This is a genomic window from Pleomorphomonas sp. NRK KF1 (genome assembly GCF_023721755.1).
Taxonomy (GTDB): Bacteria; Pseudomonadota; Alphaproteobacteria; order Rhizobiales; family Pleomorphomonadaceae; genus Pleomorphomonas.
This window is the reverse complement of the sequence record NZ_JAMDLH010000012.1, coordinates 1-103,540: the sequence shown is the minus strand read 5'-3', so window position 1 is coordinate 103,540 and position 103,540 is coordinate 1. Positions and strand designations below refer to the sequence as shown.

The 103,540-nt window shown below is 66.4% G+C and carries 90 protein-coding genes, 1 tRNA gene and 1 pseudogene; 48 read left to right on the top strand and 44 right to left on the bottom strand.

Annotation, left to right across the window (positions count from 1 at the left end; genetic code table 11):
- Positions 1–670 precede the first annotated feature (670 nt).
- Complete coding sequence (gene rmuC / locus M4J39_RS22305) at positions 671–2,347, top strand: DNA recombination protein RmuC (protein WP_251730700.1); 1,677 nt, start codon at positions 671–673, stop codon at positions 2,345–2,347.
- Here rmuC and M4J39_RS22300 read toward each other — a convergent pair.
- Genes M4J39_RS22300 through M4J39_RS22290 form a run of 3 tightly spaced genes read right to left on the bottom strand, consistent with a single transcriptional unit; the run spans position 2,335 to position 4,359 of the window.
- Positions 2,335–2,739 (bottom strand): GFA family protein, encoded by a 405-nt coding sequence (locus M4J39_RS22300; protein WP_251730699.1) that lies wholly within the window; start codon positions 2,737–2,739, stop codon positions 2,335–2,337. The two genes, rmuC and M4J39_RS22300, sit on opposite strands and share 13 nt — an antisense overlap.
- A 2-nt stretch (positions 2,740–2,741) precedes the next feature.
- On the bottom strand, positions 2,742–3,167 hold the full coding sequence (arfB, locus tag M4J39_RS22295) for an alternative ribosome rescue aminoacyl-tRNA hydrolase ArfB (protein ID WP_251730698.1): 426 nt from the start codon (positions 3,165–3,167) through the stop codon (positions 2,742–2,744).
- Positions 3,168–3,210: 43 nt separating this feature from the next.
- Positions 3,211–4,359 (bottom strand): MFS transporter, encoded by a 1,149-nt coding sequence (locus M4J39_RS22290; RefSeq protein ID WP_251730697.1) that lies wholly within the window; start codon positions 4,357–4,359, stop codon positions 3,211–3,213.
- A gap of 373 nt (positions 4,360–4,732) precedes the next feature.
- On the opposite strand from M4J39_RS22290, the gene M4J39_RS22285 reads away from it, so the two are divergent.
- The 7 genes from M4J39_RS22285 (at position 4,733) to cyoE (ending at position 13,415) form a co-directional block, all read left to right on the top strand.
- Positions 4,733–7,138 (top strand): membrane-bound PQQ-dependent dehydrogenase, glucose/quinate/shikimate family, encoded by a 2,406-nt coding sequence (locus M4J39_RS22285; protein ID WP_251730696.1) that lies wholly within the window; start codon positions 4,733–4,735, stop codon positions 7,136–7,138.
- A 112-nt stretch (positions 7,139–7,250) separates the two neighbouring features.
- Positions 7,251–8,477 (top strand): cation:proton antiporter, encoded by a 1,227-nt coding sequence (locus M4J39_RS22280; protein ID WP_251730695.1) that lies wholly within the window; start codon positions 7,251–7,253, stop codon positions 8,475–8,477.
- Between the two features lie 140 nt (positions 8,478–8,617).
- Positions 8,618–9,523, top strand: a complete 906-nt coding sequence (cyoA, locus tag M4J39_RS22275; RefSeq protein WP_251730694.1) for a ubiquinol oxidase subunit II — start codon at positions 8,618–8,620, stop codon at positions 9,521–9,523.
- A 51-nt stretch (positions 9,524–9,574) separates the two neighbouring features.
- Positions 9,575–11,551: a cytochrome o ubiquinol oxidase subunit I gene (gene cyoB / locus M4J39_RS22270; protein ID WP_251730707.1), complete on the top strand. Its 1,977-nt coding sequence runs from the start codon at positions 9,575–9,577 to the stop codon at positions 11,549–11,551.
- Entirely contained in the window at positions 11,548–12,183 is a 636-nt protein-coding gene (gene cyoC / locus M4J39_RS22265) for a cytochrome o ubiquinol oxidase subunit III (RefSeq protein WP_371875502.1), read from the top strand. The genes cyoB and cyoC overlap by 4 nt, the downstream gene beginning before the upstream one ends.
- Before the next feature lies 1 nt (position 12,184).
- Complete coding sequence (cyoD, locus tag M4J39_RS22260; protein WP_251730693.1) at positions 12,185–12,550, top strand: cytochrome o ubiquinol oxidase subunit IV; 366 nt, start codon at positions 12,185–12,187, stop codon at positions 12,548–12,550.
- Position 12,551: 1 nt separating this feature from the next.
- Positions 12,552–13,415 carry a heme o synthase gene (gene cyoE, locus M4J39_RS22255; protein WP_251730692.1) on the top strand — a complete coding sequence of 288 codons (864 nt, stop codon included), beginning with the start codon at positions 12,552–12,554 and terminating at the stop codon, positions 13,413–13,415.
- A 3-nt stretch (positions 13,416–13,418) separates the two neighbouring features.
- Here cyoE and M4J39_RS22250 read toward each other — a convergent pair whose 3' ends face one another.
- Entirely contained in the window at positions 13,419–14,045 is a 627-nt protein-coding gene (locus M4J39_RS22250) for a LysE family translocator (protein WP_251730691.1), read from the bottom strand.
- A 303-nt stretch (positions 14,046–14,348) separates the two neighbouring features.
- Positions 14,349–16,037, bottom strand: coding sequence for an NAD-dependent malic enzyme (locus tag M4J39_RS22245; protein ID WP_251730690.1), 1,689 nt, complete (start codon positions 16,035–16,037; stop codon positions 14,349–14,351).
- Between the two features lie 361 nt (positions 16,038–16,398).
- Between M4J39_RS22245 and cowN the strand changes: the two genes are divergently transcribed.
- Positions 16,399–16,701 carry a N(2)-fixation sustaining protein CowN gene (gene cowN, locus M4J39_RS22240; RefSeq protein ID WP_251730689.1) on the top strand — a complete coding sequence of 101 codons (303 nt, stop codon included), beginning with the start codon at positions 16,399–16,401 and terminating at the stop codon, positions 16,699–16,701.
- Positions 16,702–16,875: 174 nt separating this feature from the next.
- The gene (locus M4J39_RS22960; RefSeq protein ID WP_256469865.1) at positions 16,876–19,224 is read left to right on the top strand and encodes a methyl-accepting chemotaxis protein; all 2,349 of its coding nucleotides are present in this window, start codon (positions 16,876–16,878) and stop codon (positions 19,222–19,224) included.
- A gap of 225 nt (positions 19,225–19,449) precedes the next feature.
- Here M4J39_RS22960 and M4J39_RS22230 read toward each other — a convergent pair whose 3' ends face one another.
- Both M4J39_RS22230 and M4J39_RS22225 read right to left on the bottom strand, forming a co-directional pair.
- A complete protein-coding gene (locus M4J39_RS22230) occupies positions 19,450–21,507 on the bottom strand; it encodes a YgiQ family radical SAM protein (RefSeq protein WP_251730706.1) in 2,058 nt (685 codons plus the stop codon).
- Positions 21,508–21,928: 421 nt separating this feature from the next.
- Positions 21,929–22,768, bottom strand: coding sequence for a hypothetical protein (locus tag M4J39_RS22225; RefSeq protein WP_251730688.1), 840 nt, complete (start codon positions 22,766–22,768; stop codon positions 21,929–21,931).
- A gap of 265 nt (positions 22,769–23,033) precedes the next feature.
- Between M4J39_RS22225 and M4J39_RS22220 the strand changes: the two genes are divergently transcribed.
- Positions 23,034–24,239 carry a TIGR03862 family flavoprotein gene (locus tag M4J39_RS22220; protein WP_251730687.1) on the top strand — a complete coding sequence of 402 codons (1,206 nt, stop codon included), beginning with the start codon at positions 23,034–23,036 and terminating at the stop codon, positions 24,237–24,239.
- Here M4J39_RS22220 and folD read toward each other — a convergent pair.
- The 5 genes from folD to M4J39_RS22195 all read right to left on the bottom strand — a co-directional run bounded on the left by folD (position 24,236) and on the right by M4J39_RS22195 (position 29,983).
- On the bottom strand, positions 24,236–25,102 hold the full coding sequence (gene folD, locus M4J39_RS22215) for a bifunctional methylenetetrahydrofolate dehydrogenase/methenyltetrahydrofolate cyclohydrolase FolD (RefSeq protein WP_251730686.1): 867 nt from the start codon (positions 25,100–25,102) through the stop codon (positions 24,236–24,238). The genes M4J39_RS22220 and folD overlap by 4 nt on opposite strands.
- A gap of 305 nt (positions 25,103–25,407) precedes the next feature.
- Positions 25,408–26,448, bottom strand: a complete 1,041-nt coding sequence (locus M4J39_RS22210; protein ID WP_251730685.1) for a succinylglutamate desuccinylase/aspartoacylase family protein — start codon at positions 26,446–26,448, stop codon at positions 25,408–25,410.
- Between the two features lie 72 nt (positions 26,449–26,520).
- Entirely contained in the window at positions 26,521–27,981 is a 1,461-nt protein-coding gene (gene cysG, locus M4J39_RS22205; protein ID WP_251730684.1) for a siroheme synthase CysG, read from the bottom strand.
- Between the two features lie 414 nt (positions 27,982–28,395).
- Entirely contained in the window at positions 28,396–29,331 is a 936-nt protein-coding gene (locus M4J39_RS22200; RefSeq protein ID WP_251730683.1) for a sugar kinase, read from the bottom strand.
- A gap of 229 nt (positions 29,332–29,560) precedes the next feature.
- A complete protein-coding gene (locus tag M4J39_RS22195; RefSeq protein WP_251730682.1) occupies positions 29,561–29,983 on the bottom strand; it encodes an organic hydroperoxide resistance protein in 423 nt (140 codons plus the stop codon).
- A 180-nt stretch (positions 29,984–30,163) separates the two neighbouring features.
- On the opposite strand from M4J39_RS22195, the gene M4J39_RS22190 reads away from it, so the two are divergent.
- Positions 30,164–30,622, top strand: a complete 459-nt coding sequence (locus tag M4J39_RS22190; RefSeq protein WP_251730681.1) for a MarR family winged helix-turn-helix transcriptional regulator — start codon at positions 30,164–30,166, stop codon at positions 30,620–30,622.
- Positions 30,623–30,631: 9 nt separating this feature from the next.
- Here M4J39_RS22190 and M4J39_RS22185 read toward each other — a convergent pair whose 3' ends face one another.
- Together M4J39_RS22185 and M4J39_RS22180 are read right to left on the bottom strand one after the other, a co-directional pair.
- On the bottom strand, positions 30,632–31,201 hold the full coding sequence (locus tag M4J39_RS22185) for a DNA-binding protein (protein WP_251730680.1): 570 nt from the start codon (positions 31,199–31,201) through the stop codon (positions 30,632–30,634).
- A gap of 1 nt (position 31,202) precedes the next feature.
- Positions 31,203–31,634 (bottom strand): hypothetical protein, encoded by a 432-nt coding sequence (locus M4J39_RS22180; protein ID WP_251730679.1) that lies wholly within the window; start codon positions 31,632–31,634, stop codon positions 31,203–31,205.
- Between the two features lie 242 nt (positions 31,635–31,876).
- On the opposite strand from M4J39_RS22180, the gene M4J39_RS22175 reads away from it, so the two are divergent.
- From M4J39_RS22175 to M4J39_RS22165, 3 genes are all read left to right on the top strand, one after another.
- On the top strand, positions 31,877–33,364 hold the full coding sequence (locus M4J39_RS22175; protein ID WP_251730678.1) for a DEAD/DEAH box helicase: 1,488 nt from the start codon (positions 31,877–31,879) through the stop codon (positions 33,362–33,364).
- A gap of 64 nt (positions 33,365–33,428) precedes the next feature.
- A complete protein-coding gene (gene mgrA, locus M4J39_RS22170) occupies positions 33,429–34,475 on the top strand; it encodes an L-glyceraldehyde 3-phosphate reductase (RefSeq protein ID WP_251730677.1) in 1,047 nt (348 codons plus the stop codon).
- A 238-nt stretch (positions 34,476–34,713) separates the two neighbouring features.
- A complete protein-coding gene (locus M4J39_RS22165; RefSeq protein WP_251730676.1) occupies positions 34,714–36,756 on the top strand; it encodes a methyl-accepting chemotaxis protein in 2,043 nt (680 codons plus the stop codon).
- Positions 36,757–36,829: 73 nt separating this feature from the next.
- Here M4J39_RS22165 and mnmA read toward each other — a convergent pair.
- Positions 36,830–37,942, bottom strand: a pseudogene (mnmA, locus tag M4J39_RS22160) (tRNA 2-thiouridine(34) synthase MnmA); the annotation flags it as partial.
- Between the two features lie 303 nt (positions 37,943–38,245).
- On the opposite strand from mnmA, the gene M4J39_RS22155 reads away from it, so the two are divergent.
- The 12 genes from M4J39_RS22155 (at position 38,246) to M4J39_RS22100 (ending at position 52,755) form a co-directional block, all read left to right on the top strand.
- Positions 38,246–40,498, top strand: a complete 2,253-nt coding sequence (locus M4J39_RS22155; protein ID WP_251730674.1) for a flagellar hook-length control protein FliK — start codon at positions 38,246–38,248, stop codon at positions 40,496–40,498.
- 23 nt (positions 40,499–40,521) lie between these two features.
- A complete protein-coding gene (locus M4J39_RS22150) occupies positions 40,522–41,184 on the top strand; it encodes a flagellar hook assembly protein FlgD (protein WP_251730673.1) in 663 nt (220 codons plus the stop codon).
- A 772-nt stretch (positions 41,185–41,956) separates the two neighbouring features.
- Complete coding sequence (locus tag M4J39_RS22145) at positions 41,957–42,232, top strand: DUF1153 domain-containing protein (protein WP_026784035.1); 276 nt, start codon at positions 41,957–41,959, stop codon at positions 42,230–42,232.
- A 291-nt stretch (positions 42,233–42,523) separates the two neighbouring features.
- Complete coding sequence (gene fliF / locus M4J39_RS22140; RefSeq protein ID WP_251730672.1) at positions 42,524–44,215, top strand: flagellar basal-body MS-ring/collar protein FliF; 1,692 nt, start codon at positions 42,524–42,526, stop codon at positions 44,213–44,215.
- A 75-nt stretch (positions 44,216–44,290) separates the two neighbouring features.
- The gene (gene fliG / locus M4J39_RS22135) at positions 44,291–45,280 is read left to right on the top strand and encodes a flagellar motor switch protein FliG (protein ID WP_251730705.1); all 990 of its coding nucleotides are present in this window, start codon (positions 44,291–44,293) and stop codon (positions 45,278–45,280) included.
- A 28-nt stretch (positions 45,281–45,308) separates the two neighbouring features.
- Positions 45,309–45,995: a FliH/SctL family protein gene (locus M4J39_RS22130; RefSeq protein ID WP_251730671.1), complete on the top strand. Its 687-nt coding sequence runs from the start codon at positions 45,309–45,311 to the stop codon at positions 45,993–45,995.
- Entirely contained in the window at positions 45,992–46,333 is a 342-nt protein-coding gene (gene fliN / locus M4J39_RS22125; RefSeq protein WP_251730670.1) for a flagellar motor switch protein FliN, read from the top strand. The genes M4J39_RS22130 and fliN overlap by 4 nt, the downstream gene beginning before the upstream one ends.
- A gap of 14 nt (positions 46,334–46,347) precedes the next feature.
- On the top strand, positions 46,348–47,727 hold the full coding sequence (locus tag M4J39_RS22120) for a sigma-54-dependent Fis family transcriptional regulator (RefSeq protein ID WP_251730669.1): 1,380 nt from the start codon (positions 46,348–46,350) through the stop codon (positions 47,725–47,727).
- Positions 47,728–47,900: 173 nt separating this feature from the next.
- The gene (locus M4J39_RS22115; RefSeq protein WP_251730668.1) at positions 47,901–48,902 is read left to right on the top strand and encodes a substrate-binding domain-containing protein; all 1,002 of its coding nucleotides are present in this window, start codon (positions 47,901–47,903) and stop codon (positions 48,900–48,902) included.
- Positions 48,903–49,106: 204 nt separating this feature from the next.
- Complete coding sequence (locus tag M4J39_RS22110; protein ID WP_251730667.1) at positions 49,107–50,087, top strand: sugar ABC transporter substrate-binding protein; 981 nt, start codon at positions 49,107–49,109, stop codon at positions 50,085–50,087.
- Between the two features lie 87 nt (positions 50,088–50,174).
- Positions 50,175–51,749 carry a sugar ABC transporter ATP-binding protein gene (locus M4J39_RS22105; RefSeq protein ID WP_251730666.1) on the top strand — a complete coding sequence of 525 codons (1,575 nt, stop codon included), beginning with the start codon at positions 50,175–50,177 and terminating at the stop codon, positions 51,747–51,749.
- Complete coding sequence (locus M4J39_RS22100) at positions 51,727–52,755, top strand: ABC transporter permease (RefSeq protein ID WP_371875501.1); 1,029 nt, start codon at positions 51,727–51,729, stop codon at positions 52,753–52,755. Before M4J39_RS22105 ends, M4J39_RS22100 begins: the two co-directional genes overlap by 23 nt.
- Before the next feature lie 10 nt (positions 52,756–52,765).
- Here M4J39_RS22100 and M4J39_RS22095 read toward each other — a convergent pair whose 3' ends face one another.
- Positions 52,766–53,128 (bottom strand): glutathione S-transferase N-terminal domain-containing protein, encoded by a 363-nt coding sequence (locus tag M4J39_RS22095; protein WP_251730665.1) that lies wholly within the window; start codon positions 53,126–53,128, stop codon positions 52,766–52,768.
- A gap of 98 nt (positions 53,129–53,226) precedes the next feature.
- Between M4J39_RS22095 and M4J39_RS22090 the strand changes: the two genes are divergently transcribed.
- The 5 genes from M4J39_RS22090 to M4J39_RS22070 all read left to right on the top strand — a co-directional run bounded on the left by M4J39_RS22090 (position 53,227) and on the right by M4J39_RS22070 (position 58,156).
- Entirely contained in the window at positions 53,227–53,631 is a 405-nt protein-coding gene (locus M4J39_RS22090) for a GNAT family N-acetyltransferase (protein ID WP_251730703.1), read from the top strand.
- Positions 53,628–54,449 (top strand): aminoglycoside adenylyltransferase domain-containing protein, encoded by an 822-nt coding sequence (locus M4J39_RS22085; protein WP_251730664.1) that lies wholly within the window; start codon positions 53,628–53,630, stop codon positions 54,447–54,449. The genes M4J39_RS22090 and M4J39_RS22085 overlap by 4 nt, the downstream gene beginning before the upstream one ends.
- A gap of 179 nt (positions 54,450–54,628) precedes the next feature.
- Positions 54,629–56,614: a BCCT family transporter gene (locus M4J39_RS22080; protein ID WP_251730663.1), complete on the top strand. Its 1,986-nt coding sequence runs from the start codon at positions 54,629–54,631 to the stop codon at positions 56,612–56,614.
- 90 nt (positions 56,615–56,704) lie between these two features.
- Positions 56,705–57,196, top strand: coding sequence for a GNAT family N-acetyltransferase (locus tag M4J39_RS22075; protein ID WP_251730662.1), 492 nt, complete (start codon positions 56,705–56,707; stop codon positions 57,194–57,196).
- Between the two features lie 213 nt (positions 57,197–57,409).
- Entirely contained in the window at positions 57,410–58,156 is a 747-nt protein-coding gene (locus M4J39_RS22070; protein ID WP_251730661.1) for a hypothetical protein, read from the top strand.
- Between the two features lie 142 nt (positions 58,157–58,298).
- On the opposite strand, the gene rsgA is transcribed toward M4J39_RS22070, so the two are convergent.
- The 4 genes from rsgA to M4J39_RS22050 all read right to left on the bottom strand — a co-directional run bounded on the left by rsgA (position 58,299) and on the right by M4J39_RS22050 (position 62,903).
- Positions 58,299–59,366 (bottom strand): ribosome small subunit-dependent GTPase A, encoded by a 1,068-nt coding sequence (gene rsgA / locus M4J39_RS22065; RefSeq protein ID WP_251730660.1) that lies wholly within the window; start codon positions 59,364–59,366, stop codon positions 58,299–58,301.
- A gap of 353 nt (positions 59,367–59,719) precedes the next feature.
- Positions 59,720–60,811 (bottom strand): glycine betaine/L-proline ABC transporter ATP-binding protein, encoded by a 1,092-nt coding sequence (locus M4J39_RS22060; RefSeq protein ID WP_251730659.1) that lies wholly within the window; start codon positions 60,809–60,811, stop codon positions 59,720–59,722.
- The gene (locus M4J39_RS22055; protein ID WP_251730658.1) at positions 60,804–61,691 is read right to left on the bottom strand and encodes a proline/glycine betaine ABC transporter permease; all 888 of its coding nucleotides are present in this window, start codon (positions 61,689–61,691) and stop codon (positions 60,804–60,806) included. The genes M4J39_RS22060 and M4J39_RS22055 overlap by 8 nt, the downstream gene beginning before the upstream one ends.
- A 207-nt stretch (positions 61,692–61,898) precedes the next feature.
- Entirely contained in the window at positions 61,899–62,903 is a 1,005-nt protein-coding gene (locus M4J39_RS22050) for an ABC transporter substrate-binding protein (protein ID WP_251730657.1), read from the bottom strand.
- A gap of 776 nt (positions 62,904–63,679) precedes the next feature.
- On the opposite strand from M4J39_RS22050, the gene flhA reads away from it, so the two are divergent.
- The 3 genes from flhA (at position 63,680) to M4J39_RS22035 (ending at position 67,871) form a co-directional block, all read left to right on the top strand.
- Complete coding sequence (gene flhA / locus M4J39_RS22045; protein WP_251730702.1) at positions 63,680–65,695, top strand: flagellar biosynthesis protein FlhA; 2,016 nt, start codon at positions 63,680–63,682, stop codon at positions 65,693–65,695.
- Positions 65,696–65,907: 212 nt separating this feature from the next.
- On the top strand, positions 65,908–67,113 hold the full coding sequence (locus M4J39_RS22040; protein ID WP_251730656.1) for a GTP-binding protein: 1,206 nt from the start codon (positions 65,908–65,910) through the stop codon (positions 67,111–67,113).
- A gap of 308 nt (positions 67,114–67,421) precedes the next feature.
- Positions 67,422–67,871: a hypothetical protein gene (locus M4J39_RS22035; RefSeq protein ID WP_251730655.1), complete on the top strand. Its 450-nt coding sequence runs from the start codon at positions 67,422–67,424 to the stop codon at positions 67,869–67,871.
- A gap of 4 nt (positions 67,872–67,875) precedes the next feature.
- On the opposite strand, the gene fosX is transcribed toward M4J39_RS22035, so the two are convergent.
- A complete protein-coding gene (gene fosX, locus M4J39_RS22030; RefSeq protein ID WP_251730654.1) occupies positions 67,876–68,295 on the bottom strand; it encodes a FosX/FosE/FosI family fosfomycin resistance hydrolase in 420 nt (139 codons plus the stop codon).
- Positions 68,296–68,395: 100 nt separating this feature from the next.
- Here fosX and M4J39_RS22025 point away from each other — a divergent pair, with 100 nt between their 5' ends.
- The 4 genes from M4J39_RS22025 to M4J39_RS22010 all read left to right on the top strand — a co-directional run bounded on the left by M4J39_RS22025 (position 68,396) and on the right by M4J39_RS22010 (position 71,633).
- Positions 68,396–69,508 (top strand): extensin family protein, encoded by a 1,113-nt coding sequence (locus tag M4J39_RS22025; protein WP_251730653.1) that lies wholly within the window; start codon positions 68,396–68,398, stop codon positions 69,506–69,508.
- Between the two features lie 82 nt (positions 69,509–69,590).
- Entirely contained in the window at positions 69,591–69,821 is a 231-nt protein-coding gene (locus tag M4J39_RS22020) for a hypothetical protein (RefSeq protein ID WP_251730652.1), read from the top strand.
- A complete protein-coding gene (locus tag M4J39_RS22015; protein WP_251730651.1) occupies positions 69,818–70,195 on the top strand; it encodes a type II toxin-antitoxin system death-on-curing family toxin in 378 nt (125 codons plus the stop codon). Before M4J39_RS22020 ends, M4J39_RS22015 begins: the two co-directional genes overlap by 4 nt.
- 175 nt (positions 70,196–70,370) lie before the next feature.
- Positions 70,371–71,633, top strand: coding sequence for a multidrug effflux MFS transporter (locus M4J39_RS22010; protein ID WP_251730650.1), 1,263 nt, complete (start codon positions 70,371–70,373; stop codon positions 71,631–71,633).
- A 144-nt stretch (positions 71,634–71,777) separates the two neighbouring features.
- Here the strand turns inward: M4J39_RS22010 and proX are convergent, their stop codons facing one another.
- The 3 genes from proX to M4J39_RS21995 form a co-directional block, all read right to left on the bottom strand.
- Positions 71,778–72,791, bottom strand: coding sequence for a glycine betaine/L-proline ABC transporter substrate-binding protein ProX (gene proX / locus M4J39_RS22005; RefSeq protein WP_251730649.1), 1,014 nt, complete (start codon positions 72,789–72,791; stop codon positions 71,778–71,780).
- 197 nt (positions 72,792–72,988) lie between these two features.
- Entirely contained in the window at positions 72,989–73,915 is a 927-nt protein-coding gene (locus M4J39_RS22000; RefSeq protein WP_251730648.1) for an ABC transporter permease subunit, read from the bottom strand.
- Positions 73,912–75,135, bottom strand: a complete 1,224-nt coding sequence (locus M4J39_RS21995; RefSeq protein ID WP_251730647.1) for a glycine betaine/L-proline ABC transporter ATP-binding protein — start codon at positions 75,133–75,135, stop codon at positions 73,912–73,914. The genes M4J39_RS22000 and M4J39_RS21995 overlap by 4 nt, the downstream gene beginning before the upstream one ends.
- Positions 75,136–75,611: 476 nt before the next feature.
- On the opposite strand from M4J39_RS21995, the gene M4J39_RS21990 reads away from it, so the two are divergent.
- Complete coding sequence (locus M4J39_RS21990) at positions 75,612–76,118, top strand: Hsp20/alpha crystallin family protein (protein WP_251730646.1); 507 nt, start codon at positions 75,612–75,614, stop codon at positions 76,116–76,118.
- Between the two features lie 66 nt (positions 76,119–76,184).
- On the opposite strand, the gene M4J39_RS21985 is transcribed toward M4J39_RS21990, so the two are convergent.
- Positions 76,185–77,390, bottom strand: coding sequence for a lytic murein transglycosylase (locus M4J39_RS21985; RefSeq protein ID WP_251730645.1), 1,206 nt, complete (start codon positions 77,388–77,390; stop codon positions 76,185–76,187).
- 183 nt (positions 77,391–77,573) lie between these two features.
- On the opposite strand from M4J39_RS21985, the gene M4J39_RS21980 reads away from it, so the two are divergent.
- Positions 77,574–77,650: transfer RNA gene (locus tag M4J39_RS21980), tRNA-Met, on the top strand.
- A 123-nt stretch (positions 77,651–77,773) separates the two neighbouring features.
- Here M4J39_RS21980 and M4J39_RS21975 read toward each other — a convergent pair.
- The 9 genes from M4J39_RS21975 to M4J39_RS21935 are packed head-to-tail and all read right to left on the bottom strand — an operon-like array spanning position 77,774 to position 87,912.
- Positions 77,774–79,435, bottom strand: a complete 1,662-nt coding sequence (locus M4J39_RS21975; protein WP_251730644.1) for a hydantoinase B/oxoprolinase family protein — start codon at positions 79,433–79,435, stop codon at positions 77,774–77,776.
- 17 nt (positions 79,436–79,452) lie between these two features.
- On the bottom strand, positions 79,453–81,522 hold the full coding sequence (locus tag M4J39_RS21970) for a hydantoinase/oxoprolinase family protein (RefSeq protein ID WP_251730643.1): 2,070 nt from the start codon (positions 81,520–81,522) through the stop codon (positions 79,453–79,455).
- A complete protein-coding gene (locus M4J39_RS21965; protein ID WP_251730642.1) occupies positions 81,515–82,027 on the bottom strand; it encodes a GAF domain-containing protein in 513 nt (170 codons plus the stop codon). The genes M4J39_RS21970 and M4J39_RS21965 overlap by 8 nt, the downstream gene beginning before the upstream one ends.
- Positions 82,014–82,826 (bottom strand): ABC transporter ATP-binding protein, encoded by an 813-nt coding sequence (locus M4J39_RS21960; RefSeq protein ID WP_251730641.1) that lies wholly within the window; start codon positions 82,824–82,826, stop codon positions 82,014–82,016. The genes M4J39_RS21965 and M4J39_RS21960 overlap by 14 nt, the downstream gene beginning before the upstream one ends.
- Positions 82,823–83,713, bottom strand: coding sequence for an ABC transporter ATP-binding protein (locus tag M4J39_RS21955; RefSeq protein WP_251730640.1), 891 nt, complete (start codon positions 83,711–83,713; stop codon positions 82,823–82,825). The genes M4J39_RS21960 and M4J39_RS21955 overlap by 4 nt, the downstream gene beginning before the upstream one ends.
- On the bottom strand, positions 83,710–84,543 hold the full coding sequence (locus tag M4J39_RS21950; protein WP_251730639.1) for an ABC transporter permease: 834 nt from the start codon (positions 84,541–84,543) through the stop codon (positions 83,710–83,712). Before M4J39_RS21950 ends, M4J39_RS21955 begins: the two co-directional genes overlap by 4 nt.
- On the bottom strand, positions 84,540–85,565 hold the full coding sequence (locus tag M4J39_RS21945; RefSeq protein ID WP_251730638.1) for an ABC transporter permease: 1,026 nt from the start codon (positions 85,563–85,565) through the stop codon (positions 84,540–84,542). The genes M4J39_RS21950 and M4J39_RS21945 overlap by 4 nt, the downstream gene beginning before the upstream one ends.
- Before the next feature lie 56 nt (positions 85,566–85,621).
- Positions 85,622–87,208, bottom strand: a complete 1,587-nt coding sequence (locus M4J39_RS21940; protein ID WP_251730637.1) for an ABC transporter substrate-binding protein — start codon at positions 87,206–87,208, stop codon at positions 85,622–85,624.
- Positions 87,205–87,912: a helix-turn-helix domain-containing protein gene (locus tag M4J39_RS21935; RefSeq protein WP_251730636.1), complete on the bottom strand. Its 708-nt coding sequence runs from the start codon at positions 87,910–87,912 to the stop codon at positions 87,205–87,207. Before M4J39_RS21935 ends, M4J39_RS21940 begins: the two co-directional genes overlap by 4 nt.
- A 285-nt stretch (positions 87,913–88,197) precedes the next feature.
- Between M4J39_RS21935 and M4J39_RS21930 the strand changes: the two genes are divergently transcribed.
- A complete protein-coding gene (locus M4J39_RS21930; protein WP_251730635.1) occupies positions 88,198–88,980 on the top strand; it encodes a class I SAM-dependent methyltransferase in 783 nt (260 codons plus the stop codon).
- A gap of 27 nt (positions 88,981–89,007) precedes the next feature.
- Here the strand turns inward: M4J39_RS21930 and M4J39_RS21925 are convergent, their stop codons facing one another.
- From M4J39_RS21925 to M4J39_RS21915, 3 genes are read right to left on the bottom strand one after another with little or no spacing between them, the layout of a single operon-like run.
- Positions 89,008–90,243, bottom strand: coding sequence for a cyclopropane-fatty-acyl-phospholipid synthase family protein (locus tag M4J39_RS21925; protein WP_251730634.1), 1,236 nt, complete (start codon positions 90,241–90,243; stop codon positions 89,008–89,010).
- Entirely contained in the window at positions 90,240–91,016 is a 777-nt protein-coding gene (locus M4J39_RS21920) for a DUF1365 domain-containing protein (protein ID WP_251730633.1), read from the bottom strand. The genes M4J39_RS21925 and M4J39_RS21920 overlap by 4 nt, the downstream gene beginning before the upstream one ends.
- Entirely contained in the window at positions 91,013–92,356 is a 1,344-nt protein-coding gene (locus M4J39_RS21915; protein WP_251730632.1) for an NAD(P)/FAD-dependent oxidoreductase, read from the bottom strand. Before M4J39_RS21915 ends, M4J39_RS21920 begins: the two co-directional genes overlap by 4 nt.
- A 203-nt stretch (positions 92,357–92,559) precedes the next feature.
- On the opposite strand from M4J39_RS21915, the gene M4J39_RS21910 reads away from it, so the two are divergent.
- Genes M4J39_RS21910 through M4J39_RS21900 form a run of 3 tightly spaced genes read left to right on the top strand, consistent with a single transcriptional unit; the run spans position 92,560 to position 94,594 of the window.
- The gene (locus tag M4J39_RS21910; RefSeq protein WP_251730631.1) at positions 92,560–93,135 is read left to right on the top strand and encodes a sigma-70 family RNA polymerase sigma factor; all 576 of its coding nucleotides are present in this window, start codon (positions 92,560–92,562) and stop codon (positions 93,133–93,135) included.
- Positions 93,132–93,782 carry a ChrR family anti-sigma-E factor gene (locus M4J39_RS21905; RefSeq protein WP_251730630.1) on the top strand — a complete coding sequence of 217 codons (651 nt, stop codon included), beginning with the start codon at positions 93,132–93,134 and terminating at the stop codon, positions 93,780–93,782. Before M4J39_RS21910 ends, M4J39_RS21905 begins: the two co-directional genes overlap by 4 nt.
- A 2-nt stretch (positions 93,783–93,784) precedes the next feature.
- Positions 93,785–94,594: a DUF1295 domain-containing protein gene (locus tag M4J39_RS21900; RefSeq protein WP_251730629.1), complete on the top strand. Its 810-nt coding sequence runs from the start codon at positions 93,785–93,787 to the stop codon at positions 94,592–94,594.
- On the opposite strand, the gene M4J39_RS21895 is transcribed toward M4J39_RS21900, so the two are convergent.
- The gene (locus M4J39_RS21895) at positions 94,561–94,965 is read right to left on the bottom strand and encodes a DUF2177 family protein (RefSeq protein WP_251730628.1); all 405 of its coding nucleotides are present in this window, start codon (positions 94,963–94,965) and stop codon (positions 94,561–94,563) included. The two genes, M4J39_RS21900 and M4J39_RS21895, sit on opposite strands and share 34 nt — an antisense overlap.
- Positions 94,966–95,172: 207 nt before the next feature.
- Between M4J39_RS21895 and M4J39_RS21890 the strand changes: the two genes are divergently transcribed.
- Entirely contained in the window at positions 95,173–95,355 is a 183-nt protein-coding gene (locus M4J39_RS21890) for a hypothetical protein (RefSeq protein WP_251730627.1), read from the top strand.
- 63 nt (positions 95,356–95,418) lie between these two features.
- Here M4J39_RS21890 and M4J39_RS21885 read toward each other — a convergent pair whose 3' ends face one another.
- Genes M4J39_RS21885 through M4J39_RS21870 form a run of 4 tightly spaced genes read right to left on the bottom strand, consistent with a single transcriptional unit; the run spans position 95,419 to position 99,869 of the window.
- Positions 95,419–95,733, bottom strand: a complete 315-nt coding sequence (locus M4J39_RS21885; RefSeq protein ID WP_251730626.1) for a hypothetical protein — start codon at positions 95,731–95,733, stop codon at positions 95,419–95,421.
- Positions 95,733–97,268, bottom strand: coding sequence for a DHA2 family efflux MFS transporter permease subunit (locus M4J39_RS21880; protein WP_251730625.1), 1,536 nt, complete (start codon positions 97,266–97,268; stop codon positions 95,733–95,735). Before M4J39_RS21880 ends, M4J39_RS21885 begins: the two co-directional genes overlap by 1 nt.
- 4 nt (positions 97,269–97,272) lie before the next feature.
- Positions 97,273–98,415 (bottom strand): HlyD family efflux transporter periplasmic adaptor subunit, encoded by a 1,143-nt coding sequence (locus M4J39_RS21875; RefSeq protein WP_251730701.1) that lies wholly within the window; start codon positions 98,413–98,415, stop codon positions 97,273–97,275.
- A 5-nt stretch (positions 98,416–98,420) separates the two neighbouring features.
- Entirely contained in the window at positions 98,421–99,869 is a 1,449-nt protein-coding gene (locus M4J39_RS21870) for an efflux transporter outer membrane subunit (RefSeq protein WP_256469864.1), read from the bottom strand.
- A 99-nt stretch (positions 99,870–99,968) separates the two neighbouring features.
- Here M4J39_RS21870 and M4J39_RS21865 point away from each other — a divergent pair, with 99 nt between their 5' ends.
- Positions 99,969–100,562: a TetR/AcrR family transcriptional regulator gene (locus M4J39_RS21865; RefSeq protein WP_251730623.1), complete on the top strand. Its 594-nt coding sequence runs from the start codon at positions 99,969–99,971 to the stop codon at positions 100,560–100,562.
- 87 nt (positions 100,563–100,649) lie between these two features.
- On the top strand, positions 100,650–101,132 hold the full coding sequence (locus M4J39_RS21860; protein ID WP_251730622.1) for a group III truncated hemoglobin: 483 nt from the start codon (positions 100,650–100,652) through the stop codon (positions 101,130–101,132).
- 8 nt (positions 101,133–101,140) lie between these two features.
- Here M4J39_RS21860 and queF read toward each other — a convergent pair whose 3' ends face one another.
- Together queF and M4J39_RS21850 are read right to left on the bottom strand one after the other, a co-directional pair.
- Positions 101,141–101,602, bottom strand: coding sequence for a preQ(1) synthase (queF, locus tag M4J39_RS21855; RefSeq protein ID WP_251730621.1), 462 nt, complete (start codon positions 101,600–101,602; stop codon positions 101,141–101,143).
- Between the two features lie 90 nt (positions 101,603–101,692).
- Positions 101,693–103,282, bottom strand: a complete 1,590-nt coding sequence (locus M4J39_RS21850; protein WP_251730620.1) for a diguanylate cyclase domain-containing protein — start codon at positions 103,280–103,282, stop codon at positions 101,693–101,695.
- Positions 103,283–103,540 lie beyond the last annotated feature (258 nt).

Sequence of the window (103,540 nt, the reverse complement as noted above, 5' to 3'; positions counted from 1 at the left end):
CCATTCCAATCAAACCCCCGAAAGGGCCCAACCGAAACGGTCCTTAGTATCAAGAAACGTGAATTCCGGACTTAGCTCTTCTTGACACACAACAAACCCTTTCAGGCTCGTCACGTGCCGAATGCCCTAAGCGCCGGCCACGTTTCTCTTTCTTCCTATTCACTTGTCAAAGAACCGAGGGGATTACCCTCAAAGCGAAACCTCAAGAGCGCACTGAACCCTGATCTGCCAAACCCGTCAACGTGACGACCTCGACCGACCAAAACGCCCGGACATGCTCTTAACGTCCGTTCAGGAAGATCACTGATGACCCGACCGTTTCCGGCGTTTCATCTCCCTTCCGAGGCCGTCGCTCTTGGCGACAACCGCTCCGCCGGCACCACGTCGCCGCAGCGCCGCCGTCGATGGAGCGGGTTATAGGAGGGCCTTCCCGACCTGTCAACGGCTTTTCTTCAAAAAACCGTCACAGAAGCCGATGGACCGCCAACGCCCGGTTTTCCGGGCTTTTCGTTAGCCGTCTCTATCCACAGACCCGGAGGCCCTGATGGCCGACCCCGGCTTTTCCGGCCTTTTCCATCCAGCTCCGGGAAAGCCTCCGCCAATAGCGTGCGGTTTCCACGGCGACACGATGCAGATATGGTAAACAAAACGGAAACGACAAGGAGTCGCCGTGCCGGACTTTTTCACGACCACCACCCTCGCCGAGGCGATGCCGGTCATCGTCATTGCCTCGATCCTGGTGGCGGGCCTCTTGATCCTTGCCTTGACGAATGCCGCCGCCCGTCGCCGTCTCGCCGAAAGCGAAGCGGCCGGCCGGCTGGAGCTGGCGCGCCTCGAGGAGCGCGCCTTGCGCCTTGCCGACGCCGACAGCCAGCTCGCCCGGCTCAAGGAGCAGCATGCCGCTCTCAACACCGATCTCGCCCGCACCCGCGCCACGCTGGAAGAGCGCGACAACGAGACGCGGCGCCTCGACCGCGAACTGGAAGCGGCGCGCGCCGCGCTCGCCGACACCAAGAGCCGAAACGAGGAAGACGAAGCCGACCTGCGCGAGGCGCTCGGCACGGTCCAGTCCAAGCTCAGCGCCGCCAACGCCGACCTCCGAGCCAAGACTGAAGAAGCGGAAGGCTTGAAGGCCGATCTTCTCAAGGCCCGAGAACAGCGCGAGGAGGCGCAACGGCTGCTCGGCGAAGCCCGCGTTGCCCTCACCGACATGCGCTCGCGCGCCGAGGAGGAGCGCAAGGCATCGGCGGAAAAGCTCGCCTTGCTGCAGGAGGCGCGGACGCAGCTCTCCGACCAGTTCAAGGCGCTGGCCGCCGACATACTGGAGGAAAAGTCCAAGTCCTTCTCTGAAGCCAACCGCGTTTCGCTCGGCACGCTGATCGACCCGCTCAAGGTGCAGCTCGCCGACTTCAAGGGCAAGGTCGAGGAAGTCTACATCAACGAGGCCAAGGAGCGCTCGGCGCTCGGCGAGCAGGTGCGGCAGCTGTTCAGCCTCAACCAGCAGCTCTCGCGCGACGCCAACAACCTCACCTCGGCCCTGCGCGGCCAGAACAAGAGCCAGGGCAACTGGGGCGAGCTGATCCTCGAGCGGGTGCTGGAAGCGGCCGGCCTCGTCAAGGGCGTGCACTTCGTGCCGCAGGAGAGCCATTCGCGCGAGGACGGCAGCCGCATCCAGCCCGACGTGGTGCTGAACCTGCCAGGGCAGCGCTTCATGGTGATCGACAGCAAGGTGTCGCTCAACGCCTACGAGCTGTTCTCCTCCGCCGAAGAGGACGCCGCCCGCGAGGCGGCGCTGCGCCGTCATCTCGACAGCATTCGCGGCCACATCAAGGACCTGTCGGCCAAGAACTACCAGGAGATCCACGGCCTCGCCGCGCTCGACTTCGTCATCCTGTTCGTGCCGATCGAGCCGGCCTTCCTGGTCGCCATCACCCGCGACGCCGAACTGTGGCATCAGGCCTGGGAGAAGAACATCCTGCTGGTCAGCCCGTCGTCGCTGTTGTTCGTCGTGCGTATCGTCGCCCAGCTGTGGCAGAAGGAACAGCAGACCAAGAACGCTCAGGACATCGCCAAGCGAGGCGCCGAGCTCTACGACAAGTTCGTCGGCTTCGTCGAAGATCTCGACAAGGTGGGCAAGGGCCTGAAGGACGCCCAGACCGCCTACGATCGCGCCTATGGCAAGTTCGCCACCGGTCGCGGCAACGTCATCCGCCAGGCCGAGATGCTGCGCGCCCTCGGTCTCAAGACCAGCAAGAAGCTCGACGCCAACCTGCTGGAAACCGCTGACGCCGAAGACGAGGACGAGGACACCGGCGCCCTGCCCGCCCCGGAAGATCAGCTGTCGTAATCGGGATTGCCGGCAAAGCGCGGCAGCTCGTCGGCAAGGCAGAGCCAGCTGGGGCGGTCGCCGTCCCAGCCATGAGCGACCGGCGCCACCGCCTCCTTGTCGTCGAGCGTGCCGAGCGTGACGCCGACCGAGCGTCCCGCGTCGTCGGTCATGTAGAGCTGGCTGCCGCAAACAGGGCAGAAATGCCGGGTGGCGCCCGGCGACGAGCGGTAGGCGGCCGCCTTGCCGGTCGTGACGCGAAAGCGATCCGGCGACACCTGCATCCACGCCACCGTGGCGCCGCCGGTCGAGCGACGGCAGCTGTCGCAATGGCAGTAGTCGACGATGGCGCCGTCGCTTTCGGCCTCATAGCGCACCCGGCCGCAGAGGCAGCCGCCCGTCAGAAGCGCCATGATCACTCCTCGCCGATCGGCGCCCGCCGGTCGCGCTTGATGGCCCCGCGCTTGGTCTTGGCGTCGACGCGGCGCACCTGGCTCGCCCGCGTCGGCTTGGTGGCGACGCGCGGCTTGGGTGGAATGGCCGCCTCGGCGAGGATGGCCTTGAGGCGATCGAGGGCATCCTCGCGGTTGCGCTCCTGAGAGCGGAAACGCTGGGCCTGGATGACGATCTCGCCGGCCTGGGTGATCCGCGAGGGGCCGGCGATGCGCGAGGCGCGCACCTTGGTTTCCCAAGGGATGCCGGACGCGTTGTAGAGGTCGTAGCGCAGCGCCACCGCCGTCGCCACCTTGTTGACGTTCTGCCCGCCCGGCCCGGACGCCTGAACGTAGGAGAAGGAAAGGTCTTTCTCGTCGATATAGAGGCGGTCGGCGACGTAGATCATGGTGCAAGAATAGTGGGCGGCGTTCGCCTCCGCAAACCCCTCGTTATACCTTCAGGAAACGTCCGCTCGCCGCCACGCCGATCAGGAACACCGAGATGATCATGAAGGCGGTCGGCAGCGAGGCGACGTGGGCGACGAAGCCGATGGCCGCCGGCCCCATCAGGATACCGGCATAGCCCAGCGTCGTCACCGCCGGCACGGCCACGCTTTCCGGCATCAGCGTCTGCTTGCCGATGGCGCTGTAGAGCACCGGCACGATGTTGGAGCAGCCGGCGCCGATCATTGCAAACCCGACCATCGCTGCCAGGACTGACGGCACCAGCGTCGCCACCAGGAGACCCGACGCGGCGAGAAGCCCGCCGACCAGGATGATGGTCGTCCGGCTGACCCGCCGCACGATGGCGTCGCCCGAGAGGCGGCCGATGGTCATGGTCGTGGCGAAGGCCGCGTAGCCAAAGCCGGCGTGCGCCGGATCGGCGCCGCGCGTGAAGGTGAGGAACACCGCGCTCCAGTCGAGGATGGCGCCCTCGGTCAGGAAGACGATGAAGCACAGGACGCCTATGAACAGCACCACCCCGCGCGGCAGCGCGAAAGCCGGACCGGAAGTATCGCCGCCGAAGCCGAGGAAATGCGGCGCCGCCCAGATCAGCATGGCCGCCGTGAAGACCGCCGCGACCAGTGAAACCGTGACCGGAGAGGCGCCGAGGCTGAGCAGACCGGCGCAGCCGGCGGCGCCGACGATGCCGCCGACGCTGAACAGGCCATGGAAACCGCTCATCAGCGCCTTGCCGGCCGCCCGTTCGACGATCACCGCCTGGATGTTGATCACGCAATCGACCGAGCCGACGCCGGCGCCAAGAATGAACAAGGCGGCGGCGAGCAGAGGCGCGCTCGACACTGTGGCGAGCGCCGGCAAGGCCACGCAGACCATCAGCGACGAGGCGATCAGCACGCGCCGGCAGCCGTATTTGCCGGCCAAGGCGCCCGCGAGCGGCATGGCGATGATCGAGCCGATGCCGAAGGCCAGCAGCAGCAGGCCGAGCCCGCCGGCTTCGAGGCCGGCCCGCGTCTTGGCGAAGGGCACCAGCGCCGCCCAGACGGCACCGCCGAAGCCGGCGATGAAGAAGGCGACGCGGGTCGAAAACTGCTCGGCGCGCCCGATGCTGGCGGACGTCAGGATGGCGGTGGACATGGCGAACGACGGCCCCTCAAGAAAACTGCCGTCCTCCCTCGAGACGGTCCGATGCGAACCATGACGACACGGCCATTGATTCGATTCAAGCAGGGTTCGTCAAGAGGTGGCCGCGGCCTCGCACGTTTTGCGACGGCGCTGTGGCTTTGCTGCGGCCGGACGCCTCGCTCCGGACGACCATGGGAAGCAATCGACCCGCAACGTTCACAATAACGGAACCATGCGCCGGCCCGAACGTTGCCGCCACAGTCGACGGGATCCCTCGGGCAGTTTCCAGGCCTATTTCGCAGTGGAAATGCGGTCGCCATTCCGTCCTCGCCGTCCCGCTTCACGCGAGGCAAGACCGAAACGCCACCCATATCGGAGGCGACACATGACCCTTCTTCCAACAACGCGCCGGTCACCATGGCCGGTTCTTCTTCTCGCGCTGATAATCGGCCTTATCGGGCTCATCCTGTTCTTTGGCGGCGCTTATCTCATCTATGTCGGCGGCTCGCCCTATTATGCGCTGGCCGGCCTCGGCCTTCTGGCGACGGCCGGTCTTCTCTGGCGCGGCAGCGTCCTGGCCTTGTGGGTCTATGTGATCGTCTATGCCGCCACCCTGATCTGGGCGGTCTGGGAGACGGGCTTCGACGGTTGGGCGCTGGTGCCGCGCGTCGTCGCGCCGACCGTCCTGCTGCTGTTCGTCGTCGCCACCATTCCCGTATTGACGCCGCGGCTCGGCAACTGGCGCTCGGCGCTCGTCGCCGACGCGGTGATCGTCGTTCTCGTGGCGGCCATCGCGCTGATCCTGCCCAATCCGCACACCACCACCTACGCAGGCGCTCTGCCGCCGGCCGGCCCGGCCAACGCCATGTCCGACCCTTCGCTGTGGCATGCCGGCGCCGACTGGCCCACCTATGGCGGCAGCAACAGCGCCCGGCGCTACTCGCCGCTCGACCAGATCACCCCGGATAACGCCGGCGAGCTCCAGCGCGTCTGGAGCATCCACACCGGCGATCTGCCCCAGTCGTCGTTCGCGGAAGGCAAGTATGGCGCCGAGACGACGCCGCTGAAGGTGGGCAACGCGCTCTACCTCTGCACGCCGAAGAACATCCTGATCTCGCTCGACGCGGCGACCGGCAAGGAGCGCTGGCGCTATGATCCCAGGGTCAGCGACGACTGGATTCCCTACACGGCCGCCTGTCGCGGCGTGACATACTACAACCTGCCCGGCGTCGCTCCGACGGAGCTGTGCGCCAGCCGCATCATCGAAGGCACGCTCGACGCCCGCCTGATCGCCGTCGACGCCAACACCGGCGCCCCTTGCGAGACCTTCGGCGACAACGGCTCGGTCGACACCAAGGTCGGCATGGGTGAGGTGGAGCCGGGCATGCTGTCGATCACCGCAGCACCGACCATCGTTCGCGGCATCATCGTCGTCGGCCATCAGGTGCTCGACGGCCAGAAGCGCACCGCCCCGTCCGGCGCCATCCAGGGGTTCGACGCCGTCACCGGCGCCCTGCGCTGGGTCTGGGACATGAAGCAGCCCGACCTCAACGGCCCGCCGCCGGACGGCGAAAGCTACGCGCGCGGTACGCCCAACATGTGGACGGCGGCAAGCGGCGACGAGGAACTCGGCCTCGTCTACCTCCCGCTCGGCAACTCGGCGGTCGATTACTGGAGCAGCGAACGCAGTGACGTGGAAAACGAGTACGCCACGTCGCTCGTGGCGCTCGACGTCGGCACCGGCCGCCCCGTCTGGCACTTCCAGACCGTGCACAAGGACGTCTGGGACTACGACCTCGGCTCGCAGGCCAGCCTCATAGACTTCCCGGCCGAAGGTGGCAGCGTGCCCGCCTTGCTGCTGCCCTCCAAGCAGGGCGACATCTACGTCCTCGACCGCCGCACCGGCGAGCCGCTGACCAAGGTGGAGGAACGGCCGGCGCCCATCGGCGGGGTCGAGCCCGAGGAACGTTCGCCCACCCAGCCGCACTCGCTCTACCACACGCTGCGCAAGCCCGATCTGACGGAAAAGGACATGTGGGGCATGTCGCCGATCGACCAGATGGTCTGTCGCATCCAGTTCCGCACCGCCAGCTACCAGGGCTTCTACACGCCGCCGACCACGTCGCGATCCAGCATCGAGTATCCCGGCTACAACGGCGGCTCGGACTGGGGCGGCATCGCCGTCGACCCCGGACGCGGCATCATCGTTGCCAACTACAACGACATGCCCAACTACCTGCGCCTCATCCCGCGTGACAAGGCGGACGAGCTGGGCTGGGCGCCGCGCGGTCAGGCCCGTGGCGAGATCGGCGGAGCCGAGGGCGCCGGCGACCCGCAGGCGGGAACGCCCTTCGCCATCAACGTCAACGCCGGCTGGCGTCTGCCGTTCACCGGGCTCCTCTGCAAGGAACCGCCCTATGGCGGCATCCGGGCGATCGATCTCAAGACCGGCAAGACGCTGTGGGACCGGCCCTTCGGCCAGGCCCGCACCAACGGCCCGTTCGGCATCCCCTCCATGCTGCCCATCGACATCGGCACGCCCAACAACGGCGGCGCCGTGGTGACCGCCGGCGGCGTGGTGTTCATTGCCGCCGCCACCGACAACCTCATCCGGGCGATCGACCTCCGCACCGGCGAGATGCTGTGGAGCGACACGCTGCCCGGCGGTGGCCAGGCGACGCCGATGACCTACGAGGTGGATGGCAAGCAGTATCTCGTGATCATGGCCGGCGGCCATCACTTCATGGAAACGCCGATCAGCGACGAGCTGATCGCCTATGCCCTGCCGTGATCCGGCATGAGCCCCGGTCGGCCTGCGTGGTCGGCCAGGGCTTTCCCTTCCCGACCATGAGCGCGCGGAGGCCAAGCTGACCCTTTTCCAAGTCTTTGCCCTGCTGGTCTTCGTGACCGCCGGCTTCAGTTGGCTCAACCGCCGCTTCATCCGCCTGCCGGAACACATCGCGCTGCTGCTGATGGGGCTCGGCGCGGCGGTTCTCCTGTTGGCGGTCCAGTATCTGGTGCCGTCGCTATGGCCGGTCAGCACGGTGGAAACGATGCTGCGGCGCATCGACCTCGAGTCGACGCTGATGGACGGCATCCTCGCCTTCCTGCTGTTCGCCGCCGCGGTCACCGTCGAGTGGGAGGAACTCAAGCGGCGCAGCCTGGCCATTACGCTGCTCGCCACCATCGGGGTGGTGCTGTCGGCCCTGCTGGTAGCGGCCATGCTGTTCGTGGCGGCTGAGGTCCTGGGCCTGTCGCTCTCCTTCGCCTGGTGCTTCGTGTTCGGCGCCCTCATAGCGCCCACCGATCCGATCGCCGTTTCGGCGGTGCTTCAGCACGTCACGCTGCCCGACCAGTTGCGGGTGGACGTCAAGGGCGAGTCGCTTTTCAACGACGGCGTCGGCGTGGTGCTGTTCTCGCTAGCGCTGTCGATGGCCACCGGCAGCGGCGACACCGGCATCGGCCTCGCCACGCTGGAGATGCTGGCCGAGATCGCCGGCGCCCTGCTGCTCGGCTCCGCCATCGGCTTCGCCGCCCTTCATGCCTTCCGCCAGATCGACGACTACTCGGTCGAGGTTCTCATTTCGCTCGCCGTGGCCATGGGGGGCTACGCGCTAGCCGAGGCCATCGCCGTCAGCGGGCCGATCACCGTCGTCGCCTCCGGCGTGCTGATCGGCAACGTCGGCACGTCGCGCGGCATGAGCGAGCGCACGCGCGCCTATTTCTACGGTTTCTGGCGCCTCGTCGACGACTTGCTCAATGCCGCCCTGTTCGTGCTGCTCGGGCTCGAGGTGCTGGTCCTCCACCTTCAGGCGACACCCTTCCTGTTCGGTCTGGTCGCCGTGCCGGTGGTGCTCGTCGCCCGCACCGTCACCGTCACCGCCGCGCTCGCCGTGCTGGGGCGCTGGCTGCATTTCGAGCGGGGGGCCGGCACCATCCTGATCTGGGCGGCGGTTCGCGGCGCCATCTCCGCCGCCCTCGCCTTGTCCTTGCCCGATGGAACGGAGCGGGAGCTGATCCTGGCGGCCACCTACGCGGTGATCCTGTTCTCGGCCATCGTCCAGGGCCTGACGCTGGAACGGGTCATCCGTCGTGTGACCGACGTGCCAGCGAAGGACGAGAACAAGTGAGGCCTGAAATGAAGGACGGATCGCGGGGAACCCGAGCGCCCTTTCCGCGTTGGGCCGAGGGGGCCTTTCTCCGGCAGGGGCCCTGCGCACCATGGGGAACGGCCATGGCCGTTCCAAGGGATCGCTTCGGAGATGTTGCCGTGTCCATCATCGATAGCCTGAGGCGCGCCCGCAGCCTCGCGACCCGCCTGCGCTCGGCGTCGTTGGTCCTTTGCCTCGCCCTCCTCGCGGCCGGGTGCCGGTTTCCCATCCTGGACCCGAGCGGCCCGATCGCCGCGCGGGAAAAGCAGCTCATCCTCATCTCCACCGCGCTGATGCTGCTCGTGGTGGTGCCAGTCATCGTGATGGCGCTGCTCTTCGCCTACCTTTATCGCGCGTCGAACAAGCGCCCGCACTCGATGCCCGATTGGGCCCGTTCCAATGCCATCGAGGCCGTCGTCTGGATCGTGCCGCTGCTCATCGTCGTCGCCCTGGGGTCCCTCGCCTGGACGACCACCCACGCCCTCGACCCCTATCGCGCCCTGGAACACGATGGCGAGACGCTGGAGATCGACGTCGTCGCGCTCGACTGGAAGTGGCTGTTCGTCTACCCCGACCAGAACATCGCCAGCGTCAACGAGGTGGCCTTTCCCGTCGACACGCCGGTGCATTTCAACATCACCTCCGACACGGTGATGAACTCCTTCTTCATCCCCGGTCTCGCCGGCCAGATCTACGCCATGGCCGGCATGCGCACCGAGCTCAGCCTGATCGCCAGCGAGCCCGGAACCTTCGGAGGCATGTCGGCCAACTACAGCGGCGCCGGCTTCTCCGGCATGCGCTTCAGGGCGCTCGCCACCTCGCCTGACGAGTTCGAGGCCTGGACGCGCAAGGTCGCCGCAAGCGGCCGTCCGCTCGACGAAGCCGCCTACGAAAGGCTCGCCCAGGAAAAGGCCAACGCGCCGGTCATCCACTACGCGCCCGGCAATCCGGACCTGCTGCAGAGCCTCATCGACAAGTACCGCCATACGCCGCCGCCGAAAACGACGGGGTCACCGAAGCATTGAACCCGCCATCGTCATCGTGACGGCAGCCCAGGAGAGCGCGACGTGAACGCCATTTTCGGAAAGCTCACCCTAGAGGCCCTTCCCCTCGACCAGGTCGTCACCATGACGGCGGTCGGCCTGGCGCTGCTGGCGGCGCTCGGTGTCGCGGCGGCGATCACCTACCACGGCCGCTGGTACTGGCTGTGGGCGGAATACATCACGTCCGTCGATCACAAGAAGATCGGAATCATGTACATCCTGCTCGGCCTCGTCATGCTGCTGCGCGGCTTCACCGACGCCGCCATGATGCGCATCCAGCAGTCGATGGCCCTCGCCCCCAATCCCGGCTACCTGCCACCGCATCATTACGACCAGATCTTCTCGGCCCACGGCGTCATCATGATCTTCTTCGTGACCATGCCGCTGGTCGTGGGCCTGATGAACATCGTCGTGCCCCTGCAGATCGGCGCGCGCGACGTCGCCTTTCCCTTCCTGAACTCGCTCAGCTTCTGGCTCACCTTCTCCGGCGCCATGCTGGTCAACGCCTCGCTGGTGTTCGGCGAGTTCGCCAAGACGGGCTGGGCAGCCTACCCGCCGCTGTCGGAACTGGCCTTCAGCCCGGACGTCGGCGTCGACTACTATATCTGGAGCCTGCAGATCGCCGGCGTCGGCACGCTGCTCACCGGCGTCAACTTCCTGACGACCATCCTGCGCATGCGGGCGCCCGGCATGAAGATGATGCGCATGCCCATCTTCACCTGGACGACTTTCTGCACCAACGTGCTGATCGTCGCCGCTTTCCCGATCCTCACCGTCACGCTGGCCCTGCTCGGCCTCGACCGTTACGTCGGCACGCATTTCTTCACCAACGACGGTGGTGGCGAGCAGATGATGTACGTCAATCTGTTCTGGGCCTGGGGTCACCCGGAAGTCTACATTCTGGTTCTGCCCGCCTTCGGCGTTTTCTCCGAAGTCGTCGCCACCTTCTCCGGCAAGCCGCTGTTCGGCTACAAGTCGCTGGTCTGGGCGACCATTGCCATCACCTTCTTCTCCTTCGTCGTCTGGCTTCATCATTTCTTCACCATGGGCGCCGGCGCCAGCGTCAATGCCTTCTTCGGCATCGCCACCATGATCATCGCCGTGCCCACGGGCGTGAAGATGTTCAACTGGCTGTTCACGATGCTCGGGGGGCGCGTACGCTTCGCCGTGCCGATGCTGTGGACCATCGGCTTCATCGTCACCTTCACCATCGGCGGCATGACCGGCGTGCTGCTGGCCATGCCGGGCGCCGACTTCGTGCTGCACAACAGCCTGTTCCTGGTCGCCCATTTCCACAACACCATCATCGGCGGCGTGGTGTTCGGCATGTTCGCCGGCCTCAACTACTGGTTCCCCAAGGCCATGGGCTTCCGCCTGTCGGAACCGCTCGGCAAGGCCTCCTTCTGGTGCTGGCTGATCGGCTTCTACCTCGCCTTCATGCCGCTCTACGTGCTGGGCTTCATGGGCATGACGCGCCGGCTCAACAGCTACGACAACCCGGACTGGCACCCCTGGCTGGTGCTGGCCGCCTTCGGCGCGGCGATCATCGCGGTGGGCATCGCCTGTTCGATCCTGCAGATCGTCTACAGCATCTGGAAACGCGACGAGTTGCGCGATCACACGGGCGACCCGTGGGACGGCCGCACCCTCGAATGGGCCACCTCGTCGCCGCCGCCGATCTACAACTTCGCCGAAGTGCCGCGCGTCACCGAGATCGACGCCTGGGCCAACATGAAGGCCGACGGCGGCGGCATGTTCGTGCGCTCGACGCCCTATTACGACATCCACATGCCCCGGAACACGGCGATCGGCTTCCTGATCGGCATCTTCAGCATCGGTCTCGGCTTCGGCCTCGTCTGGTACATCTGGTGGATGGTCGCCGTGAGCGCCGTCGCCATGCTCGCCGTCCTCCTCTACCGCCTGTTCTGGGAAGACATCGCCTACATCATCCCGGCCGCAACGGTGAAGGACATCGAAATGCAGCGTCTTGAGGAGATCGGCCAGTCATGACCATCCCGCTCGATCTTCCCGAAGCCCACTCGGTCCACGCGCCGCAACACCCGGCAGCCGCGGTGGACGACGCCGAACTCACCGAGAAGACCGTCTTCGGCTTCTGGCTCTACCTGATGAGCGACGTGGTGCTGTTTGCCACGCTGTTCGCCGTCTACGCCGTCGTCTGCCGCAGCTATGCCGGCGGCCCCACCGGCCGCGAGCTGTTCGATCTCGGCTTCGTTCTGGCCGAAACCGGCGTCCTGCTCCTGAGTTCCGTCACCTTCGGCTTCGTGACGCTCGCCGCCCAGGAGAACCGCAAGCAGGCGGTCTTCCTCTGGATGGCCGTGACCTTCGTTGTCGGCGCGGTGTTCATCGCCATGGAGCTCTACGAGTTCAACCACCTGATCGAGGAAGGCGCCGGACCCAGCCGCAGCGCCTTCCTGTCCGCCTACTTCGCGCTGGTGGGCACCCACGGGCTGCACGTCTTCACCGGCCTGCTCTGGATGATCGCGATGATCGTCCAGCTGGCCCGCGACGGCCTCACCGCCGCGGTCCATCGCCGCCTCGGGCTTCTCGGCCTGTTCTGGCATTTCCTCGACGTGATCTGGATCGTCGTCTTCACCGAAGTCTATCTGATCGGAGTGCTCTGACATGGCCGACCGCAAAACCGAGCATCTCCCTGGCGCCGGCGCCTCGCTCCATCACTATGCCCGCGGCATGCTGCTGTCGGTGATCCTGACCCTCGCCGCCTTCGCTCTGGTGATGACCGGGGCGCTGCCGCGCAACGCCACCATCTTCGTCATCCTGGTTCTCGCGGCCATCCAGATCTTTGTCCATCTGGTCGACTTCCTGCACATCGACGGTTCGCTGGAGCAGCGCTGGAATGTCTACGCCGCCCTGTTCGCCCTGCTGGTGGTCGGCATCCTCGTCGGCGGCAGCATCTGGATCATGTTCAGCGCCCACGAGCGGATGAAGCCGGACATGCCGGGCATGACCATGCCGCCAGAGACCTTCTGAGATGACGACGCTCAGCCGCAACCCCTATGTGCGCCTCGTGAAGCCAGGCATCGTCGGCGGCAACCTGATCGCCACCGCCGGCGGCTTCCTGCTGGCGGCGCGCGGCGCGGTGGACTTCCGCCTGTTCGTCGCCACGCTTGTCGGCGTCGCCCTGGTGGTGGCCGGCGGCTGCGTCATCAACAACGTCATCGACCGCGACATCGACGCCCGGATGGCTCGCACGGCCAGCCGCCCCATGGTCACCGGCGCGGTCGGCGTTCCCACCGCCTCCGCCTACGGCGGCCTGTTGGCCGGCGGAGGGCTACTGTTGTTGGCGCTCATTTCCGGCCCGCTCGCGGCGACCGTCGCCGCCTTCGGCCTGGTCATCTACGTCGGCCCCTACAGCCTGTGGTTCAAACGGCGCTCGCCGGTCAGCGTCCTGGTGGGCAGCCTTGCCGGCGCGACGCCGCCGGTGATCGGCTATTGCGCCGTGACCGGCCGCTTCGACGCCGCCGCCGTCATCCTGTTCGCGATGTTCGCGCTCTGGCAGATCCCGCATTCCGATGCCATCGCGGTGCTGCGCCGCCACGACTACGCCGCCGCCGGCGTGCCGACCTATCCGTTCCGGCACGGCATCGCCGCCACACGGCAGCGCATCCTCGTCTCGATCGGCGCCTTCGCCGCCACATCGGTGGCGCTGCCCTTCGCCGGCTTCACCGGCATCGCCTATCTCTGCACGGCAGTGGCCTGCGGCGGCTACTGGCTGCATCTCGCCGCCAGCGGCCCGACGCCCACGACCGAACGCAGCTGGGCGAAGCGCATCTTCCTGGCCTCCCTTGGCTGCCTGCTGGCGCTCTGCGTGCTGATGGCGATCGATTTCCGCTGATGCCTACTGCTGTTCGGTGAGCGCCAGTCGCACCCCCAGCAGCACGAAGGCGCCGGCGAACAGGCGGCGCATCATGGCGAGCACCACCGGCCGCGACAGCACCTGGTCGCGCACCGTGGCGGCGGCGACGCCATAGACGACGAACACCGCGAAGGTCATCGCCATGAACACGCCGCCGAGCTCCACGAAGCGCAGCGTCGGTTGCGCCTCGCCATGGCCGATGAACTGCGGCAGGAAGGCGAGGAAGAACACCGTGAGCTTGGGGTTCAGAAGGTTGAGCAAAATCGCCCGTACGGTGATGTCGAGCGCCGACGCATCCCGCCCGTCCGCCGCCACGGCCAGCGCGCCGGTTTCCTTCAGCGTCATCCAGGCCATGTAGAGGAGATAGGCGACACCGGCCACGCGCAGGATCTCGAAGGCGAGAACGCTCGTCTGCATCATGGCCGAGAGGCCGAGCACGGCGGCGGCGAGATGCGGCAGGATGCCCAGCGTGCAGCCGAAGGCGGCGATCGTCGCGGCCCGGGCGCCCCGGCCGAGACCGGCGCCAAGGGTGTAGATGACGCCGGTACCCGGCGAGGCGACGACGATCAGCGAGGTGAGCAGGAATTCGGGAGATGTAAGGGCGGACATTGGCGGGCTCCGGTGACGTTTGCCCGATCCTGCTGCCACCCAACGACCGACGCCACCCGATTTCGGAAACGAGCCCTATATCGGCCGCTCGCCCCTTTCGGCCTGAGGTCCCCGCCTTCGCGGGGATGACAGAATTATACAATAAAAACAGATATATAGATTGTCATCCTTGCGCAGGCGAGGACCTCAGGCCGAAAGGGCTGCAACGCCGATATAGAGCTCATCTCTTCCAACTCCCTCCACAAAACGAAACCGGGCGACCTTTCGGCCGCCCGGTTCCTTCATTCAGCTATGGTCGTTGGTTCACACCAGCGACTTGTAGACCGGTTCCCAGGTTTTGGCCTTGATGGCGGCCTTGATGGCGGCGTCGTCCATCTTCGGGGCCAGGCCCTCGGCCATGGCCTGCTTGGCGACGGCGACGGCGATGTGCGAGGAAACCTCACGCATGCGGTCCAGCGTCGGCAGCAGACGGTCGCCGGGGTTGGTCTTGGCGGGCGACAGCTCGGCAAGGGCGCGGGCGGCGGCCAGGAACATGGCGTCCGTCACGCGCTTGGCGCCGACGGCCAGCGTGCCCAGGCCGACGCCCGGGAAGATGTAGGAGTTGTTGGTCTGGGCGAAGTGGTAGGTCTTGCCCTCGAAGTCGAAGGGCAGGAACGGCGAGCCCGTGCCGATGATGGCGCGTCCCTCGGTCCACTTGATGATGTCCGACGGCTGGGCCTCGACGCAGGACGTCGGGTTCGACAGCGGAAAGACGATCGGACGCTCGGTGTGCTTGCCCATCTCACGGATGATTTCTTCCGTGAACATGCCCGGCTGGCCGGCGACGCCGACGAGCACGGTCGGCTGGGCGTTCTTGATCACTTCGTAGAGCGAAGCCTTGCCGGCCTCGGCGACGTCCCAGCCGTCGATGATCTTGCTGTCCTGACGGAAGCCGAGCTGGAAGGTGTCGAGGTTCGGGGTCTTCTCGGTGACCAGGCCGTAGCGGCCGACGATGAAGAAGCGCTTGCGGGCTTCCTCGTCGCTGAGGCCTTCGGCGACCATCGCCATGCGGATCAGGTCGGCGATGCCGACGCCGGCCGAACCGCCGCCGAGGATGGCGACGCGCTGATCCTTCAGCGACTTGCCGGTGATCTGGATGGCCGACAAGAGCGTGCCGGTGGCGACCGAAGCGGTGCCCTGGATGTCATCGTTGAACGTGCAGAGCGCGTCACGATACTTGTCGAGCAGACGGTTGGCGTTGTTCTTGTGGAAGTCTTCCCACTGCAGCAGAACGTTCGGCCAGCGCTTCTTCACGGCTTCGACGAACTGGTCGATGAAGCTGTCGTACTCTTCGCCACGGACGCGCTCGTGCTTCCAGCCGAAGTAGAGCGGGTCGGCGATGCGCTCGGCGTTGTTGGTGCCGGTGTCGAGCGTGATCGGCAGCACGGTGTCGGGGGCGATGCCGCCGCAGCCGGTGTAGATGGCGAGCTTGCCGATCGGGATGCCCATGCCGCCGACGCCCTGGTCGCCCAGGCCGAGGATGCGCTCTCCGTCGGTGACGACGATGCACTCGACGTTGTCATAGCGCGGGTTGGCGAGGATCTCGTCCATCTTGGCGCGGTTCGGATAGGAGATGAACAGGCCACGCGGACGACGGAAGATGTGGTGATACTGCTGGCAGCCGGCGCCGACGGTCGGCGTATAGATCATCGGCAGCAGTTCATCGAGGTTGCGGGTGATCACCGCGAAGTAAAGCGTCTCGTTGGTGTCCTGCAGGTCGCGCAGGTAGACATAGCGGTCGAGGTTGGTCGGCAGGGCGCGGATGGTCTCGATCGAACGGGCGACCTGGGTGTCGAGCGTCTCGACGACGTCGGCGAAATAGCCGTTGAGCTTGAAGGCGTCGCGCTCGGCCTGGGTGAAGGCCGTGCCCTTGTTCAGCAACGGGTCTTCGATCAGGGCCTGGCTCGTCGGGATCGCCTTGACGGGGGCGTCCTTGAGGGTCACGTCAGTCATTTGATGCTCCATCCTTCTCTATCGAACCGGGCCCGCCGTCTGGCGGAACACCCCGAGGTCGGCGCGGTCGCCCCCCCGCTTTTCGGGCCACTTACTGCCTCTTTTGCGTCAGGAAATCTTCCGTAGAAACACGACGTCGTCTTTGCCCGCAGGAGCTTAAACGCGTAAATCGAGGGGTGAACGACTACTATATCGATGTAGTTGGCAATCATTGTCACAAACGCGACATCGATCTGGCCGGTTTTCTCCAGCCAACGGAGCATCTTTCTTCAGGAAAACCCCGGATATCCAGGTCTCTTCACGACTTGGCAAGGTGATTGCAATTGCTGGCGGCAACTCGACACGCAACGGGAGATCGATCTTGCCGACCGCCGGCCGCACCCAGAACGACAGATACGTCACCTTCGAAGGCATCGATTTCGAGGGCAACATGGAGGCAGTGCTCGCCCACCTCCGCCGCTACATCGACAACCCCGCCTTCGCCAATCCCTTCTGGGACCGCTTTCGAGAGCGGCTTGCCGCCGCCGTCGAGGCCGAGCGGCCTGTGGCCGACCGACTGCTGCTGATGCACGCCCACGTCTACTACATGGCCGAGCTGTTCGAGGACAACGACGACGCGGACGCCATCGCCGCCCTGCGCCGCCTGGAAGTAGAATGCTTCTGATATTCGCTCGCAACTCAACCCGTCGTCATGGACGTCTGGCAGGACAAATACAACGCAGAATGCTTTTCTTTGTATGTCATATAAAATTCATATGATTACTTATGCATATTTAGGTCTCATTAAGCGGCGCCCGGCTTATTCATCGTGAAAACCGCATGAACCGGGGCATATACGATGCGAACAGGCCAGAGCATTACCGCGCAGCTTTTCTTCTTCGCGTTCCTCCTCGTCCTGCTCGCAGGCGCGGCCGGCGGCGCCGGCTTCTTCGGCCTGATGCGCACCGGCAGCGCCATCGACGCGGTGACCGGCGTGTCGACCGCGCTCACCAACATCAACACCGCCACCGCCGCCATCCAGTCGCTCTATGCCTCCGGTCGGCCAGAGGATGCCGAAGCGGCCCTCGCCGGCATCGCCGCCGTCGACCAGGGGGTTGCCGCCACGCCCGCGCTGAGCGGCGTCACGGCCGGCCTCGCCGAGGCGGTGAAGGCACTTTCCGACGGCTGGCGGGATATCGACGCGGCAAGCGGCGACATCGACCGCGCCTTCTCGGCGCTTTCCGCCGCCGCCGCCAAGCTTGAGGCGAGCGCCGTCGAGGACCTCGACAAGGCCGAGACCGACCTCGAGACGGTCAGCTTCGCACTGGACGGCACGCGGGCCATCGTCTCCGGCCTGACCGACGCCGAGCTGCGGCTCGTGCGAGGTCGGGCCGCTTTCGAGGCCTATCTGCGCACCGGCGAGTTCACGCAGCTGACGGCCGGCCAGAACGCGCTGTCCATCGCGGCCCGTCTTGCCGAGGACACCCGCGTCATGAACGAGGACGCCGCCTTCGCCGAGGACCTCGGCGCCATCTCCACCCTCACCGCCGGCCTATACCAGACCGTCGCCCGCAAGAGCGACAACAGCCAGTTCATCGACCTTGCCACCGAATGGCCGCGCCTGTCGCCGCGCCTCGCCACGGTCGACCAGCGCATCGACGCGGTGAACGCCAAGGCGCGCGAGAGCGCCGACAAGGCGTTCAACAAGACGGCCGGCCTGTCGATCCGCCGCGATCACGCCGCGGCCTTCGGTATCGCGGTCCGGGACTTTCGCACCGCCGCCTACGAGTTGCTGCTCGCCACCGAAAGCTATCGGCTGCGCCCCGACGCTGCCCACGGCAAGGCCATCGACGCCGCCCTCGACAGGACCGGCGCCGCCATCAACGCGCTCGGACCGGACGTCGCCAAGGAGGTGGCCCTCCCCTTCGCCGACTATCGCAAGGCGACAGACGGCCTGCGCCGGGCCACCGAAGCGCTGGAGACCGCCCGCGCCGACGCGACACGCCTGTCGGCCGCTGCCGCCGACGCCCTGCACCGGACGGCCGATGCCGTGGCCGACGACGCGCAGGCCGATCGCGACCGCGTCAGCCTCCTCGTGCTCGTGGTGATCGCCGGCATCGTCGGTGTCGCCATCCTGGTCACCGCCCTCCTCAACCGCCGCATCGCCCGGCCGCTGCGCGCCCTGACCGAGGTGATGCACGCGCTCGCCCACGGGCATCTCGACGTCGTCGTTCCCGTCCGCAAGGGCCGCGACGAGATCGCCGCCATGGGCGAAGCGCTCCTGGTGTTCCAGGCCAGCGGTCGCGAACGCGAGGAACTGCGACAGGCCGCCGAGCACGACCACGCCCAGCGCGAGGAACGCCGGGCCGCCCTGGAGGGGGCCATCGCCGCCTTCGACGGCGCCGCCGCCGAGGTGATCGCCACCGTCGAAGGGCTCGCCGACCAGCTTGGGCGCGGCACCGCCGACCTCTCGGGCGCCGCAACCCACGCCTCCGAACTCGCGGGGCGGACCTCGCTCGCCGCCGGCAGCGCAGCCGAAAGCGTCCGCACCATGGCATCGGCGGCCAGCGAGCTCGCCCGGTCGCAAACGGTCGCCCGCGACCAGGCCAACGCGGCCGTCTCCGTCGCCGGCACCGGCGCCGCCCATGCCCGAACGGCGAGCGGCGTCATCGCCGGCCTGTCGGATTCGACCGCCCGCGTCGGCGAGGTGGTGGACCTGATCGGCTCCATCGCCGCCCAGACCAACCTTCTGGCGCTCAATGCCACCATCGAGGCGGCGCGAGCCGGCGAGATGGGCAAGGGCTTCGCCGTGGTGGCCGGCGAAGTGAAGAGCCTCGCCAACCAGACGACGCGCGCCACCGACGACATCCGCAAACTGATCGACGGCATCGGCAGCGCCACCCGTTCGGCCGTGGAGCTGATCCGCGACATCGCGGCGTCCATGGCCGATATCGACGCCGCCGCCGGCGCCCTGTCGGAATCGGTGATGGGCCAGGGCGACGCGACGTCGGAAATCTCCGGCAGCGCCGCCATGGCCGCCGCCTCCACCGACGACATGGCCGCCGGGACGCTGGAACTGGCCGGCGCCGCCGACCACACCCGCACGGTCGCCGGTGAGGTCACCGCCACCGCCGGCACCATCCAGACGGAAATCGTCCGCATGCACGGCCTGATCGAGTCCTTCTCAAGGGATGCCCGGGCGGCGTGAGAACTGGAAGTGTTCGGTGACCGCAAACCCTACAATGCCAGGTAGCGATTCAGTCCGATTGGAGACCTATGTCCGCCGATCGCTTTGTTCGGCCCGAGGTCCTGCGCCTTCGCGCAGGATGACAATCTATGTATATGATATTTATATAAATTTGTCATCCTGCGCGAAGGCGCAGGACCTCAGGCAGAATGGAACACCCGGCACATATCAGGCTCCGATAAACCCCTACCTCGCCCTCGGCTTCCTCGTCGCTCCACCACCCACTGGCTTCCCGAACGTCCCCTTGGTCAGGAACTTCTGCGCGCCATTCTTGCTGCCGGTGCGGCGGCCCTCACCCCCACCGAGGCCCGTGCCGGCCGGCTGGAAGTTGGGGATCAGGTGGTGCTTGCCGTTGCCGATCAGGTCGGCGCGACCCATCGACTTCAGCGCATCGCGCAACAGCGGCCAGTTTTCCGGATCGTGGTAGCGCAGGAACGCCTTGTGCAGGCGGCGCTGCTTCAGGCCCTTCACCGTCTCCACCCGCTCCGAACCGCCGCGCCGCACCGCCTTCAGCGGGTTGACGCCGGAGTGGTACATGGCGGTCGACAGGGCCATCGGCGAGGGAAGGAAGGTCTGCACCTGGTCGGCGCGGTAGCCGTTCTTCTTCAGCCAGATGGCGAGGTTCATCATGTCCTCGTCCGAGGTGCCGGGATGGGCGGCGATGAAGTAGGGGATCAGGAAATACTTCTTGCCAGCTTCGGCCGCCGCCGCGTCGAACAGTTGCTTGAATCGGTCGTAGGCGCCGATGCCCGGCTTCATCATCTTGGAAAGCGGCCCGGCCTCGGTGTGCTCGGGGGCGATCTTCAGGTAACCGCCGACATGGTGGCGCACCAGCTCCTTGATGTAGGTGGGACTCTTGACGGCGAGGTCGTAGCGCACGCCGGAGGCGACCATCACCTTCTTGACGCCCGGCACCGCCCTGACCTTGCGGTAGAGCTGGATCAGCGCCTCGTGGCTGGTGTTGAGGTTGGGACAGATGTCCGGGTAGACGCAGGACGGCTTGCGGCAGGCGCTCTCGATCTTCGGGTCCTTGCAGCCGATCCGGTACATGTTGGCGGTGGGGCCGCCGATGTCGGAGATGATGCCGGTGAAGCCCTCGGTGCGGTCGCGGATATGTTCGATCTCCTGGAGGATCGAACCTTCAGACCGGCTCTGGATCACCCTGCCCTCGTGCTCGGTGATCGAGCAGAAGGAGCAGCCGCCGAAGCAGCCGCGCATGATGGTGACCGAAAAGCGGATCATCTCCCAGGCGGGGATCTTGGCCTCGCCATAGGACGGGTGCGGGCCGCGCGCGTAAGGCAGCTCGTAGACGCCGTCCATCTCCTCGGTGGTCAGCGGGATCGGCGGCGGCGTCACCCACAGTTCGCGGTCACCGTGGCGCTGGACGAGCGGTCGGGCGTTGCCGGGATTGCTCTCGCGGTGGAGCACGCGGGACGCGCGAGCGTAGGTCTCGGCATCCGCCTCCACCTGCTCGAAGGCCGGCAGGCGCAGCACCGTGCCGGCGCCGAGCTGGCGGGCGCCCTCGTCGGCGCTGTCGATGTCGTCGGCATGCGCCTCCGTCCAGCCGTCGGGCACGGCCGACTTCATCAGCGCCACGCCGCGCATGTCGTCGAATGTGGTGGGATCGCCCCCCTTGGCGATGCGGTGCGCCACCTCGACGATGGCCCGCTCGGCATTGCCGTAGAGCAGGATGTCGGCCTTGGAATCCACCAGGATCGACCGGCGCACCTTGTCCGACCAGTAGTCGTAATGGGCGATGCGCCGCAGCGACGCCTCGATGCCGCCGAGCACGATCGGCACATCCTTGTAGGCCTCGCGACAGCGCTGCGAATAGACGATCACCGCCCGGTCCGGCCGTTTGTCGCCCACCCCGCCCGGCGTGTAGCTGTCGTTGTGACGGATGCGCCGGTCGGAGGTGTAGCGGTTGACCATCGAATCCATGTTGCCGGAGGTCACCCCCCAGAACAGGTTCGGCTTGCCGAGCGCCTTGAAGGCATCGGCATTGCGCCAGTCCGGCTGGGAAATGATGCCGACGCGGAAGCCCTGCGCCTCCAGGAGGCGACCGATCACCGCCATGCCGAAGGAGGGATGGTCGACATAGGCGTCACCCGTGACGACGATCACGTCGCAGCTGTCCCAGCCGAGCGCGTCCATCTCGGCGCGGCTCTGCGGCAGGAACGGCGCCGTGCCGAAGCGGGCGGCCCAATGTTTCCGGTAGGAGAAGATCGACTTTGCGGCTTCCATCATGGCCTTGCCGTTAACAGATTTGCCCCGGCGAGGAAACGACTGAAGCAGCCACCCCGCAAAAGGCGTCGCCCAATGGGTCGAGCCGAACGGAACGCCGGAAACCCGCCTTTTCCCGGCCGAGCCGGCTTACACGTATAAACCCTAATGGGGGAAACATCCAAAAAATAACAGCGCTTGGGGCGATTCCCTTTTGTCTCGGACGGTGTCTTTTGCTAAGATTAAGCCATGATGAATTTCTGGGCGCAGGTTTTCTGGCCCTTTAAATAAAAAGCCGTTCTGGAAACGCCCTAGGCCGAACGAAACAGAAAAGAACGATACGGAAGTTCGATTTTCATGACGTGAAGCTAGACGCCCCGAGCGAGCAGTTATCGTTTAGGAAATATTTTACAGAAAAGCCGGAACAATTTTGTTCCGGCTTTTATTTTGCCTCCAGAAGCTCGCCTTGACGATGATCGGCCCAGAAAAGACGGGCGCGCGTGGCGGCAGCCGCGAGTTCTACTGTCATGTCGGCAAACCAGGCGTCGAAGTCGGAAAGCAGTTGATCGGACAGGCTCACCAGGCGCCAGGCCGGCGCCTCCGTTGCCAGCAGCCCTTGCGCCTCCGCCCCGTGCAGCAGATTCCAGATCTGGCTTTTCGAGACGCAAAAGGCCGAAGCGGTCTCCATCACGTCGAAGGCGACCTGACGGGACCCCGTTCTCTGCCACTCCCTCAAGAGCTCCAGCAGCATCGAGAAGCCGCCGTCGCGCATGACGAAGAAGGCGATGGTCGGATGACGATCCAGGAACTCCGCCGCCTCGACCGGCGCCAGCGCCCAGTGGTAGCGAAAGGCCAGCACGAATTCGGGCACCGCCCGCTCTTCCTCGGTCAAGTGGAACAGTCCGAGTGGGTCCAGCGGCGCCAGCTGCGCCATCAGCCAGCGATGGTCCTCGCGCACCATCTTCTCGGTCGGCTGGAGCAGACGCTGGCGGCGGTCGCTGCCGGGCCGCGCCTCCAGGTAGCCGAGCTTGCGCAACAGCAGCGTCTGCGCCGCCACACGCCCGGGGCTGACGTTGCGATAGTCCGCCGACAGCTTCTGCAGGCAGGTCAGCGTCGCGGCCGGGGCGGCGGGATCGAAGACGCGGCGGGCATGAATGTGCAGCGCGCAGCCGAAAATGGCGTGGCGCGGCAAGGTGTTCACCGCCTTGTTGAGGAGGCCGGTGTCTCGATAGAGAGCGCTCGCCCCTTCGATATAGACGCCTCGTGCCTCTGAGAATTCCATCGCACCCCCGTCCAGCGACCTGGCGATGATACTTTTGTATTATACTCCCACAGTCATATTTTTCAAAGTGTGTCTCCGGTATTGCGAAATGTGTCTATTCTGCAGTTGTTCACCCATGCGCCAACGCCCATGCCATTTACATGTCCGAGAGAGAGCTCCAGCTCGCTTGAAAGCAAACGCAACGTTGAGTTTGACTTTTGAAATCCGGCTGACATAAGGCGCCAAACCAACTGACAAACCGAAAAGTTCCCGGGTGGACGAAATCATGGCGGACGTGGCGATCGTCGGTGGCGGGCCGGCCGGATTGATGGCGGCGGAAGTGCTGGCGAACGCCGGCTGTCGCGTCACCGTCTACGACGGCATGCCAAGCCCTGCGCGCAAGCTGCTCCTGGCCGGCAAGAGCGGCCTCAACCTCACCCACGCCGAACCCTGGGAGCGCTTCGTCACCCGCTACCATCCCGCCGATCCAGCCCTCACCGCCGCGCTCGACGCCTTCCGCCCGGACGCCCTGGTCGCCTGGGCCAACGACCTCGGCGCCGAATGCTTCGTCGGCTCGTCGGGCCGGGTATTTCCCAAGGCGATGAAGGCCTCGCCGCTGTTGCGCGCCTGGCTGAAACGCCTTGCCGACCTCGGTGTCACGGTCAAGACGCGCCATCGCTGGACCGGCTTCACGGGGGACGGCCTCACATTCGACACGCCGGATGGTCCCATGAACATCCGCGCCGACGCGATGCTCTTCGCACTCGGCGGAGCCTCATGGCCACGCCTCGGCTCCGATGCCGCCTGGGTGGCGCCTTTCAAGGCCATCGGCATCGACGTCGCCGACCTCAGACCGGCCAACGCCGGCTTCGACGTTGCCTGGGACGAACCCTTCGTCGAGCGCTTTGCCGGCGCGCCGGTCAAGTCGGTGACGGCGACGTCCGATGCCGGTACCACGCCGGGCGAGTTAGTCGTCTCCCGCCACGGTATCGAGGGCAGCCTCGTCTATGCCCACTCCGCCGCCCTGCGCGACCGGCTCGACCGCGACGGCACGGCGGATATCGTCATCGATCTGGCGCCCGGCCGCAGCGCCGAACGCCTCGCCCGCGACCTCGCCCGCCAGGGCGCCAAGGCGTCGTTCAGCAATCGCCTGAGGAAGGGGGCGGGACTTGATGGCGTCAAGGCGGCGCTGGCCCGGCTGTTTTCAACGGAGGACGAGCGGCACGACCCGGTGAGGCTGGCGGCGCGCCTCAAGGCCCTGCCCATCCCCCTCGCCCGCATCCGGCCGATCGAGGAGGCCATCTCCTCGGCCGGCGGCATCCGCTTTTCCGACATCGACGCCCGCTTCATGCTCAAGGCGCGGCCGGGCATCTTCGTGGCCGGCGAAATGCTCGACTGGGAGGCGCCGACCGGCGGCTACCTCCTCACCGGCTGCTTTGCCACCGGCCGCGCGGCGGCCAATGGCATTCTTGACTGGCTCGAAAGGTCTTAGCCGGCGATCCGCCGCGCCGCCGAATCCAGCGTGTTCAGCATCAGGCAGGCGATGGTCATGGGCCCGACGCCCTTCGGCACCGGCGTGATATGTCCGGCCACCTCGGCAGCCGAGGCGAAGTCGACGTCGCCGACCAGCTTGCCCTTGCCGTCCACCTCGATGCGGTTGATGCCGACGTCGATCACCACGGCACCCGGCTTCACCCAGTCGCCCTTCACCATCTGCGGGCGACCCACGGCGGCCACCAGCACGTCGGCGGTGCGGCAAAGGGCCGGCAGGTCGGCGGTCTTGGAATGGGCGATGGTCACCGTGGCGTTCTTCTGCAGGAGCAGCTGCGCCATCGGCTTGCCGACGATATTGGAGCGGCCGATCACCACGGCATGCTTGCCGGCGAGGTTGGGCAGAATGCGGTCGATCAGGATCTGCGAGCCGCGCGGGGTGCAAGGCACGAAGCCCGGCAGACCGATGGAGAGACGGCCGGCGTTGACGGGGTGGAAACCGTCGACATCCTTGTCGGGATCGATCAGGCCGAGCACCTTGTCGGCGTCGATCTGCTTGGGCAGCGGCAGCTGCACCAGGATGCCGTGCACCGCCGGATCGGCGTTGAGCTTGGTGACCAGATCGAGCACGTCGGCCTCCGAGGTATCGGCCGGCAGGATGTGCTCGAAGCTCTTGAGGCCGCACTCGGCCGTCGCCTTCAGCTTGTTGCGCACGTAGACGCCGCTGGCCGGATCGTCGCCGACCAGCACCACGGCGAGACCGGGAACCACGCCATGCCTGGCTTTCATCTCGGCGGCGCGGACGGCGATGTCCTGGCGGAGCTCGGCGGCGATGGCAAAGCCATCGATAATCTGTGCGACCATGGCGGTGTCCCCTCGTGGCTGGTGAGCGGGCCTAACCAGATAAACCCGACGATTGCAAGCGGCGCGAAGGGATCAATCGAGTAAGGTGGCGGAATGGAGGTAGCCCCATCCGATCCGAGGGATCTGCCCGAACGGGCATCGCGGTTTGGAACAGCCTATATCTTTCCCCTGCCTCTTTCTGCCCGAGGTCCTGCGCCTTCGCGCAGGATGACGACCTATATATCTGTTTTAATTATATAATTCTGTCATCCTGGCGCAGGCCAGGACCTCAGGACGAGAACGCGAGCGGCCAATATCAGCCACCCTCAGCTCTCCAGCGCCCCGCCATCCTTCGCCGTGACCGAGCGGGTGTCGCCAACGATCTTCACGAGATCGTCGCCGATGCGTATGGCGCGGGCGAGGACGCGCGTCAGCACCAGACCCGGCGCCACGGCATGCACCGGCACCGACGGTTCGCCCGGCACCGGGATCATCTCGGCGACGAGCTGGCCGGCCTTGACGACATCGCCGGGCTTCACGTGGAAAAAGGCCATGCCGCCGACCGGCGCGCGCACCATCTCGACATAGGACTGCGGCACGCCCTTGCCGGTGAACGGCCCCACCGGCGCCGCCGACGTGTCGTCGATCACTCCGCGCCCGACCAGGAAGCGATAGAGCCCGTCGCCGTCCTTCTCAGCCGTCTCCGGCCCAACGTCATGGATGCCCTTCAGCTCCACCGTCGCCACGACGCGGCGCTCGAAGTTGCCGGTCGCGAGATGGGGCCGGAATGCCGCCTCGTCGAAGGAGGCGTCGGTGCCGCCCTCGAAGGTCAGCACGGCGCCGCAGTCAAGCGCGGCGGCGAGATCGGCGCTGTGCGGCCAGAGTTCGGCCGGCATGTAGAGATAGTTCGGCCCCTCGTTGTCGCAATGGAGGTCAAGCACAAGGTCGGCATCGAGGGCCAGCGTCTGCAACTCCGCCTTCAGGCGGCGATCGCAGGAGGCGGCCTCCGGCGCGGCGAGCAGCTTCGGATCGGGCCGGTCGATCAGCGCGAAGGCGCGGTTGAAGTTGGTGCGGCTGCCGTAGAAGAAGCGGCCCTGATGGTCGTCCCACTGGAACTGGTTGAGGCCGATCGGATTGGCGAAGGGCACGACGGTGACCGAGCCCTTGAGCCGCCCCTCGGCTTCGGCGGCCCTGAGCTTGGGAATGAGGACGTGCAGCGCCGCCACGCCCGGCAGTTCGTTGCCGTGCAGCGCCGCCTGCAGATAGGCCTTGGGTGCCTTGGGGTCGGTGCCGCCAAAGCGCAGCACCGTCAGGGAATAGCTGAGGCCCGGCATGTCGCCGGGGATGGTCACTATCGTCTTGTCCATGCCGTCCGTCCGAAAGTTGAGCGAATGCTTCCTAACACCACGGACGGCGACAAGGCGATGAAAAACAACGGCTCAAAGCGCCACGGCGGTTTCCGCCGGGACACTGACCGGCGTTCCCGTCTCGAACACCTTGCCGATGCCGATCACCAGCGGCTGGTCGGTGGGCACCGAACCGAGCGTCACGAGATCGGCGAGGCGGTGACGCTCGAGCTTCTGCCCGCGCTGTCCCACGCCGAAGCCGAACGCCACCGGCGTTTCCGCCGAAAGTCCCTCGGCGATCAGCCGCTCGGCGACCCGGCCGGCGGTACGGCCGCCCATGTAGACGATCAGCGTCGTGTCGGGATCGGCGAGGCCGCGCCAGTCCAGCCCCTCGTCGAGCTCGCCGCTCTTGGCGTGGCCGGTGACGAAGCGCAGCGAATGGGCGGCGTCGCGGTGGGTCAGCGTGGCGCCGAGCGCGGCGGCCAGCGCGATGCCGGCGGAAATGCCCGGCACCACCTCGACCGGAATGCCCTCGGCCCTGAGGCGGTCGATCTCCTCGCCGGCCCGGCCGAACACCGTGGGATCGCCGGCCTTGAGGCGCACGACACGTTCGCCGGCCCGCGCCAGCTCGACCATCAGGTCGTTGATGTCTTCCTGCTTGCACGACGCCTTGCCGCCGCGCTTGCCGACGACGACGCGCCGCGCCTCGCGGCGGGCGAGCTCCAGCACGTCAGCGGAGACGAGATCGTCGTAGAGCACCACGTCGGCCGATTGCAGCGCCCGCACGGCCTTCAGCGTCAGAAGCTCCGGTTCGCCCGGCCCGGCGCCGACCAGGATCACCTTTCCCGGCTGTTCGCCCGCCTCGGCAGCGCCCGCCGCCTCGGCGACGAACCGCGCCGCGTCGGCTTCTTCCGGCGCCGGTCCGAAGGCACGCTCGGCAAAGCGCTCCCAGAAGGTGCGCCGTGGGGCACCCGGCGCGAGACGGGATGTGACGGCCTCGCGGATGCGGCCGGCCAGCGAGCCCCAGGCGGCCAGCGTCGGCGGCAGCAGCGTCTCGATGCGGCGGCGGATCGCCTGCCCCAGCACCGGCGCCGCGCCGTCGGTGGAGATGCCGATCACCACCGGCGAGCGGTTGACGATGGAGCCGAACAGCACGTCGCAGGCGTCGGGCTTGTCGATGACGTTGACCAGCGCCCTCGCCGCATGACCGGCCGCCTGGAAGGCGGCGATCTCCTGGGACTCGTCACTGTCGAGCACGGCGAGCGCGGCGCCGGCGAGGTCCGCCTCGGCCCAGGCCCGACGATGGAGCGTCAGCCGGCCCGGCGGCGTGCCGCGCTCGACCACGGCCACCAGCTCCACATCCGGCGCCTCGGCGAATACATGGACGTCGCCGCCGGCCGCCGAGAACAGTTCCGCCTTCCAGGCCACCGCCTCCGAGGCACCGGCGACCACCACGCGCCGTCCCGTCAGGTCGACGAACAGCGGCAACCGCGACAGCGGCTGCATGCGGGCCGGAAAGGTGCGGAGCGGGGCGCGTGCGTCGCGCTCGGTCATCTCGGGTCTCCTGGTGAAGGTTGGAAGGGCCTCGTTGCCCTGAGACTATCTCACTGGCGGAGCCGCGGCAGAAGAACCGCCGTGCCAAACTCCGTCCATAGCCGGATTATCGTTGCGCGAATACAGCGATCGACAATCAGCTTTTTCCCGGAGCACCAGACCAACCCAACCGCAGGCGCCGTTGCCTTGCGAGGGCCGCCGCCGGCACCAGCCCTAACAGGCGGGCGACGATGCCGGCGACGATGGTGCGTTTGACCCTGTTTCGGGCCGGTTCCCTTGAAAGGTGCGCCGTGCTCGGCCCACTCGGGTCGTTAAAAAGCAGGAAGCGTGCCAGCCGCGCGAGGCCCGATCGGGGCTTCGAGCGGCGGCAAGACCGCATCCGGACCGCCTATTTCCAGGGCATCTGCCTATCGGTCAGCCAGCACCTATGGCGAGATCGGCCACCAATCCCATGTCGATCAGCGCCCCGCGCGCCTGGATCACCCGCGCCGCCACGGCATGGCCGTGCCGCACCGCTTCGGCCGGCGAGCGGCCACCGGCCAGGCGGGCGGCGAGATAGCCGGCGTTGAAGCTGTCGCCGGCGCCAGTGGTATCCACCGGATGGTCGACGCGCTCGGCCGCCACCCAGGCGTCAAGACCGCCGGCCCTGACCAGCGTCGGATCGGCGCCGGCCTTGACGATGATTTCTTCGACGCCCAGCGCCGCGATGCGGTCGGCCGTCCCCACGGCGTCGGCGTCGCCATAGAGCTCGGCGTCGTCGGGCGAGGTCGGAAGCGCGATGGTGGCGGCGCGATAGCCCTCGATGACCGCCGCCGCCATGGTGGCGCGATCGGCCCAGAGGCGCGGACGGAGGTTGGGGTCGAACACCACCTGACCGCCGCGCGCCCGCACCTTGGCCAGCGAGGCGAACAGCGTGCGCCGGTGCTCCGGCGACAGGATCGCCAGCGTGATGCCGGAGAAATAGGCGACGTCGACATCGGCGAGCGCAGCGTCGAGACGCGCGCCCACCGAAGCGAGCAGCTTGGCGGCGGACTCGTTGCGCCAGTAGGTGAACGAGCGCTCGGCGCCATTCAGCGTGATGAGATAGAGGCCGACGGTGCGGCCGGCGATCCGCTCGGCGGCGGAGGTGTCGATACCGGCCCTGGCGATGAAATCGACCATCTCGTCGGAGAGGGCGTCGGTGCCGACGCCGGTCACGTATTTGACCAGCGACTGACGGCTGCCGAGCAGCGCCCTCAGATACCAGGCGGTGTTGAGCGTATCGCCGGCGAAACCGCGCCGATAAAGGCCGTCCGCCTGCGGCGCCAGTTCGACCATGCACTCGCCTATGCTGGCAAAGCGTGCCGCCATCGTCTTCTCCCCCGAAAGAACGGCCGAACCTATGCTGGCCCTCACCGGCAATCAAGGTCGCAACCTGACGGATCGGAAGTGCTGAACAATCCCCTGACGGAGGCTGAAACCTGCCTGAGCTGGAGAAGCCGGATCATGCGGAACGGATTTGATACGGCGACGCGCCGGGTTGGGGGGACCCGGCGCGTCGATGGTCGGCTATGGCGGGACGGGGGAGGGGCAACCCGCCTCAGAGCACGACCAGCGTTTTCTCGATGTTGCCGCGCGTCGCGTGGCTGTAGGGGCAGACGACGTCGGCCTTGTTGACCAGATCCTCGACCACCGAGCGCTCAAGGCCGGGCACCTTGATCTCGAGCTTGGCGGTAATGCCAAAGCCGCCGCCGTCCTCGCGCGGACCGATACCGATATGGGCGTCGATCGATGCGTCGGCGGGAATGGAGACCTTCTCCTTGGAAGCAACGAACTTCAGCGCGCCCATGAAGCAGGCCGAATAGCCGGCCGCGAACAGTTGCTCGGGGTTGGTGCCCTGACCGCTGTCGCCACCCAGCTCCTTCGGGGTCGACAGGTCGATCTTCAGGCGACCGTCATCGGTCTCCGAGTGGCCGGTGCGGCCGCCGGTCGTGTGGGCATGGGCGGTGTAGAGAACGTTCATGGCTTCCTCGCCTGTTTGTGTTCCGATGCCCATATTAATTGCGCGCAATTAAATTTCGAGCAATTCACATTCTCGTGATCACAGGCGTTTTCCGCTGGGGAAATGCGATCTCCGCCTTATATTGAGCCCCGTGACAGCCCGAAAACGCCGAGCGAGGCAAAAGGTTCCATCCGGATCGACATGACCAACGCCCCCAAGCTCTCCGACCAGCTCTGCTTTGCCGCCTACTCCTTCACGCACGCCCTCAACCGGGCCTATCGGCCGCTCCTGGAGCCGCTCGGCCTTACCTACCCGCAATATCTTGTCATGCTGGTCTTGTGGGAGGCTGACGGCCAGACGGTGAAGGAGATCGGCGAACGCCTGAAGCTCGATTCCGGCACGCTGACGCCGCTCCTCAAGCGTCTGGAGACGATCGGCTACGTGTCTCGCCGGCGCGGCAAGGCGGACGAGCGACAGGTGATCGTCCACCTCACCGACGATGGACGTGCCCTGTCGGACAAAGCTGCGGGAATACCGATCGAGCTCGGCTGCGCCATGGGCGCCGAACTGGCCGAGATCGCCGACCTGCGCGAGCGCCTCCTGGCCATGCGCGACCGCCTCGGCGAGACGGGCTGCGCCGTCGGCGAGGCGGAGGGGTGATGCCCCCGCTCAGCCCCGCTTCCGGTAAAACAGCACCCGCCCGGACGGAATGAGCTGGAGCAGGTAGTCGAAATCCTTGATGTTGCCCGTCACCACGGTAAGGCCCAGCTTGATCGACTGCAGGAACAGGGTGCAGTCCTGAAGGGCGCGCAAGCGAGCATCCTTGTCGTATCCCTGAAGGCGACAGAGCATTCCAGAGAGAAGCGCCGCCCGCCCCAGGAGGTCCGCATCGGGCGTGAAGATCCTGTGGGGTCGCATGGCCCGAAGGACGATGCCGATCTGCCGTATGACCGCCTTTGTTTGCGAGTGACCGGGGTCGAGAACTCCGATGGTGTGCATCAGCTCCTGGATCGCCACCGTGGAGTGGTTGGTCTTTCTGATATCCAGAAGGGTGAGCAGCGCTTCGGGCGCCCTGCCCTGCAGGCTGTCGATATAGACGCAGGTGTCGAGAAGAACTTCCGACCCAGCCTCCGGCTCTTCGGCAAGAAAAGGCAGGTTCGCATCGCTTCGTCGCGCCAGCGCCCGTTCGGGGTCGAAGCGCGCCCAGCGCACGGCGGCATCGAAATCGAAGTCGGCCACGTCAGTAGCCCAGTTTCACATCCGGCGAGACGGTGCCTTCGAGCTCACGCAGAACGCGGCCGAAATGATCGTCGAGCGCGATGGACGCCAGCGCGAACTCGATCAACTCGGAGTCCGCTTCGATCCCCGTCTGCTTCTTGGCCTGTTCGACCAGCGCCGGGCTGATCCGTCCGCCGATGCGATGGCTCTTTTCCCCCAGCATCCCAGCCTGATCCGCCGCCTTCAGGACCGAGTGAACGCGGAGCGAGACATCGGGATCGACGGCGGCCCCCATACGGCGTTTGGACGAATGCCGGTTGCCAGCCTGCTTCTCGATACGCGTCTTCATCGCCGCCTCAATGTTTAACAATTTTCTATTTTGTCTAACATAGTGCGAGAATGCATCGCCTGCAAGCACGCAAAGCCAGCCCGCTGGGAGCAAAAGCCGAGCCATCCCCCTCCCCCGCATGGCTCGCATGTCCTCACTCACCTTGACTTCTTGGCCCCCAGGCCTCATGTGAAGACCCAACGGGCGGCAAGCTGCCCCTTATTACGGCCGCGTGAGCGGATCGGTTTCGATCCTTGGCCGTTCCTCCTCCCGATAATTGGCCCGATCACGCGGGGCCGGTTGCTCCCCGCGAACGCCACCGGCTCCTCCCGCCGGCGGTGACGCATGGTTTGAAAGCAGTTTTCCCTTTGACATCCTTTTCCGATTTCGGCCTCGCCGACACGCTGAACCGCGCCCTTGTCGACGCGGGCTACGAGACCCCCACCCCCATTCAGACCCAGGCGATCCCCGACCTTCTGAAAGGTCGCGACCTCCTCGGCATCGCCCAGACCGGCACCGGCAAGACCGCCGCTTTCGCTCTCCCCATCCTGCAGCGCCTGGCGCCGGGCAAGCCGGCCGCCCCGCGCCGCGTCCGCGCCCTCATCCTGTCGCCGACCCGGGAGCTCGCCACCCAGATCGCCGAGAGCTTCAAGCTCTATTCGCGCTACATGAACCACATGTCGATCGCCGTGGTGTTTGGCGGCGTCGGCCATCGTCCGCAGGAAGACCGGCTGAAGCGCGGCGTCGACATCCTCGTCGCCACCCCCGGCCGCCTGATGGACCACATGGCCGCCGGCATGGTCTCGCTTGAGACGACCGAGATCTTCGTGCTCGACGAAGCCGACCAGATGCTCGACATGGGCTTCGTCCAGCCTGTGCGCCGCATCGTCAAGCACCTGCCCAAGGCGCGGCAGAGCCTGTTCTTCTCGGCCACCATGCCGAAGGAAATCGGCCAGCTGGCCGGCGAACTGCTGTTCAACCCGATAACCGTGTCGGTGGCGCCGGCCGCCACCACCGTCGAGCGCGTCGAGCAGCGGGTGATCCACGTCGAGACCGCCGCCAAGCGCCGGCTGCTGCTTGACGTGATCGTCGCCGAGAAGCCCGAGCGCGCCCTGATCTTCACCCGCACCAAGCACGGCGCCGACCGCGTCGTCCGCCAGCTCGGTCAGGATGGCGTCGACGCCGCCGCCATCCACGGCAACAAGAGCCAGGCCCAGCGCGAGAAGGCGCTCGCCGCCTTCAAGGCCGGCACGACGCAGATCCTCGTCGCCACCGACATCGCCGCCCGCGGCATCGACGTCACCGGCGTCAGCCACGTCATCAACTTCGATCTGCCGAACATCCCGGAAAGCTACGTCCACCGCATTGGCCGCACGGCGCGCGCCGGCGCTTCCGGCGTCGCCATCTCCTTCTGCGCCGACGACGAGCGTCCCTACCTCAAGGACATCGAGAAGGTCACCCGCCAGAAGATCCCGGCCGAGGATCGTCGCGGCACCATCTCGGTCGCCGAGCGGGCCGACACGGCGGAGCGCGGCGAGCGTCCGTCCGGCAAGCGCCCGCAGCCGGGCAATCGGTCCGGCAACCCGCGCAACAATCGTCGCCCTGCCCCGCCGGCAGTTTCGGCCGAGCAGCAGCGGCGCGACGCCATGCCCGCCGCCAAGGCTCGCCAGCCCGGCGCCGCCAAGCCCTCGCATGCCGCCCATGGCAAGCCGGGCCAGTCCAAGGCATCGCAGCGTCCCAGCCACCGCGACACCGGAGCCGCCGAGGAGACCCTCGGCCGCGTCGGCTTCCTGGCCGGCGGCCGTGAAGGCATGAAGCGCCGCCCCGAAGGGCGCGGCCAGCGCGACGGCCGCTAAGCTTTGTTGCCCCTCGCTCTTCTCTGGTTCTATAACCGCCGGAGACGAGCGAGGGAGCGACACAATGGCCTATGAAGCAGCGGCAACCCGTTACGACGACATGATTTACCGCCGCGTTGGGCGGTCGGGGCTGAAGCTGCCGGCCATATCGCTCGGCCTCTGGCAGAACTTCGGCGAGAACGCGCCTCTCGAACGCGGCCGCGCCATTTGCCGCACCGCCTTCGATCTCGGCATCACCCACTTCGACCTCGCCAACAACTACGGTCCGCCGCCCGGCACCGCCGAGGAAGCCTTCGGCAAGATTCTAGCCAGCGACTTCCGCCCCTACCGCGACGAGATGATCGTCTCCACCAAGGCCGGCTATGGCATGTGGCCCGGCCCCTATGGCGAATGGGGCAGCCGCAAGTACCTGATCGCCTCGCTCGACCAGAGCCTGAAGCGGATGGGCCTCGACTACGTCGACATCTTCTATTCCCACCGCTTCGATCCCGAGACGCCGCTCGAGGAGACCATGGGCGCGCTCGACCATATCGTCCGCTCCGGGCGGGCGCTCTACGTCGGTATCTCCTCCTACAATTCCAAGCGGACGCGCGAAGCGCTGGCGATCCTGAAATCGCTCGGCACGCCCTGCCTCATCCACCAACCCAGCTATTCGATGATCAATCGCTGGGTCGAGGAGGACGGCCTGCTCGATACGTTGGACGAACTCGGCGTCGGTTCCATCGCCTTCTCGCCGCTCGCCCAGGGCATGCTGACCGACAAGTATCTGAAGGGCGAGGTTCCCGAGGGCAGCCGCGGCGCCCGCAAGGGTCCGCTGAAACCGACCTTCCTGTCCGAAGACAATCTCGCCCGCATCCGCGCCCTCAACGACGTCGCGGCGGCACGCGGCCAGACGCTGGCCCAGATGGCGATCGCCTGGGTGCTGCGCGGCGGCCGCGTCACCTCGGCGCTGATCGGCGCCAGCCGGCCGGAACAGGTGATCGACTGCGTCGGCGCATTGAAGAACCTCGCCTTTTCCGACGCCGAGCTCAAGCAAATCGATACCCAGGCGCCTGATCTCAACGTCAACATCTGGGCCGCCTCGGCCGAGCGGCAGGGCCCGTCGCGCTGATCCGACCGCCCCTCGCGACCGCGAAAGCCCCTCTCCGGTTTTCGCGGTCGGCATTGCTCCATTGATAGTTCGGCCGCCGACCTAAAATTTGGAAGAGTAGATTCACCTAAAATATAGGTTTCAGGAACAACTCGCTTACTACCAGCACGAGCGTCATCCAATATTCATAGTTTACGTTGTTTACAATTACTCAACTTGGCAAGCCCTACAATCGCGCACTTCCAATTGGAGATCCGTGATGCGCACCGAGGGCAGTCTTTCCACCCGCCTCCTCCTGACCACGGGAGCCACAGTCGGCCTTAGCATCGTGCTATCCGTCGCGGTGACGGCCTGGAACTCGGCCAAGATGGCCGAGGCAGACATCATGGCGCTGGCCACGGAGAAGGCGGCCAGCATCGCCCGCAGCGCGGAAAACCAGATCACCGAGGCCGTTTCGGCTGGCACCACCCTGACGGCCTCGCTGTCAGGCCTCGCCGTCAAGCGCGGCACGCAACGCGCCGACGTCATCGAGATGATCAAGGCGGTGCCCTCGGCCTTCCCCGACATCTTCGGCGCCTGGATGTGCGACCTCGCCGACCGCCCGGCGGGAGAACTCTTCAAGGGAACCGACGGCGCCAACGACGCCGGCCTCTTCACGCCTTACTGGACCAAGTCGACCTCGGGCGAGTTGTCCTTCTCGACCTTCACGGTCGACCCGAAGGCCGGCTGGTACGCCGCCCCGCTCGCCGTCGGCAAGAGCCTGATCTCCGAGCCCTATCAGTCCGAGCAGAAGGATCTGATCACCTCGATCACCGTTCCTATGCGCCTCGACGGCAAGATCGTCGGCCTGGCCGGCGTCGACATCAAGCTCGACAAGCTCGCAGCGAGCCTCAGTGAGATGCGTCCCTTCGAGGGCGGCCGGGTGATGCTCATCTCCAACGCCGGCAACTGGCTGGTGCCGCCGGATGCCGAGGCGCTGATGAAGCCTTACGCCGGCGTGGGCGAGGCCGACGTCAAGGCCGCGCTCGCCGACGGCAAGATGCGCACCGTCTCCGGCTTCGATGACGGCTCGACCCGCATCGTCTATCCCTTCTCCGCGCCGGGCATGAACACGACCTGGGCCGCCGTCATCGAAGTGCCGCGCGCCGTGTTCGTCGACCCGGTCTACGCCAGCGTGTTCGAAACCATGCTCAGCGGCCTGCTGGTGCTGGCCGCGGCGCTGGCGGCGATCCTGTTCTCGACGCGCGTCGTGGTGAGGCGCCCGCTGGTCCAGACGCTGGCCAGCGTCAACGCCCTCATCGAGCGCCGCTATGACGTCGCCATCCCCGACACCAACCGCCACGACGAGATCGGCGCCATCAACAAGGCCCTGGAAGTCTTCCGGGACAAGGCGCAGCAGGCCGAGACGCTGGCCGAGCAGCAGGAGATCCAGCAACGCGAGCAGATCGAGCGGGCCGAAACCATTCGCAGCGCCTCCCAGCGCTTCGATCACGACGTCACCAGCCTGACCGATCGCGTCCTCAGCCTGGTCGAGGAGTTGAACAAGGCCTCGGACACTCTGACCCAGGGGGCCGACGACACCAGCATGAAGAGCGCGGCGGTGGCGTCCGCCTCCGAGCAGGCCTCCGCCAACGTCGGCGCCGTCGCCTCGGCCGCCGAGGAGCTGAACACCTCCGTCGACGAAATCGGCCGCCAGATCATGCAGTCGGCCGAGATCGCCTCGCAGGCGGTCGGCCAGGCGACCGACGCCAACAGCCGCGTCGATGCCCTCGCGGGCGCCGCCCAGCGCATCAGCGAAGTGGTCCAGCTCATCAACGCCATCGCCGAACAGACCAATCTCCTGGCGCTCAACGCCACCATCGAGGCGGCGCGCGCCGGCGAGGCGGGCAAGGGCTTCGCGGTGGTCGCCGCCGAGGTCAAGCAGCTCGCCGACCAGACGGCCAGGGCCACCGGCGAGATCGCCGTCCAGATCCAGTCGGTCCAGTCGGTGACCGCCTCGACGGTGGACGCGATCCAGGCGATTTCCACCACCATTCAGGAAATGAACCGCATCTCGCGCAGCATCCAGACCTCGGTCGAGCAGCAGGGCAGCGCCACGCGCGAGATCGCCACCAATATCCACGAAGCGTCAGCCGGCACGCGGGAAGTGTCGCAGAACGTCTCGGCGGTCGCCAGTTCGGCGACGGCGACCGGCGGAACCGCCCGCAAGGTGCAGCAGGTGGCCGTCAGCCTGTCCGATCACACCCAGGATCTCAGGGCGACGGTGGCCGGCTTCATCGACAGCGTTCGCAAGACCGCCTGACAAGAGGGCGGGGCTACAAAGCCCCCTCCTCCTACTCCGCCGCGAGCGACCTGTGCAGCGACGCGGTGGCCTCGATGAAGCCGCCGCCCAGCACGCGCGCCTCGTCGCCGGGAGCATCGTAGAGCACGCAGGCCTGGCCGGGCGCGATGCCCTGCTCGCCGTCGAGGAGTTCCACGCCGACCCTGCCGTCCTGGCGGACGAGCATCGCCGCCTGCGGCGGCCGCGACGAGCGCACCTTGGCGAACACGGTGCGGCCGCTGTCGGCCTCGGCGTCGAGCGACGTGCCACCGATCCAGTTGAGATCGCGCAGGGTCAGCCGATGGGTGATCAGCGCCTCGCGGGGGCCTACCACCACCTGCCGGCGCGCCGCATCGAGGCGAACGACGAACAGCGGCTCGCCGGTGGCGACGCCGAGACCCTTTCGCTGGCCGACGGTGAAGTGGATGATGCCGGCATGCCGGCCGAGCACCCGGCCGTCGACGTGCACGATGTCGCCGGCCGCCGCCGCTTCCGGCTTCAGCTTCTCGATGACGTCGGCATACTTGCCCTGCGGTACGAAGCAGATGTCCTGACTGTCGTGCTTGTCGGCGATCTCCAGGCCGAGGTCGCGGGCCACCGCCCGCGTTTCCGGCTTGGTGAGGCCGCCGAGCGGAAAGCGCAGGAAGTCGAGCTGGTCCTGCGTGGTGGCGAACAGGAAGTAGCTCTGGTCGCGGTCGAGATCGACCGGGCGATACATGGCGCGATGCCCGTCCACCAGGCGCGAGCGCACGTAGTGGCCGGTGGCCAGCGCCTGTGCCCCGAGGTTGCGTGCCGTGTCCAGGAGGTCGGAGAACTTGACCGTCTGGTTGCAGGCGACGCAGGGCACCGGCGTCTCACCAGCGATGTAGCTCTCGGCGAAGCGGTCGATCACCGCCTCGCGGAACCGGCTCTCGTAGTCGAGCACATAGTGCGGAATGCCGAGGCGCGCCGCCACGTCGCGGGCGTCGTGGATGTCCTGGCCGGCACAGCAGGCGCCCTTGCGATGGACGGCTTCGCCGTGATCGTAGAGTTGCAGCGTCACGCCGACGACGTCGTAGCCCTCGCGTTTCAAAAGTCCGGCCACGACGGATGAATCGACGCCGCCGGACATGGCGACGACGACACGGGTGTCCTCAGGGCGGCCTTCGAGATCGAGCGAGTTCAGCATGGCGTCTTTCCGGCGGAATGGCTGGGCTCGGCACTGCCGACCCGCTCCGCTCACAACTCGTTCCTAATAGCTGCTTTGGTCGCGAAGCTCCAGAGGCGCGCCGGCATGGCTGGGTCAATTCTGCCGAGTAGCGGCAAGGCTTGCCGGCCCGGCGGGCCCACCCTCCAGCCACCCGGCGCTGCGGTGTAGTAGAAAATCACAATATTTCAACAGGTTGCACTACAGCCTCAACGCGCGACACTTGGCCCTTGGTTTGCACACGGGAAGGAAGACCGAGTTGTCCCGCGTGTAACGGATCCGTTCATGGCCACTGTCGCTCCCGTCCAGCCGCTTCCCCAGCCCGCCCCGCCCGTGGCGGCGACCACTGCCGGCACAGCCGCCACCCGGGGCGTCGACAACGACTTCCGCGACATGGTGGCCGAGGCGACCGACCGCGAGCCCTCCACCCCGCCGACCCGCGATGCCAGCGCGCAGCAGCGGCCCGAACGGGTCGATCGCACGGACCGGACCGAGCGCTCCCGGCGTGCCGACGCCAGCCCCGGCCGCCGGGCCGATCGTACCGATCGCGCCGACCGGGCGGATAGCTCTTCCGAGCGAGCCGACGCCAAGCCGGCGCGACGCGCCAACCGCAGCGAAACCGCCGCGCCCATCCGCAAGGCCGCCGCCGATACCGCCGGCACGGATGTCGATGCCGCCCAGACCCAGGACGGCGCCACCAACACGACCGCCGATGCCGCGCCGGCCCAGCCGATCGCCGCGCCTCTCGAAGTGGCAACCTTCTGGTCGGCCCAGCCCGATGCGCAGACCACAGGAGAAGGCGAGACCGCCGCCATCGCGCCGACCGCCGCCAGCCAACCGGCCGGCGAAGCGCCCGCCGCCTCCCCTGCCGGCGAAGAGTTCCTGCAAGCCCTCGCCGACGCCGTCAAGGAAGCGACCAGCGAGACGGAAACGGCGGCGCTGCCGAAGCAGACCTCCGAGACAGACGGCGACAAGACGGAAGCGAAGACGGCCGCGCCGACCGCCGCCCCGTCCGTCGAAACCGACGCACCCGCCAAGCCGATGAACGAAGCCGCCAAGGCCCTGGCCGCCGCGATGGACAAGGCGGCGGCCGCCGCCACGGCGCCACAGACCGCGACGGTCTCGTCTGCCACCGCGCCTGCCGCACCGATCCCGACCGATCCGGCCATCTCCTCCGCGGCTGACGACGCGACCGTGACCGTCGCCGCCGCGCCCGTCGTCGCGACCACTGCCAAGGCGCCGGAACAGCCGACGCCGGTCGTGCCCCAGGCCGCCGATGCCAACGCGGCGCAGCCGGCTGCCGACACCCTCAAGCCGACCGTCGACATGACCTCGACGCAGAAGCCGGCCACCACCGTCGAGACCACCAAGTCGTCGCCCGCCGTCGACAACGCCCCGCAACAGGCCGCGAACAAGACCGACGCCCCGGTCGTCGAGGTGCCGAAGGCTGCTGCCGCTCCGCAGCCGGCCAGCAACGATGCCGCCGACGCGCCCAAGCTGTCGGTCGTCGATGCCGCGCCCCAAACGGAAGCCGCTCCCACCGCCAAGCCGACCGCAACCGTCGACAAGCCCGCGGCGCCCCAGGCGAGCACCGTCGATGTCGACGCCGCGCCCGCCGATGACGGCGTCCAGCCGGCCACGACGACGCGCGCTCCGACGCCGCCGGTATCGCCCAATAATGCTCCGGCAGCCACCGGCACCGCCGCCTCGACCGCCGATGTCGCCATCGACGAGGTCGCGGCCACGACCGGCATCGCCGCGGCCGCCGGGGTCAAGCCCGCCGCTGACAAGACCGCGCCGGAGAAGCCGACCAAAACGGAGGAATCCTCCGGCGAGCGCACCACGGCCAGCGACAAGGGCGCAGCGCCCAATCAGGCCGCCGACAACGGGCTGGCCAAGACCAAGACGGTGAGCGGCGTCTCCAACGCGGCCCGCGCCTTTGCCGACCGCATGCGCGACGTTGGCGCCAGCGCCAGCCAGTCCGACACCACCCAGACCGCTACGCTGCCCACCGGCCAGACGAGCTCCACCGCCGCCACGGCCCAAACCGCCGCCGCGGCGACCACCGAAGCCGCCGTCAAGCTCCACGACGTCGGGGCGACCATCGTCCGCCACGTCAAGGCCGGCGAAACCAGCTTCTCCGTCCGTCTCGACCCGGCCGAACTCGGCAAGGTCGACGTGAAAGTGGATTTCTCCGCCGACGGCAGCGCCAAAGCCCATCTCGTCGTCGAGCGCCGCGACACCTTCGAGGCGCTGCATCGCGACACGCGCCACATCGAGCAGACGCTGCGAGACGCCGGCTTCGAGGTGAAGGACGGTTCGGTGTCGCTGTCGATGCGCCAGGACGGCAACCAGCAGGACCGCGCCGCCTTCGCGCGCCAGGAACAACAACAGCAGCAGCAGCAACAACAACAGCAGGCCCGTCAGGCCCAGGCTGAGAACCTGGCCCGGAACCGGACCGAGGAAGACGCCAGGGCGACGATCGTTCCCGGCGCCTATCGCCCGCACGGCGACGGCCGCATTGATATCCGCGTCTGAGTATCGAGTATCAGGAGACCATCATGAGCGTTTCTGGTGTCAGTTCCTCCTCTGGTAGCGGCAGTAGCGCCTCGGCAGCGACCAACTCGCTGACGTCCAACTACACCACGTTCCTGACGCTGCTCACCACGCAGCTCAAGACGCAGAGCCCGCTCTCCCCGATGGACGTCAACAACTTCACCCAGCAGCTCGTCCAGTATTCGGCGGTCGAGCAGCAGATGCAGACCAACGCCAACCTTCAGGCGATGATGGATACGCTGACGTCCAGCGCCGCGCTCCAGCTGGTCAATTACGTCGGCAAGTCGGTTACCGCCTATTCCGACACCACCAAGATGGACGGCGGCAAGGCCGATTGGACGATCAACTCCTCGGCCGCCGCGAAGGACGCCACCGTCACCATCACCGACGACGCTGGCGGCGTCGTCTACCAAGGCACCACCGATCTGAAGAGCGGCCAGAACACCTTCTCCTGGGATGGCAAGGGCACGCCAAGCGGCGACTATAGCGAATCCTCCGGCGCCTTCACGATTTCGGTCTCCGGTGTCGACGACAATGGCAAGAAGGTCAGCATCACCACCGAGGTCACCGGCAAGGTGCAGGCGGTCGATACCTCCTCGGCCCAGCCCTACATCAAGGTCAACGGCCGCTTGGTCCCGCTGTCGGCGTTGACCGAAGTGAGCGAGTGATCCTAGAGCAATTTCAGCAAGAGCGGGAACCGGTTTTGCGTCCGAAATCGCGGCGAAACAAATAGTTAGAGCCTTTCCGGCGAACCAGGGTTTGCCGGAAAGGCTCTAGACGCCACATTCTCCTGACAAGCCGCCGTCGGCGATCGTGTCGACGGCGGCTTTGTCATATCCCGCCGTGACGGACCTCGACGGGCTATGAGGCCAGGCCGCTTCTTCGGCCGCCGCGACGACGGTCGCGGCGGGAACGTCGATTGTCGTAGCCCAGACTATAGCCGAACCGGCGCGGATAAGGCCCCGACCATGGAACCAGGCGGCGTGGTCGTAGCCGTCCTCGTCCAGCCGGCTCGATGCAACGGACCAAGCTGTCGAGAATGGCCGCGCGATGGCGCCCGAGATCGCCCGCCGCTTCGAGCCAGTGCAATGACCAGCTCTCCATGAAGCGTTCCGCCATTGAGCACCTCCAATCGCTGTCGCCGGAATTTGCCACCACGCCGAATAAGTGGTTTTCCCGATCGACTGGCATCGTTGCAAAAGGGTCATGGGCTTCGCCGGGTAAGCTGCGCACAAGCCCCGGGACATGGGCCCGTTAATCTTTCGACGGCCAAATCAAGTCTTTTCCGCCACCGGACGGCCCAATTCCTAAAGCGCGGCAAACCGCAGGCTTTCTGCAAGTCGTTCAAAATCTTACTGAATTCTTGCAAGTGAATTAGGCGTTTTTTAAACGGCTTGATTTAGGATGCTCTCCTGAAGGTCAGATTTGTGTGAGAGTAGAATGACCGAACAGATGCGTCCGCGCGTAAAATACGTCATAGGACCCGATGGGAGTCCGTTGACGATCGCCGATTTGCCGCCTGAGGGCACTCAGCGCTGGGTGATCCGCCGCAAGGCGGAAGTCGTTGCCGCCGTTCGTGGCGGCCTCCTGTCGCTGGAAGAAGCCTGCAAGCGCTACACCCTCACCGTCGAGGAGTTCCTGTCCTGGCAGCAGTCCATCGACAAGCATGGGCTCGCCGGCCTCAGGGCCACGCGCGTTCAGCAATATCGTCCCTGAGCGGGACTTAACAACGCCACTTTCCAAGGGCGGCCGGTCCGGACGGATCGGCCGCCCTTGTCTTTTGCGACGCTTTTTGACCACACCCGGCAAAAAATGCCGTGAATAATGCAAATCTTCATAAACCGGTTCCTGCGGTTTTCCGCCAATCCCGCCGGATCGCCCTTTGGGCGTTAATAACTTGTTTACCATAAGCGTGTGGAAATAATTGCCGCCTTGGTCCACGGCGGCGTCGACGATTCACGCCGTGTCGAACAATGGGGAATGGGTGTGGGTGGATTTGGAGAATTCATGAAGAGCCTGGGGCCGAGCCGGCTGGCGGCGATGGGTGCCGTCGCGCTGGGCCTCGTCGGCTTCTTCGTCTTCATCGTGCTCCGCTTCTCGGCCATCCAGCAGGTTCCGCTCTATACCGGCCTCAGCATGGGCGATTCCGCTGCCATCGCCCAGCAGCTCACCTCGGCCGGCACCGCCTTCACGATGAAGGACAACGGCACCACCATCCTGGTCGACGAGACCAAGCTCGACGAGACCCGCATGACGCTGGCCCAGCAGGGCCTGCCGGCCGGCGACAGCGTCGGCTACGAGATCTTCGACAAGACCGACGCGCTCGGCACCACCTCCTTCGTGCAGTCGGTCAACGCGCTGCGCGCCCTTGAAGGCGAGCTGTCGCGCACCATCCGCACCATCCGGCAGGTCGATCAGGCCCGCGTCCATCTGGTGCTGCCGGAGAAGCAGCTGTTCAAGAAGGACGAGCAGAAGCCCACCGCCGCCATCGTGCTGAAGACGCGCGGCACGCTCGACCCCGGCCAGATCCGCGCCATCCAGCACCTCGTCGGTTCGGCCGTTCCCGGCCTCGATCCCTCGCGCATTTCGGTGGTCGACGAGACCGGCCGCCTGCTCGCCCAGGGCAACGGCGACGAAAGCAGCGCCGCCTACCTCGCCACCAACGCCGACGAGCGCACCGCCGCCTACCAGACCCAGGTGGAGAACCGCGTCCGCGACATCGTCGAGAGCGTGGTCGGCGCCGGTAGAGCCCGCGTTCGCGTCGCCGCCGAGCTCGACTTCAACCGCATCCAGGAAACGCAGGACACCTACGACCCCAACGGTCAGGTCGTCCGCTCCACCCAGACGCGCGAGGAAAAGTCGCTGAGCCAGGACAATCAGGGCAACCCGCCCGTCACGGCCGGCAACCAGATCCCCAACGCCAACCAGGGCCAGAACGCGCAAGGCACCTCGCAGACCTCCGACAACGCCCAGACCACCGAGGAAACGGTCAACTACGAGATCTCCAAGGTCACGCGGACCCAGGTGACCGAGGTCGGCGGCGTCAAGCGCCTGTCGGTCGCCGTGCTGGTCGATGGTCGCTACGAACCGGATGCCAACGGCGTCATGGTCTACGCGCCGCGCCCGCAGCCCGAGCTCGACCAGATCACCGCGCTGGTGCGCACCGCCATGGGCTTCGACGACAAGCGCGGCGACCAGCTGCAGGTGGTCAACCTCCAGTTCGCCGACAGCCCGCCCACCCCGGCCGACTTCGCCACGACGCCCGCCTCGATGTTCGACTTCTCGCGCGAGGACATCATGCGCTTCGCCGAGATGGGCGTGTTGATCCTGGTGACGCTCCTGGTGCTTCTCTTCGCCGTCCGTCCGCTGATCCGCCGCATCCTCGGCTCGGACATCGACGCCGAGACGCTGCCGGCCATCACCTCGGCGCTGAGCGAAGCCGCCGCCGCCGGCCGTGGCGCGGTGACGGTGGTGCTCAACCCGGACGGCAAACCGGTGGTGCTCGGCCCCGACGGCCTCGAAACCGTCGCCGAAACGCCCGAGCTGCCCGCGCCACCCTCCGACACCCGCATCGAGAACGCCAAGGCGCAGGGCGCCCAGCAGCTCGACCAGGTGCGCAAGGTGGGCGAACTCGTCAACGACAATCCCAACGAGGCGGCGATCATCATTCGCAACTGGCTGTCGGAGGTTCCCGCGTAAATGGCCCTGTCCCCGACCGCGCTTGTTGCCAAGGGCAACACGCTCACCATCTCTTCCGACGGCGAAAGCCGCGCGATGAACGGCGCCGAGAAGGCGGCCGTCATGATGCTCGCCCTCGGCGACCGCTACGGCGGCCCCATCTGGAAGCTGCTCGACGAGATCGAGATCAAGCAACTGTCCGTCGCCATGTCCAAGCTCGGGCCGATCACCCCGAGCATGCTCGACGACCTGATGATCGAGTTCGTTACCCGCGTCTCGTCCTCCGGCGCCCTTCTCGGCAACTACGACACCACCGAGCGCCTGCTGCTCGCCGTGCTGCCGCAGGACAAGGTCAACGCCATCATGGACGAGATCCGTGGTCCGGCCGGCCGCAACATGTGGGAGAAGCTCTCCAACGTTCAGGAGAACGTGCTCGCCAACTACCTGAAGAACGAATACCCGCAGACCGTCGCCGTCGTCCTGTCCAAGATCAACTCCGACCACGCGGCGCGCGTCCTGTCCAAGCTGCCCGACGAATTCGCCCTCGAGGTCGTCGACCGCATGCTGAAGATGGAGTCGGTGCAGAAGGACATCCTCGAGAAGGTTGAGCAGACGCTGCGCGTCGAGTTCATGTCGAACCTCACCAACACCCAGCGCCGCGACGCCCACGAGCTGATGGCCGAGATCTTCAACTCCTTCGACCGCAACACCGAGGCCAAGTTCATCGCCGCGCTGGAGGAGCACAACCGCGACGCCGCCGACCGCATCAAGGCGCTGATGTTCACCTTCGACGATCTCGGCAAGCTGGACGCCGGCGCCATCCAGACGCTGCTCCGCCAGGTGGAGAAGGACAAGCTGGCCATGGCGCTGAAGGGCGCCAAGGAAGGCGTGCGCGACTTCTTCTTCGCCAACATGTCGGCCCGCGCCTCGGCCATGCTGAAGGAAGACATGGAGGCCATGGGCGCCGTCCGCCTGCGCGACGTCGACGACGCCCAGGCCGCCCTCATCAATCTCGCCAAGGATCTCGCCGCCAAGGGCGAGATCATGATTTCCAAGAACAAGGGCGAAGACGAACTCGTCATGTGACGAGCCTCTCGCCAAGGAGTATCCGCTGATGGCGGCACCGGCCCGCTTCCTGTTCGACAACGACTTCTCGGCCCCTTCCGGGCGCGCCGATGCCGCGCCTGCGACCGTGATGGTTCCCGAGCCGGAGCATCTTCAGCGCCTCGCCGAGGCGGAAGCCGCCGCCTACGAGCGGGGCCTCGCCGCCGGCCGCGAGACCGCCGAGGCCCAGGCGGCCGACCGAACCGCCCGCGAGGCCATGCGCCTGTCCGACGAGGCGCAGCGCCTCGCCAGCGCCGCCCAGTCCATCCTCGCCGTTCTCGACACCGAGCGGGTGCGCATCGAGGCCGACGCCATGCGCCTTGCCGAGACCGTGGCGATCAAGATCGCCGGCTCGCTGGTCGAGCGGCAGCCGCGCGAGCGCATCCTCGCCCTCCTCGAAGAGTGCTTCGCCCCGCTCCGGGCCGCGCCGCACCTGGTCGTGCGCCTGTCCGACATCGACGCCGAGCCGATCCAGACCGAGTTGCGCCGCCTCGTCGCCGACCGTGGCTTCGAGGGCCGCCTCGTGGTGATGGGCGAGCCGGGCATGGCGCGCGGCGACTGCCGCATCGAATGGGCCGACGGCGGCATCGTGCTCAACCACGCCGCCATTATCGCCGACATCGAGGCGGCGATCGCCCGCCACCTGCCGGCCGAAGAGCCGGCCGATCCCACTTCCATGAGCGGAGCCGCCACATGACCCCCGCCGACGAACCTTCGGGCATCGACCTCGAATCCCACGTCGCCGAGCGCCGGCGCGGCGACGACGGCGACGATCAGGCCGTCACCCGCTCCGCCGCCGAACTGGAGGCGGTGTTCGACGTTCCCGTGCGCGTCTCGGCCATTCTCGGCCGCGCCCGCCTCGGAATCAGCGACCTTTTGCAGCTCGCCCCCGGCTCCGTGCTGGAACTCGACCGCAAGGTGGGCGAAGCTATCGACATCTATGTCAACGACCGCCTTGTCGCCCGTGGCGAAGTGGTGCTGGTCGAAGACAAGCTCGGCGTGACGATGACCGAAATCGTCAAGTCCGACCGCTGACCGGAGACAGTCTCATGCGCCTGCTTATCGTCGGCTCACTCAACGGGCAGCTCACCGCCGCCACCCGCATCGCCATGGACAAGGGTGCCTCGGTGCTGCAGGCCGACACCATCGACACCGCGCTTCGGACGCTGCGCTCGGGGCGCGGCGCCGATCTGGTGATGATCGACGTATCCTTGCCCATCCAGCGGCTGATCACCTCGCTGGAAGAGGAGCGCATCCACGTTCCCGTGGTCGCCTGCGGCATCGCCACCGACGCCAAGGCGGCCGTCGCCGCCATCCGCGCCGGCGCCAAGGAATACATCCCCCTGCCGCCCGACGCCGAGCTGATCGCCGCCGTCCTCGCCGCCGTCACCGCCGACAGCCGCGACCTCGTGGTGCGCGACGAGGCGATGCAGGCGGTGCTGAAGCTCGCCGATCAGGTGGCCGGCAGCGAGGCGTCGATCCTGATCACCGGCGAAAGCGGCACCGGCAAGGAAGTGCTGGCCCGCTACGTCCACCGCAAGTCGGCCCGCGTCGACAAGCCCTTCGTCTCCGTCAACTGCGCCGCCATTCCGGAGAACCTTCTGGAATCGGAACTGTTCGGCCACGAGAAGGGCGCGTTTACCGGCGCCGTCGCCCGGCGCGTCGGCAAGTTCGAGGAAGCCTCCGGCGGCACGCTGCTGCTCGACGAAATTTCCGAAATGGACGTCCGCCTGCAGGCCAAGCTCTTGCGCGCCATCCAGGAACGGGTGATCGACCGCGTCGGCGGCGGCAAGCCTGTGCCGGTGGACATCCGCATCATCGCGACGAGCAACCGCAACCTCACCGACGCCGTCAAGGAAGGCCGCTTCCGCGAAGACCTTCTCTACCGCCTCAACGTCGTCAACCTGAAGATTCCCGCCCTGCGCGACCGCCCGGCCGACATCCTGGCGCTGGCCGAGCATTTCGGCCGCAAGTACGCCGAGATCAACGGCATGCCGGAGCGGCCGCTCTCCTCCGACGCCAAGCGCGAGCTGATCGCCGCCCGCTGGCCGGGCAACGTCCGCGAGCTGGAAAACACCATCCACCGCGCCGTACTGCTCGCCAGTGGCGTCGAGATCGGCGTCGAGGCCATCCGCTCGCCGGACGGCGCCCGCATGGAAGGCAACGTCACCGTGCCGCGCTCGACCGACCCGGCCGCCCGCGCCGCCCAGACGGCGGAAGCGGTGACCCGCGCCCTCGTCGGCCGCACCGTCGCCGAGGTGGAGCGCGATCTCATCCTCGACACGCTCGACCACTGCCTCGGCAACCGCACCCACGCCGCCAAAATCCTCGGCATCTCCATCCGCACGCTTCGCAACAAGCTCAACGAATACGAGGCGGAGGGCATCGACGTGCCCGATCCGGGGACGAGCCGCATCGCGACCGCGTAGTCATCCCGGACCTTGACGGGCGCGGAGCAACAATCGCGGGCCTTCCCGGTGAATTGAGAGACACCGGGAGGGCCCTATCTTTGCCTGACCGGTTTCCGCCTCGGCAACAACCGCATTGAAATCACCCACCGTCCGGTTATGCATAGGCGGCGCAACCGAACCCCGAGACCGATGTGAAACCGCGCACGACAATCCGTGACGTTGCCAGGAAGGCCGGCGTGTCCGTCGGCACGGTGTCGCGGGTCGTCAACGGGCATCCGTCGGTCACCGAGGCCAAGAAGCGCATCGTCAACGAGGTCATCGCCGAGCTGGGCTTCCGGCCGGACGCCGCCGCCCAGAGCCTGAGGCGCGGCACCAATCGGACGCTCGGCGTCGTCATCCCCGACCTGCGCAACCCCTTCTTCGCCGACCTGATGCAGCACCTCGAATTGCGCGCCAAGGAGCGCGGCTACAGCGTGCTGTTCGCCAGCTCCGACGAGCAGGTCGACAGCGAGGCGGCCCTGATCGCCAACCTCGCCCGCAGCAAGGTCGAGGGCGTGGTGGTGGTGCCGAGCAACCGCGCCACCTCGATCGCCAATCCCGATGGCCTGCGCTTGGTCGTCGTCGATCGGCGCCTTGCCGGTCATCCCTTCGTCGCCGCCGACCACCGCGCCGGGGCGCGCATGGCGACCGAGCACCTCGTGTCGCTCGGCCACCGACGCATCGCCTGCATCTCCGGCCCCGAGAACTCCTTCGTCGCCCGCGAGCGGCTCGCCGGCTTCATGGACGTAATGGCGTCCCGCCTCGCCGAAGCCGGTCTCGACCCCGCCGCCTGGATCGTCTCGGCGCCGTTCAACTACGAGGGCGGGCGCGAGGCGGCCAAGACGCTGCTCGCCGAGGACGGCTTGAGACCGACGGCGGTGTTCGCCTGCTCCGACCAGCAGGCCATCGGCGTGCTGCGCGCCGCTTTCGACCGCCGCATCGCCATACCCGGCGAGTTGTCGGTCGTCGGCTTCGACGGCATCCTGATCTCCGATCTGGTGGTGCCGCGCGTGACGACCGCCGTCCAGCCGGTCGCCGCGATCGCCAAATGCGCCATCGATCTGTTGATCGGCGGCGAGCCGCTCGACGCCGACGCGAGCTACATCTTCCCCTGCGTCATGGCGCTGCGCGAAACCTGCGCTTCACCCTCCTAAAATCGTCCCATCAAAGCGAAGTCTGTTTGCCTGGCAGCGTATATCGCTGTTAATAAACGGTATTTTCTACGCACTCAACTTTGGTCGGAATGTCGCCTCTCGTCTTGATGCGGTTGTTCTATACTGGTAGCGTCATTTGGAAACGTTTCATCGGGCCGGTACATTGGGTCCGGCTCAAAGAAAACGTTCGCTTGGGAGGGTAAAATGACTTCATTTTCTTCGGACGGGCGGAGTCTGTCTGGCGTAAGCCGTCGCCGGTTGCTGCTGGCCGGCGCCGCCGGTTCGCTGGTTCTGGTCTCGGGCGTCACTCCGGTATTCGCTGAGGCCAAGAAGCCCAAGGTCGGCCTCGTCATGAAGTCGCTCGCCAACGAGTTCTTCAAGCAGATGCAGGCCGGCGCCGAGAAGTATGCGGCGGAGAACGCCGACAAGTTCGACTTCAAGGCCGTCGGCATGAAGGACGAGCGCGACTTCGCCGCCCAGGTCGACGCCGTCGAGAACTTCGTGACCCAGAAGTACGACATCATCGTCGTCGCCCCGGCCGACTCCAAGGCCATGGTCACCCCGCTCGCCAAGGCCGTGAAGGCCGGCGTCGCCGTCATCAACATCGACGTCGAACTTGACCAGGAAGCCAAGAAGAAGGCCGGCATCGACCTCGCCTTCTTCGGCCCCGACAACCGCGAAGGCGCGCTCCTTGCCGGTACCGCGCTGGCCAAGGACCTCGGCGAAGGCGGCAAGGTGGTCATCCTCGAAGGCAACCCCGAGGCCGACAACGCCCAGCAGCGCAAGAAGGGCTTCGACGACGCCGTCGCCGCCGGCAAGCTGCAGTTGCTCGACAGCAAGACGGCCCATTGGGAGACCGAGGAAGCCAACACGCTGATGACCAACTTCCTCACCAAGTACAACGACATCCAGGGCGTCATGGCCGCCAACGACTCCATGGCTCTCGGCGTCGTCAAGGCGCTCGACAGCGCCGGACTCTCCGGCAAGATCAAGGTGGTCGGCTTCGACAACATCCCGGCCGTGCAGCCGTTGATCAAGGACGGCAAGATGCTGGCGACTGTCGAGCAGTACGGCGCCCAGATGGCCGCCATGGGCATCGAGTACGGCCTGCGCCAGATGGCGGGCGAGACGTTCACCGGCTGGGTCAAGACCGACATCAAGCTGATCACCGCCGCCGATCTCTGATCGGTCGGAACCGGCTTCGATCCGGCACGGGGCACCCCGCGCCGGATCCTCCCCTGCCGCGCCGAAGCATTCAGGGCAGTTCTCGTCATGACCACAGATCCCCATGAAGTGGCGCCGGTTCTCGAAGCCGATGCCGCCGCGCGGCACAATCAGGATGCCGGCCCCATCCTGAGGCTTCAGGGCGTCGGCAAGCGCTTTCCGGGCGTCGTCGCCCTGCGCAACGTCAGCTTCGACATCCAGCGCGGCGAGGGCCACGTGCTGCTCGGCGAGAACGGCGCCGGCAAGTCGACGCTGATCAATCTGCTCGGCGGCCTGTTTCCGCCCGACGAGGGCAGCATCTGGTTCAACGGCGCGCCCTACAGCCCCGCCTCGCCATTGGAGGCCTTTTCCAAGGGCATCCGCGTCGTCCACCAGGAGCTCAATCTTCTCTCCAACCTGACGGTCGCCGAGAACCTCTTGTTCGAGCATCTGCCGAGCCGGCGCGGCCTCGTGAACTACCGCGAGATGAACCGTCGCGCCGCCGAACTGCTCGCCGAAGTCGGCCTCGACATTTCGCCTTCGACCGTGGTGAGCCGGCTCGGCGTCGCGCAGATGCAGCTGATCGAGATCGCCAAGGCTCTCGCCCACGAGAGCAAGCTCCTGGTGCTCGACGAGCCGACGGCGACGCTGACCTCCAAGGAGGTCGACCGCCTGTTCGAGATCCTGCATCGCCTCAAGGAACGCAAGGTCACCACGCTCTACATCTCCCACCGCCTGCAGGAGATCTACGAGGTGGGCGACCGCGTCACCGTGCTGCGCGACGGCCAGCACGTGACCACCGAACCGCTCAAGGGCCTCGCCATTCCCGACATCGTGCGCCTGATGGTCGGCCGCACCGTCACCGACCAGGGCGTCTTCCGCGAGGACATCAAGCCCACCGGCGAGGCGCTCGCCGTCGAGGGGCTTCGCCTGACGGAGACGAGCCCGCCGATCGACTTCTCGGTGCGCAACGGCGAGATCGTCGGCATCGCCGGCCTCGTGGGCAGCGGCCGGACCGAGGCTGTCAGGGCGATCTTCGGCGCCGATCCCAAGGCTTCCGGCACCATCCGCGTCAATGGCCGCCCCGTCGCCATCGCCTCGCCCAAGGAGGCCGTGGCCGCCGGCATCTGCCTGATGACCGAGGACCGCAAGCAGCAGGGCCTTCTGCTCGAAATGAGCTGCGCCGAGAACATCACCATCACCGATCTCAAGCGGCTGTCGCGCAAGGGGCTGCTCGACCGCGCCATGGAGAACGCCGCGTCGGAGCGGCTGGTCGCCGGGCTGCGCGTCAAGACGCCGACCATCTTCCAGAAGGTCGGCACCTTCTCCGGCGGCAACCAGCAGAAGGTGGTGATCGCAAAGTGGCTTTATCGTGGATCGAGCGTGCTGATCTGCGACGAGCCGACGCGCGGCATCGACGTGGGCGCCAAGGTGGAAATCTACGAGCTGATGGGTCAGCTCGCCGCCGAGGGAAAGGGCATCCTCGTGGTGTCCTCGGACCTGCCGGAGCTGATGTCCATCTGCCACCGCATCCTGGTCTTCTCCAACGGGCGCCTTGCCGGCGAAGTGCCGCGCGCCGAGTTCGACCAGAACCGCATTCTCTCGCTTGCCTATGAGGAGTATGGACGTGTCCGAGGGAACTGAAAGCGCCGGCGAGCGCAAGACGGCAACCGTGTGGGACAATTTCCTGCGCATCTCGATGCGCGAGGCGGGCGTCGCCATCGCGCTGGTGATCATCGTGCTGTTCTTCTCGGCCACGGCGCCCTATTTCGCGACGCCCGAGAACTTCCTGAAGATCTTCGTGCAGATCGCCATCAACACCGTGCTGGCCGCCGGCATGACCTTCGTCATCCTGACCGGCGGCATCGACCTGTCGGTCGGTTCGGTGCTGGCGCTCTGCACCGTGGTCGGCGCCACCATCATGGTGCGCGAGGACCTGTCGCCGTGGATGTCGATCCCGCTGGCGCTGCTGGCCTGCATGGCGACGGGGGCTGCCTGCGGCGCCATCAACGGCTGGGTCTGCGAGAAATGGAAGCTGCCGTCGTTCATCGTGACGCTCGGCATGCTCAACGTCGCCAGCGGCCTCGCCCGCGTCGTCTCCGACAACTCCACCATCACCGGCCTGCCCCAGCCCTTCGTCGATTTCGGCAACCAGATCTACTTCGGCGTTCTGCCGTCGATCTTCCTGATCGCCATCATCGTCATCCTGATCGGCTGGTTCATCCTGCGCTTCACCGTGTTCGGCCGCTTCGTCTTCGCCATCGGCACCAACGAGGAAGCGGTGCGCCTGTCCGGCCACAATCCGCGCATCTTCAAGATCGCCGTATTCACCATCAGCGGGCTGACCGCCGGCATCGCCGCCATGGTGTTCCTCCTGCGTCTCAACGTCGGCAGCCCGATCGCCGGCATCGGCTACGAGCTCAACGCCATCGCGGCGGTGATCATCGGCGGCACGTCGCTGTCGGGCGGCAAGGGCTCGATCATCGGCACGCTGGTCGGCGCCTGCATCCTTCAGGTGCTGGCAACGGGCCTGCAGCTGCTCGGCGCCGAGGACAACGTCAAGCCGATCGTCATCGGCACGGTCATCGTGCTGGCCGTGGTGCTCGACACCTACCGCAACCGCTATCTGCGCAAGTTGGAAGCGCGCTGACCCACGCCGTTCACGCGCGCTTCAGCTCGGCGTTCTCCTTGTGAAGCGTCAGAAGCTGCTTGAACGGTCCGTCGACATAGGCCTCGAACGTCGGCAGCTGCGACGGCGAAGGCCCACCCTCGGCCACGAAATGGGCGATGATGTCGTCCGATTCCGTCATGTAGCTGTCGCCGAGGCGCAGCGTCGGATAGCTGACCTTGGCAACATGGGGCGCCAGCTCTTCCTTCATGGCGTCTTCCTCCTCGGGCGTCCGGCTCTCGCGCAGAGTGACGGTGTCGAGAAGGCCGGCCTCCAGCAGATAGAGCCGGACCTTCAGGCTGAACGGACAGGTATGCTTGACGAACAGAATGGGATTTTCCGAAATGAGCGACATGGCGGTCTCCTGGCTTGACCGAGGGAAACCGCCTTGTCGTGCTTAAGTTCCAGTCGCGATGCCGCCGTTCGCCTTTGCATCAGCCCGAGGAGGCCCATCTGGAGTTCCGAACAGACCCCTTTCCCACCGAGGCCGACATCGAGCCCCTCTGGCGCACCGCCTGGGGTAGCCCACCGCAGCCCCGCTTTGCCGACATCCTGCCGCGCTCCCTTGGCCACGTCGGCGCCTATGACGGCGACGCGCTCGTCGGCTTCGTCAACATCGCCTGGGATGGCGGCGTTCACGCCTTCATCCTCGATACCTGCGTCCATCCGGATTATCGCCGGCAGGGCATCGCGACGCGTCTCGTAAACGAGGCGGAGCGGCTCGCCCGGCTGCGCGGCGCCCACTGGCTGCACGTCGATTTCGAGCCCCACCTCGAGACCTTCTATCGCGGCTGCGGCTTTCGCCCGACCGCCGCCGGGCTGATCGATCTCGGAGAAAGTCGAGGGAGCCCATCATGACGGTTCGTGGGCGGACCGAGCCGGAAGGTATCGCCCTGCCGTCGTCGGTGGCGGCAGTGGTGGACCGCTACCTCGCCCATCTTGCGGCCCATAAGGTCGACTTCCTGCGCGGGGTGTATCTTCTCGGCTCGGTCGCCCTCGGTGACTATCAGGACGATCGCAGCGACGTCGATTTTGCCGCTGTGACGGATCACCCGTTAGGCGACGAGGAGATTGCCGTCCTCGTCCGCGTTCACGCGGCGATGACGGGTTCACCCTGCTTCGACGGCTTCTACATCGCGGCAGACCGTCTTGCCGAGATGCCGAACTCCGATCTCGTCATGGCCTTCGTGCAGGACGGTCAGTTTCGCATCGGCCCGTCATTTGAGGCCAATCCCGCCACCTGGCATCTCTGGACTCGGCATGGAGTTGTCTTGAAGGGACCGCCAGCCGACGAACTCGGTCTGATCCTCAATGACGTGGCGCTCCGTCGCTTCGAGACCGCCAATCTCGGAACCTACTGGCGCGACTGGATTGGCCGTATGCGTGCCTTGATGTCGGCAAGCACGACGACCGACTCTGCCGATGCCGGTATCGTCGCCTGGGGCGTTCTCGGCGTGGCCCGCATTGCCTGTGCGCTCGCGACCGGCCACATCGTCTCCAAGACCGACGCCGGCCGTTGGGCCCTGACGGAATGCGAAGGACAGGACTCGAAAATCCTGGAGACGGCATTGGCCGCGCGGCGTGGCGAAATACGCACCGTAAGCGTCGACGCGGTTTTGGAGGCCCTGGCTTTCATGGAAGAAATGATCGAAGGAGCGGGTTCCCAGGCGGAATGAGATCTGTTGCCCCCGTCGATCGCATTTGTCGACCTCCCGTCCGGTGATCGCGGAGCACTTGAGAAGCTGCGTCGAACATCACCAACGTATTGCTTGCCAATATCGAGGCGGGCCAGAAGAATGACCGACGAGTCGATTCCGATATCGACGACGAACGTTGGAAGACCAGGGGGCCGGAAATGTTCAAGCGCTTCATCATCAATCCGCCGGTCTTCTTCGGCTCGGTCATCATCATCGCCATTTTTCTGGCCGTCGGCGTCATCTTTCCCAACCGATCGGGTGCGATCTTCAGTGGCTTGCAAGCGAGCATTCTCGGCGCCTTCGGCTGGCTCTACCTGCTGTCGGTCGGCATCTTCCTGATCGCCGTGCTGCTGCTCTGTCTGGGCCGCTACGGACGATTGAAGCTCGGCCCCGACAACTCGACGCCCGACTTCCGCTTCGTGTCCTGGATCGCCATGCTGTTCGCCGCCGGCATGGGCATCGGCCTGATGTTCTACGCCGTCGGCGAGCCGATGACGCATTTCATGGCGCCGCCCACCGCCGAGCCACGCTCGATCGCCGCCATGCGCGAGGCGATGAGCGTCACCTTCTTCCACTGGGGCATCCATGCCTGGGCGATCTACGCCGTCGTAGGCCTGTCGCTGGCCTACTTCGGCTACCGCTACAATCTGCCGCTAACCATCCGCTCGGGCCTCTATCCGCTCTTGAAGGAACGCATCAACGGACCGATCGGCCACGCCGTCGACATCTTCGCCATCGTCGGCACCGTCTTCGGCATCGCCACCTCGCTCGGCCTCGGCGTTTCGCAGATCAACGCCGGCCTCAACTATCTGCTCGGCGTCGAGGTCGGCCTTGCCGTCCAGCTGCCGCTGATCGCCGTCATCACCGGTCTGGCGACGGTGTCTGTCGTCAGCGGCCTCGACAGGGGCGTGCGCATCCTCTCGGAGACCAACCTCGTTCTCGCGCTGCTGCTGATGGTCTTCGTGCTGGCGGTCGGCCCGACCAACCTGATATTCCGCGACTTCGTGCAGAATCTCGGGCTCTATCTCGACACGCTGGTCCTGCGCACCTTCAACATCTACGCCTACGAGCCGACGCCCTGGATCGACGCCTGGACGCTGTTCTACTGGGCCTGGTGGATTTCCTGGTCGCCCTTCGTCGGCATGTTCATCGCCCGCATCTCGCGCGGGCGCACCGTGCGCGAGTTCGTCACCGCCGTCCTGTTCATTCCCGCCGGCTTCACCTTCTTCTGGATGACGGTGTTCGGCAACACCGGCATCTTCATCGACACCGGCGTCGCCGCCGGCGATCTCGGCCGGGCGATCGCCGCCGACGTCTCGGTCGGCCTCTTCCACTTCTTCGAGTATCTGCCGTTCTCCGGCCTGACCTCGACGCTGGCCATCCTCCTCGTCGCCGTGTTCTTCGTCACCTCCTCCGACTCCGGCTCGCTGGTCGTGGACTCGATCGCCGCAGGCGGCGAGACGCAGACCACCATCGGCCAGCGCATCTTCTGGTGTGCGATGGAAGGCATCGTCGCCGCATCCCTGCTCGTGGCGGGCGGCCTCGGCGCGCTGCAGTCGGCCACCGTCGCCAGCGCCCTGCCCTTCACCTTCGTCATGCTGGCGCTGGTCTGGTCGCTGTTCGTCGGCATGCGCGCCGACCTCGCCCAGCAGGCGCACCGCGTGTCCTTCCCCACCGCCCAGCCGGCGGCGGGCGTCACCTGGCAGCGCCGCCTCGGCCTCATCCTGCACGCGCCGACCGAGACCGAGGTGCGCCGCTTCATGGCCAGCGACGTCAGGCAGGCGCTCACTCAGGTGGCCCGTGAGCTGTCGGAGCGAGGTCGCGAGACGGTGGTGGTCGACGAGGAGAACGGCGCCATAGCCTTGCGCTCGCCGGCCGAAGGCGTGCGCGACTTCGTCTACGGCGTCAGCCTTCACGCCAAGCGGCTGGCCAGCTTCTCGCCGCTCGATACCAGCAAGCCGGAGTATCGATACGAGGCGCGCACCTACTTCTCCAGCGGCGGCAGCGGCTACAACGTCACCAACATGTCGCGCGACCAGCTGATCGCCGACATCCTGGTGCAGTTCGAGCGCTACCTTCACCTTGTGCGGTCGCCGGAGGTGCAGCTCGTGCAGGGCGCGCCGGAGCACGAGAACGGGCATTGAAGGCGCGCCTCGCGGAGCTGATCATGCCGATGGACGCAGAGACGCGCATGCGGCCCGTTTCGAAGGCGCGCAGCCTCATCGACTCGCAACATGAGTGAACTACTCGTCCGCCCGGCCCGTGCCGAGGACGAGGCCGCCCTCGGCGCCCTCAAGCTCCGGTCGTCACTGGCCTGGGGCGATCACGTCGAGGAACTGCGGGCACTCCCCGAAGCCCGACAGGTTCCGCTCGCCCATATGCCGCATGTCATCGTCGCGGAACTCGCGGGGACGATCGTCGGCTTTGCAACGGTGCTCGGCGGCAAGGACGGCGGCGAGGCCGAGCTGGAGGATCTGTTCGTCGCACCCGAGCAATGGCGAGCGGGCGTTGGCAGCGCGCTACTGGTCGAAGCCGAGCGACGTGCCATGGACGGCGGCGCGCGCGTCCTGCATGTCGTCGCCGGCGAGCGAGCCCGTTCCTTCTACGAGACATCGGGATTTCGTTTTGCCGGAACGGTCGCGACGGCATTCGAGCCGGCGGCCGAACTCCGCAAGACGCTCGGCGACCGTCGTCGCGTCCGCACTCCACGGACCGACCGGCGATGATCTGAGCGGGCCTCGGCGTCGACAAGGCGCAGATGATGGCCCCAATCCCTAGCCACGAGAGAACCGCTCACACCTTCGTCGCAGGCCAGGTCCGCTCCGCGCGCTCATGGAGCCATACCTTTGGAACTCCAAGCAAAAGAGCGTTGGCCGGACCGCGCACGCATGCTAGCGTGCAACAGGATCGCTCCAGTTGTGGAGGTTGCCCGGAACGCCATGGACACACCCCGGTTGGAGGCTCTGGTCGGCGCCGCCGTATTCGTCGGAATGTGTTGCGCACCCGCTGCCGCGCATCGACCCTACTTTTCCCAGCCCGAGGCCATTTCCGCCGAGGGATACTCCACCGTCGAGCTCAAGCTCCTTCACGGCGACGGTGTCCTTTTCGCCGATCCCATTCGGGCGGTTGTCGTCGGGCAGGATGGGGAGCTGCTTGCCGCCTCGCCGCAATCGCCGGCTCTGCAACTCTCGTGCGACGACGCGATGGGTCAATGCCTCGTCTATGACGAACTCGCTTTCACGATCTACGAGCCGGCGGCGGACAAGTGGCAAGCCAGGGGCCTTGTCGAACAGGACGGCGAACCCCAGCGTTTCCCCGAGGATATCGAGGCCGACTTCGGCTTTGACGCGCGGCGGGCCACCCTCTCGGAAATCGTCCGGTTCGAAGCCGCCGGCCTCGCATCGTCCTGGATGACGACCGTCTTCGCACTTGCCTGGTGGACGGCGTTCTGCCTACTCCTGCTGACCGTCGGCCGCGATGCTTTCGGCAAGGCGCGCCGGCTGACGATCCGCGCGATCGTCAGCCTCCTGGCGCGAACCGCCGCGGCCCTCATGATGATACCGCTGGCCACCTATGCCTGGCTGCTGGCGCCCTACTCCGTCGTCTATCTGGCCGTGGTCATGACGGCGGGGGCGGCGGTGGCCCTGCCCATCGCCTTTCGCCGTCGCGAGGTGGCAACCCAATAAGTCTCCGCCCCGGCTTGATGCCGGGGCGGACCGTCCAGAGCCCGTCCGGCAAACCCAGGTTCGCCAACGAGCTCTAGGCTCTTTGTCTTCACGCAGCTCCGGACGCAAAACCGGTGGCTACTTTTGCGGGATCTGCTTTGGCTCAGCGCTTGGCCGGCTTGTCCTTCACGATCGAGCGAACCATGCGGCCGAAGGCTCGGTCGCGTTCGCGCCGCTCGGCAAGGCTGGCCGAGTTGAAGGCTTCCTCGCGCTGGAGTTTCTGCCAGCGTTTGAGCCGCGCCTCGTCGATCTCGCCCGAAGCGATGGCCGCGCGCACGGCACAGCCCGGCTCGTCCTCGTGACGGCAATCGCTGAAGCGGCAGCGCGCCGAGAGTTCGGTGAGGTCGGCGAACACCTCGGCGATGCCCTCGGCGGCGTCGGTCAGCTGCAGCTCGCGCATGCCCGGCGTGTCGAGCACGGCATAGCCTTCCGGCAGCACGTAGAGATGCCGGCCGGTGGTGGTGTGCCGCCCCCGGTCGTCGTCCTCTCGGATGCCACCGGTCGCCGCGGTCGTCCGCCCCGACAGGGCGTTGACCAGCGTCGACTTGCCGACGCCCGACGAGCCGAGAAAGGCGACGGTGCGCCCCGGCTTGCACCAGGGGGCGAGCTTCTCCTTCGGCTCGGAACCGAGCGCATCGAGCACCACCACGGGAACCGGCATCGGCGCCGCCACCGACACCTCCTCCGCCGCCGCCGCGAAGCCCTGGGGATCATCGGTCAGGTCGGCCTTGGTCGCCACGATCACCGGTTCGACGCCGGCCTCGAAGGCCAGCGCGACATAGCGTTCGAGGCGCGCGACGTTGAAGTCGCGGTTGCAGGAGGTGACGACGAACACCGTGTCGACGTTGGCGGCGATCAGCTGCACCTCGCGGCCGGTGCCGGCCGCCCGGCGTCGAAACAGGCTCTTGCGAGTGAGAAGCCGGCTGGCGCCGGGGCGAGCGGCGTCATGCAGCAACCAGTCGCCGACGGTGGCGTCGGCGCGTGGCGGCAGCGCCGCCTGGAGACCGTCGCCCTCGACGCGGAGGCCGCTGCGCTCCACCGAGGTGACGCGCACCGGCGGGGTGCGGGAGAGATCGTCGACGCCCACCTGTTGGGCGAAGTGGCTGGTCCAGCCGAGCCTCTCGAGACCGGTCGGCGTGTGTATGCGGGAACCGCCCGTGAGGGACGGCATGAAGCGGGAATAGTCCCGTGCCATTGCGGTAGGCTTTCCAAGTTGATCGGCCGTGGGCGCAGTGCCCCGGCGCATCACTGTCATTTTGGGAAAAGCGCAAGCCTCCACGCGCCCGCGTTCTCCGCCGGGCGGCATCAGGTGGATCGAACTTGCGAGGGGAGGACCTTTGGCCTCCCCGCCTTACCGGGGCATACAGCCTCCATGAGGCAACCCGGACGAGAACCTCGTCCCACAAGTTGCGTCAAAGCGAAAGGATCGAACCTGCCCAGCGAACCCGTATCGCCGGACTTGTCCTGTGAAACGGCCGGAAAATACGCCTGCCGGCCGTTTCTGTCAAAGCATGAAGGCCGCCCTTAGCCAACCAGCCGGGCCGGCGGCTCCTCGCTCGCCATGCCGGCGAGCGCGCCTTCCTCGCCGGCCGAACGGGCCAGCGTTCTCACCACGTCTTCGAGACCGACCCGTCCGACGACGGCGCCGTTGGCATCGGTGACGTCGGCAAACGACAGCCTGGCCTCGACGAGCCGCAGCGCCGCGTCGGCGAGCGGCAGCGACCCGGAGATCCGCAGGGCGGCCGGCGGCCCCGACACCGATCTCGCCAGCGCTCCGACCTTGACGACGCGGCCGCGATTGACCTGCCGCACGAAGTCCTCGACGTAGGGCGTCGCCGGCGACAGGACGATGTCCTCCGGCTTGCCCTGCTGCACCAGTTCTCCATCCTGCATGATGGCGACCCGGTCGCCGATCCTGAGCGCCTCGTCGAGATCGTGGGTGATGAAGACGATGGTCTTCCTCACCTCTTCCTGCAGGTCGAGCAGGATGGCCTGCATGTCGACGCGGATCAGCGGATCGAGCGCCGAGAAAGCCTCGTCCATGAGGAGGATCGGCGCGTCGTTGGAGAGCGCCCGGGCGAGCCCGACCCGCTGCTGCATGCCGCCGGACAGCTGGCTCGGATACTTGTCCTCGAAGCCCGCGAGACCGACGCGGTTGATCCAGTGATGGGCCTCTTCCAACTGCTCGGCCCGGGAAACGCCGCGGATTTCCAGGCCGAACACCACGTTGCCGATCACGGTGCGGTGGGGCAGCAGGGCGAACTTCTGGAACACCATGGCCGTGGAAGCGCGGCGGAAGTTGCGCAGCGCCTTGGGCTTCAGCGCCCGGACATCGGTTCCCTCGACGATCACCTCGCCGGCCGTCGGCTCGATCAGCCGGTTGATGTGGCGGATCAGCGTCGACTTGCCCGAACCGGACAGGCCCATGATCACCTGGATGTGCCCGGCCTCGATGTCGAGCGACACGTTCTTGAGGCCCAGCACGTGGTTGTGCTTTTCGAGCAGGTCGCCCTTGCACATGCCGCCGTCCCGAACCGCCTCGATATAGCGTTCGGGATGCGGACCGAAGATCTTGTAGACGTTGCGGATCTCGATCGAGGTGCTGGACTCAAGCATGTTCGGCCTCGCGATGCTTCTGGAGCCGGCGGCCGAACGCCTGGCTGGTCCGGTCGAAGATGATGGCGATGCCGACGATGGCGAAGCCGTTGAACACGCCGAGCGTGAAATACTGGTTGGCGATGGCCTTCAGCACCGGCTGGCCGAGCCCCTGCACGCCGATCATCGAGGCGACGACCACCATGGACAGGGCGGCCATGATCGTCTGGTTGATACCGGCCATGATGTTCGGCAGCGCCAGTGGCAATTGCACCTTGCGCAGCTTCTGCCAGGTGGAGGCGCCGAAGGCGTCGGCCGCCTCCAGCACGTCGGCATCGACGAGGCGGATGCCGAGGTTGGTGAGGCGGATGATGGGTGGCGCGGCATAGATCACCACGGCGATCAGGCCGGGCACCTTGCCGATGCCGAGCAGCATCACCACGGGGATGAGATAGACGAAGCTCGGCATGGTCTGCATCACGTCGAGCACCGGCAGCATCACGGCGCGCGCCCGGCCGGACCAGGCCATCAGGATGCCGAGCGGGATGCCGATCGCCACCGAGATCAGCGTCGCCACGACGATCATGGCGAGCGTGCGCATGGTGTCTTCCCACATGCCGAAATAGCCGATGACCAGAAGGGCGGCGGCCGCCCCCGCGACCAGGCGCCAGCTGCGGCTGGCGAGATAGACGAGGCCGACGATCACCAGGAGCACCAAGGGCCACGGCGTGGTGACCAGCAAGCGCTCGACGAAGATCAGGAACGTCCTCAGCGGCAGGAAAAAGTCCTCGACGGTGGCGCCGAACTCGCGCGTGAAGGCGCGGAAGCCACCGTCGATGGCTTTCTTGAGAGCTGTGAGCGTGTCGGCATCCATGACCGGAAAACCGTCAAATGACATCATGCGTCGAAGGTCTCCATGTTCGGCGAGGTGGCGCCGCCCCGGAGACGGACGGGGCGGCGCCATGGGAGCCGTCGCCAAGGGGCGACAGCCACGCCAATACCCTCACCGGGATTCGAAAGATCCTGAGGGGGGAAACGGAGCCGAACCGCCGGCCCCGCCTACGCATGCCGGCGCGCCCCGGGCACGCCGGCTTTCAACTCGTGAGGATCAGAGCGCCGCCTTGACCTTCTCGGCGACCTCGGCCGGAACCCACTTGGTCCAGATGTCGGCCTTTTCCTTGAGGAAATAGCGCGCGGCTTCCTCGCCGGTCGCCTGGTTGTCGGTCATCCAGGCCAGCATCTCGTTGACCGGCTCGTTGGTCGGGAAGGCCCGGGTCTTGATGTAGTCGTAGGCCGGCCCCGCCCTGTCGGCGAAGGACTTGGTCACCACGGTGAACACTTCCGACTTGGACCAGGCGTTCTTCTTGGGCTTGTCGCAGTCGGGCACGGTGGTGCAGGACTTCCACTCGGCCTCGTCATAGGGCACGTCGAAGTCCAGGCGGACCAGGTGATACTTGCCGAGAATGGAAGTCGGCGCCCAGTAGTAGCCCAGCCAGGGCTGGTTGCGCTCGAAGGCCTTGGCGATCGATCCGTCGAGACCGGCGGCCGAACCGGGGTCGATCAGGTTGAAGCCGCGCTTCTCCGCGTCGTAGGCCTTGAAGAAGTTGCCGGTGGTGACCTGGCAGTTCCAGCCCGAAGGGCAGCTGTAAACGGCGCCCCGCGAGGGATCCTCCGGGTCAGGGAACAGATCGGGATGGTTGAGCGCGTCGTCGATCGTCTTGATGTCGGGGTGGGCCTCGGCGATGTAGTCGGGGATCCACCATCCCTCGACGCCGCCCTCACCAAGAGCCTCGACCGCATAGACCAGTTTGCCCTCGGCCACCGCCTTGTCGAGCGGTTCGCGCATGGCGTTGATCCAGCCCTCGGGGGCGATATCGGGCTCGCCCTTCTCGGTCATGGAGGCAAAGGTGGGTTGGGTGTCGCCGGGTACGAGATCGACCTCGCAGCCGTAGCCGTTTTCAAGGATGGCCTTATCGAGCCAGGCGATGAGTTCGGCGGACTGCCAGTTCATGTTCGCAATCGTGACGCGTCCGCAGGTGCTGTCCGCCGCGAGCGCCGGAACGAGCGAAGCCGACGCTGCTACGAAAAACGTGGTCGCGAGAAGCTGTTTCATCTTGGTCTCCGGGCTTCGCGTTTCGTTCGGTGCGAATGGTGAGACAGCCCACGACCCCGGACCTCCAAATAGCGGGGCGCCATGCCTTCGGAACTGGGCGTTCAGTCATTCGTCGACGTGCCCGCCACTGCCGAGCACGCGCAGGCAGTATATAGGCCAACAACCCCAAGGCAACTTCAAATTTACTTTGAAAAAACATGCGATATCTAAAGAAAAATAGATTTTTGGGGCAATTTGAGCCGATTTAAACATCAAACAGGAAGCCAGAAGAAAATAATAGACTAGATTCACACGCTGATTTGATCATAGGGAGCCACAGTTAGTCCTTTTTATCCCGCATTTCGGACTCCGGTTTATCGGGCATGCCAAGCCTTTCGGAAATCAACCGCTTTTCCGCATACGCGCTTTCAGGTTGCCATATCTGAAACGACATCCGAAGATTGATTCAAATATTAATCGCCTCGCTCTTCTTCAAAATTTCGCCATCTGACGGCCACCTGCTCGACACATTTCGCGGACGGACGGAGAGGCCCGTCGACAAACAGTCGGGGACGCAGCCGCCACCGTTAACCACCCGTTAACCATGCACTCGGCAAATTCTGCCGGGTGGCGCAAGGTGCGTCGCAGCCGGCAATTCGGAAACGATCGACTTGAGCGACATCACCTCAGCCCCCGAGACGGCGCCCTCCAGGATTCCTTTCGGTCTCAGCGTGCCCACGGGCTCGGACCTTCGCTCGACACTCCTGCGCGGCGACATCGGCCTCGCCGCCGGCATCATGCTGATCATGGTCATCCTGATCCTGCCGATGCCGGCGATGATGCTCGACTTCATGCTGGCGGTGTCGATCATCTTTTCCGTGCTGATCATGATGACGGCGCTGTTCATCCACACGCCGCTGGAGTTCACGTCCTTTCCGACCATCCTCCTGATCTCGACGATGCTGCGTCTGTCGCTCAACCTCGCCTCGACGCGCCTCATCCTCAGCCATGGTCACGAAGGCACCGACGCCGCCGGCCACGTCATCCAGGCCTTCGGCGGCTTCGTGATGGGTGGCAACTTCGTCATCGGCATCATCGTCTTCGCCATCCTGATCATCGTCAATTTCATCGTCATCACCAAGGGTTCGGGCCGCATCGCCGAAGTCGCCGCCCGCTTCACCCTCGACGCCATGCCCGGCAAGCAGATGGCCATCGACGCCGACCTGTCGTCGGGCCTGATCAAGGAAGACGAGGCGAGGAAGCGCCGCAAGGATCTGGAAGCGGAAAGCGCCTTCTTCGGCGCCATGGACGGTGCCTCGAAGTTCGTGCGCGGCGACGCCATCGCCGGCCTGCTCATCACCTTCATCAACGTGATCGGCGGCATCATCATCGGCACGATGCAGATGGGCATCACGCTGTCGGAAGCCGGCCACTCCTACACCATCCTCACCGTCGGCGACGGCCTCGTCAGCCAGATCCCGGCGCTGATCGTCTCCACCGCCGCCGGCCTTCTGGTGTCCAAGGCGGGCGTTTCCGGCTCGGCCGACAAGGCGCTCTCCGGCCAGCTCACCGGCTATCCGGCCGCGCTCGGCATCTCCGGCGTCGTCATGGGCCTGCTGGCGCTCTTGCCCGGCCTGCCCTTCCTGCCGTTCGCCACCCTCGGCGCCGGCGCCGGCGGCCTCGCCCTCTGGGCCAAGCGCCAGAACGCCAAGCGCGAGATCGAGGCCGTCATGGCCCAGGCGGAAGCCGATGCGCCCCCTCCGCCGCCGGCCGAGGAGCCGATCGCCACCGCGCTCAAGATGGACGACCTGCGCGTCGAGCTCGGCTACGGCCTGTTGCCGCTGATCAACGACAACGGCAAGGGCGGCGAGAAGCTGTCCGACCAGATCAAGGCGCTGCGGCGGCAGATCGCCTCCGACCTCGGCTACATCATGCCGCCGGTGCGCCTCCTGGACAACGTGCAGCTCGGCGCCAACGAGTATGTCATCAAGATCAAGGAAGTGGACGCCGGAAAGGGAACGCTGTTCCCCGGCCAGTACATGGTCATGGACCCGATGGGCGGCAAGGTGACCATCCCCGGCACCCAGACCACCGAGCCCACCTTCGGCCTGCCGGCCACATGGGTGGACGGCCGCCTGCGCGAGGAAGCGGCGATCCGCGGCTACACCGTGGTCGACCCGGCCACCGTGCTCTCCACGCACCTCTCCGAAACGCTGAAAACCAACGTTTCCGAGCTCCTCTCCTACGCCGATGTCAAGAAGCTGCTCGCCGAGGTGCCGTCCGATCAGGCCAAGCTGATCGACGAGATCGTGCCGAGCCAGATCACCGTCTCCGGCATCCAGCGCATTCTGCAACTGCTGCTGGCCGAGCGCGTGTCGATCCGCGACCTCGGCACCATCCTGGAAGGCATCGCCGAGGGCCTGTCCATCTCCCACGCCACGCAGACCATCACCGAGCACGTGCGCGCCCGCCTCGCCCGCCAGATCTGCGCTTCCAACATGGCGCAGGGCGGCTACCTGCCGCTCATCAGCCTGTCGCCCGCCTGGGAGCAGGCCTTCATCGAGAGCATCGTCGGCGAAGGCGACGACCGCCGCCTCGCCATGGCGCCCAGCAAGCTGCAGGAGTTCGTCGGCACCGTTCGCGATCAGTTCGAGGAAGCCGCCAAGAAGGGCGAGCTGCCGGTGCTGATGACCAGCCCGATGAACCGCCCCTTCGTCCGCTCCATCGTCGAGCGCTTCCGCGCCCACACCACGGTGATGAGCCAAGCCGAGGTCCACCCCAAGGTCCGCCTGAAGACGGTGGGACAGATCTAGAGCGTCCGCTCCGACGGTTGCGCGACATCTCGGATCGGGATTGCTCCCGAGCCGCAGCGATCATCAACGAAATCACGCTGTATCAATAGCTTACTGGGGGTTCCCCACAGGCATCGCCGATCTTGGCGCCAAACGCCGGGGAACCATTGACACCATGGCCCCCGCTTGCTAGCCATATGTTATGTTATAACGTTGCATTTAGTGAGTTGCCGATGCCCCATCTCCCCGTAACCGTACTGTCGGGCTTTCTCGGCTCCGGCAAGACGACGCTTCTCAACCACATCCTCAACAACCGTGCCGGCCGCCGCGTCGCCGTCATCGTCAACGACATGAGCGAGGTGAACATCGACGCCGACCTGGTGCGCGAGGGCGGCGGCCTCTCCCGCGTCGACGAGAAGCTGGTCGAGTTGTCGAACGGCTGCATCTGCTGCACCCTGCGCGACGACCTGCTCGCCGAGGTCAGCCGCCTCGCCCGCGCCGGCCGCTTCGATTACCTGCTGATCGAAGCCACCGGCATCGCCGAGCCGCTGCCGATCGCCGCCACCTTCGATTTCCGCGACGAGGCCGGCGTCTCGCTGTCCGACGTCGCCCGCATCGACACCATGGTGACGGTGGTCGACGCCATCAATCTCACCGCCAACTTCGGCTCGCACGACCTCCTGGGCGACCGTGGCGAAACAGCCGGCATCGACGACGAGCGCACGCTCGCCGACCTCCTGACCGAGCAGATCGAGTTCGCCGACGTCGTCATCCTCAACAAGGTGTCCGATGCCGGCCCGGAACGCGCGGACCAGGCCCGCAAGATCGTCAGGGCGCTCAACGCCGACGCCAAGCTCATCGAGGCGGATTTCGCCCGCGTGCCGCTCGAAAGCGTGCTCGACACCGGCCTGTTCGATCGCGACAAGGCGGAGCGGCACCCGCTCTGGGCCAGGGAGCTTTACGGCTTTCGCGATCATGTGCCCGAGACCGAGGAGTACGGCATCGCCTCCTTCGTCTACCGCGCCCGACGCCCGTTTCACCCTTGCGCCTTTAGCGCCTTCCTCCGCCAGAGCCTTCCCGGCGTCATCCGCGCCAAGGGGCACTTCTGGCTTGCCACCCGCCCCGAGTGGTGCGGCGAACTGTCGATCGCCGGAGCAGTCTGCCGCACCGGGGCGCTCGGCCGCTGGTGGGCGGCGGTGCCGAAGGAACGCTGGCCCGATCATGCCGAATGGCGCGAGGTCATGCGGCGCAACTGGCATTCGCACTGGGGCGACCGCCGGCAGGAGCTGGTGTTCATCGGCTCCGGCATGGACGAGACGGCAATCCGCGCCAACCTCGACGCCTGTCTCGTCGGCGAAGCCACGATCATGACCCGCTTCAACCCCGACCGCTACCGCCATCTGCCCGACCCGTTCCCGGCTTGGGGATTGGCGTCCTGAATCGCTTTCCCATCCATGACGGGAGACGGCTGCTCACCCCCATCCTCGGCGCCCCTCGCGGCAAACCGCGCCTGTCGCAACCCGTCTGTATCGGCGTCCTCTGAGCTTCCGCAGTCCTTTCGCGCCCCGTCGCCCGGCGGAACGTCTGACCGGGCGGCCTGCGCTTTGACAGGGCCTTTGGCCGGAATATCGGTCAAGGATATCCGCGCCGCGATCAAGGCCGCCGGGGGCTGTTCGGCGGCCTGAGCATGGTGCATGCTGGGGGCGACGCGTCCGTCTCCCTCCATGATCGGTCTCTTCGAGCGGCAATGCCCCTGCCAAGCGCCCCTAGCCGTCAGCTTCGCCGAACCGGCTTTGCGCGCCGCGTGACGATGGTGCTTGCCTGCGGTTCACTGGCGCTGTCGCCGGGCCACGCAGCCGATAACGCCCGACGGATCGCCGCCGAACTCGATATCCCCCGGCGCGCATGGACGATCTGCACCGTCAACGAGATCGGCCAGACGGTTCAGCGCGACCGAACCTTCGACGCGGCGACGGCGGCCGACGGCGCGCTCACCCGCTGCGCCCCGGAAGAGCAGGCTCTCAGGACGAAAGCCGTCCAACTGCTGGGCGCCGAAGCGGGACAGCGCGCGATGGAAAGACTGATAGCCGAAGCGCGCGAGGCATTGATCGGATCGGCCCGCACGATGCAGGCCACCATTGCTGCCGGCACCGAGGTCGCGCCCGCCTGGCCACGCGTTGTCACGCCCTCCCGCTGAGCCGTCACCGCCCCTCGGCATAACGCGCCAGGCGCTCGTCCAGCGTGCCGGTGTGCAGCTCGAACAGGTGGTTGTCGTGGTCGTGGAAGTAGATCGACCGCCCCTCGCCGGGCACTCGCGAGCGGCCCTCGCGCACGTCGAGCCCCATGTCCCTGATGCGCCCGAGGCAAGCCTCGTATTCGCCATCATCGATCTTGAAGGCCACGTGGTTGTAGGTCCGCGTCGACAGCGCCTCCCCTTCCATGATGGCGATCCAGGTGGCGTTCGGCTCGGCGCCGACCACGAAGAACCGCTCCTTCGACAGCGAGAACGTATGCTCGCCGCTGTCATAGACCTTGCGGGCGCCGAGGATGCCGACGAGCATCGCCTCCGTCCGGTCGAGATCGGCGACGATGAAGGTGATGTGACTGATCCCTTGAATCATGCCTTGCCTCCTTGCCGCGGGGCCGTTCGGGCCGATGCCGCCCGGTTTTCCCCCGATTAACGTAAACCGCCCCTTAAGGCATCGGCTCTAAACTGTGCGCATGAGACCCTCTCGTATTGCGTCCGGTCTGCTCTCGCTGTTCGTGTCCGCCGCCCTGGCGGGCTGCGGCTTCTTCGAATCCGAGGAGCGCGCGCCATGGCGCGCCCAGGCGGAAGCGGCCTGCTACGCCCGCAACATGGTCAAGCTGACGCCGTTCATCCAGAAGGCCAGCGCCATCCAGGGAAAGGGCATCTGCGGCATCGACCGTCCCCTGAAGGTCAAGGCGCTGGAAGACGGCACCGTCAGCCTCGGCTCCCGCTCGCTGGTGCTCTCCTGTCCGATGACGGCGGCGCTCGAACGCTGGGTCGCCGAGGTCGTCATGCCGGCGGCGCTGGCCCGCTACGGCCTGCCGGTGGTCGAGATCAAGAACTTCGGCACCTACAACTGCCGCCCGCGCAACAACATCGCCGGCGCCCGCCTCTCCGAGCACGCCTTCGCCAATGCCTTCGACTTTGCCGGCGTCGAGCTGTCCAACGGCTATACCGTCACCGTCAAGAAGGGCTGGTACGGCAACCCCACCGACCGCGCCTTCCTGCGCGAGGTGACGCGCGGCGCCTGCGGCGCCTTCACCACCGTGCTCGGCCCCGGCGCCGACCGCGCGCACGACGACCACCTGCACCTCGACCTCGCCCGCCACAACAACGCCGGCACCTATCGCTACTGCAAGCCGCAGCCGCAGGTGCCGCCGCGCGGTGCGCCGATGTTCACGCCCGACCCGAACATGCCGATGGCGAGCAATCTGCCGGCCAGTCCGGTCTGGCCGGCCGCGCCGCAGCCGATGCCCACCGAACCGACCTACGCTGCCGGCAATCCGTCCTTCGACGCGCCGCTGCCGCCGGCCCCGATCGGCAACGGCGCCTATCCGGTCGCCCAACAGCCCGCCTATCAGCAGCCCGCGTACCAGCAGCCCCAGCCGATCTACGCCGACGCGCCGGCCGCCCAGCCGCCCGGCTGCCCACCCGGCTACATCTGCACGCCGGTGGGCCAGGGCACCTACGTACCGCCGCCGGCAGGCGCGGGCAACATCGGCTGGAACGTCGGCGCGCAGCCCCTCCAGGGCTATTCTTCGACCGACATCACCGGCTCGATCCCGGGGCCGTATTCGGACGATTGAGTTTGCCCCATACGCTTCGGAAGCCATGGTTGAGACGTCATGATCCATCATGATACAGTCCTGCCAGATATGGAGGTGTGTCATGACGTCCCACAGCCGCGAGAAGTTTGCGACCCAGGTCGACTCTGAAATTCTGTCGACAGTGCGCGATCTTGCGAAAAGCGAGGGGCGCCAGCTACAGGCACTTGTGGACGAGGCGTTCGCCGATCTGATCGAGAAGCGCAAACACGGCAAGCCCCGTGCGAGCGTCATGGCCGTCTATCAGGCTAGCCACGATACGTTTGCGCCACTGTATAAAAAGTTGGCGGAATGAGCGACTTCCTGACAACGATCGAAGTTCTAGCGATCCTTGAGGATCAAGTGGAACGATATGGCGGCATTGCCGGCGTCAGAGATCCCGGTCTGCTGGAAGCCGCCCTATTTCGCCCGCAGACAGGCTATTATGCCGACTTGATCGAGGAGGCGGCCGCCCTCTGGGAGAGTTTGGCGCAGAACCATCCGTTCCTCGATGGAAACAAACGCGTTGCCTTTGCCGCGACCTACACGTTCCTGGCTATCAACGGAACCTTCATCACGGCCGGCGCTGACGAGACCTTTGCTTTCATCGATGGTCTCTACCGGTCGGGACACTTCGAGTTCGGCCAACTTGTAGCCTGGCTTCGCGCCAATACGACAGAGCGTCGGTAGGTCCCCTCCCCTCGCCCTAAGCGTTTCCCCGATCACATTTTGCTGACTCCGGCCATCCGGGCTGGAAAAAACGTCTCTGAAACGCTACAAGACACGCCCAGGCAGGCCGCAGCAGTATTTTGTTTGCGCGTCCCGGCATTCTCCGGGCTCTGCTTTCAGCATTTTAGGTTTCGTCATGACTACCACGACCGGCTTGCCGGCTCGCCAAGGTCCCGGCTTTGCCGAGACCGTCGCCCTCATCGCCGCCCTGATGGGCCTTACGGCCCTTGCCATCGACACCATGTTGCCGGCACTGCCCGCCATCGGCGACAGCTTCGGCCTTGTCGAGGCCAACGAGCTGCAGCTCGTCGTCTTCTCCTACATGGTCGGGTTCGGCATCGCCCAGATCGTCTACGGACCGCTGTCCGACGTCTGGGGACGCCGCCCCTTGGTGATCGCCGGCCTCGTCATCCTGATCGTCGGCGCCATCATATCGGCACTGGCCACGGGCTTCACCGGCCTGTTGGTCGCTCGCGTGCTGCAAGGCATCGGCGCAGCTTCCGCCCGCGTCATCGCCGTGTCCATCGTCCGCGACCGTTACGAGGGCCGCGAGATGGCCCGCGTCATGAGCTTCACCATGATGGTGTTCATGATCATCCCGGTGCTGGCGCCCACCTTCGGCGGCCTGCTGCTGGCGCTGGCCGGCTGGCGCTCCATCTTCGCCACCATGGCCGCCCTGTCGGTCGCCGTCGGCCTGTGGTTCTACATCCGCATGCCCGAGACGCTGCATCCCGAGTTCCGCCGCGCCCTGTCGGTACGGTCGATCGTCGAGGCCGCGCGCATCTGCGTCACCAATCGCGAGGCGGTCGGCTACTCGCTGGCCATTGGCCTGCTCTTTGCCACGCTGATGGGCTTCATCGGTTCGGCCGAGCAGATCCTCGGCTCCGACGGCTATCGTCTCGGCGCGCTGTTCCCGGCCGCCTTCGCGTCGGTGGCGGTCACCGGCGGCATCGCCGCCTTCGTCAACAGCCGCCTGGTGCGCAGCTGGGGCATGCGCCGCCTGTCGCACAGCAGCCACGTCATCCACGTCGCTCTGGCGGCCATCTTCCTTGCCGCCGCCTATGCGTGGGACGGACTGCCGCCACTCTGGCTGTTCATCGCCATGATGGTGGCGATGCAGTTCTTCTTCTCGATCGCCATGTCCAACTACAACGCGCTCGCCCTCGACCCCCTCGGCGAAGTGGCCGGCACCGCCTCCTCGCTGATCGGCGCCTTCACCACGCTGATCGGCGCCGTCGGCGGCGCGCTGATCGGCCAGGCCTTCGACGGCACCATCATGCCGCTGACGGCCGGCTACTTCGGCCTGTCGACCCTGACGCTGCTCATCGTCTTCTGGACCGAGCGCGGCCGGCTGTTCCAGCCGCACTATCACCCGGCCGTAGCGGCCAGCGCGGAGTAGCATCCAGCAGCCGGCGATATCGCCGATGTCGTCCAGACAAGAAAATGGGGCGTCGATCCGAGTTGGTTCAGATCGACGCCCCAATCGTTTCATGCAACTGCCGTCCGCTCGAGCCGGATAAGTCCGGATCAAGCGGAACGCGTATTACTTGGCCGCGGCGCGCGCGTCGGCCAGCCAGCCGTCGACGGCCGCCTGGTTCTTCTTGACCCACTCGGCGGCCTGCGCGTCGACCTTGTCGTCACCGGCATTCATCGCCGCGTTCTGGGCGAAGATGTCGTCGAGCGGGATCTGCACGCCCTTGAGAAGGGTCGCCACGGCGGGGTTCTTGTCGAGGAAGGCATTGTTGACGACCGGCACGATGTCGTTGGCGACGAAGCCCATGCGGCAGGGATCCTCGACGCAGGCCTTGATGCCCTCGGCGGCCGCCGGCGTCTCGACGCCGTCCTTCTCGGGAACCTCGATCCACACGACGTCGTCGCCGAGCTTCAGCTCGTTGACGGTCCAGTTCGGCGTCCAGGTGTAGAACAGGATGTGCTCACCGCCCTTGTAGGCGGCGATCGCATCGGCCATGGACGCGGAGTAGCCGGCCTTGATCGGGTTGATGGCGTCGTCGAGCTCATAGTTCTTCATGTGCTCGGAAATGGTGACCTCGCAGCCCCAGCCCGGCGGACAGGCGACCAGATCGGCCTTGCCGTCGCCATTGCGGTCGAAGGCCTTCATCACCTCCGGACGCTTGAAGTCGTCCAGCGTCTTGATGCCGAACTCCTCGGCGGCGGCCTTGTCGACCAGATAGCCCTGCAGCGCGCCACCCTTGGCGATGGCCCCGACGATCGAGGCCGAACCGTCGAACGTCTCCTTGTAGGTGTCGTGCAGCGGGAACCAGCCATTGACCCAGAGGTCGACGTCACCCTGGGCGACCGACTGATAGAAGATCGGCGCGTCGAGCGTGGTCGGGCCTTCGACCGTGTAGCCCAGCGTTTCGAACATCTGCTTGTAGATCGCGGCCTGGAACCAGCCGGTATCCCATGTCGCCTGAGCCATCTTGATGGTGGTGCCCTTGCCCGGCATATCCTGGGCGCTGGCAAGACCTGCGGAAAGACCGACGGCGCCGGCGATGAGCGCCACGGCGGTCATCGTGTTGCGGATAGCATTGGTCATTTCTGATCTCCAGTTTGAAGGTGGGCGTCTCGGGGCCGCGCCATCAAGCGCGACCACCCCGTTTGAACCGGCGCAAAAGCGCGCGGCATCCAGAGCAGCTCCAGCAAAATGGACGCCGGTTCTGCGCCCGGAGCTGCATGAAAACAATGAGATAGGGCGTGCTGGCGACCCAGGCTCGCCGGACATGCCCAGTGTCTTCAGACCGCCTTGTCCGGTGCGGCGGCTTCGATGTCCTGGCTGCGGAACAGCGACTTGAACGAGCCGAGCAGCGGTTTCTTGCTGCCGGAGCCCGGTTCCGCCAGGCCTTGCGTGATCCGGTCGAGCACGATCGCCAGGATGACGATGCCCACGCCGCCGGCGGTCGCCTGCCCGACGTTGAGACGGCCGAGACCGGTGTTGACGATCAACCCCAGCCCGCCGGCGCCGATCAGGGCGGCGATGACCACCATGGACATGGCCAGCATCAGCGTCTGGTTCAGGCCGGCCATGATGGTGCGCATGGCGAGCGGCAGCTGAACCTCGATCAACGTCTGCGTCCGGGTGGCGCCAAAGGCCTCCGACGCCTCGATCAGGTCCTCGCGGACGTTGCGGATGCCGAGATTGGTCATCCGGATGATCGGCGGCAGCGCGAAGATGATGGTCGCGATGATGCCGGGCGCCATGCCGACGCCGAACAGCATGACGATCGGCACCAAGTACACGAAACTTGGAACCGTCTGCATGATGTCGAGGATCGGCCTGACAACCTTCCACGCCATGTTGGAGCCGGCCACCAGAATGCCGGCGGGAATGCCGATGAGGGTGCAGAACAGCACCGAGGTCAGGATCATCGCCAGCGTCGTCATGGTCTCGGGCCACAGCTGGATCATGTCGATGAAGACGAAGCCGACGACGGTGATGATCGCCATGGTCCGCCCCACCACCCGCCACGCGACGAACGCGAAGACCAGCGTGACCACGAGCATCGGCACCCAGGCGAAGAATCCGTCGAACGCCTGCAGGACCTCGTTGACCGGAACCTGCACGGCGCGGAAGAACGGGCGGAAGTTCGGAACCAGGAATCCGCGAACGAAGGCGTTGACCCAGCCATCGAAGGGAATGACGAGAAGATCGGACGGGCTCACAGGCTTTTCTCCTTCTGAGCATCGACAATGTTGGCGGGCTCGGTCTCCGTTTCATCGGATGGCGGGCCTGCGTCTTCCTTGCCGTCGTCCTCCTCGGCTTCGGTCGCCGTCTCGGTGTCGGGGGTCAGATGCCCGAAGATCGCCGTCGGCTCCACGGAACCGACGAGCTTGCCGTCGCTGTCGGTCACGGCCATCAGAACGCCGTTCTGGGCCGTGGCGTACATCTCGTTGATATAGGCTTCGCTGGTCACGCTCGGCGCATCGGGTTCCATCACCTCGACGACCGGCGTGTTCGGCTTCACCGCCGTCAGGGCTTCGCGCGTCACCATGCCCGCCAGCACGCCGTCCTGATCGACCACATGCGCCACGTCGACGCCGGCCTTGTCCATGACGACGAGCGCGCCGAGAACGCTCTCCTTGAGCGGAATATGATCGGCATCCTGCGCGATATCGGATGCGGTGAAGACGCGCGAGCGGTCGATGTCGGCCACGAAGGCGCGCACATAGTCGTCGGCCGGGTTGGAGACGATGTCCTGCGCCGTGCCGACCTGCACGAAGGCGCCGTCCTTCATGATGGCGATGCGATTGCCGAGCAGCAGGGCCTCGTTGAGGTCGTGGGTGATGAAGACGATGGTCTTCTTCAGTTCCTTTTGCAGCGCGATCAGTTCGTCCTGCATCTCGCGCCGGATTAGCGGATCGAGCGCGCCGAACGGCTCGTCCATCAGCAGGATCGCCGGGTCGGTAGCGAGGCCGCGGGCCAGCCCGACACGCTGCTGCATGCCGCCGGACAACTGTCCCGGAAAGCTGTCGGCATAGGCATCGAGCCCGACCTTCGCCAGGGCCTCGATCGCCGCCTTGCGCCGCTCGGTCGGCCCGACACCCTTCACTTTCAGGCCATAGGCGACGTTCTCGACCACCGTCTTGTGCGGGAACAGCGCGAAATGCTGGAAGACCATGGTGATCTCCCGGCGCCGTATGGCGCGCAGGCGCTTCATGTCGCAACTGGCGACGTCTTCCCCTGCGATGAAGATCTTGCCCGACGACGGCCGGATGAGCCCGTTCAAGGTTCTGACGAGGGTCGACTTGCCCGAGCCGGAGAGGCCCATGATGACGAAGATCTCGCCCTCGTTGACCTCGAAGCTGACGTCGTTGATGCCGACGGTCACGCCCGTGCTGCGAAAAATCTCGTCCTTGGTGGCGCCGTCTCTCAGCAGCGCCATGCCCTCTTTTCGCGTATCGTTGAATAGTTTGAATACGCTTTCAACTTTAAGTTTAACTGTCATATTGCTCCAAGTAGCACATTGTGGCGAAAATTGGAACCCTGCAGACGCCAGTATTGGATAACAACCCCAGGAGCCAGGATAATCCAGCCGCGAGAGGCGGGCATATCAACGCACGAGAGGGCCAACATCCCCTGTGTTATGGGGATTTTCTGGATAGATATGCCGTCAAAATGATCATCGCGATTGATCACGAGATACAGCGCGTCAATCCGCGGAAAGAGCCAATATGATCGGCGACTCGCACCGACAGATCGGGAGACTATCCAACATCAATGGGACTACCTTCGAGCTGCTCCGGGGCTTCAACAAACGCCCTCGGCTCCCCATATATGAAGAGCCACGTTAAGGGTCCTCCGGCGGACACCGATGAGGCGTTCGTCCGACAGGACTCCGCGAGACACGAGGAGTTAGCCATGGACAAGAAATCCCTGATGCCATTCGGGCGCGGTTCGGCTCCCTCTCGCTCACACGAGGATCCGTTCCTGTCGCTGCGCCACGAAATGGACCAGCTGTTCGACAGCTTCACCCGCGGTTGGGGCCTGCCTCCGCTCGCCGGCGGCGGCGAGAGCATCCTGAGCCCGCGCGTCGACATCGCCGAGACCGAGACCGGCCTTGAGATGACCGCCGAACTGCCCGGCATCGATCCCAAGGACATCGATCTGGAGATCGACGACGAGGTTCTCACCCTCAAGGCCGAGCACAAGGTCGACCGCGAGGAGAAGGACGACAAGCGCCACTATCGCCTGACCGAGCGCTCGAGCGGCACCTACATGCGCTCGTTCGCCCTGCCCTTCACGCCGGACCGTGACAAGATCACCGCCGAGTTCGACAAGGGCGTCTTGAAGGTGACGGTGCCGCGTTCGCCCGATCAGCCCAAGACGACCAAGCGGATCGACATCCGCCCGGCGGCCCTGCACTGAACGGGGGCGCAGTCACCAACGTTGGGGGGCGCTTTGGCGCCCCCCCTGTCATGTCAGGGCGGAGCCTCATTTCAAGGCAGAGATAACCGCCTTGTCGGGATAGCAGGTCACGGGCAGACCGTTCCTGGCCTGCCAGCGGCCGATGGCGACGCGGGTGCGGAAGCCGACCAGTCCGTCGGCCGTTCCCACATCGTGCCCCATGCCCTCGAGCCGCCGCTGTACGGCCCTGACGTCGCCACGGCTGAAACCGGTCACCCGTCCCCAATCGCCCCGGATCGATTGCGGCCCGCCCAGCCGGTCGCCCACCATGCCGATGGTCAGGGCGTAGACGTCGGATTCGTTATAGGTCTTCAGCACATAGAAGTTGTGCGACACCAGGAAGGCCGGCCCCATGCGCCCCGCCGGCATCAACAGGTGTCCGGTCGGCCCGACATCGCCCAAGGCCAGCGGCCGGCCGTCGGCCCGCGTCACGCCGGCCCTGGCCCAGGCGGCAAGTGGCTGGCCCTGATCGGGGCCTTCCAGGCTGCACGGCACCGAGGCCGGCAATCGCACCTCGACGCCCCAGGGGACGCCCGCCTTCCAGCCGCGCGACTTCAGGTAATGGCCGATCGAGGCCAGAACGTCCGGCGTCGAGCGCCAGATGTCGCGGCGGCCGTCACCATCGCCGTCCACGGCGTCCGACAGGAACTTCGAGGGCATGAACTGCGGCTGGCCCAGCGCGCCGGCCCACGAGCTTTTCATGGCAGCGCGGGAGATATGCTCCTGTTCGAGGATGACCAGCGCCGCCACCAGTTCGGGAAAGAACTCGGCCCGGCGCGAGCCCATGTAGGCCTGCGTCGCCAGCGTGCGCACGGCGTCCTTCTCGATCTTGGCGGCGCCGAAGGCCGATTCCTTGCCCCAGACGGCCAGCACGATGCCTGGGGGCACGCCGGTCGCCCGCGCCACCTTGTCGAGAGTGGCGCGATTGTCGGCATATCGCTTGCGCGCGCCGGCGGCCAGCGCGTCGAGCTTGGCATCGGCGAGATAGGTCGCCGGGCTGCGGAACTCCGCCTGGAAGGCGTCGCCGCCGCCGGTCGGCTTGAGGTCGGGCAGGCGAAGGTCGGGTTCGAGGCCGGCCACCGCCGCCTCGAAGGTGGCCCGGCTGACGCCGGAGGCTTTCGCTGCCGGCCACACCTTGTCGCCGAGCCAACGGGAAAAGGCGGCGTCGGCCGCCGCCGCGCCGATCGGGGCAAGCGCCAGCACGCCGGCGAGGAGGAGTGCGATTCGCTTCATCCCCGAATGGAATCGCGCCGACGACCGGGGGTCAAGCCTCACGAACGCCCACCGGCGAGCCCGGCTTTTTGCGCCTTGGGGAGCGCCGCCGGCAAAGGGTCATTACGGGGGCAATGGCGCTTGACAGCCCCCCTCCCCCGCCCTTATATCGGCGCACTTTCCGCCGGCCAGCCGGTGGGTCGTGGCAGTGTAGCTCAGTTGGTTAGAGCGACGGACTCATAACCCGTAGGTCGGCGGTTCGATTCCGCCCGCTGCTACCACTTCTCCTCACGGAAAATCCCGCCAAAAGAAAACGCACCCAGCGAGTTTGCGTTCGCCGAGTGCGTTGCCGTCCGTTCCAGGACGTCGGCGGGAACGCTGGCTCCCGCAGACGCCGATTCCCCTCAGCCGGCCGACTGCGGATAGACCGCCTTCGCTCGCTCCGGCGTGATGTAGCCGTCGCGGATGTCGGCGGCCACCTTGGCCGGATCGCGCTCCGCCGGATCGCCGAAGCCGCCGCCGGTGGCGGTGTAGATCTCGATCACCTCGCCCTCGTCGACGCGGATGCCCGAACCGTAAGCGTAACGCGTCCGCGTGCCGTCCTTCTTGGCGACGATGGCATAGTTGGCGCTGCCCTCGTTGCCGCCCTTCAGCGACCACGGCAGAATGCGCGAGCGGGTGTAGCCGAGCGTCAGGAAGCTGTCGTCGCGGCGGATGCGGTAATCGACGCGGATGCCGCGACCACCGCACCACTCACCCTCGCCACCCTCGGCGATGTTGAGTTCCATGCGGTCGACGATGAGGCCGTTGCGGGCTTCCGATATCTCCGCCGGGCAGTTGTAGGTCTCGCCATGGACGGCCGAGAAGATGGCGTTGTTGCCGTCGCGCCCCTCGGCCGCGCCCCATCCGCCGATCTGCGGTTCGATGATCGTGTACTGGCGCCCGGTATCGGGGTGAATGCCGCCGATGAAGGTGCCGGCGATCGACGAGAAGTGGCCGGCCGGCAGCTTGTGCGGCACGTGAGGCGCGAGACAGCGCCAGATGAGGTCGGTGACGCGGATGCCGATCTCGTAATAGAAGCCGATGGCCGCCGGTTCCCTGGCGTGGAAGGTCGTTCCCTCCGTGGTCAGCACCTTGAGCGGCCGGAAGGTACCCTCGTTGGCCGGCGACAGCGGGTCGGTCAGCGCCTTGAAGATCACCTGCACCGACACCAGAACGTCGTCCCGGCTGGCGTTGTTGGGACCGGCATCCTGCGGCGGGTTGTCGCGCAGGTCGACCACGAACTCGCTTTCGGAGATCGTCAGCTTGACGTTGAACAGCCGGCCGTCGTCCTGCTCCTCGGTCAGCTCGAAGGTGCCGCGCGGCAGCTTGGCCAGCTCCTTGAGCGTCACCTCCTCGCCGTAGTCCATGAACGAGGCCATGGCCTTCTCGAAGGTCTCGACGCCGTATTTCTCGGCGAGTTCGGTCAGCCGGCGCGCGCCGATGCGCACCGAGGCGATGGCGGCCCAGAGGTCGCCGCGCAGGAAGTCGGGCATGCGCGAGTTGACGGTGATGATGTCGAAGATGCCGGCGATCGGCTCGCCCTTCGAGATCATCTTGATGGCCGGCAGTCGCAGGCCCTCCTGGAAGATGTCGGTGGCGTCGGCCGACAGCGACCCCGGCGACTTGCCGCCGACGTCGGAGTTATGGGCGATGTTGGCCGTCCAGGCGATCAGCTTCTCGCCGGCGAACACCGGCATCGCCACCACCAGATCGTTGAGGTGAGTGACGCCGCCGTAATAGGGATCGTTGGTGATGAACACGTCACCGGGCTCGACGTCGCCGGGCTTGCCGAACTTGTCGACCAGCACCTTCACCGACTTGTCGAGCACGCCGACGAAGCCGGGAATGCCGGCGCCCGAGCTGGCAAGCTGCCCCTTGGCGTCGAGAATGCCGGTGCCCATGTCGAGCACCTCGTAGATGATCGAGCTCATCGCCGTCTTGCGCATGGCGGCGAACATTTCGTCGGCCGTCGCCTGCAGGGAGTTCTGGATGATTTCGAGCGTGATGGGATCGTCGTGTGTCATGGCTGGCTCGCTCGCGCTCAGAGTTCGATGTGGATGTTGCCGTAGGCGTCGATCGACACCCTGTTCTCAGGGTGGATCACCACGGTGGTGCCCGGGTCCTCGATGATGGCCGGCCCGACGAACTGCATGCCCGGCAGCAGCTTCTCGCCATCGTAGATGGCGGCCTGATGCACGCCCTCGAGCGCATAGTCGACCGCGCGCCTGCCCTTGAGGGCGCTGGCCGCCGGCGCACTCGACAGCGGCTGCGCCTCCATCGTCAGCTTGCCGACTTCCGCCGATGCCACGATGTGGATGCCGACCAGCTCGACCGGCGCATCGAGCCGATAGGTGTACTCGCGCTTGTAGGCGTCGTGGAAATCGGCCTCGATTTCACTGAGCCGCGCGTCGGACACTGCGCCGCCGCCGATCAGCACCTCGGTGGTATGTTCCTGATTCTGATAGCGGAACTTGCCGTAGCGCAGGAAGCCGACCTTGTCGGCCGCGATGCCCTCGCTCGCAAACTGCGCGAGCGCCGTGGCTTCCGCCTCCTTGAACAGCCCCTCGATCTCGGAGGCCGCGCCCGGCCCGAGATCGGCGAGGTGGGTGACGAAATAGTCGCGCCGGAGGTCCGACATCATCATGCCCCAGGCCGAGAACACCGAGGCGCCGGCCGGGATCACCACCTTCTTGGCGCCCAACTCGCTGCCGAGCGCCACCGCGTGCATGGCGCCGCCACCGCCGAAGGCGACCAGCGTGAAGTCGCGCGGGTCGAAGCCCCGGTTGAGCGACACCAGCTTCAGCGCGTTGACCATGTTGTTGTTGGCGATGCGGATGATGCCGCGCGCCGCCTCGTCGGCCGAAACGCCCAGCTTGGCGCCAAGGTCGGTCATGGCCAGGCTGGCCGCGTCCATGTCGGCCTTCACCGCGCCGCCGCAGAAATAATCGCGGTTGATGCGGCCGAGCCAGAGGTTGGCGTCGGTGGTGGTGGCGCTGGTGCCGCCGCGCCCGTAGGCGGCCGGTCCCGGCTGGGCGCCGGCCGACTGCGGCCCGACGTGCAGTTTGCCGAAATCGTCGACCCAGGCGATCGACCCGCCGCCGTTGCCGATCTCCACGAGGTCGACCACCGGCACCATGATCGGATAGCCGGCGGACGTGCGGCTCTTCTCGATCCAGTAGTCGGTCATGATCCTGACCTTGCCGTCCTCGATCAGCGAGCACTTGGCGGTGGTGCCGCCAATGTCGAGGGCCAGCACGTTCGGCTCGCCGATCAGCTTGCCGAGTTCGGCGGCGCCCCAGAAACCCGAGGCCGGGCCGGATTCCACCATGGTGATCGGAATGCGCGACACGCTGTCGAGCGTGTCGACGCCGCAGTTCGACTGCATGACGTAGAGGTTGCCGTCAAAGCCGCGCTCGCCGAGGCCCGAGGCCAGCCGCTTCAGGTAGCGCTCCGCCGTCGGCTGGACATAGGCCGACATCACCGCCGTGCTGGTGCGCTCGTACTCGCGCCACTCGCGGCTGATCTGGTGCGAGGACACCGTGGCCACCTCCGGCCACAGCCGGGCGATCTCGGCCTGCGCCGCCTGCTCGTGCGCCGGGTTGGCGTAGGAGTGCAGGAAGCAGATGGCCACCGCCTCGACGCCTTCGGCCTTGAAGTCGGCGACGATGCCGGCGAGCGGCGCGAGGTCGAGCGCCTCGGTCTCCAGCCCCTTGTAGGTCATGCGGCCGGGCAGTTCGCGGCGCAGGTGGCGCGGCACGAACACCGGCGGCTTCTTGTAATAGAGGTTGAAGAAATCGGGCCGGTTGCCACGGGCGATTTCCAGGCTGTCGCGGAAACCGAGCGTGGTGACGAGGCCGACCTTGCCGCCCTTGCGCTCGGTCAGCGCGTTGATCACCACCGTGGTGCCGTGGGCGAGAAAGTCGATGGCCGCCGGATCGATGCCGCCCTTGGTCAAAACGTTGAGCACGCCCGCCTCGAAGTTCGGCGGCGTCGTGTCGGTCTTGGCGGTGACGATCCGCGACCGCCCGGTCGCCATATCGGTTTCGAAGGCGACGAGATCGGTGAAGGTGCCGCCGACGTCGGTGGCAACGCGCAACGTTTTCTCAGACATGGGCGGCCTCCTCGGCCTTCAGCTTGCTATTGAACAGAACGCAGACCGTACCGGCGAGCTTCAGCGCCTCGGCGGCGGCCACCCGGTCCGGCGTGTAGTAGCCGGCGTCGTGCAGGCAGTTGAGCGTGCCGATCACCCGGCCGTCGACGATGAGCGGCACGTTGATGCAGGATTCGCAGCCCAGCGACTGGATCAGCTCGCTGTCGAAGAACACCTTGGCGATGTCCTCGATGGTGTTGGCGACGAATGTGCGCTTGCCGCGCAGGACGATCTCGGTCCAGTCGTTGTCCTCGTAGGGCTTGAGGCCGTAGACCGGATAGGCGTCGGGCATGTTGGAGTAGAGGCGTTCCGAATGCATGGTGCCGGTCTCGACCGTGGTCACCGTGAACAGCTTGGCGCCAACCTCTTCGACCACCAGGTCCTTCAGGGCCTCGAAGGCCGCGTGTGGCTGGTTGCCCGGCTCGGCGAGGCGGGCAAGGAAGGCGTCTTGGTCAAAGGTCGGCATCGAGAGGCTCCTGAAGCCGGTCGCGCAATTCCGCTTCGCGCCGGCTGGTCACGGGAACCGCCGAGATCAGGCGGCGGGTGTAGGGATGGCTGGGGTTGGCGAACAGGTCGGCGGTCGGCGCGATCTCGACGAGCCGCCCCTTCTCGAACACCGCGACCCGGTCGGCGATGTTGCGCACCACGGCAAGGTCGTGGGTGATGAAGATGTAGGTCAGCCGGCGCGCCCGACGGATGTCGGCCAGAAGCTTCAGCACACGGGCCTGAACCAGCACGTCGAGCGCCGAGGTCGGCTCGTCGAGCACCAGCAGTTCCGACCGACAGGCGAGCGCCCGGGCGATGGCGACGCGCTGACGCTGCCCGCCGGACAGCGCGGCGGGCGAGCGGCCGGCGAAATCGGCCGGCAACCCAACCTCTTCCAGGAGTTCGCCGACCCGCGCCTTGCGCCCGGCCCGGTCGCCGATGTCGTGGACGTCGAGGGCGAGGCGGATCGACGCCCCGACGCTGCGGCGCGGGTTGAGCGACGACAGCGGATTCTGCTGGACCAGCTGGATCGCCTGCTTGAGGGCCAGCGGCCGGACGTCGGGCAACTCCTTGTCCTGGAACAGCAACGCACCCGAGGTCGGCTGGTAGATGCCGAGCACGATGTTGGCGATGGTGCTCTTGCCCGAGCCGCTCTCGCCGACGATGGCGAGGCACTCGCCGGCGAGCACGCTGAAGGAAACGCCGTCGAGCGCCCGCACGGGTTTGCCGCCGGCATCGAACGTCTTGCTGACCTCGAACACCTGGAGAAGGGGCTTCATGGCCGGAGCTCCGCTTCCGAATGGCCGGGATGGGCGACGAGCGGGGCGTAGAAGCCGGTCTGTTCCTCGTCAATTTCCGGGATTCCCTCGCCGGTGATGCGGGGAACGGCGGCCATCAGCGCCCGCGTGTAGGGATGGAGCGGATTGTCGAACAGCGCCTCGGTCGGTCCCTGCTCGACGATGCGCCCCTTGTAGATGACGTAGACCCGATCGGCGAACTCGCGGACGACGCCGAGATTGTGCGAGATGAACAGCATGGAGGTGCCATGGCGGGCGACCAGTTGCTGCATGAGGGTCAGCGTCTGGGCCTGCACCGTCACGTCGAGCGCCGTACCGGGTTCGTCGGCGAGCAGAAGGGCGGGATTGTTGGCGAGCGCCATGGCGATCAGAACGCGCTGGTTCATGCCGCCCGACAGCTGGAAGGCGTAGGAGCTCAGAACCCGCCCGGGATCGGCTATGGCGACATCGGCGAGCGCCGCCACCGCCCTCTCCCGCGCCTCGGCCGTGCCGATGCCCGGAGTGCCGCGCAGCAGCACCTCGTGGAACAGCGTGCCGATGGTGTAGACCGGATTGAGCGACGACGTCGGGTCCTGGAAGATCATGGAGATGCGGTCGCCCCTCAGCGCCTCGCGCTCCCGGCGCGACAGCGCGCCGAGGTCGCGCCCCTCGAAGGCCATCCGCCCCGAATAGCGGGCGCCGCGCAGCTCCTGCACGAGACCCAGCACGAGGCGGGCGGTGACCGACTTGCCGGACCCGCTTTCGCCAACCAGTGCGACGCGCTCGCCCTTGGCGATATGCAGCGAGATGCCGTGCAGCACTTCCACCGTGCCGGCCCAACCGCGGAAGCCGAGACGGAGGTCGTCGATGGCAAGCGTGGGCGCTGTCATTGCTCGACCCCCAGGATTTCGCGCAGGGCGTCGCCGATCAGGTTGAAACCGAACACCACCACGAGGATGGCGAGGCCGGGAAACACCGTCAGCCACCAGCTGTCGGGCAGGTACTTGGCGCCCTCGGCCACCATCGACCCAAGGTCGGGGGTCGGCGGCTGCACGCCGAGGCCCAGGAAGGACAAGGATGAGGCGATCAGGATGACGAAGCCGAAGTCGATCGTCATCTTGGTCAGGATCGACGGCACGCAGTTCGGCAGGATCTCGCGGAACATCACATGCAGTCGCGAGGCGCCGATCACCTCGGCGGCGAGAACATAGCCCTCCTCGCGCTCCGATCGGGTCAGGTTGTAGACGAGGCGGGCATACCAGGGCCACCACATGACGGTGACCGCCATCATGCCGTTGGTCAGCGACGGCTCCAGCAGGCCCATCATCGACATGGCCAGCACCAAGGGCGGAATGGACAGGAAGACGTCGGTGACGCGCATCAGCACGAACTCGGTCCGTCCGCCGATGTAACCGGCGATCAGCCCGACGGTGACGCCCACCGGCACGGCGAGCGCCAGCACGACGACGCCGAGGGTCAGCGAGATGCGATAGGCGAACAGGATGCGGCTCAGGATGTCGCGGCCGACCAGATCGGTGCCGAACAGATAGGGCCACTCCGGCGCCTTGTTGAAGTTGAGGAAGTCGACGACAGCGCCCTTGTGGTCGGGGAACGGGGCCACGTAGTCGGCGAAGACGGCGGCCAGCACGACGAGGCCCACCAGTGCCAGACCGAGCACCGACAGCGGGTTGCGCAGGAGGATGAAAACCGCTCGCTTCATGACGACCTCTGGGACAGGCGGATGCGCGGGTTGATCAGCGCCACCAGGAGATCGACCACGATGTTGACGATCAGGAACATGGCCGAAATGATCAGCACGGTGCCGACGATGGCGTTGAGATCCTTGCGCAGGATGACCGCCACGCCGTAGCGCGACAGGCCCGGCCAGGCGAAGATCTGCTCGACCAGGAAGGCATTGCCCAGCATGGAAGCGAGGTCGAGGCCGATCACCGTCAGCGACGGGATCATCGACGGCTTGAAGGCGAAGCGTCGGGCAATCCGCCCCTGCGGGAAGCCGAAGGCCAGCGCCATCTCGATGAAGGGCTTGCGGTAGGTCTCGACCATGTTGGCGCGGGTGAGACGCGCCGACTGGCCGATGCCGGCAAACGACAGCGCGAAGGCCGGCAACGCCAGATGCCAGAGAACGTTGCCGAAGGCGGCGAAATCGCCGGCAATCAGGCTGTCGATGGTGAGAAAGCCGGTCACCGGCGGCACGGCGAAGCTGTCGGAAATTCGCCCGGCGATCGGGAAGATTGGCAGGAAATAGGCGAAGATCAACATCAGGATCACCGCCCAGACGAAATCGGGCGCCGACACGCCGAGCATGGTGAACAGGCGGATGCCGTGGTCGAGCGGCCGGTCGCGGTAGCGGGCGGCCAGCATGCCGAGCGGCACGCCGATCAGGATCATCGTCGTGCCGGCGAAGAACACCAGTTCCAGCGTCGCCGGCAGATAGGCGGCGATGTCGGCGGTGACGGGCCGGTTGGAATAGAGCGACTGCCCGAGGTCGCCGCGCGCCAGATCCGCGACGAAGTAGCCATACTGCACCACGAAGGCGTCGTTGAGGTGCAGCTTGTCGCGCAGGGCCTCCACCGCCTCGGCCGAGGCGTTCGGACCGAGGGCGATGCGAGCGGGATCGCCCGGGATGACACGGGCGATGGTGAAGATCAGAAGCGAGACGCCGACGAGCACGATAAACGACGTGGCGATCCGCTTGATCAGCAGACGAACGACTGGCGACATGTCGATGGGTTCCGGGGACGGTGGAGGCGGAACCGAGGATCCGCCTCCAATATCGGTCAGGGATGCATTTCCATGAGGCGGAAGGTGAAACCGAAGGCGGCGACGCGGAACGCCTTGGCCGGGTCCTCAAGGGCGGGGACGCTCACCTTGTCGGAGGCGGCGAACACCGCTCGCTGGTTCTGCGCGTAGATGGTGGGCGCCAGCGCGATGAGCCGCTTGTCGAGCGCCTTGTAGATCTCGCTACGCTCGGCTTCGCTGGCGCTCGCCCGCCCCTTGTCGAGCAGGCTGTCGACCTCCGAGTCCTTCAGATACTCGGGCGACATCCAGGTGCCGCCGGCACTGGAGTGATACATGCTGTAGAGCAGCGTATCGGTGTCGCCGTCCATGGTGTCGACGAACACCTGCGAGACGTTGGGCGTGTTCTCGGGCTTGGTCACCTGCTCGGTGAACAGCGTCCAGGGAACCTTCTTGATCTCGGACTTGACGCCGATCTGGTTGAGGTTGGCCTGGAGAAGCAGGGCGAAGCGCTCCTCGAGCGGAACCTCGCCGATCCACGACAGCTCGACGTTCATGTCCTCGGGCTTGTACTTGCACTTGGCGAGATGGGCCTTGGCGGCGTCGAGATCCTGCTTGAAGGCTGGCGCGTCGGGATCGGCGCCCATGCCGCCGACGGGAATGGCGCCGGTCGACGGCGCGCCCTGCGAGACCGTGTCGGTCACCGCCACCATCTTGATGCCGGTCGAGTAGTCGAAGGCGTTGGCGATGGCGAGCCGGCACTCCTGATCGTCGAAGGGCGGCTTGGCGGTGTTGAGCTTGATGTAGAGCTGGGCGGTACCGGACTCCGTCAGAAGCTTGAAGCCGTCCTTGGACAGCGACTTCAGCACCTCGGGCGGCAGCCACTGCGAGGAGATGTCGTGTTCGCCCTGGCTGATCAGCGTGCGCACGGTCGCCGCTTCAAGACCGTAGCGCAGGCGCACCTTGTCGGGCGCCGCCTCGGGCACACCAAGGAAATAGCCGGGATTCTTGGCCATGACGGTTTCGGCCTGGGGATCGTGCGAGACGACCGTATAGGCGCCCGAACCGGCGGTGTTGAGGTTGAGCCAGGCCTGCCCCCAATCCTTCATCTCACCCTCGCCGTCGCCGAGGTGTTCCATCACCAGCTTCTTGTCGAGGATCGGCAGGCGAACCAGCGCCGCGACGAAGGGCGCATACGGGAACTTGGTGGTGAACTTGACGGTCGTGGCGTCGACCGCCTCGGCCTTCTCGACATTGTCGAACAGGAAGGAGAAGCCGCTCTTGATCGCCATCATGCGATCGAAGGAGAACACCACGTCGTCGGCGGTCAGCGCGTTGCCGCTCTGGAACTTGACGTCGGGGCGCAGCTTGAAGGTGAAGCTGTTGCCGTCCTGCGTCCAGCTCTCGGCCAGGAACGGCTGGTAGCCGGCCTCGCCCTGCTTGGGGATGACAAGCGTGTCGTAGACGTTGAACATCAGGATGGAGTCGGCGTAGTCGGTCGCCTTCGCCGGATCGAGCTCGCCGATCGGCGTCTCGTCCAGGCGCAGCGTCGTTTCGGCCGAGGCGACGCCAACGAGGGCGGCGCTGGCCAGCAGGGATGCGGCTAGCAGTCTTGAAGGCACGTTCATGATGCGGACCCCTCTTTTTTGATCGGCTTTGTTGAGTATCTCTTGCGCTTGGCGGCGCGGTTGATGGCGATCGCCCCTTCGCCGCCGGCCACGACCGGTGGGTCGGCATAGACGTCGCCGAACACGTCGATGGTGCAGGTGTGCAGCACGATCGTCGTCTGATCGGTGTGGTTCCAGGTCGCGTGGACGCGCGACGACGGGAAATGCGCGCTGTCGCCCTGGTTGAGCACCGTCGAGACGCCGTCGATCTCCAGCGTCAGCGAGCCGCTGACGATGTAGAAGATCTCCTCGCCGTCGTGGGAGAAGCGCTCGCTCTGGTAGCCGGGCGGCTCGTGCATGATGACGGACCGCAATACGTTGCCGGGAAAGGCCGCCGACAGCCGCTCGTAGACGACGCTGGTTTTCTGCGGGCCGCCGAGCCCGAAGGTGATGCGATCGTTGTGGCGGGTGAAGGGTTCCGGCGTCGCCTGCGAGGACAGGAAATCGCTGGCCTTCATCTCGAGGATCGAACAGACCGATATCAGCGACGTCAGCGACGGTATGGTGAGCCCGCGCTCGATCTGCGAAATGAAGCCGTTGGAGAAGCCCGAGCGCGAGGCGACCTCGCTGAGCGTCAGGCCGAGTTCCTTGCGGCGAAGCCGCAGCTTCTGCCCGAGCGAGCCGACCGCACCCTCTTCACCATCTGCCTTGCCCCGAGATCCCATGTCGCCACCCGAGTTTAGTATAAGTAAAATTCTCAGGCGGGCAGACAGGGCGATCAAGGGCAAATTTTAGCCATGCTAAAAACTCCTATCTCGTTGTGTGGCATCCGGATACCGACGCGGCTGCACCATCGCTGTGCGGCCCATGCAACGATCTGCGCGATTCTTGTGCAGGAACTGGAAGTGCGGCCTCCGCCAATTGCCGGACATCCGGCGTCTTGAAGCATCGCGGTCGGAGCGCCACATCCGAGGCTCCTGGCCCGAGCAAAATGACGAGGAGTACGAGGGATGCGCCACGAAGACGGTAGTGCCGGCGATGCCGATTACGGCCGGATCGGACAGTCCTACAGCAGCTACCGCCAGCCCGATCCGCGCATCGCTGCCATGATCTCCGAAGCACTGGGACCGGCCGGGACGGTGCTCAACGTCGGTGCGGGCGCCGGCTCCTATGAGCCTCTCGACCGCGAGGTCACCGCCGTCGAGCCGTCCGCCTCGATGCGGGCGCAACGGCCCTCGCATCTGGCGCCGGCCATCGACGCCACCGCCGAGCACTTGCCCTTTGCCGACGACAGTTTCGACGCGGCCATGGCGAGCTTCACCATCCACCAATGGGCCGACCTCGAAGCCGGCCTCCGGGAAGTACGCCGCGTCACGCGCGGCCCGGTGGTCATCCTCACCTGCGATCCCCTGGAGGTCGAGACCTTCTGGCTCAACGACTACGCGCCGAAGGTGCTGTCCACCGAGGCCAAGCGCTATCCGTCGTTCGAGCGCGTCGCCGAGGGCCTGGGCACCTCGATCGACCGCATCGCTGTGCCGATTCCCCTCGACTGCCGGGACGGCTTCAACGAGGCCTACTACGGCCGACCTGAAATGCTTCTGGAGCCGGCGGCCCGCCTCTCCTGCTCGGCCTGGAGCTTCGTCACCCCCGACGAAGCCAACACCGCCGTCGCCCACCTCGCCGCCGACCTAAAGTCCGGCGCCTGGGATTCGAAACACGGCGCGCTCCGCCAACAGCCGGCCTACGTTGGCTCGCTCTATCTGCTGGTGTCCTCGGGAAAGACAAACCTCTAGATCAGCCAACTTTCGAACCGATCAAGCTCAAGACCCCCTCACCGGTTCCAGCGCATAGAGGCTGACGTCGATACGCCCCGTACGGAACCCCGCTTCGCAATAGGCGAGGTAGTAGGACCACAGGCGCTTGAAGGTGGGGGAGTAGCCGAGGTCGGCGATTCTGGGCCAGGCCGCCTCGAAGCGCTGCCGCCAGTCGGCGAGCGTTCGGGCGTAGGAGAGGCCGAAGTCGAAGCTTTCGGTCAGCGCGAAGCCCGCCTCCCTGGCCACCTTGGCGAAGACGGCCTTGCTCGGCAGCATGCCGCCGGGGAACACCAGCGTCTGGATCATGTCGGGGTGGGCGCGGTAGTGCTCGAAGCGATCGTCGGCGATGGTGATCACCTGCAGCACCGCCCGTCCCCCGGGCTTCAGCGCCTGCCGCACCTTGTCGAAATAGCCGCGCCAGTAGGCCTCGCCCACCGCCTCGAACATCTCGATCGACACGACGCGATCATATTGCCCCTCGACGTCGCGATAGTCGCGGAGCTCCAGCGACACCCGATCGTCCAATCCGCGCGCCTGTATTTTCTGCTGGCCCACGGCGAGCTGGGCCGGCGACAGGGTGATGCCCCGTACCGATCCGGCGCCCGCGTCGGCGAGATAGGCGGCAAGGCCGCCCCAGCCGCAGCCGATCTCCAGCACCGACTGGTCGCCATCGAGACCCAGCATGTCGGCGATGCGCTGGACCTTGCGGCGCTGGGCGGCTTCCAGGTCGTCGCCGTCCGCGTAGACGGCCGAGGAGTAGACCATCTCGCGGTCCAGCCACTCGGCGAAGAAGGCATTGCCGAGGTCGTAGTGGGCCATGATGTTGCGCCGGCTGCCGGCCTTCGAGTTGCGCCGGAGCAGCATCAACAGGCGCTGCATGAACCGCACCGGCAACGACGCCTTGGCCACCTCGGTCAGACTGTCGAGGTTGTCGGCGCAGAAGGTCAGGAAGGCGACGAGATCGGGCGTGTCCCAATCGCCATCGACATAGGCCTCGGCAAAGCCGATGTCGCCGCCGCGCAGCAACCGATTGACCGCCCGCCAGCGCAGGATGCGGACTTCCGCCGCCGCGCCGGGCGCGTGCCCGGCAGCGGACAGCTGCGAGCCGTCCGGCAGCGTCACGGAAAGGCGACCCCGCTCGACATGATTCAACAACCGCCGGACCAGATCGACGCGCAGCCGGGTCGGCAATGCCCAACCGACGATCGAGGGGATGATCATGGAGCTCGACAATGACGTCATCCGGAAGACCTTTCCGTTGGATTGAAACCCTTGGGGCCGCCACCGGGGCGGGAATGGAAGGGGATGCGCTTCAGCCACAGCTTCAGCGCTTCCCAATGAATGGCTGCGATGACCTTCAGCGTCATCAGCGGGAATCTGCCGAGCAGGCGGAGAACGGCGCGATCGCCGAGCGCCTCGCGCATCAGCGACATCGAGGCCGTCAGCATCAGGCCCTCGCGATCGTGATCCTCAATGGCGATGGTGAAGCGCTCGGCCGGCGGCTTGACGTGGAAGCGGTAGCGCATCTCCATCGGCAGGAAGGGCGAGACGTAGAAGTCCTTCTCCGCCGCCTGATGGATGGTGCCGATGGTCTCCGCTGCGACGTCGGCGGCATAGTGATGCATGCCGCCGAAGGTGTTGCGCACCTCGTAGACGATGGCGGAAAGACGCCCGTCGGCATTGCGGCAGAAATAGACGCTGAGCGGGTTGAAGACGAAACCGAAGAGCCTGGGCATGGCGATCAGCGTCACCTGCGTGCCGTCCCAGCCGAGGCCGCGTTCCATCGCCAACCGCCGGATACGCGCCGCCAGCGGGCCCTCTCCCGCCGGCCCGTGGTCGGCCTCGCGGAAGGACAGCAGATTCCAGCGGTTCACCGACAGCAGGCGGCTCGCCCGGTCGAGCTCGCCGAGCCGGTCGAGATCGGCATGCAGCATGTAGACCCCGTATTTCAGGCTGTGCGCCGCGGGCCTCATGCGACGATGAAGCACGTCGCCGACGTAGAGCGAGGGCGTCATGCCGCCGCCTCGCCCCAGACGTCGGGGTCAAGGTGAATTCGGCCGGACTCGTTCTTGACCAGCCACGGCCGGCGCGGTGCGCCCATCGCCTCGGCGGCGGCGAGCCCGGCTTGCAGGCCATCCTCGTGGAACCCCGCGCCGAAATAGGCTCCCGCGAACCAGACGTTGCCGACGCCCTGAAGACTCCAGAGCCGCCGCTGCGCCTCAATGGCCGCCTGGTCGAACAGCGGATGCTCGTAGGTGAACTGGTTGTAGACGCGGTCGAGGCGCGGCTCGACGACCGGATTGAGCGTGACGAACAGCGGCACCGACGGATCGATGTGCTGCAGCCGGTTCATCCAGTAGGTGACCGAAGGGCCGGACGAACGGTCGCTGGTCGCCAGATAGTTCCAGGCCGCCCAGGCAGCCCGCCGGCGCGGCATCAGCCGCTCGTCGCCGTGCAGAACCGCATAGTTGCGGCTGTAGCGGAAGGCGCCGAGGATCTGGCGTTCGGCCTCGGTCGGCGCCTTGATCACGTCGAGCGCCTGATCGGCGTGGCAGGCGACCAGCACCTTGTCGAAGCGGCGCTGGCGCAATCCGTCCTCGATCACCACGCCGGCCGACGACCGCTCGACGATCTTCACGTCGCGGCCGATCATCGCCTGCCCGTTGAGTGGCTCGGCCAGCTTGGCGACATAGGCGCGGCTGCCACCCTTCACCGTGCGCCATTGCGGCCGGCCGCTGAGCTTGAGGAGGCCGTGATTGTCGCAGAAGCGGATGAAGGCCTCGGCCGGATAGGCGCCGACCTCGTCGGCCGGGGTCGACCAGATGGCCGCCGCCATCGGGTAGAGGTGATCCTCGCGGAAGGCGCGGCCATAGCTGTTGGCGTCGAGATAGTCGGCCAGCGTCACGCCCTCGAGCCGGCCGAGATCGCGCGGCGCCTGCCGGTAGAAGCGCAGCAGGTCGGTCATCATGGCATAGAAGCGCGGGCGAACGAGGTTGGATGGTTGGGCGAGAAGGCCGGCGAGATCGGAACCGGCATACTCGAGCCGGCCGCCGTCGATTGACACGGCGAACGACATCTCCGTCGCCTCGGTCTCGATGTCGAGGTGGGCGAACAGGGCCGTCAGGTTCGGGTAGGTGACCTCGTTGTAGACGATGAAGCCGGTATCGACCGGAATGGACGCGCCGTCCGTCGGCGCCAGCACGGTGTTGCTGTGGCCGCCGAGCCGCCGATCGATCTCGTAGAGCGTCACGTCGTGGCGGCCCGACAGCAGCCATGCCGCCGACAGACCGGAGATACCCGACCCGATCACCGCGATCTCCAGTCGCCTGTCGGTATCCTTTGTCGCCTCGCGCATGTAACCTCCGCTTGCCGCCGAAACTGCTATACGTTCCATTCTACGATGGTCCCTGCGTGAAGGATCACCACGCGGACTGCGGAAATGGTCGTAGCATCGGCGCCGGTGATCCGTCGTTTCCAGGCAAACGTAGAAGAGGCATGAGACGTGAACGGGCGAACTCTTTTCCTCTCGCTGCAACCTCCGAACCGGCGGTCAGTTCCATGAGACCGGCCGACGCGGCGGTGCAGCCGTTTGATGGCGCCGAGGCGGCGCGCCTCGTCGCGGCCATCGCCCGCGAGGGCGACCGGCAGGCCTTCGCGCGCCTGTTCGCCTTCTACGCGCCCCGCCTCAGAACCTTCCTCGCCCGTCAGGGCTTCGGCGCCAGCGACTGCGACGACCTGATCCAGGACACCATGCTCGCGGTCTGGCGCAAGGCCGAGCGGTTCGACGCCGAGGCCGGCGCCGTCTCCACCTGGATCTTCACCATCTGCCGCAACCTCGGCATCGACCGCCGCCGCCGGCTGGGCCGCCGCCTCGCCGAGATCGAACCGGTCAGCGACATCGACCCCAGCCCGTCGGCCGAAGGCGAGATCATCACCCGCGAGGAGGAGACGCGGGTCCGTCGCGCCCTCGATCAACTGCCGGCCGAGCAGGCCGAGGTCATCACCCTTTCCTTCTTTTCCCAATCGCCGCAGACCGAAATCGCGAGAGCGCTCGGCATACCGCTCGGCACCGTCAAGTCGCGCGTCCGCCTCGCCATGAACCGCCTGCGCCATCTCCTCGACGAGCCGTCATGACCGTGAGCCGCCACCCAAGCCCCGAACTCCTGGCCCGCTACGCGGCCGGCTCGCTGCCGCCCGCCGCCGCGCTGGTGGTGGAGAGCCACCTTTCGCTCTGCGACACCTGCGCCGCCGCCCATCGCGAAGCACTGGCGCTGGCCGGCGTGCTCCTCGAGCGCCAGTCGCCGTCCGAACTCGACGCCAGCCTGTTCGAGCGGACGCTCGCCCGCCTCGACGAGAAGCGCCCTGCGCCCACGCCGGCTCAGGCCCGACGCCCCCCGCGCGACCTTGGCATCCGCCTGCCCGCCCCGATCGCCGAGCGGGCAACGTCGGGCTGGCGCTGGATGGGGCCGGGCATGGCCTTCGCCCGCCTCGACGTGCCGGAAGACCCCAAAACCAACCTCGTTCTCCTGAAGATCGGCGCCGGCAAGCGCATGCCCACCCACGGCCATTCCGGCGAGGAACTGACGCTGGTGCTCCAGGGCGCCTTCGAGGACGAGCACGGGCGCTGCGCCGCCGGCGACCTCGCCGAGGAGGACGACGATACCCATCACACGCCCGTCGTCACCGGCGAGGAAACCTGCATCTGCCTCGCCTCCATCGAGGGGCGGCTCCGGCCGCACGGCCTGATCGGCCGCCTCGTCAGCCCGCTGATCGGACTGTAGCCATGCTGACCGGTGCACTTCTCTCCCTGGCGATCCTGGTGCTGGCGATGGGCGCTGCGGCGGTGATCGCCGAGCGCACGCGCCGGTCGGGCTTCATCGACGGCATCTGGGCGCTGTCGACGGGCGCCGCCACGCTGGCGCTGATCCTCACCCTCTCCCTCCCCGTCGAGCGCCCGCTGATCGTCGCCGCGCTGGTCGCGGTCTGGGCGGTCCGGCTCGGCCGCCATCTCCTCACCCGCACGCTCAAAGGTGGCGGCGCCGACGATCCGCGCTACGCCGCGCTTCGTCGCGAATGGGGAGACGCCGCGCCGCGCAAGCTCTTCATGTTCCTTGAGGCGCAGGCCATCGCCGGCTGGCTGCTGGCGCTGTCGGCCGCCGCCGCCGCGTCGCGCCCCGGCCCGCTCGGCTGGCAGGACGCGCTCGCCCTTGCCATCGTCGTTACGGCGCTGGTGGGCGAGTGGTGGTCCGACCGAGAGCTCGCCGCCTTCCGGCGCGACAGCGCGGGCAAGGTCTGCGATCGCGGCCTCTGGGGCTGGTCGCGCCACCCCAACTATTTCTTCGAGTGGCTGTTCTGGGTCGGCATCGCCGTGCTCGGCCTCTCCGGCTTCAACGGGCAGACGGCGCTGGCGCTCGTCGCGCCGATCGCCATGTACTGGCTACTCGTCCATGTCTCCGGCATTCCACCGCTGGAGAAGCACATGCTGGAAAGCCGGGGCGAGGCGTTCCGCGCCTATCAGCGACGCGTTTGCGCTTTCTTTCCCCGGCCTCCCAGACCAGCTCACGACGTGAGCCAGCGCGACAGCGCCAGGTAGCTGATGGTGGCGGCAAGGCCACTGGCGATCGTTCCCCAGGCGATGTCGACGAGGGTGACCGTCAGCGGCCAGCCGCGCAGCGTCGCCTGATTGGTGAGATCATAGGTGGAATAGGCGATGAAGCCCAGCGCCGCGCCGGCGACAAGCGCCGTCTGCCACTTGCCGGCGGCCAGCGCCGGCTGAATGGCGAAATAGGCGAGCCCCCCGGCGTAGATCAGGTAGAAGATCGCCGCCGGCAGCGGCTGGAAGGGATCGGCGACGAGGTCGCCCATGGCCGGCTTGTAGAGGCGCGGCACCATGGTGCCGAGCCAGATGGCGTCGAGAACGAGAAAGCTGATCAATCCGGCTGCGTAGATGGCGATGGCCTGCATGACGACCTCCGTTGTGTCCGTCTTTATACGCGCGAGGTCGCCTTTCAGATCATTTGCCTCGGTCCTCGGCGCCGAAAGGCGGGCCGAACCGCCGGTCCGGAGCCGCCGAAAGACAGGAACAATCGCCGGGATGACTTGTTGAGCCCGCGCGGCCGACAAACCGGCCCGAGCCAGGCCACTTCCCCAGCCACTCTCCAGGAGACTGTCATGAACGACAACAAGAACACCGAGCATCACGAGCAGGACCCGGTCGAAGGCGCGCGCGACATCGTCGACCGCGAGCTGAAGCGCCAGGACAACGAGGCCGGCCGACGGGCCGCCGAGGGCAAGCCGCTCGACCCGACCCTCCTGCCGCTCGAGGAACGTCCACAGATCAACCAGAAGAAATGAATGGTCCGCTACTGCCCCGCGACTGGAAACGGCCCGGATCGCTGCGATCCGGGCCGATCTCAATCAGGCCGTCACGTCGCGGTCGAGCCCTTCGAGACAGGCCCGGAGATTGTCAAAGCGCGACGACACCTGCGTGGCCCCGCCGAGAAGCTGGCGCGCCGTCATCAGGGCGAAGGCCAGGACGTAGCGATCCTTCTCGCCCATTTGCACGTGATCGCGAGAAAAGTCGGCGAGCGCGGCGATCTCCGGCGAGGTGGCCGAGTCGGCTTCCATGAGCTTCAGACGGTTGATGAGAATGCTCGGCCGCGCGACGTCGGTCTGCTCGGCGGTCAGATGCAGTTTATAGCGGTATTTTCGCTCGTTGGTGAGCCGTCCCATCAATGCGCTCCACTGGTGTCGATCGGACCCTTCGGCTTTGGCGCCAGCCAGGGCAGCATGGCGGCGAAGACGAAGACCACGGTGATGACCGCGAACATGTCCAGCGTGGCAAGTAGCACGCTCTGCTGCTCGACGATACGGCTGAGGCTGGCGACCGCCACCTCGTGCGAGGCGCCTCCCTCCACCATGCCGGCGATCACCCTGTCGCCATTCTGCATGGCGCTCACCAGTTCGGTCTGGTTGACGCGGGCCGAGTTCGCCCATCCGGTCTGCACCAGCGAGGTGGCGAAGGCGCCGGCCAGCGTACGCATGAAGTTGGAGAGGCCGGCGGCGTTGGCCTGTTCCTCCGGCGTGACGCTGGCGATGGCAAGGCCGGTGACCGGCACGAAGAACATCACCATGAACGGCCCGGTGAGCAGCGTCGGCCAGGCCATCTGCAGGAACGTCACGTCCGAGTTGAAGGTCATGCGCCAGGCCGTCATGGCGCCGAGGCCGAGGATGCCGATCGACAGGATGGCGCGGGGATCGAACTTCTCCGTCGCCTTGCCGACGATCGGCGCCGACACGAAGGCCAGGAGACCCATGATGCCGGTGGCATATCCCGCCCAGGTGGCCGTGTAGCCCATGTTCTGCTGCAGCCACAGCGGCAGGATGACGATCGAGGCGAAGAAGGCCGCGAAGCCGCCGGCGAAGGTGACCGCCGCCGCCGAGAAGCCGCGATGGCGGAAGATCCGGAGATCGACGATCGGGTGCGCCTCGGTGAGTTCGTAGATGACGAAGGCGAGGAAGCCGATCGCCGCGATGACGGCGAGCACCTGGATTTCGGTGGAGGCGAACCAGTCGTGATTGCGCCCCTCGTCGAGCACGACCTGAAGCGCGGCGACCCACAGCACCAAGAGGGCGAGGCCGATGGCGTCGATGCGCGCCTTTCCCGTCGGGTCGGGCTGGCCCATGGTGGCGAAGAACACGACGGCGCCGCCGAGAATGGCGATCGGCACCTTCATGAAGAAGATCCACTGCCAGCCGATGCCGTCGCAGATGATGCCGCCGAGGATGGGGCCGGCGATCGGGCCGATCAGCGTCGTCATCGCCCAGATAACCGAGGCGATGGTGGCCTGCCTGGGCGGGAAGATCCGCATCAGGAGCATCTGCGACAGCGGCATGATCGGCCCGCCGAACAGGCCAAGCAGCACGCGCCCGCCGATCAGCATGCCGAGGGATTGCGACAGGCCGCACAGAAGCGATATCGCGGCGAAGGCGAAATAGCAGGTCAGGAAGACGCGCATCGCCCCGAAACGCCGGCTGAGCCAGCCGGTCAGCGGCACGGTGATCGCCTCGGCCACCGCGTAGGAGGTAATCACCCACGAGCCCTGCGACACGGAGACGCCGACCGAGCCGGCGATCGTCGGCACCGACACGTTGGCGATGGTGCTGTCGAGCACCACCAGGAAGTTGCCGGTGCCGATGGCCAGGGCAGCGACCATCAGCCGGACGCCCGTCAGCGGGGCGGCGGTTTGCAGGGCGGGCGCGGTCATGGCGTCACTCGGCGAGCGAGATGTCGGCGGTCATAGACAGACCGACCTGCAGCGGATGGGCGGCAAGTTCCGCCGGATCGAGGGCGATGCGGACCGGCAGCCGCTGCACCACCTTGATCCAGTTGCCGGTGGCGTTCTGGGCCGGCACCACCGAGAAGGCGGCGCCCGTGCCGCCGGAGAAGCCGACCACGGTGCCGGTGAACTCCACGTCGCTGCCGTAGAGATCGGAGACGAGCGTCACCTTCTGGCCGGCCTTGACGTGGGCGAGCTGCACTTCCTTGTAGTTGGCATCGACATAGGCGGCCTGAAGCGGCACCACCACCATCAGCGTCATGCCCGGCTGGACGCGCTGGCCCACCTGCACCTGACGGCGGGAGATGACGCCGTCGACCGGCGCCCGCATTACGGTGCGTTCGAGGTTGACCTGGGCCTGGTCGCGCGCCGAGCGGGCGGCCAGCACCTCCGGATTGTCGTCGATGCCGACGCCGGAGATCATGGCGGCATTGGCCTCCTTGGCGGCCACGGCGGCGTCATGGGCAGCGGCGGCGCCAGCGGCTCCGGCCCGTGCGGACGAAAGATTGGCCTCGGCGGTTTTCAGCAAGGTTTCGACGGCGGTGATCTCGTCCCCCGACACCGAGCCATTGTCGGCCAGCGTCTTGCGGCGATCGAGATCGATCTTGGCCTTGGCGTATCCCGCCTCGGCGGAGGCAAGCTGGGCGGCGGCCTGCGCCTGATCGGCCTCACGGCCGACGATCTGCGCGGCAAGCGCCTTGTCGTTGGCGACCAGCGCCGTCACCCGGCGGATGGCGTTCTGATAGGTCGCCTCGGCCATGGCGAGCGCCAGCCGGGCATCGGTGTCGTCGAGGCGAACGAGCACGTCGCCCTTCTTCACCGCCTGCGTATCGCTGACCAGCACTTCGGCCACCGGCGCCGCCACCAGCGGCGTGATCTGGGCCACGTCGGCGCCGACATAGGCATTGTCGGTGATGGCGTGCTTCGACGCATAGAGCGTGTCATAGGCGTAGTAGCCGCCGCCTGAGGCCGCCACCGCCAGGATGAGCCCGAGGAACAGCGGGCCGCGCTTCTTGGGATTGACGGCAGCCTTGGCGGCGTGGGTTTCTTCGACGTCGGCGTCGATCTTGCTCATGTCGTTCACGACTGCTTCTCCGTGCTGCGGAACCCGCCGCCGAGGGCGCGGACCATCGCGATATCCAAGGTAAAGGCGCGGGCCTGCAGGGCGGCCGTGGCGCGGCGGGCGCTGATCAGCGCGTCTTCGGCCGTCAGCACTTCGAGATAGGTGGCAAGGCCGCCGTTGTAGCGGTCGCTGACGACGCGCCACGCCTTTTCGGCGGCGGCGGCCGACCGCCGGGTGTTGGCCAACTGGCTGGCAAGCTGGCGCTTGCTCACCACGGCGTCCGCCACCTGGCGCAGAGCTTCCGTCAGCGTCCTGTCGTAGCCGGCGACGGCGATCTCATATTGCGACACGGCGCTGCGTTCGCCGGCCCTGAGGCGGCCACCGTCGAAGATCGGCAGCGAGACGGCCGGGCCGACCGAGCCCAGCGTCGAGCCGGGGTCGGTCAGCATGTTGAGGCCGAGCGCCTGCTTGCCGATCATCGCCGCGAGGTTGACGTTGGGATAATAGGCGGCCTTGGCGGCGTCGATGTCCTTGAGGCCGGCCTCGGCCGTGGCGCGGGCGGCCACGATATCCGGGCGCCGGCCGAGAAGATCCGCCGGCAGGCTCTTGGGAACGCCGGTGAAGCGGCCACCCTTCACCTTGGGGCGGGCGATGGCGAGGCCGCGATCCGGCCCGGCGCCGACGAGAGCGGCGAGCTGGTTCCTGAGGAGGCCGATCTGTTCGTCGACCTGAGCCAGCTCGGCCTCGGCCGCCGCCTCCGCCGCGCGGGAGCGCTCCAGCGCCCCTTCGTTCTCCAGGCCCTTGCCATAGCGATCGCTCATCAGCGACAACGTCTGCTTGCGCACGCCGATGGCGCTGACCACGCTGTCGCGATCGGCATGGAGCGCGGCGAGACGGCCGTAGGCCTCGGCTATGCCGGTGGACAAGGCAAGGCGGGTGGCTGCGGCCTCGGCCTCGGCGGCGGCGACCCTGCCCTTGGCGGCGGCCAGCTTTGCCCGGTTCTTGCCCCAGAAGTCGATTTCCCAGTCGAGGGAGAGCGAACCGATGCCGGCGTCGTTCCAGCCCTTGGGCACAAAATCCTCGCCGATCAGGTAGTTGTAGGACTGACGCTCGCTGTCGGCCTTGGCCGATGCGCCGACGCTCGGCAGCAGCGAGGCCCGCGACGCGCCGACGCCGGCATGAGCCAGTGCCACCCGCGCCTCGGCGATGCGCATGTCGGAGGCGCCGGTCAGCCCCTCGCCGATCAAGGTTGCCAACTGCGGATCGCCATAGGCCGTCCACCAGTCGTCCGCCGGCCATGCCGCGTCCTTGGCGGGCGCGAGGCTCCGGTCCGACGCATAGGCATCCATCGGCTTGACCGACGACAGGGCGGCGTTCTCGGGCAACATGGCGCATCCGCCATAAAGCGCTGATATGAATAGAAGAAAGCTGGCGGAATAGCCTGTTTTGACGAGCCTGGAACGCATGCGGCACCTTTATAACCGTACGGTACGGTTTAGTTATAAAAGCTACTTGCGGCGGTCAAGTCCGAAACCTACCCTGCCGATCACAAAAAGGAGACCTTGATGCGCGCGAAGACCGATGAGAAGCGCAACGCCATCATCGCCGCGGCGACGGCCGTGTTCGAGGAGGTGGGCTACCGGGGCGCCAGCATGGCGATGATCTCGGCGCGGCTCGGCGGCTCCAAGGCGACGCTCTACGGCTACTTCCACTCCAAGGAGCAGTTGTTCGCCACCGTTGTGACCTCGGCGCTGGAGGAAACCGGCGAGGAAATGCTGGCCTCGCTCGCATCGGACGGCGACATCGCGACAGCCCTCACCCGCTTCGGCCGGCTCTACCTCGACCTGGTCACCCAGCCGGAAATCCTGGCGATCCAGCGCACCGTCCTCAGCGAGAGCCAGAGCACCGGCCTCGGCCGCGAAGTCTACAAGCTCGGCCCCCAGCGCGGCATCGACGCCATTACCCACTTTCTCGCCGAGCGCGCGGCAAAGGGAGAGATCGACCTCCCCTCGCCCGAGCTTGGCGCCCTCTACCTCAAGAGCCTCCTGGAAGCCGGCATCGCCGAGCCGCTCCTCTATGGCCTCGACGAGGTCAGGGACAAGGCCCAAGCCGTCGAAACCGCCGTCGCCGCCTTCATGAAGATCTACGGCAGGCCGTGACAGGGCGGCGCGTTTGCCTGACGGCCTGTCAGCGACTACATCTGCGGCTTCAAGGACCATTCGCCGCCTTCGGCAGCCGGAGACCACATGACCGCAACGGACGCGCCGCGACGCGGCATTCCCATGGGATCGATAAACGAGGACAGCATCCACGCGCTGGTCCACGGCTTCTACGGCAAGGTGATGGACGACCCGGACCTCGCCGCCATCTTCGGCCGCGAGATCGAGAAGCACCAGTGGCCCGCCCACCTCGACAAGATGTGTGCCTTCTGGTCGTCGGTGCTGTTGCGCTCGGGTCGCTACGAGGGCCGGCCGATGCGGCCGCACCTTATGATCGCCGACATCGAGGACCGCCATTTCGAGCGCTGGCTGACGCTGTTCGCCGAGACGGCGCGACAGGTCTTCGACGACAGCGACGCCAACGGCGTCATCGCCACCGCCGAGCGCATCGGTCACAACTTCCGCCTCGCCCGCGCCCAGAATCGCGGCCTCGACAGCACGCGCATGGAGATGATCCGCGCCGAGCCGGACGGCCCGCAACAGCCGGCCGTCTGGACCCCGCCGGAGTAGACCCGGCCTTATCCCCGGCCGCGATAGGTCGCCACGCCCTGATCGGGCAGCCAGAGGTCCTTGGGCGGCGCGCCGGTCTGCCAGAAGACGTCGATGGGGATGCCGCCGCGCGGATACCAGTAGCCGCCGATCCTGAGCCAGCGCGGCGCGAGGCGATCCACCAGCCGGCGGGCGATCATGATGGTGCAATCCTCGTGAAACGAGCCGTGATTGCGGAAGGACGTCAGGAACAGTTTCAGCGATTTCGATTCGACCAGCCACCGGTCGGGCACGTAGTCGATGACGAGATGCGCGAAGTCCGGCTGGCCTGTGACCGGACAGAGCGAGGTGAACTCGGGCGCGGTGAAGCGGGCGAGATAATCGATATCCGGATGAGGGTTGGGCACGCGGTCGAGCACCGCCTCGTCGGGCGAGGCGGGGGTCGCGGTCGCCTTGCCGAGCTGGTGGGCGCCGGTGGCATCACTGGTCATGTCGATCGTCCGGAACAGAGGATACGGGCGGCATCCGCCCTGAGATGCGCCGATCCTTAATCGAAACGGGGCCGGAGTTCAAAACCCGGATCACGCCATTTCGGTCATGAACCGGGAGAACAACTCGCGGTCCTGGTGCTCTTCGGGCAGGCCCTCGACCCGGTTACGGCCCTTGTTCTTCGCCAGATACATGCAGCCGTCGGCGCGCGAGATCGCGGCGAGCGGGCTGTCCTCGGGCTCGGCGGCGGCATAGCCGATGCTGACGGTACAGACGGCATGCGGCGAATGGAGATGCGGAATGGCAATCGCCTCCACCGCGTGCCGCAGCGCCTCCAGATGCTGCCTCAGCTTGTCCGGATCGGTCTCGGCCAGGATGAGGGTGAACTCCTCGCCGCCGTAGCGCGCGGCGATCTCGTCGGTCCGGCGGGCAAAGCGCTGGATGGTCGCGCCGACCATCTGCAGCACGTCGTCGCCCGTGCCGTGCCCATATTGGTCGTTGAACGGCTTGAAGGCGTCGATGTCGATCATGACGACGGTGAAGCCGACGCCGTGGCGCTTCAACCTGTTGAGGCTTGTCAGAAGGAAGCGGTCGAGCGCCCTCCGGTTGGCAAGCCCGGTCAGCGCATCGGTGTTGACGGAGGCCTCCAGGCTGTCGAGCATCATGTTGACGGACCGGCCGACCAGGGCGAGATCGGGCAACAGCGGCTTCTGGGTGATCCGCGACGTCCAGTCGCCGGCCGCGACCCGCTCGGCCACGTGGACCACCTGCCTCAGCCCGCGCAGCACCAGCCATTCCAGAAGGCCGAGCACGACCGCCACCATGCCCAGGGCGACGAAGCCGACCAGCGCCAGCCGCTCGACCATCGCCTGGGTGGCCGCGGAGCGCACCGCCTCGGTCGACACGCCGAAGCCGATCAGGTTGGCGGTGCCCGGCAGCCTCGCCACGCCGAACACCTCGTCGCCCGCACCGTAGGTCCCCGGCATGACCAGCCCGGTTCCGATCTCCGCCATCCGTTTGGTCGTCTCCTCCGACAGGCGACCTTCGACGCCCGGCATGGCGCCGCCGTCGAGCACGGTACCGTCGGAATCCAGAAGCATGCCGTAGGTCAGCGGCAGCGAGAACTGGTCGATCGACACCTGGCGCAGATAGGCCGTGTTGAGGGCGATCGCCAGCACGAAGTCGACCCGATCGCCTGTTCGGATCGCCTTGGCCGACTGCAGGATTCTCTTGCCGGTGACGCGGCTCAGGATGAAGTCGCTCCACGCGACCGTCTTCGAAGCGAGGGCGTCGGAGAAATACTCCCGGTCGCCGAAGTAGACGCCGATGGCCTTGGGGTCGGTCGAGCAGTAGGCGATACCGTCTGGTGTCAGAAGAGAGATGCGTTCGACCTTCTGCTGGATCTGGAGAAGGTGCGCGACGCTCTCGTTGCAGTCTTCCGGCGAAAGGCTCTTGAGGTTCCGGGACAGGGCGATGGTCTCGGACAGCCTCTCGACCTCCAGGCGCGCTTCTACGAACGCCTTCTGGTTGCGCCTCAGCGAGGTCAGCATGCTTTGATTGATCGCGTCGAGCTGCCGCGTCATGTCGGCGCGCATGCGGATGAACTCGCTCGCCACGAAGGGAACGAGACCGAGGAAAACCGCGGCCAGAATGACGATACGGATCTTGAGCAGCCCGAACATGGAATCCGACACAAATGTTGCCGGACCAACTTAGTTCGCAATGTATATATAAAGCTCTAAAACCTTATGTAGGATACGCGCATCTAGACTATATTGACCTAAATAGAAAGACGTATGTCTGGCGCTACTTTAAAAATAACTCAAATACTCGACAAATCGTCACTCGGCCTTACCCCTTTTCATAGCGTCTCGGATGGCCGCAGACTGTCCCGGCGCAGGTGAGGCGGATATGGCTGTCATTCTGGCTGTCCTCGAAGG

Bases quoted from the DNA above. Each gene is read 5' to 3' on its own strand.
- M4J39_RS21955 (WP_251730640.1), bottom strand. From the start codon at position 83,713: ATGACAGCGCCCACGCTTGCCATCGACGACCTCCGTCTCGGCTTCCGC.
- cyoC (WP_371875502.1), top strand. From the start codon at position 11,548: ATGACCATCCCGCTCGATCTTCCCGAAGCCCACTCGGTCCACGCGCCG.
- M4J39_RS21950 (WP_251730639.1), bottom strand. From the start codon at position 84,543: ATGAAGCGAGCGGTTTTCATCCTCCTGCGCAACCCGCTGTCGGTGCTC.
- M4J39_RS22290 (WP_251730697.1), bottom strand. From the start codon at position 4,359: ATGTCCACCGCCATCCTGACGTCCGCCAGCATCGGGCGCGCCGAGCAG.
- cysG (WP_251730684.1), bottom strand. From the start codon at position 27,981: ATGACCGAGCGCGACGCACGCGCCCCGCTCCGCACCTTTCCGGCCCGC.
- M4J39_RS21945 (WP_251730638.1), bottom strand. From the start codon at position 85,565: ATGTCGCCAGTCGTTCGTCTGCTGATCAAGCGGATCGCCACGTCGTTT.
- M4J39_RS22015 (WP_251730651.1), top strand. From the start codon at position 69,818: ATGAGCGACTTCCTGACAACGATCGAAGTTCTAGCGATCCTTGAGGAT.
- M4J39_RS22190 (WP_251730681.1), top strand. From the start codon at position 30,164: ATGACCAACGCCCCCAAGCTCTCCGACCAGCTCTGCTTTGCCGCCTAC.
- M4J39_RS22070 (WP_251730661.1), top strand. From the start codon at position 57,410: ATGGACACACCCCGGTTGGAGGCTCTGGTCGGCGCCGCCGTATTCGTC.
- M4J39_RS21985 (WP_251730645.1), bottom strand. From the start codon at position 77,390: ATGAAGCGAATCGCACTCCTCCTCGCCGGCGTGCTGGCGCTTGCCCCG.
- M4J39_RS21995 (WP_251730647.1), bottom strand. From the start codon at position 75,135: ATGGCGCTGCTGAGAGACGGCGCCACCAAGGACGAGATTTTTCGCAGC.
- M4J39_RS21915 (WP_251730632.1), bottom strand. From the start codon at position 92,356: ATGCGCGAGGCGACAAAGGATACCGACAGGCGACTGGAGATCGCGGTG.
- M4J39_RS22210 (WP_251730685.1), bottom strand. From the start codon at position 26,448: ATGGACAAGACGATAGTGACCATCCCCGGCGACATGCCGGGCCTCAGC.
- M4J39_RS21975 (WP_251730644.1), bottom strand. From the start codon at position 79,435: ATGACACACGACGATCCCATCACGCTCGAAATCATCCAGAACTCCCTG.
- M4J39_RS22040 (WP_251730656.1), top strand. From the start codon at position 65,908: ATGCCCCATCTCCCCGTAACCGTACTGTCGGGCTTTCTCGGCTCCGGC.
- M4J39_RS21910 (WP_251730631.1), top strand. From the start codon at position 92,560: ATGAGACCGGCCGACGCGGCGGTGCAGCCGTTTGATGGCGCCGAGGCG.
- proX (WP_251730649.1), bottom strand. From the start codon at position 72,791: ATGACCAATGCTATCCGCAACACGATGACCGCCGTGGCGCTCATCGCC.
- fosX (WP_251730654.1), bottom strand. From the start codon at position 68,295: ATGATTCAAGGGATCAGTCACATCACCTTCATCGTCGCCGATCTCGAC.
- cyoD (WP_251730693.1), top strand. From the start codon at position 12,185: ATGGCCGACCGCAAAACCGAGCATCTCCCTGGCGCCGGCGCCTCGCTC.
- M4J39_RS22960 (WP_256469865.1), top strand. From the start codon at position 16,876: ATGCGAACAGGCCAGAGCATTACCGCGCAGCTTTTCTTCTTCGCGTTC.
- M4J39_RS22155 (WP_251730674.1), top strand. From the start codon at position 38,246: ATGGCCACTGTCGCTCCCGTCCAGCCGCTTCCCCAGCCCGCCCCGCCC.
- M4J39_RS22285 (WP_251730696.1), top strand. From the start codon at position 4,733: ATGACCCTTCTTCCAACAACGCGCCGGTCACCATGGCCGGTTCTTCTT.
- M4J39_RS21970 (WP_251730643.1), bottom strand. From the start codon at position 81,522: ATGTCTGAGAAAACGTTGCGCGTTGCCACCGACGTCGGCGGCACCTTC.
- M4J39_RS21940 (WP_251730637.1), bottom strand. From the start codon at position 87,208: ATGAACGTGCCTTCAAGACTGCTAGCCGCATCCCTGCTGGCCAGCGCC.
- M4J39_RS22250 (WP_251730691.1), bottom strand. From the start codon at position 14,045: ATGTCCGCCCTTACATCTCCCGAATTCCTGCTCACCTCGCTGATCGTC.
- M4J39_RS21895 (WP_251730628.1), bottom strand. From the start codon at position 94,965: ATGCAGGCCATCGCCATCTACGCAGCCGGATTGATCAGCTTTCTCGTT.
- queF (WP_251730621.1), bottom strand. From the start codon at position 101,602: ATGACCAGTGATGCCACCGGCGCCCACCAGCTCGGCAAGGCGACCGCG.
- M4J39_RS22180 (WP_251730679.1), bottom strand. From the start codon at position 31,634: ATGGCTCGGCTTTTGCTCCCAGCGGGCTGGCTTTGCGTGCTTGCAGGC.
- M4J39_RS22300 (WP_251730699.1), bottom strand. From the start codon at position 2,739: ATGGCGCTTCTGACGGGCGGCTGCCTCTGCGGCCGGGTGCGCTATGAG.
- M4J39_RS22080 (WP_251730663.1), top strand. From the start codon at position 54,629: ATGTTCAAGCGCTTCATCATCAATCCGCCGGTCTTCTTCGGCTCGGTC.
- flhA (WP_251730702.1), top strand. From the start codon at position 63,680: ATGCTGATCATGGTCATCCTGATCCTGCCGATGCCGGCGATGATGCTC.
- M4J39_RS21965 (WP_251730642.1), bottom strand. From the start codon at position 82,027: ATGCCGACCTTTGACCAAGACGCCTTCCTTGCCCGCCTCGCCGAGCCG.
- M4J39_RS21870 (WP_256469864.1), bottom strand. From the start codon at position 99,869: ATGCGTTCCAGGCTCGTCAAAACAGGCTATTCCGCCAGCTTTCTTCTA.
- M4J39_RS21925 (WP_251730634.1), bottom strand. From the start codon at position 90,243: ATGACGTCATTGTCGAGCTCCATGATCATCCCCTCGATCGTCGGTTGG.
- M4J39_RS21850 (WP_251730620.1), bottom strand. From the start codon at position 103,282: ATGTTCGGGCTGCTCAAGATCCGTATCGTCATTCTGGCCGCGGTTTTC.
- M4J39_RS21935 (WP_251730636.1), bottom strand. From the start codon at position 87,912: ATGGGATCTCGGGGCAAGGCAGATGGTGAAGAGGGTGCGGTCGGCTCG.
- M4J39_RS22035 (WP_251730655.1), top strand. From the start codon at position 67,422: ATGCCCCTGCCAAGCGCCCCTAGCCGTCAGCTTCGCCGAACCGGCTTT.
- M4J39_RS21885 (WP_251730626.1), bottom strand. From the start codon at position 95,733: ATGGGACGGCTCACCAACGAGCGAAAATACCGCTATAAACTGCATCTG.
- folD (WP_251730686.1), bottom strand. From the start codon at position 25,102: ATGGTCGCACAGATTATCGATGGCTTTGCCATCGCCGCCGAGCTCCGC.
- M4J39_RS21865 (WP_251730623.1), top strand. From the start codon at position 99,969: ATGCGCGCGAAGACCGATGAGAAGCGCAACGCCATCATCGCCGCGGCG.
- M4J39_RS22105 (WP_251730666.1), top strand. From the start codon at position 50,175: ATGACCACAGATCCCCATGAAGTGGCGCCGGTTCTCGAAGCCGATGCC.
- M4J39_RS21960 (WP_251730641.1), bottom strand. From the start codon at position 82,826: ATGAAGCCCCTTCTCCAGGTGTTCGAGGTCAGCAAGACGTTCGATGCC.
- cyoE (WP_251730692.1), top strand. From the start codon at position 12,552: ATGACGACGCTCAGCCGCAACCCCTATGTGCGCCTCGTGAAGCCAGGC.
- M4J39_RS22025 (WP_251730653.1), top strand. From the start codon at position 68,396: ATGAGACCCTCTCGTATTGCGTCCGGTCTGCTCTCGCTGTTCGTGTCC.
- M4J39_RS22020 (WP_251730652.1), top strand. From the start codon at position 69,591: ATGACGTCCCACAGCCGCGAGAAGTTTGCGACCCAGGTCGACTCTGAA.
- M4J39_RS22130 (WP_251730671.1), top strand. From the start codon at position 45,309: ATGGCGGCACCGGCCCGCTTCCTGTTCGACAACGACTTCTCGGCCCCT.
- M4J39_RS22110 (WP_251730667.1), top strand. From the start codon at position 49,107: ATGACTTCATTTTCTTCGGACGGGCGGAGTCTGTCTGGCGTAAGCCGT.
- M4J39_RS22195 (WP_251730682.1), bottom strand. From the start codon at position 29,983: ATGAACGTTCTCTACACCGCCCATGCCCACACGACCGGCGGCCGCACC.
- M4J39_RS22055 (WP_251730658.1), bottom strand. From the start codon at position 61,691: ATGATGTCATTTGACGGTTTTCCGGTCATGGATGCCGACACGCTCACA.
- M4J39_RS21905 (WP_251730630.1), top strand. From the start codon at position 93,132: ATGACCGTGAGCCGCCACCCAAGCCCCGAACTCCTGGCCCGCTACGCG.
- M4J39_RS21990 (WP_251730646.1), top strand. From the start codon at position 75,612: ATGGACAAGAAATCCCTGATGCCATTCGGGCGCGGTTCGGCTCCCTCT.
- M4J39_RS22010 (WP_251730650.1), top strand. From the start codon at position 70,371: ATGACTACCACGACCGGCTTGCCGGCTCGCCAAGGTCCCGGCTTTGCC.
- M4J39_RS22165 (WP_251730676.1), top strand. From the start codon at position 34,714: ATGCGCACCGAGGGCAGTCTTTCCACCCGCCTCCTCCTGACCACGGGA.
- M4J39_RS22095 (WP_251730665.1), bottom strand. From the start codon at position 53,128: ATGTCGCTCATTTCGGAAAATCCCATTCTGTTCGTCAAGCATACCTGT.
- M4J39_RS21930 (WP_251730635.1), top strand. From the start codon at position 88,198: ATGCGCCACGAAGACGGTAGTGCCGGCGATGCCGATTACGGCCGGATC.
- M4J39_RS22085 (WP_251730664.1), top strand. From the start codon at position 53,628: ATGACGGTTCGTGGGCGGACCGAGCCGGAAGGTATCGCCCTGCCGTCG.
- M4J39_RS21860 (WP_251730622.1), top strand. From the start codon at position 100,650: ATGACCGCAACGGACGCGCCGCGACGCGGCATTCCCATGGGATCGATA.
- M4J39_RS22150 (WP_251730673.1), top strand. From the start codon at position 40,522: ATGAGCGTTTCTGGTGTCAGTTCCTCCTCTGGTAGCGGCAGTAGCGCC.
- M4J39_RS22145 (WP_026784035.1), top strand. From the start codon at position 41,957: ATGACCGAACAGATGCGTCCGCGCGTAAAATACGTCATAGGACCCGAT.
- M4J39_RS22075 (WP_251730662.1), top strand. From the start codon at position 56,705: ATGAGTGAACTACTCGTCCGCCCGGCCCGTGCCGAGGACGAGGCCGCC.
- rsgA (WP_251730660.1), bottom strand. From the start codon at position 59,366: ATGCCGTCCCTCACGGGCGGTTCCCGCATACACACGCCGACCGGTCTC.
- fliG (WP_251730705.1), top strand. From the start codon at position 44,291: ATGAACGGCGCCGAGAAGGCGGCCGTCATGATGCTCGCCCTCGGCGAC.
- M4J39_RS22100 (WP_371875501.1), top strand. From the start codon at position 51,727: ATGGACGTGTCCGAGGGAACTGAAAGCGCCGGCGAGCGCAAGACGGCA.
- M4J39_RS21890 (WP_251730627.1), top strand. From the start codon at position 95,173: ATGAACGACAACAAGAACACCGAGCATCACGAGCAGGACCCGGTCGAA.
- M4J39_RS22225 (WP_251730688.1), bottom strand. From the start codon at position 22,768: ATGGAATTCTCAGAGGCACGAGGCGTCTATATCGAAGGGGCGAGCGCT.
- M4J39_RS22245 (WP_251730690.1), bottom strand. From the start codon at position 16,037: ATGACTGACGTGACCCTCAAGGACGCCCCCGTCAAGGCGATCCCGACG.
- M4J39_RS22120 (WP_251730669.1), top strand. From the start codon at position 46,348: ATGCGCCTGCTTATCGTCGGCTCACTCAACGGGCAGCTCACCGCCGCC.
- arfB (WP_251730698.1), bottom strand. From the start codon at position 3,167: ATGATCTACGTCGCCGACCGCCTCTATATCGACGAGAAAGACCTTTCC.
- M4J39_RS21880 (WP_251730625.1), bottom strand. From the start codon at position 97,268: ATGACCGCGCCCGCCCTGCAAACCGCCGCCCCGCTGACGGGCGTCCGG.
- M4J39_RS22050 (WP_251730657.1), bottom strand. From the start codon at position 62,903: ATGAAACAGCTTCTCGCGACCACGTTTTTCGTAGCAGCGTCGGCTTCG.
- M4J39_RS21875 (WP_251730701.1), bottom strand. From the start codon at position 98,415: ATGAGCAAGATCGACGCCGACGTCGAAGAAACCCACGCCGCCAAGGCT.
- mgrA (WP_251730677.1), top strand. From the start codon at position 33,429: ATGGCCTATGAAGCAGCGGCAACCCGTTACGACGACATGATTTACCGC.
- M4J39_RS22060 (WP_251730659.1), bottom strand. From the start codon at position 60,811: ATGCTTGAGTCCAGCACCTCGATCGAGATCCGCAACGTCTACAAGATC.
- M4J39_RS21920 (WP_251730633.1), bottom strand. From the start codon at position 91,016: ATGACGCCCTCGCTCTACGTCGGCGACGTGCTTCATCGTCGCATGAGG.
- M4J39_RS22230 (WP_251730706.1), bottom strand. From the start codon at position 21,507: ATGGAAGCCGCAAAGTCGATCTTCTCCTACCGGAAACATTGGGCCGCC.
- M4J39_RS22200 (WP_251730683.1), bottom strand. From the start codon at position 29,331: ATGGCGGCACGCTTTGCCAGCATAGGCGAGTGCATGGTCGAACTGGCG.
- fliF (WP_251730672.1), top strand. From the start codon at position 42,524: ATGAAGAGCCTGGGGCCGAGCCGGCTGGCGGCGATGGGTGCCGTCGCG.
- M4J39_RS21900 (WP_251730629.1), top strand. From the start codon at position 93,785: ATGCTGACCGGTGCACTTCTCTCCCTGGCGATCCTGGTGCTGGCGATG.
- M4J39_RS22220 (WP_251730687.1), top strand. From the start codon at position 23,034: ATGGCGGACGTGGCGATCGTCGGTGGCGGGCCGGCCGGATTGATGGCG.
- fliN (WP_251730670.1), top strand. From the start codon at position 45,992: ATGACCCCCGCCGACGAACCTTCGGGCATCGACCTCGAATCCCACGTC.